The sequence below is a fragment of the Tenacibaculum sp. Ill genome (assembly GCF_051938915.1).
In the GTDB taxonomy this organism is placed as follows: domain Bacteria; phylum Bacteroidota; class Bacteroidia; order Flavobacteriales; family Flavobacteriaceae; genus Polaribacter; species Polaribacter larymnensis.
Genome location: NZ_JBPSCW010000002.1, coordinates 1,878,872 through 1,994,214, shown reverse-complemented (window position 1 = coordinate 1,994,214; position 115,343 = coordinate 1,878,872). Strand labels below are relative to the sequence as shown.

Here is a 115,343-nt window from a genome sequence, read left to right as displayed (position 1 = left end):
TGATCCTAATAACCCAGCATTTCCTAGTACTGAAAAACAATGGAATTTAGCTAAGATTCTTGAAAAAGAACTTAAGGAAATAGGAATGGAAGATGTTGAATTAGATGAGAATTGCTATTTAATGGCAACGTTACCTAGTAATTTAGATTATGAAGTACCAACTATTGGTTTTGTTGCTCATATTGATACTAGTCCAGACTTTACTGGAGCTAATGTAAAGCCTCAAATTCATGAAAATTACAACGGAAAAGACATCTTATTAAACAAAGAAAAGAACATCGTTTTATCTCCTGATTATTTTGAAGATTTATTACAATATAAAGGTCAAACTATTATTACTACCGATGGTACTACTTTATTAGGTGCTGATGATAAAGCTGGTGTTACTGAGATTGTTTCTGCAATGGAATATTTAATCCAAAACCCAGAAATTAAGCATGGTAAAATCCGTATTTGCTTTACTCCTGATGAAGAAGTTGGTAAAGGAGCTCACATGTTTGATGTAGAAAAGTTTGGAGCTGAGTGGGCTTATACTATGGACGGAAGTCAAATTGGTGAGTTAGAATACGAAAACTTTAATGCTGCTGGTGCTACAGTTACTATTCAAGGTAAAATTGTACACCCTGGGTATGCTAAAGGTAAAATGATTAATTCAATGCTTATTGCTAGTGAGTTTATCAATGCTTTACCTGAAGATGAAGTTCCTGAAAGAACAACTGGTTATGAAGGTTTCTTCCACTTACATCATATGGAAGGTAAAGTTGAACAAACTACGTTGAGTTACATTATTAGAGATCATGATATGGATCAATTCAACAACCGTAAAAAAGCAATGTTAGATTTAGCTGAAGTTTTGAATGCTAAACGTGGACAAAAACTAGTTTCTGTTGAGATTAAAGATCAATATTTTAACATGAAGGAAAAAGTTACCCCTGTAATGCACATTGTTGATATTGCTGAAGAGGTAATGAAAGACATGGGAATTACTCCGTTAATTAAACCTATCCGTGGTGGTACTGACGGTTCTCAATTATCATACAAAGGCTTACCATGCCCTAACATTTTTGCTGGTGGACACAACTTTCATGGACGTTACGAATATGTTCCTGCTGAAAGTATTGTTAAAGCTAGTGAAGTAATTGTTGGAATTGCTCAAAAAGTAGCTGTAAAGTTTAATTAATTTTACATACAACATATATAAAATCAAAAACTCTAGCTTTCGCTAGAGTTTTTTTATGATATTTTTACCCCTTAAAAAAATATCATTCTGTTTGAAATAAATCCCCTTAATTTTATTTCATGGCAAATATGATTCTTTTTAAAGGATTATATTATAGGAAAATTCCCTTTTGCCTAGACGTAAAACCCCTAATTTTACAAAAAAACACAAATTTGTAAATTTCTTTCATTTTATTTTTTGTAATCAGTCACCTCTATACTTTTGCCGATAAATATTAAAGTAAATGAATAGACAAGACCTTTTAAAGCTAGCTGATAAGTATCAGTCACCTTTGTATGTTTACGACACTGAAAAAATTATTTCTCAGTATAAAAAGATAACATCTGCTTTTTCAAAAGTTAAAAATGTAAAGATTAATTATGCAGTTAAGGCATTATCAAACATTAATATCTTAAAGGTTTTCAATAAGCTTAACAGTGGTTTGGATACAGTTTCTATTCAAGAAGTTAAACTTGGTTTATTAGCAGGTTTTGAACCTCATGAAATTATATATACACCTAATGGAGTTTCTCTACAAGAAATAGAAGAAGTAGCTAAATTAGGGGTTCAAATTAATATTGATAATTTATCTATTTTAGAGTTATTCGGACAAAAACACCCAAGAATTCCTGTTTGTATTCGTATTAACCCGCATGTAATGGCTGGTGGAAACAGTAAAATATCTGTAGGTCATATCGATTCTAAGTTTGGAATTTCAATTCATCAAGTACCTCATATAAAAAGAGTTGTTGAAAATACAGGAATGCATATTAATGGAATACATATGCATACTGGTTCTGATATTTTAGATATTGATACTTTTTTAAGAGCTACAGAAATTTTATTTGATACAGCAAGACAATTCAAAGATATTGACTTTATTGATTTTGGTAGTGGGTTTAAAGTTCCTTACAAAAAAGATGATATTTCAACTGATATAAATGAATTAGGTAAAAAATTATCTACACGATTTAATGAATTTTGCAAAAACTACGGCAAGGAAGTTACGCTAATGTTTGAGCCTGGAAAATTTTTAGTGAGTGAGGCTGGATATTTTTTAGCTAAAGTGAATGTTATTAAACAAACAACTTCTACAGTTTTTGCTGGTATTGATAGTGGCTTAAATCACTTAATCCGCCCTATGTTTTACAATTCTTATCATTACATAGAAAACCTATCTAACCCAAAAGGAAGAGAACGTTTTTATAGTATCGTTGGATATATTTGTGAAAATGATACCTTTGGTTCTAATAGAAGAATCAACGAAATATCTGAAGACGATATATTATGTTTCCATAATGCAGGTGCTTATTGTTTTTCTATGGCTTCAAATTATAATTCAAGGTTTAGACCCGCTGAAGTTATGATTTACAAAGGAAAAGATTATTTGATTAGGAAAAGGGAAACTATGGAAGATATTCTTAAGAATCAAGAAAGCGTTACACTATAATAAAACACTTAAAAACTCTGACCTTAGTAAGGCCAGAGTTTTTTTAAAATATAATCAACCCCTCAAAGACTATATTTTAAAACGTTGTAATTAAAGTCCCCTATCTTTATTTACATCTACAAATATCACTTATTTATTTCAAAATTTTCACAGGAAAAGCACCCTTTATTATAAAAACTTTAACTAAAAAACAAAAAAACCACTCAGAAAATGAGTGGTTTTATAAATTTTAATTCGTCTTTTTTTAAAATATATAACGCAGACCTATTTGCATTTGCCAACGAGAAAGCAAACTAGAATCGAATCCAAATGTCTGTTCTTGATTGGTACTAAATGTATAAGTAGGTGCTTCAGAATAATCTGGTACATAATTAGCAGGATCTGTGTTCATAGGATCTACATCAGGGAATCTTACACCTAAAGGTTGTACGTTATTAGGTTGTTGTACTACTCCCCAATCTGAGTTAATTAAATTACCTACATTTAAAATATCAAGACTTAATTGTATTGTATTTTGCTTTTCAGCAGATACGTTAAAATTAAAATCTTGTAATATTTTTAAATCCCATTTACCTCTCCATGGTGCCAAAGCTCCATAACGTTCAACGTACTGCCCTCTTCTTTCACTTAGATAATCATCTTGCTGTATATAGCTTTCAAAAGCTGCTGCGTGAGCAGGATTACTAAATTGCATTTGATTAAGTTCTGAACTAGTTGGAACGTATAATAAATCATTTACAGCCGACCCATCATTATTAATGTCTCCGCCATAAGTGTAATTAAACCTTCCTCCTTGAGCATATTCAAAAAATGTAGAAATAGTTGTAGCAAACTTATCTCCTCCATAAGTGAACTTCTTAGACGCTACACCAATAATTCTATGAGTGTCACCATATTTAGAATATGATAAAACATCATTATTAGCATTTCCTACTACTGGATTAAAAGCAAAAGCATCTCCTGTAATTTCTGCTTCAATAGAGTTTACATCTTTAGCATTTAAGTAATTATAGGCAACACTTGTATACACCCCATTATCAAAAGTTTTTTGAAGTTTTAGAGAAGCATTCCAAACACGACCTTTATCTGAATTTGTAAATACATAAGCATTATTTCCTTTATCGCTTCCATCATATATTTCTCTACTATCAAAAGGTGTATTTAAAGTAGCACTAGGTTCTCTTAATCCCCAGTTTTGTACATGAGCACCATTAATGTCTTTTGTATATGAAATATCTGTAGTTGCTATAATTCCATTTTCAAATTTCCAATCTAAACCTAAGTTTGTTCTCCATACTTGAGGAAACTTAAAATCTGGATCAACTAATTGGAAGAAACCATCGTCTGCTCCACTTACTTGATTTCCAATCCACACGAAAGGTAAGCGTCCTGTAAACACACCTGAACCTCCACGAAGTTGCATTGTATTATTTCCTTTTACATCCCAGTTAAAACCTACTCTTGGTGAAATCAACCATTGGTTTGTAGGCATTTTGGTTGAAAGTAACTGTTGCTCTTCTCCTGTATTTGGGTTGTAATATAATACAGAGTTATCTCTAGTCGCTCCATTATCGGTATCAATAAATTTCTGAATTAAACTAGAAGTATTAAAATACAATGGTTTATCAAAACGAACTCCGTAAATTAACTTAAACTTATCATTCATTTCCCATTCATCTTGTACATAAAATGCTAACTGACCTACATTTAGTTCAGATAATTTCCAACCTCCATCATTTCCATCTCCATTTGCATTAAATGAATCGTAAGCATTTTGAGTAGCTGCTAAATATTGCTCTACTACCCCTCCTGGTTGTGCAGCTGATAAAAAAGTTGCTACATCTGGGTAAGGACTAAACAACCCGTAGTATGGGAAAATTCCAAAATTAAAGGACTCGTAATTTGTTAAATTGAATGAGTTTTCAAATTCAAATTGTTCAAATGAAAAACCAACAGTGTACGTATGATCTCCCTTATAAAAGTTCATGTTGTTTGTCAACTGAAAAACTCGCTGATCTAACTTGTTATTGATAGAAAATGGTTCATGACCAGCTATAATATAATTACTACCATTACCATCTTGTATAGTAATTACTGGCGCTGGTGCAGATAACGGATTTCTAAAATCATCAAAATGTGTATAACCTATTTGCAGTTTATTAGTTGTTGTTTCTGATAAGTTAGAGTTTAATTCTAATTGGAAAGAATTTAAGTTGTTATTAATTTCATATCCTGAATTTTCAAACTGTAATGTAGAAAAACTTGGACCTCTAATTCCCAAAGCTGTTGGGTGTGCAGGAGTTTCTTTTGAAGCTCTTAAGAAATTATAAATTAATGCTAATCTATTTTTATCATTGATATTCCAATCTAATTTAAAAATTCCTTTAGTAGATTCAGAACCATAAGTAAAACCTTCATAAGCTCCCGTATCATATCCTAAAGCAGACAAAGCATCACGAACAGCTATCATATCTGATTCTAATACTCTAGATTCATTAACTGCTCCACTACCTGTATTTGGTATCCAACCTGCTGTACCTAAATCTTCTCTATCATCTTTTTCAAAATTTGCAAAAAAGAACAATTTATCCTTAATAATTGGTCCTCCTAAGCTTACTCCATATTGGCTTTGACTTAATTTTGGTTTTACAACTTCTTGACCTTTAATTTTACCTCCTGTCATATCTTGGTTTCTGTAAAAACCATAAACAGTACCTTTAAATTCGTTAGTACCACTTTTTGTTACTGCATCTACCGAAGCCCCAGTAAACCCAGATAAAGTAACATCGTATGGTGCAGTAGAAACCGAAATTTGTTCAATTGCGTCTAACGATATTGGTTGTGATCCTGTTTGTCCTCCTGGTGTTGGTGAATCTAAACCAAAAGGGTTATTAAAAATAGATCCGTCTAACGAAAAATTATTAAACTGATCGTTTCTACCTCCAAATGAATTTCCACTCGCAGTTGGTTCTAAACGTGTAAAATCTGCAGCCGAACGTGAAATAGTTGGTAATGTTTTTAATTGAACAGCACTTACACTAGTTTGTGCCCCTGTTCTATCATTATTAAAAACTTTACTTCTTGTTGTTGATATAACAACTTCTTCTAATTGCTCTCCATCCTCAGACAAAACACCATCAATATTAGTTGTTTTACCTAAAGTTAAATATACATTGGTTACTTCTTGTGATTCAAACCCAATATAGCTAAACGTTACTTTATAAGGGCCTCCAACTCTTAAGTTAGGTATGGTGTATCTTCCATTATCTTGAGCTACGGCTCCAGATATGGTACCTGTTGGCTCATGCAAAACAACAATGTTAGCACCAAACAAAGGTTCTCCCTGATTGTCTGTTACAGTTCCTTTTATTTTTGATGTGGTTACCTGGGAATAAATGGATAAACTCAAAAAAACAAAAGAAAAAATTATTAATTTCTTCATAATAGTTCTGATTTTGTTTATGTTATACTTCAAATTTAAGCATAAAAAAAATCCGCTCGACCGAGCGGATTTATACTTTATTAACATGTATTTAACAATTTAGTTACTATTCAGCAACTACTTCAAATACGATGTCAGCTACAACAGTTCTGTGTAAACGTACAGCAGCGTTGTATTTTCCTAATCTTTTTACGTTACCTCCAGTAACTTTGATAAATTTCTTATCTACTTCAGTACCTGCCTTAGCTAAAGCTGCAGCAACATCAATGTTGTTTACTGAACCAAATAATTTATCTCCTGAACCTACTTTAGAAGCTATCTTGATTTCATAACCTTTAATAGTTTCAGCTACTTTGTTAGCGTCTTCTATTAATTTAGCTTCTTTAAAAGCACGTTGCTTTAAGTTTTCTGCTAATACTTTTTTAGCTGAAGAAGTAGCTAAAATTGCATATCCTTGAGGTATTAGGTAATTACGTCCGTAACCATTCTTAACAGTTACAACATCGTCTTTAAAACCTAAGTTTTCTACGTCTTGTTTTAATATCAATTCCATGTTTCTACTTCTTTATTATTTTAACATATCTCCAACGTAAGGCATTAAAGCTAAGTGACGAGCTCTTTTAATAGCTTGAGCCACTTTACGTTGATATTTTAATGATGTTCCTGTTAAACGTCTTGGTAAAATTTTACCTTGTTCGTTTACTAAATACATTAAGAAGTCTGCATCTTTGTAATCGATGTATTTAATACCGTTTTTCTTGAAACGACAGTATTTAGCTTCCTTTTTAGTTTCGATATCAAGCGGAGTTAAGTAACGTACTTCTCCTTGCTTGTTTCCTTTTGCTTGTTGTTCTATAGATGCCATTTCTTACTTTTTTGCAGATTTAACACGGTTTCTTCTCTTTTCAGCCCAAGCTGCAGCATGCTTATCTAACTTTACAGTTAAATAACGCATAACGCTATCGTCACGTCTAAACTCTAATTCAAACGGAGCAATTGCATCACCTGCTACTTTGTACTCAAATAAGTGGTAAAATCCACTTTTTTTCTTTTCGATTGGATAAGCTAATTTTTTTAAGCCCCAATCTTCTTTAGAAATCATTTCTGCACCTTTAGAAAGTAAATAGTCCTCAAACTTTTTTACTGCTTCCTTTATCTGAGTTTCAGATAAAACGGGATTCAAAATGAAAACAGTTTCGTAATGATTCATAATTAAATTATTTAAAATTTATTTTTAAGCCTGCAAATATACTGCTTTTTAATCCATAAACAAACTCTATTACTTAAATAATTTAATGATTTTGTGTAAGTTTGTGACTAAACACTCTTTTTATGCAAATCCCTGAAATTCCTAATTTAGTTCATTATGCTATTCCTTTTTTTATTTTAACGGTTATTATTGAAGTAATATTAACCGTTAAAGTAAAACTAGAAGATTATGAGTTTAAAGATGCTGCTACATCCATAACTATGGGGTTAGGGAATGTTTTTATAGGGTTATTTACCAAAGGATTAATATTTGGAGTGTTTTTATTTCTTTATCAATATCGCCTATTTACTATTCCGTTTACTTGGTGGTCTTGGTTTATTTTATTGTTTGCTGAAGACTTTGCGTACTACTGGAACCATAGAATTGCACATGAAAGTAGACTCTTTTGGGCTAGCCACGTGGTTCATCATTCTTCAACAAAATACAATTTAAGTACTGCTTTGCGTCAAACTTGGTCAGGAAGTTTTTACACGTTCATATTTTGGGCACCATTGGCCATCATAGGATTTCATCCATTAATGATTGTAACTCAAATGAGCATTAGTTTGTTATATCAATACTGGATTCATACTGAGCTTATTGATAAAATGCCTAAATGGTTTGAAGCTATTTTTAATACTCCAAGTCATCATAGAGTTCATCATGCTACGAATCCTCAGTATCTGGATAGAAATCATGCAGGAATCTTTATTATTTGGGATAAACTTTTTGGAACTTTTGAACCTGAAATAGAAAAACCAGTGTACGGTTTAGTTAAAAATATAAATACGTATAACCCAATTAAAGTGGCTTTTATTGAATGGTATAATATGTTCAATGATGTTTTTACTAGTAAAACTACGTTAGGAAAAAGGTTATTGTACTTTTTTAAACCTCCTGGTTGGAAACATGATGGTACCGGAAAACTTTCAATGCATTTGCGTAAAGAGTGGGAGAAAAATAAAAAAGGAGAAGTTTAAACTTCTCCTTTTTTATTGGTACCTCCAAAAGGAAATACCCCTCAAAAGCTAGCCTCAATGTAGTTTACTAATTAATATCAAATCGAAGACCTAATGAAATATTTCTTGTATCAGTATTTTTAAACAATGGATTTAAATCATATTTAGCATATAATCCAATACCTTGGTAAGCAACATAAGCACTTAATCCGTAGTTATATTTGTTCATATTAAAATTATTCTTCTGAACTTCTTCAACTGTGACTCCTTGAGTATTTTTATATTCTAAGTACTGACGAGTTCCTAATTTAAAACCGAAGAAACCACCTACTCCAACCTGAAAACTTTGATGTGTTCTATCTACAATTTCTCCATCAGAATATTTTTTGTTTTTTGAAAAATCAAACTCTAAATGCATTGGAAAAGTCATTTGTACATGTCGTAATCTACTTTCAGAAAGTTGTTCTGGGTGAATACTTAAATTTGTTTCATTTCCATTTACAGTATGATATTGATTGTTTTTAGCTCTTAAATTATTCCACAGAAAAGAAAAACCGTATTTAAAATATGTTTTTGATGGTTCTTTTGCTAACCGTGTTTTCCATGTAAAACCTAACTCATAAAAGTGCGATTGCCAAAATTTGTAGTCTGAATCGTCTAAAGAACTTAGTTTATTATCTGTTAATGTATTATTTGCTCCTAAAGCAAAAACAAATTGTGTTGTAGTTCTCTTTCTTCTTCTTTTCTTTTCTCTTTCAACTTCATCTTCTTCATCGTCAGAAAAGTTTAGTCTAAACTTAAATTTTGCTATTTCAAAAGTTTGCTCTCGTGATTCTTCTTCATTGCTAAATATTTTACCATCAATTTTGTCTTGTACAAGTTGTTGTAGTTTTTGTTCCTGAAAACTAACTTTTTTCTCTATTTGAGCTGCATGGTAGGCTGCTGCTTCTTTTTTTAATGTTGTTGCTTCATCAAATGTTATTTTATTCTTTTCCAATTTTGTATTAATCTCTTTTACTTTAATCTTTAAAGAGTCTTTTTGCTGTTTAGTAATACTATCAATACTCATTGATATTTTCTTTACTTCTTTTTCAAATACTTTTTCTTGAGATTGGGCAATAGTTGTTATAAACAACACTAATAATAGTATTCTTTTCATTTTAATAATTTTAAATTAAATTGATAATAATTTGGAATGGTTAATTATCGATAATTAATAAGCGCTTTATTTATTTCTATCAACAATTGCTACTGCAATGTCTGATATTTTTGATTTTAATTTTTGCATAAAGTCTCCTTTAAACTCTTCATCATCAATCGTTCTTTCAACTTCAGCTAAAATGATATTTGGATCTATTTTTAAGTTTGACTTTTTCAGTTCATCTTCAATAGTTTTTAACACATCTTCTCGCTTTACTTTATTTCTCGCATAGTATTCTTTAACCTCTTCAGGACTATGTGTTACTGCAAATAGTAAGTCATCACTATTTACTCTAACTCTTAAATTTAGTTCTTTCTTTTTTGTTACTATTGGATTATCCAACTTTGCTACTATCTCCTCTTCTTTTGGTTGTTCTTCATCTTGAATATTTTTAAAGACTATATCTTTTTCTTTTAAGGTAGAATTCTTAGTTGTAGTAATCTTTTTCTTCTTTTTAAGCGATTTCTTTTCTTGTTGATTTTCTTCTATCTTCACTACAGCTTCGTCTGTATTTCTAAGGAACTTCTCTATGCCTTTATTATTAATTTTTAGTGTATCAATTGGAGTATCAACTATAACTTCTTCTATCGTTTCTTTTGAATTTGAACCTGTAAAATAGAAAGCTACAAAGCTTATTAACAAAGCCAAACTAGCTGCATAACCTACATATAAAAACCAATTTCTTTTCTTTGTTTCTTCCTGATTATCTAAACGAGTCTCTAATCTTTCCCATGCTGAATTAGATGGTTTTAGTTCTCTGTTTTTTAGCTTTTCTGCTATATGTTTGTCTATATTATTGCTTGACATTTCTTACTTGATTAATTTTCTCGTAGCTTGCTTGTAAACATTTACGAGCTTTAAATAATTGTGACTTAGAGGTACTTTCAGAAATTTGTAATTTTTCTGCAATTTCTGAATGTTTATATCCTTCAATAGCATATAAATTAAAAACTAACTTATATCCTTCAGGTAACTCATCTATTAACTTTTGTATATCTTCTACCGATGTGTTTTCAAGGCTTTCTGTTGCAGCATCATTAAAAACAAAGTCTTCATCCGATACTTGAACAGGATTCTTTTTTCGTAAATAACTTATACAGGTATTTACCATAATTCTACGAATCCAACCTTCAAAACTTCCTTCTCCTTTAAATTTTTCAATATTGGTAAAAACTTTAAAAAAACCTTGTAACATTAAATCTTCTGCATGATGTAAATCTTTAACATACTGCCTACAAACTCCTAACATTTTTGGAGAGTGTTGCTCAAATATTAATTGTTGAGCTTCTCTACTCTGTTTCTTTGCTTGTTTTATGAGCGAAGTTTCTTTATTATGTAGTGAAATAATTTTCAAATCAATAGGTACGTTTTTATAGCCTTACAAATATAAAGACTACAAGATTTGAAAAAAGGTTGCCTGAGGAATAAAAAAACCTCCGAACTTGTTAAAAGACCGGAGGTTCAAATACCATAATTAAATGATATTTCAGGGGGGACTAGCTCTTTTTGTGTCTCCTCTGAATTATGATGCAAAGTTATACCATATTAACAAATATATTTACAGGAAAAAGCCTAGATATGAATTAAAAAACATTTTCTCACAAAACTTGCCCAATATAATTCTTTGTACTACTTTTATTATAAACCTAATGAGTAAAAGAGTTTTATTATATGAGTTATAATGCAACGATAGAAGAAGAAAACAAAGAGATAGCAAATAGGTATAAAAATTTATTAAAAGGTACATATCAAACATTATCAGAAGATGATAAAAAACTGATACGTAAAGCTTTCGATATAGCTGTAGAAGCACATTCTGAACAACGTAGAAAATCAGGAGAGCCTTATATTTATCATCCCATAGCTGTAGCTAAAATAGTTGCAGACGAAATTGGTTTGGGGGCAACTTCTATTGCTGCTGCCTTACTACACGATGTTGTTGAAGATACGCACTATACCTTAGATGATATGGAGCGTTTGTTTGGAGAAAACATAGCTCGTATTGTAAGTGGGTTGACTAAAATTTCAAACCTAAAGCAAGAACAAGATTACTCTATACAAGCAGAGAATTTTAGAAAAATGTTACTCACATTACATGATGATGTTCGAGTAATACTTATTAAAATTGCTGATAGATTGCACAATATGCAAACTATGGATTCTATGCCACCTCATAAACAGGTAAAAATAGCATCTGAAACCTTGTATATTTATGCTCCTCTTGCACACCGTTTAGGTCTTTATAATATTAAAACTGAACTTGAAGATCTTGGTTTAAAATACACCGAACCTGATGTTTATAGAGATATTGCTAATAAAATAAAAGAAAGCAAAGAAGACCAACAAAAGTATATTGATAGCTTTACTAGTGTTTTAAAGGAAGCATTAAACAAAGAAGGTTTTGCTTATGAAATAAAAGGACGTTTTAAGTCTATTTTCTCTATTCGTAGAAAAATGCGTAAACAAAACGTAACTTTTGATGAAGTGTACGATAAGTTTGCTATTCGAATTATATATAAGCCTACTTCTGAAGATGAAAAGTTTGATGCTTGGAAAATTTATTCTATCGTTACAGACTTCTTTAAGCCAAACCCTGCTAGGTTAAGAGATTGGATTTCTCAACCAAAATCAACAGGATATGAGGCATTACACATTACAGTAATTGGACCTCAGGCAAAATGGGTAGAAGTTCAAATCCGCTCAGAAAGAATGGATGAAATAGCTGAAAAAGGTTATGCTGCTCATTTTAAATACAAACAAGGTTCTGTTAAGGAAAATGGCTTAGAAGGATGGTTAAATCGTTTAAAAGAGAGTTTAGAAAACCAGAGTTTAGATGCTGTAGATTTTGTTGAAGACTTTAAACTAAACCTTTATGCCAAAGAAATCTATGTATTTACTCCAAAAGGAGATTTAAAATCACTTCCTAAAGGTGCATCTGCATTAGATTTTGCCTTTTCTGTACATACCGATGTTGGATTAAAATGTCGTGGAGCAAAAGTAAACGGAAAATTAGTTCCGTTAAGTCACGAATTAAAAAGTGGAGATCAAGTAGAGGTACTTACCGCCTCTAACAACAAACCTAATGTGCGTTGGTTAGACTTTGTTATTACAGCTAGAGCCCGTGCTAAAATTAAATCGGCCTTAAAAGCAGAAGAAAAGAAAATAGCAGAAGAAGGAAAAGCTATTTTACAACGAAAGTTACGTCATTTAAAAATCAACTCAAATGAAAAAGTTATTCATGAGTTAGCTAGTTATTTTGGATTAAAAACTAGTTTCGACTTGTTTTATCGAGTTGGTAATGGTGCTATAGATAATACACAACTTAAAGACTTTGTTGCTCAGAGAAGTAATCGCTTTATGGGCTTCATCAAAAGTACTTTTAGGCGTTCTCCATCAAAAGAAATATCAGAAAAAGAAGAAGTTACAAATAAATACGATGCTTTAGTTTTTGGTAAAGAAGAGCAAACATTAGATTATACTTTAGCTAAATGCTGTTCTCCTATTCCTGGTGATAAAGTTTTTGGCTTTGTAACTATTAATGAAGGAATTAAGGTACATAAAAATGATTGCCCTAATGCTATTTCATTACAGTCTAACTATGCTTATAGAATTATGCCTGCCAAATGGATTGATTCTACCAAGCAAGAGTTTACAGCTATTTTACACCTTTCTGGTATGGATAATAAAGGTATCGTAAACAACATTACTAGAATAATTTCTAATAGTATGGATGTGTTTATTCATAGTATTAATATTTCTGGAGACAATGGTGTTTTTGACGGAAAACTATCGTTAAGTGTAAAAAACAAGACTCAACTAGATAAATTAATTAATAACATGAAACAAGTGGAAGGCGTTCAAAAAGTTGAGCGTGTTAATACTTTGTAAATTTCGTTTTTAACATCCTTGTATTTTATCAAGAAATAAACGTAAATTTGTCCTTTCGTAAAATTTAAAAATAAATGAGTAATTCAGCCGAAAATCAAGAAATTGTAAAAAAAGTATTCACTTCTTTTTTAGAAGAGAATAAACACCGTAAAACACCTGAACGTTACGCTATTTTACAAGAGATTTACGATGCTGATGAGCATTTTGATATCGAATCTTTATACATTAAGATGAAAAACAAAAACTATCGTGTAAGTAGAGCTACGCTTTACAATACGATGGATTTATTGTTAGACTGTGGTTTGGTTCGTAAACATCAATTTGAAGGACAATCAATGGCGCGTTACGAAAAAAGTTATTTCGATAAAAATCACGATCATGTTATACTTACTGATAGTGGTGAAGTAAAAGAGTTTTGCGACCCAAGAATTCAAATTATCAAAAAAACAATTGAAGATGTTTTTGATATTGATATTCACAACCATTCACTTTATTTCTACGGAACAAAAAGAAACAACAAATAAAACACACACTTAACAACACACTAAATGGCAGTAGATTTATTACTTGGTTTACAATGGGGAGACGAAGGAAAAGGTAAAATTGTAGACGTTTTAACAAAAAACTACGATATAATTGCACGTTTTCAAGGAGGTCCAAATGCTGGTCACACACTAATCTTTGACGGAAACAAGCACGTATTACATACTATTCCTTCAGGAATTTTCCATAAAACAGCTTTAAACGTAGTAGGTAACGGAGTGGTTATTGACCCTGTTATCTTTAAAAAAGAATTAGAAAATTTAGACAAACATAACATTGATTATACTTCTAAATTATTAATCTCTCGTAAAGCACATTTAATTTTACCAACACATCGATTATTAGATGCTGCTTCTGAAACTTCAAAAGGAAAAGCAAAAATCGGATCTACTTTAAAAGGAATTGGGCCTACTTATATGGACAAGACTGGTAGAAACGGAATGCGTGTTGGTGATTTAGAATTAGACAACTGGAAAGAAAAATATAGAGCTTTAACTGAAAAACATTTAAGTATGTTAGCATACTTTGATGTTCAAATCGATTATGATTTAGACGAGTTAGAAGCTGAGTTTTCTAGAGGTATTGAGAAATTAAAAACATTACAATTTATCGATTCTGAAGAGTTTTTAAACAAAGCTATCAAAGAAGGTAAAACTATTTTAGCTGAAGGAGCTCAAGGATCATTATTAGATATCGATTTTGGAACATATCCATTTGTTACTTCTTCAAACACAACTGCTGCCGGCGCTTGTACTGGTTTAGGAGTTGCTCCTAACAGAATTGGTGAAGTTTTCGGTATTTTTAAGGCTTATACTACTCGTGTAGGTTCTGGACCTTTCCCTACTGAATTATTTGACGAAGACGGGGCTACTATGGCTAAAGTTGGTCATGAATTTGGAGCTACAACTGGACGTGCTCGTCGTTGTGGATGGTTAGATTTAGTTGCGTTAAAATATGCGGTTGATGTAAACGGTGTTACACAATTAATGATGATGAAAGGTGATGTATTATCTGGTTTTGACACTTTAAAAGTTTGTACTTCTTACAACTATAAAGGAGAAGAAATTTCTCACTTGCCTTATAATATTGAGCCAGAAAATGTAAGTGTAAACTATACTGAATTCAAAGGTTGGGAAGATGATTTAACAAAAATGACTTCTGCTGATGAATTACCTCAAAACTTATTAGACTACATCGCGTTTATTGAAAAAGAAACTGGTGTACCTGTAAAAATAGTTTCTGTAGGTCCTGATAGAAAACAAACAATTAATAGATAAAATTTAAAGGAGCTCAATTGAGCTCCTTTTTTATGATGGTAAAAGAATATTTAGAGAATATCACTACCCAATTTAAATCGTATAAAGAGGTAGCTGATAAAACGATTGCACAACTAGAAGAAAAGGACTTACACTGGAAATACAATGAGGAAAGTAATAGCATTGCTGCTATTATTGTACATGTATCTGAAAACATGTTATCTCGTTGGACAGACTTTTTTACTTCTGATGGAGAAAAAGATTGGAGAGATAGAGATGCTGAATTTGAAACTCATGATTTATCTAAAAATGAATTAATTGCTCAATGGGAAAAGGGTTGGAATTGTCTTTTTTCTGCTTTAGACTCATTAAATGAAGAAAATTTCAATCAACCTATTCTTATCAGGAATAAACAAGTTAAACTAATTGAAAGTATTACCAGACAAATAGCTCATTTTCCTTATCATATAGGTCAAATAGCTTATGTAGGTAAGATGATTTTAAACGACAAATGGCAAACTGCATCCATGGCAAAAGGAAAATCAAAAGAGTTTATACAAGCTCAATTTGAAAAGAACAACTCATAAAAAAACGTCTTTTAGAAATTTCTAAAAGACGTTTTTAATAGGAAACATATGGCAGCTTATTTTTTTACTGTTTCCAAAATACTTGCTACAGTTTCTTTATTATCTACACCTAAACCTTCTTGTTGATGTACTAACTCCCCTTCTGGATTAAATACACTTATTATATTTGAGTGTGAAAAATCTAACGGAGAAATTTGTTTGTATTTCACAGCTAGTACATTGGCAAACTCTCTAACAGATTCTTCTGTACCTTGTAAAAAAGTCCAATGCTCATCATCCATAAAGTTTTCTTTCGCAAAAGCCTTTAATCGTTCAGGAGTATCATTTTTAGGGTCAATACTGATTAAAACGTATTGTAAATCTTCGTTATATACTTTAGGTATTTTAGCTTCAATATTACGCATATCAGCAACCAATCTTGGGCAAGCAGCTTTACAAGTGGTATAAATCATAACCATTACCAACGTTTTTCCTCTTAAATCTTCTAAATGAATACTTTTATTTTCTTCAGTTTTCCATTCTGATGTTAAATTGAATATAGAACTTTCAGAAATATCAGTAGCTAAAGCTATTTTTTTAACCTCTTTTTGATCTTTTTGCGTTAAATCCATTTTACAAACTGGACAAACTCCTTCTTCAGTATACGTTTTATCTCCCTCACATAACATTGGGCATTCATATACAATTGCCGAACTCGTATTATTCTTTTCTTTTTTACATGAACTCAATAAAGTAATTGAGAAAAGAAGTATCATTATATATTTTACTACTTTCATTGTGCTGTATTTTTATCTTTTACACATCTAAAACCTAAGTTTCGCATTGTGTATTTAGCTTTTAAGCTTCCACGGGTAGCATAACGCATAAAAGCTGCATAATTCATTAAATCTGTCGACCCTATTGCTGCACTTCCGCAAAACAAATTACTATCGTTATCAACGTCTTTACGAGACTCTCCCGATACCAATACTGAGTTAAAATCAGAGGTCCATTCCCAAACCAATCCATGCATATCATACACTCCCCAATAGTTTTTAAACGTAGAACCTATAACATTATCAAAAGTTCTAGGTTTTTCATACCATCCTAAAATATATTCATTATACATTTTTAAAGTTCTTGCATCTGGTAATTTCTGATTAGCCATTCCTACATACTCCCATTCATCTACAGTAGGTAATCGTTTTCCTTGCTTTTCACAATAACACTTAGCTGCAAACCATGAAACATTCGTAACTGGTGATTTTAAACTAAGCTTCTCTCCTATTTCCGTATCACTTTTCCAATTAATAAGATAACTTTTATCAGCAAACAGCTTAATTACTTTAGATTTTCTCCACTTTGGATTTTCTTTTACAAACTGTAAAAAATCTTCATTAGTTACAGGGTATACATCCATTAAAAAATCTTGAATCGTAACTGTTGCTGAATCTCTACCGTACAAAGGAATATAACTTCCTCCTTTAATAGGAACCATTTTAGATTGACAATTCATATGGGAAATGCCTAAGAAAAATATACAAATTGTCAATCTTAAAATAGTTTTCATTTCTTTTAATTTTAAAGTTTAACTACGTTTTTAGTGGGCACTTTTTACTTCCATTACAGTATTTACACTAACATTGGTTTTATTATTGCCCCATGAGTTGTAAACATAAGTCAGTACATCTGCCACTTCTTGATCATTCAACGCTTGTTTAGTCATTACACTATTATATTTTTGACCATTTACAGTTATTTCTCCTGTTTTACCATGTAAAACAATATCGATAGCCCTCTTAACATCATCATTTAAGTAATCTGATTTTGCTAAAGGAGGAAATGCATTTGGAATTCCTTCTCCATTCGCTTGGTGACAAGCAAAACATGTTTTTGTATAAATTTGTTTACCATCAGCTATTTTTTGTGCTAATGATTTTTCTTGCTTAGAAGCAACAGCCTTTTCTTCTTTACCATTTGGCATTTCTTGAATTGTACCTCCTTCTGGGTTATAAATACCTTCTTGTTTTACTCCTGAATAAATCTTTTTACTCTCTTCTCCTTTTACCTTTAACATTCCTAAAGCACCTTTGTTAAAAGCTCTAAAAATAGCGTGATCTACTAAAATAAAAGTACCAGGAACGTCTACTTTAAAATCAACAATTGCTGCCCCACCTGCTGGTATTGAAGTTGTTTGAACATTTTTATTAATTACACCTCCTCCTTCTATATGCACATTGTCAAAAATTTCACCAATAACATGGAAAGATGATGTTAAATTAGGACCTCCATTACCTACAAATAAGCGTACTGTTTCTCCAACATTAGCAGTAATTGCATTATCTCCCGTTAAGGCTCCTACACTTCCATTAAACACTACATAATCCGCATCTTCGTCTACTGCTTTTCTCATGTCAAAAGCTTGTAAACCCGGTTCTCCATTTTCTCCTTTTGTATAGAAGTCTCCTTGCATAATGTAATATTCCTTATCAACCTTTGGTAAACCTCCTTCTGGCTCTACTAAAATTAGTCCATACATTCCGTTAGCAATATGCATTCCCACAGGCGCAGTAGCACAGTGATATACATATAATCCAGGGTTTAATGTTTTAAATGAAAATGTTTTTTCATGACCTGGAGCTACAAATGATGACGTTGCTCCCCCACCTGGTCCAGTAACTGCATGTAAATCGATATTATGAGGTAACCTATTATCTGGATGATTTGATAGCGTAAACTCTACTTCATCTCCTACTCTAGTTCTTATAAAGCTTCCTGGAACAGAACCTCCAAACGTCCAATAAACATATTCTACACCATCTGTCATCGTTCCTTCTTTTTCAAGGATTTCCATATTAACCAGTAACTTTTTTGCTGATCTATTACCAACAGGTGCTGGAACATGAGGAGGAGCTGTTAATTCTGCTTCTATCGTTCCTTTAACTGCTATATCTGAAGCGCTCTTCATAGCTATACTTTCAGACTTTTCATTTTTACAACTAGCCATTAAAAACATAGCTGCTAAAATCATTGAAATTGTTTTCACTTGTTTCATCTCTCTTCTATTGATGTAGTTATTAATAATTTTACATAAAAGACTTTTTTATCTTTTATGTAAGCAAAACTACTAAGAGAAAGGCTTTTGAAATATGACTTTTGTCATAAAAACAAAAAAAGGAGCTTAAAGCTCCTTTTAATTTATTTTTCTTTTAAAATTTCTTCTCCAAACTGATGACACAACTCTAGAGTTTCTTTAATATCGTCCATCGTTGTTTTTGGATTTATTAAACACATTCTCAATACTACTTGCTTATTTAAAATAGTAGTTACTAAAAATGCTTCTCTAGATTCCATTATCTTTTGAGAAATTTTCTGATTTAATTCATCAATTTCTTTTTCTGATAAGTTTAACCCGATAGGATTATATCTAAAATTAATTACTGCCAACGTAGCTGGTGAAATAATTTCCCAATTTCTACTTTTTCGTAACATTTTCTCTACATCATCTGCCAATTGGATATTGTAAGTAACAGCTTCTTTGAAAGCATCTAATCCATAGGTTTTGATGGACATATAAAATTTCAATGCTCTAAAACGTCTTGTTAATTGAATTCCATAATCGTAAAAGTTAATTTCAGATTCATTCCCTTCTATATCTCTTAAATATTCAGGTTTTTCACTAAAAGTACCACTTAACCAAGAAGCATCTTTTACTAATAAGCATCCTATTTCATAAGGTTGATAAAACCATTTATGCGGATCTACAGTAAGAGAGTCAGCTCTTTCAATTCCTCGTAAAGCTTTTGCTCCTTTTTCAGCTAAAATAGCCGCTCCACCATAAGCTCCGTCAATATGGAACCATAAATCTTCTTCTTCACATATATCTGCTATTTCGTCTAAAGGATCTACAGTACCTGTATTTGTTGTTCCTGCTGAAGCGATGTAACAAAATGGTTGTAACCCTTCTAGTCTATCTTTTGCTATAGCGTTCTTTAGTTTGTTAATACTAATTCTAAACTCTAAATCTGTAGGTAAAATTCGAATTTGTTCCTTTTTAAACCCTAAAACACGAATTGCTTTAATATTTGAAGAGTGTGCTTGATCAGACAAATAAATCACTGCTTTAGAAAAATCATCACCACACTTTAAACGTCTCGCAGTAACCAAAGCTGTTAAGTTTGCCATAGAACCACCACTGGTAAAAATTCCTCCTCCTTTTTCAACAGGAAAATTATACATTTTTAGTAACCAATTCATCGTTACAATTTCTAACTCAGCTGCTGCTGGAGAAACCATCCATCCACCAGAAAAAATATTGAATCCAGTAGCCAAACTATCTGCCATAGTACTAATAAAGTTACTAGGTCCAGGTACAAATGAATAAGCTTTAGGGTGAGAAATAACCGTACTGTTTGGTATCACATTGTCCATCACAAAGTCTAGCACCTTTTCAGCAGACATTCCTTCATTTGGAGCTTCTTGTAAGAAAATACTATCCATTTCTTTTCTAGAAGCACTAGCCACAGGCTTTTTTTGCTCTAAAGTAGCCCAATGTTCTGCAATTATATCTACAATTTTATATCCGTAAGACTTCATCTCTTCTTTTGATAAATCAAAATGAGCGCTCATATCTTTATAATTTTTTAATTTGTTACAAAATTAACCATTTACTAAATGACAGCCTTTTATTTATCTTGATAATTTTATTTCTTTATTAAGATTTTGGCATATTCTTTTCATTATTTTTGTACATTAAATCGTATTATTTTGAAAAAACTATTTCTACTAATTTTTATATTATTCTCTGTTGTAAGTTTTTCTCAAACAAAAAAAATCAAGATACTTTCTACTGAACAAGCAACCGCAGATGAAAGCAAGTACCCTGGAGCTACTATACTGATAGGAAAAGTTAAAATGTCGCATGAAGGAGCTACTCTAGATTGTAAAAGAGCACTACTTTACAAAGACAAAAACTTATTTAAAGCTATTGGTGAAGTTATTATTGAACAAGGAGATAGTATTATTCAATATAGTGATTTTGCCACTTATAATGGGAATACAAAAAAGGCCAAATCTTGGGGAAATGTAGAAATAAACGATAAAGAAATGACGCTTAAAACAGATACGCTTCATTTTGATAGAATCAATCAAGTATTATATTACCCTAACGGAGGAACTATTCGCGATACAAAAAACACTCTGAAAAGTGTAAAAGGAACTTATCTTTTAAGAGACAAAAAGTTTACAGCAAAATCTAAAGTAACTGTTGTAAATCCTGATAATCATTTAGAATCTGACCATTTAGATTATTATACCAATACAAACTTGGCTTATTTATACGGACCAAGTACCATTACCAACTTAAAGGATAGTACTAAAGTGTATTCCGAAAGAGGTTTTTACGATACTAACACGGATGTTTCATACTTCGTAAAACGAGCAAAATTGTTTTTAAAAGAGCGAACTGTTTCTGCCGATAGTTTGTACTATGACAAGCGTAACGGTTTTGCTTCTGCAACCAACAATATAAAAGTGGTAGATACTGTGCAAAATATGGTAGCTAAAGGAAATTATGCTGAACTATACGAGCACAAAGACTCCTTGTTTATTATTGATAGAGCTGTTGCTATTTCAGTATTAGAAAAGGACTCTATGTATGTAGCTGGAGATAAAATTTTACTAACAGGAAAACCTGAAAAACGTATTGCTCGTATTTTTAATAATGTAAAAATATTTAAGTCTGACTTACAAGGTAAATGCGACTCTATTCATACCAGTCAAGAAACAGGATTGACAAGGATGTTTAACAGACCTATTTTATGGTCTAATAACAGTCAAATAACAGGTGATAGTATTCAATTACTCACTCATAAAGAAAGTAATAAGCTAGATTCATTAAAGGTGTTACAAAATGCATTTATGATTCAACAGGACTCCATTCATAAAGATAATTTTAATCAAATTAAAGGAAGAAACATTTATGGTAAGTTTGAAGATGATGACTTACGAACTATGATGGTTAAAGGAAATGCTGAGTCATTATATTATAACAATAATGAAGATACTCATAAATTAGAAACTATTACCAAGGAAATTGCGAGTGATATTGAGTTTATTTTAGAAGACGGAGAGATTGTTCAGACAACATATTTTAAAAAGTCGGAAGGAAAAACATACCCTCCTTCCGAATTTCCTTCAGAAGAGAAAAAATTCAAAGGTTTCTTATGGCGTGGTGACGAGCAACCAAAAACAGTAGAAGATATCTTTATAAAAGACTCTACTTCTACTATTCCTCCAAAAAGAAAAAAACAACCTGATGTTGTTAAAGAAGCTAGAAAGCAGTTTATTAATGAAACTACAAAAAAGAAAGGGAAACAAAAAAAGCCAAATCTCAAAGAATTAAAATAATTTCTGTGAAAGACGATTTTTTAAAATATCAAGGACAAACGAGCCCACATCCTTTAGCTATTGAAATTTCACATGCTAAAGGAAGTTATATTTATGATAGCAACGGAAAAGCTATGTTAGACTTTGTTGCTGGAGTTTCTGCGAATAGTTTAGGGCACAACCACCCAAAGGTAAATGAAGCAATAAAAAATCAATTAGAGCAGTATACACACGTAATGGTATATGGAGAATTCATCCAAAAACCACAGTTAGAATTGTGTAAAGCTTTAGCTGCTACCTTACCTCCTAACCTATCTTCTGTTTATCTGGTAAATTCTGGTACCGAAGCGACTGAAGGAGCTCTAAAATTAGCCAAACGTTTTACTGGTAGAAGTGAAATTGTTGCTGCTAAAAATGCGTATCATGGAAATACCCAAGGAGCAATGAGTGTTTGTGGTGCAGAACAACAAAATAGAGCTTTTCGCCCGTTAATTCCAGGAAGTAAATTTATTGAGTATAACAACGAATTAGATTTAGAAAAAATCACTTCAAAAACTGCCGGAGTCATTTTAGAGACCATTCAAGGTGGTGCTGGTTTTATTGAACCTAAAAACGATTACCTAACAAAAGTTAAGAAACGATGTGAAGAAGTTGGTGCATTATTGATTTTAGATGAAATCCAGTCAGGAATTGGACGTACAGGAACATTTTGGGGATTCGAGAATTATAACGTTACTCCTGATATTATTATCACTGGTAAAGGTTTAGGTGGCGGAATGCCAATCGGAGCTTTTATTGCTTCTTTTGAAGTGATGGATTGCTTAAAAGAACACCCGAAATTAGGACATATTACTACGTTTGGTGGACATCCAGTAATTGCAAGTGCTGGTTTAGCTACGGTACAAGAGATTACTTCCTCTAACTTAATGGAAGAAAGTTTACGAAAAGAAACGTTAATCCGTAATAAATTTAAAAATCACCCAAAAGTTAAAGAAATTAGAGGTAAAGGGTTGATGCTTGCTGTATTAGTAGATACTCCTGAAGAAGCTTCGCAAGTTATTTTAAATTGTTTAGATAAAGGATTGATTTTATTCTGGCTACTTTTTGAAGGAAGAGCCATTCGTATTACGCCTCCACTAACTATTTCTGACGAAGAAATAGAAAAAGGATGTGATCTTATTTTAAATGAGTTAGATAAGCTGTAGTCTATAGAATATTATTTCTTATAAACACCACTTTCTAAAATTAAAGAACCATTTTTAAAATGCTCTAATAAATTCAATAACTTGGGTTTAGTGGTTTCTCCCATAAGAACATTAAGTCCAATTTTAGGTGGTCCGAATTCTTTTATTTTACTGAGCATTCCCTCAAAAAATTCTATTCCTGCTTGCGTTTGATCTTTAGAAGATACTTTCGTAAGGCCTAGTTTTGTTACTATATCATCCATTTCACTATTTTTGAATAAAAAGCTATGATCTTCGGAAGTTGCCCATGGCATTGGATACTTAACTCTTTCATCGTTATTTTTTAGAATGTCATAGTATAGAAAAAAGCCATTAGTTTTCAACACACGATTTATTTCCGAGTAAAATTTCTGCTTATTAGGTACGTTCATTTGAACATGCTGTGTCCAAACCACGTCAAATGATTCATTTTCGAACGGAAGTGCTGTTGCGTCTCCTTGGAAGAAACTTGTTTTAGACTCAAGTTTTACAAGCTGAGATAGCTTTTCAGCCGTCCTAATGTATTCCTTACTAAGATCTATGCCTGAGGTAGTACAATTATATCTCTCAGCTAACATTCTACAAGGACCTCCTAGCCCACATCCAATATCTAAAACTGATTTATTGTTAAGGTCTATAGATTCTGCCAACTCTTTTGAAACAGCTGCACCACGCACGTGAAATTCATCAACTCCAGCTATATCTTCTCGTGTAATATTTTTAAGGTCTTTTCCCATTTCTGATAGACGCTGTAAAATATCTTCATACAAGCTTTCTTTAAGATAATGCTGTTCAATTGTTTTGTTTAAGTGATTCATCATTATGAGTTTTAATTATTATTACTAACGTTTCTACCATTTTGTTACAGGGAAAAATTAGATTTTTTCGAAGTAAGGTTGTTATAATATAAATGTAGGGATAATTCATATAATCAACTAATTAAGTTACATACTATCTTCAACTTGTTACTTTTTGAAGAAAGAATAATTCACATTCCTCTACATTCAATATTTCTGACAAAGAAATCGAAAAAACTAGCACCTTTATCTTCTATAAATTAAATAAACTTTTAAATTAAAATTTTTACCTTTTTATTATCCCAACAAATAGTCTCACCCAAAAACGAGTCGTAAAACACTGGTAATTAATACTTTTTTATTATTTTAGTTTGCAAAAAAAAATAAAAAGCTATGTCTAAAAAACCAGTTGCAACTCTAGGTAGTAATCATCAATGCCCAATGTATAGTGGGTCTACACCTCATGTTGGAGGGCCTGTTACTAAAGGAGAACAAAATATTTTAATTAACGGTAAACCTGTGGCAACCATTGGCAGCATGTGCACATGTAATGCAGGTATAGATACTATAGTCACAGGAAACCCTAGCATTCTTGCCAATGGTAAACCTATAGTGTGTATAGGTGATATGACTGCACATGGAGGAACTATTACTGCTGGAGAGAGTAATGTTCTTGTTAGTAGTAGCTCACCGCAATCAACTGTAGTAATGCCTATTGATCAAATTCCATTTCCTGATATTAGTTTTAAAGACAGAATTGGTGCTGCTTTTACTGGTAATACAAAAATGCTCAAACAAGCTGAAGCCAATCAACAAAAAATAAAAGAACTTGCTGAGCAACAAGAAACAGAAGAAAAAAAGCTTCCAAAACTACAAGGTGAAATTATTTTTATAAATGGTTATTTAAGTGACTTTAAAACAAACAGCGAATCACACTGGAATGCTATAATGGATTTAAATCCTGATAAACCAGGTTGGTTTACCTCAAGAGGTGAAAATACTAATGAATACAAACGTACTGACCATGATGATTATTATACTGCCGAACAACGTGAAAAAGACCTACACAAAAGTAAATTTAGAAAAATAGTTGAAGAAAAGTTTAGAAATCCTAATACGTTAATTTTTAAAACTCCCGAAAGTAAGTATTATGGTTACTGGAACGATATCGCTAATGACTACAAAGCTACAGAAACCTATGCTAAATATTTTAATGCAGAAGGTAGAGTACATTACATAAACGGCTCTCATGGGTTAGGTAGTAGCGGAGCGCATAGAGTTGATCACGGTATTGCATTAGGTTATGAATGGGCTCGCCATAATTGGTTGCTTATAAAAAAAGAAAAAGTTGATGCGAAAAAAGGGGAATCTCCACAAATAGAAAGCTATTCTCCGCATTATAAACCCGTAACTATTGTTGGTCATAGTCAAGGTGCGTGTATGGCAGCAGGTGTAAAACTGGGTATTATTAAATATGCTAACGAAATGGGATGGAAAAAAGTAGCCATAAATACCATTTTTTTAGGAGTGCATCAACCTAAGGGGTTATATGGAAAAAACTATGATAGTCTTATTAAGAAAAAAACACAAGAGTACATGGTTTACAAAAATGCTGTACTTAGAGGAAAAAATGAAGATAGCGGACATAAATTTTTAAGTGCTATTTCTGAATTATATAGTCCTAAATATAAAAAGGTTTTTAACAAACGAGGTTTATTTGAACATGTAAAAGCTATTTGTTACGATTGGAACACTTATAAAAGTAGAGCTATACAATTTACTTTTCCAAACGACAGAGGTGACTTAGTAACTATAGATGGAGATATACCAGAAATAAAAAGTGCCTGTCACCCTAAAAGGGATAAAACGTTATTTAGTGCTGAATATTTTCATAAACAAGATAGTATTCCTTCGTATTACCAAACACAACAAAATAAAAAAATCATTGACTTGTCTATGTATGGAGCCGAAAGCGGATATGTAGTTGTTCCTCCTTATGTAGCTGAAGAACGTTACGATTACGATGCTTTAGAAAAATTAGACTCCCCCACTGTAAATCAACAAATGCATGGTGTGCATTGGAAGGGCTATAGTAGAGTAGCCATACGTTGGGGAGTAGCTATGAATGCCTTTAAACTAGCTAAATCAAACTACCAAAAGTATACTAACCATAAGTTTGTCGCAGATGCTGTTGGTGATCTTTTAATTGGAACCTATACATTTATAGAAAACAATCATAAAAAAATAGCGTTATATAAAAAACTAATTACTAGTTATAAAAATAAAACGATCAAAACTAACCTTATAAATTTATTTGAAGGACATTTTAAAACTTCTATTAAGATACCTAAACACCTAACTCGTAAATGGAGCTATTCTAGCGACGAAAAGTATGCTATCATTCTATACAATTTAGCCTATGTAACTTATCAAAATATGCTACTACAATACGCTCCCTTACAAAGTGCTGATTTATATGCTCACTTTGCTCCTGTAGGACATGTTTTACATACAAAATTATTACAAGATAAAAGTGGTAGTTTTAATGACCAGTACGGTAATACTTCTATATTTGAACGTATAAAGAATGCTGGAAAAGATAAATTCTATAGAATGGACTACGATGGAAAAGATGGAGAAGTAAAAGATTTAACAGAAGAACAAAAAAGGGAACAAGAAAAAACAGAAGTGGAAACAAAGCTAATTAAAAAGCTTATTGATTCTTCTATTGCTGACACAGAGTATATAAATAATGTTATTAAGGCATATGTACACAAAAAGAAAAGTTATGAATCTAAATTATATGATGAAAGTAAAAATAAAAATTAGTGCTATTTGTTTGCTTTTGTTAACCAGCTGTAATTATTTAAAAAAGAAAAAAGCTATACAAAAAATGGAAAAAGAGTATACGGAATACCAAGATTTACATAAACATCAAGGAACAGAAAATTACAATGTAATCACATTATTTAATGAAAATTCTATAATAAAAGAGAAATTAGTTGAACAAAAACAGCAATTTTTATCTATAATAGGAAGAGATGAAAAGCTAGACAAGCCTTATAGAAAAAAAATAGATTTTTTGGGAAATATTATCGGTGAATATTTAATCTATAGAACTCTCAAAGATGGAACAATGTGGACAAGTGATTATTATAACAATTGGTTGATAAATGGAAATGATGAAGAACAAAACTACATTGACCCTTTAACCTATAGTGAAAAAAGAGATTTAAAAAGTTGGTTAATAAAATTCGATGAATTGTATAACAAAGCTTCTTATGTTTACGAATCTTCTTGGAGTTACTATATGAAAGTAGAAAATAATTGGTATAAATTTTCATATGATAAAAAACTATTTACCCCAGAAACTTTTGATACCAAGGTATATGAAAAATACCCTTCCAAAATAACCCCCGAAGAAGTACGTATGGTAAAAATTCCTGAAGTCTTTGATAACTTATTAGAAAACAAAACCCTACAATTAGCAGAATATGTAGAAATGGACAAACAAAAAAGTAGTGGTTTAAACCCTATTAGTTTTTCATCTGGTTATTACATGTTCGAATTACATTTACCACAAGGTGACATCTTAAAATTTAGACGTTATGGTGCCATGGGGTTTAATGCTGATATGAATATATATCAAATACCTAAAGAATTAGGTGGTAGCGACGAAGTTTTTTTTATAGAACAATTACCAAGACAAACTTATCCTGATAAATCCTTTGCTGGTTTTTATGCCATACGACCTAAAAATTACAAAGAATTACCTGAGTATAAATCATATTCCGAAAAAGAGAAAAAAAATTAACATGAATAAAAAAAGTGATAATTTTGGTTGTACACATGTGATATATGGTATTGTCTTCTTTGATATAGTTGCTATAATTATATGGCATGAAAAATATATCTCTGGTAAATGTAGTTTTTGTACAGGCTTAGGTGAGTTTATTATTTTGTTATTGTATTTAGGAGTAGCTTCGACTATCGGAGCTTTTCTATCACTGCCTTTTCATTACATCTATCACTACATTAAAAAGAAAAAACAAAATAATTAATGTTGACTTCATAAATTCTACTAAAAAACTCAAAGTTTTGTTGTTGACATTAAGTCTGAAATTTATTCAATACTTTTTTATCATATGTCCATTACATTTTAAATTTACTTTGTTTTTCAAATTGGTTACATGATTGTATAAGGAAAGTTGTGTGTTTGCGTGCGAGGATTTTCCGAAGGAAAATCAGAAGCTAGCAAACGAGCAACTAACTTTGGTTTAGCTAAAACTAGCAATTTTTTTTATACGGTGTTGCCATTAGTTTTTTTATTCCGCTTTTGTTTTTACTGGAACTAAAAATTTATGAGTAAAATTTTCTCCGTTTTCAATTCGTTCAGTTACTTGTATTTCCAATTTTCCATTTACAAGAGTTTTTTCTATCGGCGTAATTGTAAATCGAAAACCATCTTTGTTGGTTTGATTTACCATAATTCCAGGTCCGAAAATCATTAGTTTTTGGTTGTTTATATTTTCCGTTTCAAAATTTGCTTTAGTAGGTTTTCCAACAACTAAAAATTCTGCATCGTTTTCTAAAACCATTTCTATTTTTTTGTCCGCTTTTGAGTAAACAAAATCCGATTGAGTTTTATTTCCGCAACTTGCTAAAGTCAGAGTTATTATTCCGAAAAATATGTAATTCAAAACCTTGATTTTCATTTAATTTCTGCGTTTTTTAAATTAATGGCAACGGTCCAGTATAAGAATAGTAGCCGACTGCGTGGCACTTTCCTGTCAAATTACAAGAAAGTTGAAGCGGGCTACAACCCTTTAATTTACTAATGTATCGGCTATTATTTTTATACAATGTTGTGTGCAGTTTTCAATTCATTGTTGTTCTAAATTGAGTTGGTGTAATCCCCATTTTCTTCTTGAACAAACGACTAAAATACGGTGGGTGCTCAAAACCCAATTGATAAGCTACTTCAGCAACGGTTGCATTACTATTTAACAATAGAAACTTTGCCTTTCTTATTAGTTGAAAATGAATGTGTTCTTGTGCATTTTTTCCTGTCTCTTTTTTCAGCAAGTCACTTAGGTAGCTTGCAGATAAATTCAGATGATTCGAGAAATACTGCACAGATGGAAGTCCTTTTTTCTGGATATCATGATTGTTAAAATAGTCTTTTAATAACTTTTCAAATTTTCCGAGTAAGTCATTATTTGCTGAGTTACGAGTTAAGAACTGTCTATTGTAATACCTTTTAATATAACTCAGTAGAAGGTCGATATTCGATAAGATGACTTCCCTACTAAATTGATCAATATTATTATCGTACTCTTCTTCGATTTTATCTAAAATTTCTATTAGGCTATTTTGTTCTTTTTCAGAAAGGTGTAAAGCCTCATTCGTCTGATAGTCAAAAAATCCATAAGAAGTAATCTTATCTGCCAATGGATGATTTTCTAAAAAATCAGAATGAAAATATATTGCCCAACCCGCTAAACCTCCTTTTTTATTTTCCTGTTCAATTTCGAATGCCTGTCCCGGAGCAATGCCAAGTAAACATCCTTCATCAAAGTCTAAAACACTTCTTCCATATTTGACTTTGCTTATTGATTTGGTTTTTATAGTGATACCATATAGTTCATTAACTATTTTTACCTTAGACATCGCTTCTTGAGTTGATACTTCTGACAGGTTTACAACTCCTACCAAAGGATGCTTAGGCTTGCTCAAACCCATTGCATGCATCAACTGAGAAATTGATTTGATATATATGATTGAATCCATATTGCTTTAAATTCCTTGAATTAATTCCTCACTCAATTGCCAGAGTTTTTTATTGTTTTTTTCATCTAATGCTTTTTCATATATTTTGTCAAGAACTGGATATCCTCTCAAATTTCTCCATCCTCCAGGACCATAAAATTCCCCTCCTTTCACATCTAAATCTGTGGCGGCTCTTAATTGAGGAAGAATGCCCATTTCTAATTTTTGAGCTACCAGAAAATTAAGAATAACTCCTTGTAATCCCATTTCATCTTGTAAGTTAGTTTTTGTATACCCTGGATGTGCTAATACTGCGATGGTTGAGCTTCCTTTTTCTTCCAATCTTTTTTGCAATTCAAGTCCAAACATCATATTTGCTAATTTGCTTTGACCGTAGGATGCCGACTTTTTATATGAGTTTTTCCATTGTAAATCATCATAATAAATATCCGCTTCTTTCAGATCTGCTGCTTGGCTGGTTGTAATAACAATCCTAGAATTGGGCGTTTGTTCCAAAATAGGAAGTAGTTCATTTGTAAGAAAGAAGTGTCCGAGGTGGTTAGTGCCAAATTGTAATTCAAAACCTTGTTTAGTTTCCTGACGTTTGGGAGGCATCATCACACCTGCATTATTCATCAGAACATCGAGTTTTTTAAATTTATTTTTGAATTCGGCAACAAACTTTCTAATGTTTGGAATATCTGCCAAATCCAAATTCATCAATTCCAAATCAGCATTTGGAATTTCTCTTTTGACTTCATTTAATGCTTGCTGACCTTTTGTTTGATTGCGTGCAGTCATAATGACTTTTGCTCCTTTTCGAGCAAGTTCTTTTGCCGAACCCAATCCCAAACCACTATTGGCCCCAGTTATTAAGATTGTTTTGCCTGCTTGAGAAGGTATGTTTTCTGTGTTCCAATGTGTACTCATTTTAAATTATTTTAAGTTTAACAATGGAACAAAGGTATTTATAGATAGAGCCTTCTATCTTATACTTTTTAGTGGTTCTCTTATACTTTTCCCGTTTAATTGCTCACAACTTGTTTATATAGATGTAAAATACATCGTTATACACCTGTTTTGGTAGGTTTATAGTTGTATTTTATGTTTGTTTATACTTTTACGAACTTACTAATAATAATTTAATTTTCTTACGGAATACCATGAGCTCAACTATTTAGACACTAAAAGTAGTTTTAGTTGTTATTAACGATCTCTGATACCTTATTTAGAAAATCAAAAACCAATTTGACACACTTTATTGAATACTCCCGTTATTGAGTCGCTGATATCACGGCATGCTTCGAAGACACCACGGCATGGGTCGCTGATACTACGGCATGCTTCGAAGACACCATGGCACGGGTCGCTAATATCACGGCATGCTCCGAAAACACCACGGCATGGGTCGCTGATATCACGGCACGCTCCGAAGACACCACGGCATGGGTCGCTGATATCACGGCATGCTCCGAAGACACTACGGCATGGGTCGCTGATATCACGGCATGCTCCGAAGACACCACGGCATGGGTCGCTGATATCACGGCATGCTCCGAAGACACCACGGCACGGGTCGCTGATACTACGGCACGCTCCGAAGACACCACGGCATGGGTCGTTGATCTTACTCTTATTTTTTAGCAAAAAGATTGTGTTATGTGTACTATCCAAATATTTTTTTTTACAAAAAACAACAACTTTTCTTGTTTTTTAGAACATAATTTATACATTTGGCTTAATGTTTAACAACAAAAGACATATTATCTCTATTCCAGCTGTAAGTATTACGGCTTCTTTTGTTGGCACAACAACTACAATTACTACTACAACCCTTTAGGGGTTATTTCTATACATATCATCATTCCGTATATATTTATTTTTTCAAAAGACTTGAAAACAGATAAATAGCTTAAAAAATCTTATTTTTAATTTATTATTCATTTTAAAATGAACGTTTTAAAATTTGGTGGTTCCTCAGTAGCCAACCCTCAAAACATAGAAAAAGTAGTAGAAATTATTGCCAATGCCTCTATAAACAGTCCACTTATTGTAGTGGTTTCTGCTTTTGGTAAAACAACAAATAAACTCATTGCATCGGCAGAACAAGCTGCTCAAAACAATGCTAATTATCTTGAAAACTTCAAAGAAGTAGAACAGTTACACTTTGAGGTAATTCATGAGTTAGTACCTAAAAAACAGCAAGAAAAAGTTAAAATCCATATCAATTCACTTTTTAATCAGCTAAAAACCTTACTAGAAGGTTGCTTTTTATTAAATGAAATCACGCCTAAAACATTGGCTACTATTAGTGGTTTTGGTGAGTTATTATCTTCTTATATCATTGCTAACATAGCTAGTAAAGAGTTAAATGCTGTATACAAAGACAGTAGAGAGTTAATTATAACTTCAAATGCCTTTGATAAAGCGCAGGTAGATTTTCAATTAACTAACGCTAATTGTAAAGCCTATTTTGCAACTAATAAACACCAAGTAACGCTATTACCAGGATTTATTGCTCGTACTAAAGAAGGGAAACCAACTACCTTAGGACGTGGAGGATCCGATTATTCTGCGGCTATTTATGCTGCTGCTGTAAGTGCAGATGAATTACAAATATGGACAGATGTTAGTGGTATGTACACGGCAAATCCGCATATGGTAAGGCAGGCATTTCCTATTCCACATATCTCGTATCAAGAAGCCATGGAATTATCTCATTTTGGAGCCAAAGTTATCTACCCTCCTACTATTCAACCCGTGTTGGAAAAAGAAATTCCGATTCGAATAAAAAATACTTTTGATCCTGAAAATGTAGGAACTCTCATTTCTAAAATTACAGAAAATGGAAAACCTGTAAAAGGAATTTCTCATATTGAGAATATCACATTGTTAACTTTAGAAGGTAGTGGCATGGTAGGCGTTTCTGGCATTTCTAAGCGTTTGTTTGAAACACTATCTGCACACAATATAAATGTGGTGCTCATTACGCAAGCTTCTTCTGAACACTCTATTTGTGTGGGGATTTATGATGAAGATGCTGAAAAAGCAGCTTTAAAAATTAATGAAGCTTTCGCTATAGAAATAGAGCGTCATAAAATAGATCCGATTATCGTAGAACAAGGATTAGCGATTATCGCTTTGGTAGGTGATAAAATGAGAAATCATCAAGGGTTGAGTGGTCAAATGTTTAGTTCCTTAGGCAAAAACAACGTAAATATTCGTGCGATTGCCCAAGGTGCTTCGGAGAAGAATATTTCTGCAGTCATTAACAGTTCGGATGCTAAAAAAGCATTAAACACCCTGCACGAACAGTTTTTTGAGGAAAAAGTAAAACAGCTGAATCTATTTGTTACAGGTGTAGGAAATGTGGGTGAACGCTTTTTAGCACAAATCCACCAACAAAAAAAATACTTAAAAGAACAGTTGAAATTAAATGTACGTGTTGTGGGAATTTCCAATTCTAAAAAAATGGTTTTTGATGAAAGCGGCATCAGTTTAAAATCTTGGAAAGAACAATTACAAAACGGAGAAGCAAGTTCTTTAGACCTTTTTTTCCAGAGAATAAAAGCATTAAACCTTCGTAATTCAGTTTTTATTGATAATACTGCCAATCAACAAGTTTCAGAAGTATATGAGCGTTATTTAGCCAATAATATAGGGGTGGTTACTTGTAATAAAATTGCTTGTGCTTCTGAATTGAACAATTACAAAAAACTAAAGCACATCTCTCATAAGTTCAATGCACCATTTTTATTTGAAACCAATGTAGGTGCTGGTTTACCTATTATTGATACGCTTAAAAACTTAATTGCTTCAGGTGACCGAGTACATAAAATACAAGCAGTGTTATCAGGATCTTTAAACTTTGTGTTCAACAACTTTAATGAGAATATTTCTTTTCACGATGTTGTACAACAGGCACAAGAACAAGGATATACTGAACCAGATCCGAAAATTGATTTAAGTGGTGTAGATGTGGCCAGAAAAATATTAATTCTTGCACGTGAAAGTGGTTATGAATTAGAACTTTCAGACATCGAAAACAATGCTTTTTTACCTGAAAAGAGTTTAAAAACTACGAATAATGAAGATTTTTATGCTTCATTAATTGAATTTGAGAGCCATTTTCAACAAATATATAAAGAAGCAGCTGATAAAGATTGCCGCTTAAAATATGTAGCTGAATTCAACAATGGAAAAGCGAGTGTAGGCTTGCAACACATTCCGTTTGATCATTCTTTTTATAATTTAGAAGGTAGCGACAATATTGTGTTGTTTTTTACAGATAGATATCCTGTAAACCCGTTACAAATAAAAGGGGCTGGTGCAGGTGCTGAAGTAACTGCTTCTGGAATATTTGCTGATGTGATACGAATTGGAAATCAATAGTCTATGGAAAAACGTTATCAAAATATCATACAGATCTACAATGCCGTAGCTCAAGAGTATCAAGATAAGTTTGCTAATGATGTAGTGTATAATCACAGCTATGACTTGCTTCTAAAACATATGGAGCCAACTCATAAAAATGTGTTGGATGTAGCTTGTGGTTTTGGAAAGATTACCAATTATCTTTTAAAACACAATCCTAAACTTTCCGTGTTAGGAGTTGATGCTGCTGAAAACATGGTGGCTTTGGCAAAACAAAACAATCCAAATGCTTCCTTTAAAGTGATGGATTGTAGAGAAATTAACAGTTTACAACAAGGTTTTGATGTCATCATCTTCGGATTTTGTTTTCCATATTTAACGAAAGAGGATGTTCTAAAACTTATAAAAGATGCTGCTACTATGTTACCTCCAAACGGATTACTATACATCAGTACCATGATTGGAAATTACGAAAAAGACTCTCGTGTAACATCAAGTTCAGATGGAAAAAATTCGATGTTTATCCATTATCATGAGCCAGTATATTTGATTGAAGCTTTAGAAGCACAAGAATTCAAAATTTTAGAAAATTACACCAAACTATATCAAGAAGGTGGTGATACCGACTTGTTTTTAATTGCAAAAAAATGAACTATATAAAAATATTTTCACCTGCAACCGTTGCCAATGTTTCCTGCGGATTTGATGCTTTAGGTTTAGCACTCGAAACGGTTGGAGATACTATGACTTTTTCCAAAACGGATACAAAAGGTGTCAAAATAACCAAAATAACGGGGGCTGATTTACCTCTTGACACCCAAACAAATGCTGCGGGAGTGGTTGCACTAGCTATGCTAGAAAAACATCCTGTTGATTTTGGTATCAATATTACCATTCACAAAGGATATACTCCAGGAAGTGGTTTAGGAAGTAGTGCTGCCAGTGCTGCGGGAGCAGCGTTTGGTGTAAATCAGCTGTTAGGAGGCATCTTCTCCCCTCTTGAATTGACGCAATTTGCTATGTTAGGAGAAGAAGCAACTTGCGGAACGCCTATTGCAGATAATGTTTCTGCAGCTATTTACGGAGGATTCACATTGGTACGCAGTTACGAACCATTGAGTATTGTAAAAATCCCTGTTCCTGCAGGTTTAAGAGTAGTTGCTATTCACCCACAGGTTGAAGTAAAAACAAAAGATGCGAGAGAGGTATTGCCTAAGGAAGTTCCTTTAAAAGATGCAGTTACGCAATGGGCGAATGTTGGTGGTTTAATTAGTGGATTGCACACCAATGATTATCAATTAATTTCAGATTCACTAACCGATATCATCGTTGAACCTGCTAGAAAAAAACTAATTCCTCATTTTGATTTAGTGAAAAAAGAGGCTTTAAAAGCTGGTGCTTTAGGAGCAGGAATTTCAGGTTCAGGTCCAACTATTTTTGCTTTGTGTAAAGGCGATGCAACTGCTGAGAATGTTTACAAAACCATTCAAAATGCATATCAAGACAAACAAATTGATTTTAACATGATTCTTTCAAAAATCAATACAGAAGGAATCAAAATTTTAGAACAACACTAAATACGAAATTATGAACTATTATAGTCTCAATCATACATCACCCAAAGTTAGCTTTGAAGAAGCTGTAGTAAACGGATTAGCTCAAGATAGAGGGCTCTATTTTCCAGAAAACATCACTCCATTACCTAAAGAGTTTATTAATAATATTGGAGAATATTCTAATGAAGAAATTGCTTACGAAGCCATTCAGCAATTTGTAGGAAATGAAATTCCAAAGGAAATCATACAAGAAATCATCAAAGAAACCATCAATTTTGAGTTTCCTGTAATACCGATAGAAGAAAACATTGGTACACTAGAATTATTTCACGGACCAACCATGGCTTTTAAAGATGTAGGTGCTCGTTTTATGGCTCGTTGTTTAGGTTATTTTAACCGTGATAAAGACCAACAGGTTACAGTTTTGGTGGCTACTTCTGGTGATACTGGAGGAGCTGTTGCTAATGGTTTCTTAGGGGTTAAAGGTGTAGATGTGGTCATCCTCTACCCTAGCGGAAAAGTAAGTGATATTCAAGAAAAGCAATTAACAACCTTAGGACAAAATATTACTGCTTTAGAAGTAAATGGTGTTTTTGACGATTGTCAAGACATGGTGAAAACTGCTTTTTTAGATGCAGAAATTAATCGTACGCTAACCTCAGCAAATTCCATAAATGTTGCTCGTTGGTTACCTCAAATGTTTTATTTCTTCTTTGCCTATAAGCAAGTTTATAAAAAACATAAAGAAGTAGTTTTTTCAGTTCCAAGTGGAAACTTTGGAAACATTTGTGCAGGTATTATGGCACAAAAATTAGGATTGCCTATTAAACATTTTGTAGCTGCTACCAATGTAAACGATACCGTTCCTAATTACTTACAAAGTGGAGATTATCAACCAAAGCCTTCTAAAGCAACTATATCGAATGCGATGGATGTTGGAAATCCAAGTAATTTTATTAGAATCCAAGAGTTATTCAACAATGATTTAGAGGTTTTAAAAAACGCTTTTTCATCTTTTTCTTTTTCTGATGATGAAACTCGTACAGCCATGAAAAACATCTATCAAACCTCAACCTATATTGCCGATCCGCATGGAGCTGTTGGGTATTTAGGATTGAAAAAGTATGATTTACAAAACGCTTATGGAATTTTCTTAGAAACTGCACATCCTGTTAAGTTTTTAGATGTCGTTGAAGATGTTTTAAATGTAGACATTGAAATTCCTCCACAAATAGCTTCTGTAATAGATCGACAAAAGAGAGCTACAAAAATTAGTTCCTATCAAGAATTGAAAGATTTTTTAAATGTTTAACGCCAAAAAATGCCTCAAATTTGAGGCATTTTAAATTTTATAAGGTTCATTTACAATTTACTCTCAGCTTTTGTTAAACCTTCTTTCATAACTTCTTCAAATTGAGAGTTTGGATAGTCATTTATACCTCTTTCAAAATACTTACTAGCATTTTTATAGTCTTTATATTTTAAATAAAACTGCCCTAGTCTGTTTTGCCAATACGCACTTTTATATCTATTGGTTTCTAAAACATCTTTAAACTCTTCCATAAAAAAACTAAAGTATTTAAAATTATCACGTTTCCACGCTAACCAAATCAATGCGTTTTTCGTGCTATTATCTATTTTTCCGTCACCTCCAAAACGTTTAGCTCTTTCTTTGAAATAAGATTTTAGGTAAGGGATTCCTCCTGCTTTTTCATAGGCTTCAATACTTTCAAACACCAATGAGTCGTAATTATGATAATAGTACATGATTCCCTTGTACATAGCTAGATGAGGCATTGTTTCATGTACCTCATCATTAAATAACTCATACTTCCAAAGTAAATTTTTAGGGTTGTGCTTTTTTAATACTCTATTAAACTCTTCCGTAGATTCTATATAATATATATCTCTTTTAGAATTAGCCATGTATAAATACACATCACTATCCGATTTAAAATTTTTAACTAGCTTTTCAGAAGCATAGCCTCCATCCGTTATAATTGCTCCTTGAAATACATTATTTTCTTCTAAAATTAGTTTGCTTATATAATATGCTGCAGCTTCCCAACCATAAATAACACGTTCGTTTGTAGTTCTAAATTTATCATCTATAAATTTGATTACTTCGTCTTTTAAAAAAGAGGTAAATTTTTTATTTTCACTACTGAAAAGAGTTCTTCTTAAGGGGTTTTCATTTTTTATTCCTACAACAATCATTTCAGGAATTGCTCCTGGAGTTCTCAATGATTTCTGAATAGCTACACCATTGGTAAAAAACCACTGACCATCTAAAATATACAAAACAGGATATGCTTCTTTTGAAGTAGTATAACTATCGGGTAAATAAACCTGAATATCTCTATCCTGATTTAAAATAGTTGATTTAATAGTATAATTAATTCCTATGGTTACCTTGCTTTCTGGTATTTGAGAAAATGAATAAAAGGTGCAAACTAGAGTGAATAATAGCGTAATATGTTTAGTCATTTGGTTAAAGTTTAAACTCAAATGTAAAAATATGATTGTCATATAATTAACATTTGAGTTTTTTTATAAATACTTTAACTAAAATTAAAGTTCTACTATATTGTCTCTTAAATTTTCATCATTTCTAGTTCCATAAGGATCTATAGCTATATAATTAGGCTTTTCTTTTACTATAAACCTAACTTCAGTAAGCTCTTTATTTAATTGTTTAGATTTATAGTACAATACAGAGTTATTATCTTTTACAAGAGATGGATGCTCTGTAAAAGCTCCTATTTTTATTGGTTCATTAATCCCTATTTCTTTTATACCTCCATCTTCCATCGTTTCAACTCGTTTCGCCTTTATAGTTGCAGTAACCTCATAAGTACCATTGGGTAGTTTTTTGTACGTACTTTTTTCTACAGCCAAATCATAGGTTATTACCTTTTTAAACCAATCATCTATCAAATGATGATTTTCTTTAGGGGTTTCCTTATATAATTCATCTAATAACTCAATAGTATGTGCTTTGGGAGAATTTTCAAATCGATATCGATCTGTGATAGTTTTTAACACTCTATTTACTTGCTGTTCCCCTATTAAGTCTCTCAATGCCATGAACACTGTGTATGCTTTTCCATATGATATATAACCTTCATCCTGTACTTTATAAATTGGTGGTTCTTGAGTTCCGCCAAAAGCTCTTCCGAAAAAATAACGTCTTCTTGCTGCTTCTGCTAATTCATATAAAGCACTTTTTCCATACATTTTTTCCATTACTACAGCTTCTGTATACTTTGCTAAGCCTTCTACAAATAAAGATCCTCCTGCAACTGGTTTCGCTGTTAATGTATGTCCCCACCATTGATGTGCTACTTCATGAATTGTTCTTTTTGAAACTAAGTTAAATGTATTTTCTTCACGAACATCTGATAAATACAAACGGTCTTCAACCATGCTAATAACTCCCGGGTGCGCATACCCTCCGAATGACCAATGTGAAGGTATTTCTGCTATACGAACATGATTAAAGTTATAAGAACCGAAGTTTTCTTGACAATACGCTAAGGTTTCTTTAGTACTCTCTTCTATTTCATCAATATTAAAATGATGGTCAGCATTATAATACTGCTCTATTGTTATTCCGTTATATTCAGTCTTCTGAATTTGGTATTTCCCCGAAAAATAAGCTACCATAGGCAATATTTTCCCTTGAGATTTATAATGGTAGTAATTTCTATTATTTTCTGACCAAGTCTTTATCAAATCTCCTGAACTTATAGCTGTTTGGTCTTTACTTGTAGATACTATAGTTTCAAATTGTACTTTTTCAATTTTAATATCTTCAAGAGCTATATGAGCATCTGAATTATCTTCTTCTTCTCTTTCAGGTAATCCTCTTTTTTTACGCTCAATTCTGTCTGCTATTTCATATCCAGAAGTATATCCAATAATAGGTTCAAAATTTCTGTATGTTATATACGTTCCGTCATAAACAATACTTTTATCTTCCTCATACCCTTTTAGCTCTTTTTCAATAGTAAAGGTATATGTTACTGAATCATTTGGTTGGAGTTTTCCTTTAAATTCAAATACATACGCTCCGTGTACTGTATCTTTCGTAGTCAAAAGAGCATTTTCTATACGAATGCGCTTTACAGGGATTCGTTCTGTTATTAACAGTTTAGATATAGCTTCGTTACTTGTATTTTTTAAAATGTAATTTGCTTTGACAGCATATTTTCTTTCCTCTGGAAAAATAGCTACTTCCGTTTTTTGTGAGGTTGGATAAGGCTTTCCTAATACTTGATATTGTTTATACTTACGTTCATAATTCTCGCTAAAACGTAAATAATCCTTTTCAGTTTGATAATCACCAACAAAATTTGTATTGTAAAAGACCAAGCTTGCCATACCAATAGTTAGGGAAAGGAAAGTTAAAAACAATACCTTTTCGCCTAAGTTGCATCCTTGTTTCAGTTGCTCTACTTTATAAGAAAATCCTTTTACCATTCCCCTATTCCATATCTTAAACGCTAATAAAATTAATAGCGCTCCTATACTTAGCCAATACAAACCTAAATGATTAAATAACTTAGCATCATTGGCATAGGTATTCATACCATTAAAAGTTACTCTAGGCATAAACCCTATACTTGTTAAAGGGTGTTCTAATCCTAAAAGGTTAGCTTTCATACTTACAATAACAAACAAACCAAAAGCTCCCATTCCTATATATTTACTCTTCATAATACTGTTTATAAATATGGCAAGCATAGCATATATAACCAATTGTAAGCCATAATAATAAAACACAGATGTGTACATACTGAAATCAATATCAGTAAAACCTAAGCTTACTTGAAAAGCTATACATATAAGCACTCCTGATGCTATTAGTAAGATTGGTAGTAATGATAGACTGATAAACTTAGCAGCAAAATACACCCAGTTTTTTACAGGGGTAGCGCCCATTATTAGATTAAAATTTACACTATGCTCTCTCCATACAATCTCTGAGCCGTAAAAGATTAGTAGTATCAATCCAAAAAGAGTTAGCGGACTTGTTATGAGTTCGATTAATTGATTTGTAACTGGATAAATACTCACTCCGTATTCACCTCCTTCTACAACAGTTGCATACAACTCTGAAAAAACAATAATCAACCACATACCTAGTATTACTAAAAAGGGTAAGCTTTTAAATACACTCTTTAATTCTAATCGTATGAGAGATAGTAATGATTTTATTTGTGCTGTTAATCCATATGTTCCGTTTATAGGTTTATATGAAATGAGCTGTTTTTTCTCATTCCTAATTCCTTTTTCTTTTTTAACTTTTTTTGTAGTCATTCTAAAAGAAAAAACTTTATACGTTAGTAACAATACTCCTGTAGAAAATGCTATCCAAAGTATTCTATTCAATAAAAATAATCCTGAAAAAGAAAGCAATTGTGTGTTTTTTTGGTAAGCGGTCCAGTATTGAGTCTGTTCAAAAAAAGCAGCTATACCAAAAGAATCTGCTATTGCGGCTACCGACATCATTTCTGGTGATGCTGGAACAGATTGTGCTAATAATGGTGAGTTTAAGAAAATAGAACTCACAAAATACAGCATATAAATAAATACTGCACTTGCATAAGTGGCAATACTATTTTTAGTAAGGGTACTAACTGAAAATATTAAAGAAGTACATATAAAAATATTAGGCAATACTAAATACAACCAAGGTTGTAGGTAGTTCAACGCATTAAAGCTTCCTAGTCTTTCAGCATCTAAATTAGAAAAATGATTCCCGAAAATATAGCCAATAACAAAAGGTGTAAAAGCAACAACACTAAAAATAAAAGTGCCTAAAAAACGGCTCCAAAAATAATTGCTCTTTTTTATGGATGAACTGTAAATTAAACTTTCCATGTTATGCTGTTTATCCCTTATAATAGCTGTTACGGCAAAAAACATGGTTATAAAAACACTACCTAAAGTAAAAAGACCTGTATGAAAGTAAACTTGATAGACAGCATTAAAATTAACTCCTGTAGGAGCATGCCCTTGACTTCCTGTAAAATATCCTAAACCTAAAAATAAGACTGCAAATATGGGGAAAGCTCGTTGTTTTAACTGATAGTAAATTTCAAATTGTAATAATTTCTTAAACATAGATTAGGCTTTTTTATGGTGAAACAATGTAGCGAAGTAGTAGTCTTCTAAATTCGGAGTGATTCTTTCAAACCCATTAGACAGTGAAGCTTCAGAGAAGACTCTTATTTGTGTTTCCCCTGACACTAATTTGGTTGAAATAACCTCGTACATCTTTTTGTAGTGCTCGAGGTCATTTTTAGCTATAATTTTAGTCCAAATATTATGTTGAATACTTGCTACTAATTGTTTTGGGTTTCCTTGAGAAATGATTTGACCTTCCGATAAAATTGCCATTTGTGTACATAAATTTCTAACATCCTCAACTATGTGAGTAGATAAAATAACTATTACGTTCTCTCCTATTTCACTTAGAAGATTTAAAAACCGGTTACTCTCTTCAGGATCTAGTCCCGCTGTTGGTTCATCTACAATAATTAGTTTTGGGTTTGCTAGTAAGGCTTGAGCAATTCCAAAACGTTGTCGCATTCCTCCAGAAAATGTATGTACTGCTTTTTTTCTGTGTTGGTAAAGATTTACTTGCTGTAGTAAAGATGTTACTTGCTTTTTTCGTGCTGAGTTATTAGTAATTCCTTTCAGAATAGCTAAATGATCTAACAATTTTTCTGCTGATATTTTAGGATATACTCCAAACTCTTGAGGAAGATATCCTAAGTGTTTTCTTATCTCCTCTGGTTTATTAATAATATCATGATTATTAAACACAATTTCTCCAGATGAAGGTTCTTGTAAAGAAGCGATAGTGCGCATTAAAGAAGATTTACCAGCTCCGTTAGCGCCTAATAAACCAAACATTCCGTTCGATATTTTTAAGTTTATTCCATTTAATGCTTTAACTCCGTTAGGATATGTTTTGGTAAGGTTGGTTATAGTTAATGTATTCATATAAGATTCGTTTTTGTTTGCAACAAATCTCTAGCATCTTACCTTTCTTCTAAATTAAAAATGACGTACTCTATTCTTTTCAGCACACATCATATTCTTTTAATAGCTAACTTATGTTTGACTAAAAAAGCTCTTCATCCATCTAAAAAACAATAGTGTTTGTCAATATAATTGTGAGAACAGTTTTACATGAGTAATTTTGGAGTATGATTGATTTTTTAAAGAAATACAAAGCTTTTTTTATTGGGCTTCTAATTATAATTCCATTATTCACTCTATTAGATTATCTCAATTATCTGAATATACCAGATGATCAACCTGTTGAGGTTATTGTAATTACTTTTTTTTGGGCACTGGTTATTGCCTTACCCATACATAATTATCAATACTTAAAAAGGAAAAAGAAAGCTGTAATTGGTATTGCCGCTCTTTTTGTACTGCTTTTTTTTACTGTACTTATTGATTCTTTTATGAAACTTCCAGATAATCCTATCACTTTCTTTTTACTAATCATCTTTTGGTGTGGACTAGCCTATTTTTTAATACCTGATTTTATAAAAAAATACTGGAAATTTATAACACTTCTATATACACCGTTACTTTTATACTTTTTATACCTACGATTATTTTCTGGTGACTTAGAAGCTTATTTAAAAGTAAAGCAAGAAACTCCTTTCTATATTTTCTTCGTTCCCATTCCTATCTTCTTTTTTCTTTGGGTTTTTGAGCAATGGAAATGGGTACAGGAACTAAAAAAAGAAAAATCTAAAACAGAACTATCACTCTTAAAAACACAAGTAAACCCGCATTTTTTCTTCAACACTCTAAACAACCTGTATGCCTTAACCGTAAAAAGTTCACCGCAAGCGCCAGAAGTTATTTTAAAACTATCTGATATGATGCGCTACACAATTTATGATGGAGAAAAAGAAACTGTAAAAGTTTCAGAAGAAATAGCATACTTAAATAATTACATTGAGCTACATAAAATCCGTTACAAAAAGTCTGTTGAAATTACCTTTAATCACAGCATAGATCCTAATTTAAATATTCCACCATTATTATACATTATCTTACTAGAAAATGCTTTTAAACACGGTATAGAAACACTAGCAGAAAACGCTTTTATTCATATCAACTTATATGATAATGATAATGCTATTTACTTTGAAATAGAAAACAATTTTGATTCTAATGAAATAACTAATTCTAAAGGAATAGGGCTGCAAAACTTAAAGCGAAGATTATCTTTGTTATACAATCAAGAACACGAATTAATCATTAATTCTACAAACAACATTTACAAAACACTTTTAAAAATACCGAAGCATGCTTAAATATATAATTATTGATGATGAGCCTTTAGCACATGAAATTATAACGGAGTTTTGTAGCATGCTACCTCATGTTCAATTAGAAAAAAGTTGCTATAATGCTATGGAAGCTATGCAGTTTTTAAATGGACATACGGTTGATTTTATGTTTTTAGACATCAACATGCCTAAATTAAAAGGATTGGATTTTTTAAAGACGCTGTCCAATCCACCAAAAACCATTATTACTACTGCCTATAAAGAGTATGCTCTTGAAGGATTTGAACTAAATGTTGTAGATTATCTTTTAAAACCTTTTAGTTTTGATCGTTTGGTAAAAGCTGTAAATAAAGTATCAGATACACTACCTACCAAAACAATCCACAAAGAAAGCATAGAGCCAAGTCAAGTCAATACACGACTTTTTATCAAAGGAGATAAAAAACACCATCAAATTGATTTAAGTGATTTGTTGTTTATAGAAGCTTATGGAAATTATACTAAACTATTTTTAGCAGATGAAATGATTGTAAGCCATGAAAAAATTTCTCATTACGAATCTCTGTTAAACCCTATTCAATTTTTAAGAGTACATAAATCATTCATTGTTGCTGTAGATAAAATAAAGTTTATAGAAGGTAACCGTATTATAATTCATGAGCATAAGGTTCCTATTGGTCAAACCTATAAAAGCAGTGTTAGCAAACTTTACAACTAACATCAATTTTATTTTTCGTTTATCTCTTTTATTTTCATAGATTTATGCATCAACCAAAACCATTTAAATGCATATATCTTCAAAAGTTACACGTCTTTTTGATTTCCCTTATCACCAACTAGAAAACTATCCACAACAACATTGTTTAGTTTCAAAAGAAAACAATGAATGGAAAAGTATCTCTACTCAAAAATATATTGAAGACGCCAATACCATAAGTAAAGCTTTACTAAACCTTGGTGTTAGACCTGGAGATAAAATAGCTGTGATTACTTCTGTAAATCAACCAAAGTGGCATTTGTTAGATATAGGAGTTATGCAAATAGGAGCTGTAAATGTGCCTTTATATCCCACTTTTTCTGAAAAAGATTATGCCTATATCTTAAATCATTCTGATAGTATTTATTGTTTTGTTTCAGATAATGAGTTATACCAAAAAGTAATAAAAGTTCAAGAACAAACTCAACTTAAAAAGGTGTTTACTTTTGAAGAACTAGAGACAGACTATGGATGGAATTCTTTCCTAAGCCTTGGTAAAGATGAAGCCCTTCAAACAACAGTGAATGAATTAAAAAAAGCTGTAGAACCATACGATTTAGCTACTATTATCTATACCTCAGGTACTACTGGAACTCCAAAAGGAGTTATGCTTTCACATAATAACATTGTTAGTAACGTTTTTGCTGTAGGGAAAAGGCTCGATTTACAAGGAAATAAAAAAAGAGTAATTAGCTACTTACCTATTTGTCACATTTTTGAGCGAGCAGCATCTTATTATTGTCAATATATGGGCTTTGAAATTCATTTTGCTGAAAGCATTGATAAAGTTGGAGAAAATTTACGAGAGATTCGACCTCATTTTATGGCAGTTGTTCCTAGATTATTAGAAAAAGTTTTTGATAAGATAGTTGATAAAGGAAGTAATTTAAAAGGTATCAAAAAACGGCTGTTTTTCTGGGCATTGCAACTAGGAGAACAGTACAAACCATACAAAGAAAATGGTTGGTGGTATGAGTTTAAACTCTCTATAGCCCGTAAACTTATTTTCTCAAAATGGAAAGAAGCTTTAGGCGGACAATTAGAATTTATGTTAGCGGGAAGCGCTCCTACACAAGCTAGACTTGTTAGAGTATTTACAGCTGCAGGAATTCCTGTTTTTGAAGGCTACGGACTTACCGAAACTTCTCCTGCTATCTCTGTAACCGATATGCGAAATAATGGCTTTAAAACAGGAACGGTTGGGAAAATCATTGAAAACGTAAGTGTAAAAGTAGCTGACGATGGAGAGATCTTAGTTAAAGGTCCTAACGTAATGATGGGCTATTATAAAGATTTAGAAAAAACTGACGAATCAATTATAAATGACTATTTCCATACAGGAGATATTGGAGAACTAGATAATGAAGGTTTTTTAAAAATTACTGATAGAAAAAAAGAAATCTTCAAAACTTCTGGAGGTAAATATATTGCTCCTGCTATACTAGAAGGTGAATTAAAAAAATCACGTTTTATAGAACAAGTAATGGTTATTGGTGAAGGAGAAAAAATGCCTGCAGCATTAATCCAAGTTGCTTCTGAATTTGTTCAAGAATGGGCTAAAAGACATGATTATACTATTACAAACATTACTACAGACGAAAAACTCATCAAACGAATTCAAAAAGAAATTGACTTTTGTAACCAAAAATTTGGAAAATGGGAACAAATAAAACGCTTTGAAATAACCGCTGATGAATGGACGACAAATTCGGGACATTTAACTCCGACATTAAAAATGAGACGAAAAATTATCTTAGAAAAATACAATAATCTCTACCTAAAAATATATAATCCTCAATAAATCAACCAGTAAACTACAACTTGTGCAATCGGGGTATTTTTCATACTTTGCAAAGCCCAAAAATTTGAACATATGTCGATTGAAATTACGCGTCTTTTTGACTTTCCTTATTATCAACAAGAAAAGTATAATTTAAAAAAAGCATTTATCACTAAATACAATGGTGAATGGCAATCTATATCAACAAACGAATATATAGACAAAGCCAATGCTATAAGTAGAGGTTTATTACGACTAGGAGTACAACCTAACGATAAAATTGCTGTAATTTCTACCAACAATAGAACTGAATGGAATATTTGTGATATTGGAATATTACAAACTGGAGCTCAAAATGTTCCTATTTATCCTACTATTTCTAAAGAAGACTACGAATATATTTTAAACCACTCTGAAGCTACTTACTGTTTTGTTTCTGATGATACAATTTTAGAAAAACTAAATCAAATAAAAGCTAATACAAAGCTTAAAGAAGTTTTTACTTTTGATGATATCCAAGGAGAAAAAAACTGGCAAGAAGTTTTAGCCTTAGGTGAAGATAATAGCAATCAAAATGAAGTTGAAGAACGTAAAGATGCTATTAAAACAGATGATTTAGCAACTTTAATTTATACTTCAGGAACAACAGGTCGTCCTAAAGGGGTTATGCTAAGCCATAAAAATGTAGTTTCAAATGTACTAAGTAGTGAAAAACGTGTTCCTTTAGAATATGGCCAAGGTAGAGCTTTAAGTTTCTTACCTGTTTGCCACATCTTTGAACGTATGATTTTGTATTTATATCAATACTGTGGTATTTCTATCTACTTTGCAGAGGCTATTGATAAATTGAGTGAAAATGCTCAAGAAATCAAACCAAATGTTATGACTGCTGTTCCTAGATTGTATGAAAAAATCTACGATAAGATTTATGCCAAGGGAGCTGACTTAACTGGAATTAAAAAGAAATTGTTCTTTTGGGCTATAGAATTAGGTTTACAATATGAACCTTATGGAGCTAACGGATGGTGGTATGAAAAGAAACTAAGCATTGCTAAAAAACTTATTTTTTCTAAATGGCAAGCTGCCTTAGGTGGAGAGTTAAAAATAATGGTTTCTGGTTCTGCTGCATTGCAACCACGTTTAACTAGAGTATTTACTGCTGCTGGAATGCCAGTAATGGAAGGTTACGGTCTTACTGAAACTTCTCCTGTAATTGCTGTAAACGATATGCGTGATGGAGGTTTTAGATTAGGAACTGTAGGTAGATTAATTGATGGTGTTGAGGTTAAAATAGCCGATAATGGAGAAATCCTAGTAAAAGGACCAAACGTAATGCAAGGATATTACAAAGATCCAGAAAAAACTGCTGAAGCATTACAAAACGGATATTTCCATACAGGTGATAAAGGTGAATTAAGTGAAGATGGTTTCTTAAAAATAACTGGACGTACTAAAGAAATGTTTAAAACCTCAGGTGGTAAGTATATTATTCCACCATTGTTAGAAGGTCAATTAAAACAATCTCGTTTTATTGAGCAAGTAATGGTTATTGGTGAAGGTGAAAAAATGGCTGCTGCTTTTATTCAACCAAACTTTGAGTTTGTGCGTGAATGGGCGCAAAGACATAACGTTACCGTAGGAGATAACAAAGACTTGGTAAACAACCCTAAAGTAATAGAACGTATTCAAGAAGAAGTTGACTATGCCAATACTAAGTTTGGTAAATGGGAAACTATTAAAAAGTTTGAATTAACCGAAGAAGAATGGTCTATTGACGGAGGGCAGCTTACCCCTACCATGAAAATGAAACGAAATATTATCAAAGAAATGTATAAGGACTTATACGACAAGATTTATAGAGATTAATTGTTTAAAGTGTTGTGAGAGCAACACTTTTTCTTTTTTAATATGAGTAAAATTATTTCTTTTTCTTCGGATGTTTCAACTATTGAATTACCTAAAAAGTTCGATTACCCTTATAATTATTCACCTCACACCTTAGCTCAAATAGCTACTAAAGAATTACAAGAGTATTTAGTAAACCAAACCGATTTTTCTCACAACTTCGGAATCAAAAAACCTGAGGATGCAAAAGCTCTTGGAAAAATGTTTGGAGTCTTAGTTGTACAACAACAAGATGGAAATTTAGGATATTTAGCTGCTTTTTCTGGTAAACTTGCTGAAAGCACACAACACAAACATTTTGTACCTCCAATATTTGATGTGTTAGATGCAAATGAATTTTATATTGAAACAGAAGAACAGCTTAATGAATTAACTCATAAAATAGTAAACTTAGAAAACGCTTCTGATTTTATTGAAATAAAAAAAGCTTATCAAGAAACACAACAACTACACGAAAAGCTTTTAGCTAAAGAACAGTCTAAAATTAAACAACGTAGAAAACTTAGAAAAGAATTAAGAAAACAAAACAACCAGTTAAATATTAACGAAGAGTTTTACTTACGTGAATATGAAGTTTATTTATTTGATAAAATAGCTCCTTTAAAAAAAGCGTACGATACAAAACAATATCAAATAGAACAATTAAAAAAGCAACGAGCAAACCTTTCAGCCTGGGCTCAACAAAAGATATTTAAAAAGTATACTTTTCTTAGCTATCAAGGAGAAACCAAAAACTTATTAGATATTTTTACTGACTCTACACAAAATATTCCTGCTGGTGCTGGTGATTGTTGCGCTCCTAAATTACTTCAATATGCATACAAATATCAACTTAAACCTATTTGTATGGCCGAGTTTTGGTGGGGTAAACCTTTGCAAACCTCTATAAGAAAACATCAAAACTACTACCCTGCTTGTACTGGCAAATGTAAACCTATTTTAACACACATGTTACAAGGAGTAACTGTAGAAGAAAATCCATTAGTTGCCCAACTAAAAGAAGAAAAAGAAATTACAATTATTCATGAGGATTCAGATTTGTTAGTAATTAACAAACCACATGAGTTATTATCAGTTGTAGGTAAAGAAATTAAAGACTCTGTATTTAGCCGTATTCAAAAATTATATCCAAAAGCTACAGGTCCGTTAGTTGTACATCGGTTAGATATGTCAACCTCTGGAATACTATTAATAGCAAAAAATGAAGACACCTATAAAGCTTTACAGGCACAATTCATTAATAAAACTGTACAGAAACGCTACGTAGCTTTATTAGAAGGTGTTTTAAAAGATAAAAAAGGGATTATTGAGTTACCACTTAGAGTAGACCTAAATGATCGTCCTAAACAGCTTGTTTGTTATAAACATGGAAAAAAAGCACTCACTAAATGGGAAACTATAGAAAATTTAGACAATAAAACCAAAGTTTACTTTTATCCTGTAACAGGACGTACACATCAATTACGAGTTCATGCAGCTCATCATTTAGGTTTAAACACAGCTATTGTTGGAGATGATTTATACGGAAAGAAAGCAGATAGGTTGTATTTACATGCTGAAAAAATTACGTTTGTACACCCTACTTCAAAAGAACAAGTAAGCTTTATTGCTCCTGCACCTTTTTAATCGCAGTGCGATAGCCCAAAAAACCCTTAAACTTATTTTAAAATAGTTTTAAGTATTATTTGTGTAGCTAATATTGCACAATTTTATACTACATATTTTGTCTTTTTAAGTGTGCTTAAAATAATAAACGAAGCTAAAAAGAAAATAGCTAAACACAACACACTCCACTGCATAGAACCTGTAATTGCATTTAATGCTCCATATACAGCTGTTCCTAAAACAATTGCTATTTTTTCGGTAACATCATAAAAACTAAAATACGTGGCATGATCTTCTGTTTCTGGTAATAATTTTGAATACGTAGAACGTGTTAAGGTTTGAATAGCTCCTTGTACCAACCCTAATAAACCTCCTAACCCATAAAAATAGATATCAACATACTCTTGAGATTTATCTAAAGAAAAAGCACAAAAACAAACTAACATCCACACTGCAATCGTTACTTTTAAAGCAGTTATATTTCCCCATTTTTCTGAAAACCTTGAAAATAAAACAGCTCCTAAAATTGCAACAATTTGTACCAATAAAATGGTAATAATTAAACTCGTAGAAGACAGCCCTAATTCTGATGAACCAAAAATAGCTGCCATTAAAATAATAGTTTGTACACTAATACTCAATAAGAAGAAAGAAATTAAAAAGCGTTTTAAGGTTGGGTAATTTAATAGCTCTTTAATTACTATTTGTAACTCTCTGTACCCTTTCCATATATAGTCTTTTTCAGGTTTTTTGTTGTATACATTACCTGGTAAACGTTTAAAGGTAACTTGAGCAAATCCTAACCACCATAAACCTACCATAACAAAGGAAATTCTAGACGCCATTCCTGCACTAATACCTATAGTTTCAGGAAACATAATCATAGCTAAATTTATTAGTAGTAAAATAACAGAACCAATATATCCATATACAAAACCTTTGGCACTGGCTCTATCTTGTTGTTCTGGATGAGCTACCTCTGGTAAATAAGCATTATAAAACACCAAACTTGCCCAAAAGCCTATACTTGCTAAAACAGTAAATAAAATTCCAATCCACACAGTGTCTATTCCATCAAAAAAGTACAAACTCATTACCGATAATGATCCTAGTGTACAGAAAAACTTCATAAACTTTTTCTTACTTCCTGTATAATCTGCAATACCTGATAAAATTGGAGAAATAAAAGCTACTACTAAAAAAGAAAACGATAAAGCATAGCTATATAAACTATCTGGATGCTCCCAATCCATACCCAAAAAGCTTACTATTTTACCTTCCGTTACTCCGCTGTAATACAACGGAAAAACAGCTGTACTAATTACTAATGAATATACTGAATTGGCCCAATCATAAAATGCCCACCCATTAATTAACTTCTTGTCTCCTATTTTGTACATATAAATTCTAATAAAAAAAACCGCTCATTTAACATGAACGGTTTGCAATATACTATAATTTATCAATCTTATTTACTCGTAGGCACGTTGTATTTTGCCGCTAACTTTTTAGCTTCAGGTAAAAAATTTCTTAATGTCTGAATACGCGTTTGGTTAGATGGGTGTGTACTCATAAACTCTGGTGGTGCTCCACCTCCAGACCTTTCACTCATTCGTACCCATACTTCAGCAGCTTCTTCTCCTTTATACCCTGCCATGATCATAAAAACTAAACCTAATTTATCTGCTTCGGTTTCATGTTCTCTACTAAATGGCAACATAACTCCTACTTGCGTTCCTAATCCGTAAGCCATATTCCACATTTCAGCATTTTTACTATTTTGAGTACTTAATGCTAAAGCTACTCCTCCTAATTGTTGTAATTGTCCTGTAGACATACGTTCTTGTCCGTGTTTCGCAAATGCGTGAGCTACTTCATGTCCCATTACCGCAGCTACTCCATCTTCATTAGCACAAATAGGCATAATACCTGTATAAAAAACTACTTTACCTCCAGGTAAACACCAAGCATTAACTGTTTTATCTTCTACTAAATTAAATTCCCATTTATAGGCATCAGCTTCAGCTGACTTACCATTAGCCCTTAAAAAACGATCAACCGCTTCAGAAATATTTTTCCCTACACGTTTTATTTGATTCGTTTGTTTAGTATTAGTAGATAGTTTATTCTCTTCTAAAAACCCCTTGTATTGTGCAAAACTTGCTGGTAATATTTGAGCATCATTCACAAAATTTAATCTTTTTCTTCCCGTAATTGGCACAGTGCTACACTCTACTAAAAAAGCGGCTAAAAATGTTAGAGCTATAATTTTTTTCATTGTTTAATAGTTTAAAGTTCTATGTTCTTGGTTGTATCTTTTATGACACGAAATTAACTTATTTGTCACAAACTTGATAATATATTATGTCTTTAAAGCTACAAATTCTATCTTTATCTTAAAAACCAATTCATGAATTTTACGCATTCAAAAACAGCTATACCTAGTATTAAAATTCCTAAATCTGTAATATTTTCAGCTAAAGCTTTGCAGTTTATATCTGTAAGTAAAGCTGCTAAATTTGGGGCTAGGCTTTTTACGACTCCTGTTAACTTCCCTATTCCTAAAAGGGAAAAAGTAATGTTAGAGAGTGCACAAAAGAAAACAATAAATGTGCCATCTATTTCAAGAGATGTTCAAGTACTATCGTATGGTTACTCTACTAAAAAAGTATTATGGGTACATGGTTGGGCAGGAAGAAGTACTCAATTATATATGATTGCTGATAAGTTACTAGAAAAAGGCTACATGGTTATTTCATTTGACGGACCAGCTCATGGAAAGTCTACAGGAAAAACTACTGAAATGCCTGAATTTTTAGAAACCATTACTGAAATCAATAAACAATTTGGACCATTTGAAGCTGCTATAGGACACTCTTTCGGTGGTGTATGCTTGTATAATGCCTTTTCAGAAGGTTTTACTGTAAACAAATTGGTTACTGTAGGAGCGGCTGATAAAATATCAGATGTTATTTTAAACTTTACTAAAAACTTACAAGTAAAACCTATCATAGCCCGTAAAATGAAACGCTTATTTGATAAAAAATGGCAAAGAGATATTGATACTCATTCTTCAAGTGTAAAAGCTAAAAGTGTAAAAATACCTACTCTAGTAGTCCATGACTCATTTGATGGTGATGTTGATGTAAGTTGTGCTATAGCAATACGTCAAAACTTACAGAATGGAAAACTTTTAATTACTGAAGGCTTAGGACACACCAGAATTCTTCGTAACCCGAAAGTAGCTTCCAAAATTGTTGATTTTATAATTAAAGAACCATGAAAAAATTAGTTGTTTTATTCCTTTTAGCAATAACAGTTAGTACTACTGTAAATTCTCAAAACAAAAAAAAATACCCTGTAAATAAAACCAATAGTGAGTGGAAACAGTTGTTAACGCCAAAACAATATTATGTGCTTAGAGAAGCAGGTACAGAACGTCCAAACTCAAGTCCTTTAAATTTTAACAAAAAAGAAGGAACCTATGTATGTGCAGCTTGTAAAACCCCGCTATATAAATCTGAAAACAAATATGATTCAGGTAGTGGATGGCCTTCTTTTGATAGAGCTATTAAGGGAAATGTGGAACTTGACACAGATTATAAACTAGGCTATGCTAGAACAGAGTTAAAATGTAATAAGTGTGGCGGACATTTAGGACATTCTTTTAATGATGGACCTAAAAAAACTACTGGTAAACGCCACTGTATTAATGGAGTTGCTTTAGAGTTTATTCCTAAAAAATAATATTGTAAATTAAGGCTGGTTTTAATCAGTCTTTTTTATTAAAAAATTATGCCATGCAAAACTCCTATTTAGAAAGTATCAAAAAACAAATAACCTACTATAAAAGTTTAGGCGATAAAACTTTTAATCAACTTACTCAAGAAGAACTATTTTACCAATATAACCAAGAAAGTAACTCTATTGCTGTAATAGCTAAACATATTGCGGGTAATATGCTATCACGTTGGACCAACTTTTTTACTGAAGATGGAGAAAAATCGTGGAGAAATAGAGATGATGAATTTGTAAATACCTTTTCAACCAAAGAAGAAATGATAACCTATTGGGAAAAAGGATGGAATTGTTTTTTAAGCACTATTAATTCTTTAAAAGAAACCGATTTAGAAAAAATCATCTACATAAGAAACCAAGGACATACTGTAATCGAAGCAATTAATCGTCAAATTTGTCACTACCCATACCATATTGGTCAAATTGTATTTTTAGGAAAAATGTTACAAAACGAAAAATGGGAATCCTTATCCATTCCTAAAAATGCTTCAAAAAACTTCAATCAAGAAAAATTTAGTCAAGAAAAAAGTCGCAAACATTTTACGGATGATTTATAATATTTACTCCTATTCTTACCAAGAAAAGTAACTAAAAAAAGAGCTGCTGTGCTTCGCAATTATAAAAAAATGGACACTTTTATACAATAATGCAGAAAAAATCTACTAACAAATTGCTAAAAACTAACAACTAATAACTAAATTTGTGCCTCTAAAAAATGAAGCCGATACATGTTTAATAATTTAAGCGAAAAGTTAGATAAGGCGTTACATACGCTGAAAGGACACGGAAAAATTACCGAAGTTAACGTTGCGGAAACTCTAAAAGAAGTTCGTAGAGCTTTATTAGATGCCGATGTTAACTTTAAAATAGCAAAGAATTTTACCAAAACAGTAAAAGAAAAAGCCTTAGGTCAAGACGTATTAACAACGTTAAACCCTGGGCAATTAATGGTAAAATTGGTTAAGGATGAATTAACCGAGTTAATGGGGGGTGATACTGTTGGTATAAACCTAGGAGGTTCACCTACTGTAATTTTAATGTCTGGTTTACAAGGTTCAGGTAAAACAACCTTTTCTGGTAAATTAGCTAACTATCTTAAAACTAAGAAAACTAAACAAGTTTTATTAGTAGGATGTGATGTATACCGTCCTGCCGCAATTAATCAGTTACGTGTTGTTGGAGAGCAAATTGGAGTTGAGGTATATGCAGAAGAAGGAAATCAAAATCCAGTAGAAATTTCTCAAAATGCTATTAAGCATGCAAAAGCAAACGGTAAAAACGTGGTAATTATCGATACCGCGGGTCGTTTAGCTGTTGATGAAGAAATGATGACCGAAATTTCTAACATCCATAAAGCAGTAAAGCCACAAGAAACTTTATTTGTGGTAGACTCTATGACAGGGCAAGATGCTGTAAACACAGCTAAAGCCTTTAACGATGTATTAAATTTTGACGGAGTTATTTTAACCAAGTTAGATGGTGATACACGTGGGGGTGCTGCAATATCAATTAAATCGGTAGTAAATAAGCCAATTAAGTTTATAGGTACGGGTGAAAAAATGGATGCTATTGATGTATTCCACCCAAGTCGTATGGCTGATCGTATTTTAGGAATGGGAGACGTTGTTTCGTTAGTAGAACGTGCCCAAGAACAATACGATGAAGAAGAAGCTAGAAAATTACAAAAGAAGATTGCTAAAAATCAGTTTGGTTTTGATGATTTCTTAAATCAAATCAATCAAATCAAAAAGATGGGTAGCATGAAAGACTTAGTAGGTATGATTCCTGGTGCAGGTAAAGCCTTAAAAGATGTTGATATTGACGACGATGCTTTTAAAGGAATTGAAGCCATTATACACTCTATGACTCCTGAAGAAAGAAGTACTCCTTCTGTTATTAATGCGAGTCGTAAAAAACGAATTGCTAAAGGTTCCGGAACTTCGGTGCAAGAAGTTAACCAGTTAATGAAGCAATTTAATCAAATGAGTAAAATGATGAAGATGATGCAAGGTGGTGGCGGAAGAAAAATGATGCAAATGATGAAAGGCATGAGATAATATTAAATAAAAGAGAAGTTTTGTCGACTTCTCTTTTTTCTTTTTAAATTAACAACAACACACTGAATAACACACAACAACACACACAAATGATTTTACTAGACGGTAAAAAAACATCAGCAGACATTAAAGAAGAAATTGCTTTAGAAGTAGCAGCGTTAAAAGCTAACGATAAAAAAACACCACATTTAGCAGCTGTTATCGTTGGTAACGATGGCGCAAGTTTAACCTATGTAAATGCAAAAGTAAAAGCGTGCGAACGCGTAGGGTTTGAATCTACTTTGATTCGTCTTCCTGAAGAAACTACTGAAGAAGAATTATTAAACGAAATTGCTATTTTAAATATAGATAATGATATTGATGGTTTTATAGTACAATTACCCCTACCCGATCATATTGACGAACAAAAGGTATTAATGGCTGTAAATCCTGATAAAGATGTAGACGGTTTCCACCCTATGAATGTAGGAAAAATGGCGTTAAATTTACCAACATACATTTCTGCAACTCCTTTTGGAATTTTAGAATTGTTAGATCGTTATAATATTGAAACCTCTGGTAAAGATGTAGTAGTTATTGGTCGTAGCCATATTGTAGGAAGCCCAATGAGCATTTTACTATCACAAAAAAGAAAAATAGGAAACGCAACAGTTACTCTAACACATAGTAGAACCAAAAACTTAAAAGAGGTTACTAAAAGAGCAGATATTATTATAGCTGCTATTGGTATTCCTGAATTCTTAAAAGGTGATATGGTAAAAGACGATGTAGTAATTATAGATGTAGGTATTACACGAGTTGCCGACCCTTCTAAGAAAAGAGGTTTTAGATTGGTAGGTGATGTTGCTTTTAATGAGGTAAAAGAAAAAGCGTCTCACATTACACCTGTACCAGGCGGTGTAGGACCTATGACAATTGCAATGCTACTAAAAAACACCTTATTAGCTTGCGAACGTAGACAAGAAGAAGATTAAAAAAACACTTTATATATAATACAAAAGACTGCCTTTAAAAGCAGTCTTTTTTTTGTAGTAAAATTATATTAACCTCTATTAAAAATACTTATAAACCTTATTTAACTATCTTTTTGTTATATTGTTTAGTGTCAAGTTGTAAAAGTCTTGAGAAACAGAATAAAATAGATTTTAATGGCAGATAACAAAAGACTATATAAAATAGCATTTGGACTTGCAATATTTACAATAATCTATAACATTGCAGAAGGAATTATCTCAACTTACTTAGGATTTGAAGATGAAAGTCTTGCCCTTTTTGGTTTTGGATCAGATAGTTTTATAGAGGTTATTTCAGGACTTGGAATTGCCCATATGATAGTAAGAATTCAAAAAAATCCTAATAGTAAACGTGATGATTTTGAACGAACAGCATTAAGAATTACTGGAGTTGCTTTTTATATATTGGTTTTTGGACTTGTAGTAACTAGTATTTATAATATCTGGACAGGACATAAACCACTTACAACTTTTTGGGGAGTTGTTATTTCTATAATTTCTATCCTAATAATGTGGATATTGGTTGTTTGGAAAAGAAAGGTTGGTAATCAACTTAATTCAGCACCAATTTTAGCCGATGCAAATTGCACAATGGTATGTGTTTATATGTCTATAATTTTACTTGTGAGTAGCGGAGTTTATGAATTGTTTAGTATTCCTTATATAGACAGTATTGGAACACTTGGGCTTTCATACTTTGCCTTTAAAGAAGGAAGAGAATGCTTTGAAAAAGCTAAAAGCGATAAAAACTGCTGTTGCGATTAAATAAAAAGTCAACGTGTAATAAATATAAAACTACTACTCTCCTCCTTTATAACCCTCTACTTCTTAAACACCTGTTTAATTACCTTTTTTGTTATATTAGCCACCTTTGGCTACGATTACAAATAAATATAAATATTGCTTTTTGTAGCGTACAGAGAGATTACTCATAAAAACACAAGGCTATTGGAAAGTAAAATAGAACTTATTGAAAGTACTGGAAAGATTATTGTATTTATGATGATACTTCTTTCTGTTTTTCTTTTTACTGTTAAAACAAAAAATAAAGTGCCAAATACAATTTTTGGTATTTACTTACTGGTTGTTACATTTGATTTAATAGGATTATTTACAAACAAAACTCTAGAATATCCTGCTATTCAAAATTTAAAAGTAGCCTCTAGCCTACTACAATTACCTTTGTTCTATCTCTATGTATTATCAGCTTGTTATTCAAATTTTAAGATTACAAAAAAGCATGCTATTCATTTCTTCTTATTTATCCTTTTTTTAGTCATTTTTTATATTACGGATGCATCTAATCAGAGCTTATTACTTTATGAAATAGTCAGTGAAATACAATTTATTAGTTACATCATTGCCATATTTATAGTTTTGAAAAAATACAAAACAATCTATCTTGAAAACTATTCAAACGCCAATTATGCCGTTTATAAATGGCTTTTTCAAATTACATTATTTTCTTGCATAGCTCACTCATTTGTACTGCTAAGATGGTTTTTATCCAACTCTATCTATCAAGAATACGTTTTGAATATTAATCTATTAATAAGTTTTTCGGTTTTATCTATTACTATCTTTTTTGTGTTAAAAGCGTTGTACTATCCACAACTTTTTACGGGTATAAACATCAACTTAGAGCCACTTAGTACTACTTCAAAAAAGAAGACTAAGGCATTAAGTGCGAAAGAAAGCGAGGTTGAAAGCCAGTACTTAGAAACACTCATTACGTTTATGAATGATAAAAAACCGTATTTAGATTTTGAATTAACCTTGCAAAAACTGTCTATTAAAACCAAGATTCCAGAAAAAGAATTATCGCTATTAATTAATCATCATTTAGGAAAACACTTTTTTGATTTTATAAACGAATACCGTATAAATGATGCAAAAACACTACTACAAGCCCCTTCTAAAAAAGACCTTACGGTATTAGAAATCTTATACGAAGTAGGTTTTAATTCTAAGTCTTCATTTTATAGTGCTTTTAAAAAAGCAACAAATCAAACCCCTACGCAATACAGAAAATCAAGGGTTTAAACTTGGTATTACTTTTAATTGTACTCTTTTTAATCATAAAAAAGAGTCCGACTTTCTTTACTCGGACGTTTATAGACGTGTAATAATTCATATTTGCCTCAAATTAAAATTGTACAAACATGAAGTTTATTAACACGCTGATATTAATAATATCTATTCAATTCTGCTTTAGCCAACAAACACCAAAAGAACTAAAAGGTATTGAAAGTGAGATTAATCAATTGATGAAAAAATATAAAGCAGTCGGGGTATCTGTAGCTGTAGTTAAGAATGATAAAGTGATATACTCAAAAGGATTTGGTTATAGAGATTTAGAAAATAAACTACCTGTTACTACCAATACTATTTTTCCTATTGGGTCTGTTACTAAATCATTTACAGGATCTGTTTTAGGCATATTAGCATCTAAAAATCAAGTATCTCTAAAAAACAAACCGGCATTTTATCTTCCAAATTTTGAGTTTTATAACCATACCATGAACAATTTAATAACCATTGAAGACCTTTTAAGCCATAAGAGCGGAATAGGAAATCAAGGAACTACACAAATATTCTTTCCAGAAAAAGACAGATTAAAGATGGTACAACGTCTCAAATATTTAAAACCTGAAGCTGAAGTAAAAAATAGTTTTGCCTATAGTAATATGGCATACACCCTTGCAGGAACAATTATTGAGCAAGTTACAGGAGATAGTTGGGAAACCAATATTAAAGAAAAGATATTTACTCCACTAGAAATGACTAACTCATATACCATATTAGATAAAATGAAAAAAAAGTCTAATTACTCTTTACCTTATGGTATATATAAAGGAGAAATTGAGAAAGTAACCTTCGAAGAATTTAACACCATTAGCGCCGCAGGTGCTATTAAGAGTACTGTAAATGATATGGCTAATTGGATATTGACTTGGTTAAACAACGGCGTATATAAAAACTCTCAAATCATTCCTAAAGAGTACATAAAGAAAGCAACGACTCTTCAAAATAGTAACGAAGGAAATTATGAAAAAGACGCTTTTTTGTTCGGAGAAGGCTTTGGATGGCGTCTACGATCTAGCTACGGACGTTTTAGAGTTGAACACGGAGGTAATACCTATGGGTTTAGTTCAGATCTGGCACTATTTCCTTTTGAAAACATAGGAATTGTGGTTTTAACTAACCAAGATAACTCTCTCTTACCTTATATGATAGTGGACACTATTACAAGAAGATTATTTAATATTACCCCAGAACCTAACTATCCAGTTAATGTAAAAGAAATATATAAGCCTCTCCCTTATAAGCAATTTAATAAGGATAAAATGCCAACCCATTCTTTAAATTCATTTTGTGGCGCTTATGAGGCTAAAGGGTTTGGAAGAATAGATATTGTAAAAGAAAATGGTAAACTATATGCTATTTTACCTACCTATAAATTTCACTTGGAGCATTTAAACTATAATTCTTTTTTCTTAAAACCCACTAAAGAGTTTAAAGATGTATTTAACCCTCAATTTGACATTCAATTTATGAATAATATTAAAGGAAAAATTACATCATTAAAAATGTATTCTCAAAAAGAACCTATAGAGTTTAATAAGGTACAGTAAACTTGTGTGAGTAGATTTCCTCCAAAAAAAACACCTTATTAGCCTGTGAGCATAGACAAGAAAAGGTCTAATAAAACAACTTTATATATAACACAAAAGACTGCTTTTAAAAGCAGTCTTCTTTTATAGAAAACAGTTTATACATTTCTCTTGCTCGACTATTTAATTACCTTTTTTGCTATATTAGCTAGCTCAAATTAAAAATTGCAATAATCACGTTTATACTTCCTTTTTAGGATATATAAAGGCACTAAAAGTGTTTATATAAACCCAGATTAAAAAAATACTATGAGTTCTACTATAGGAATAATACCTACTAAAAATACCGAAGTTACTTTTGGAGAGATAATAAACCTGTCTGAAAAATACATTAACTCCTCTCTAAATACAATTCAATTAAAAGAAAAAATTAAACTTCAAATACATATTCTAAACTATGATAAAGTTGAAAATAAAGAATCTTATCATGAAGTTGATTTAACAGATATATTTGAATGGAAAAAAAATCAATTACTCATCTTTTCTATTAAAGGTGTTTCTGGTGTTATAAAAACTGATTATGATGTAATATTTGACCCCGAAACCTCCCCTGATGACCCTTGGTGGAAATTAAATACGTATAAGAATGAAACCAAGACTATTCTTAACTTAGAAGATAAACTTGAAAAAGCAAAAAAAACAAACAAATCATGGTTTTTACATCGTTCAGATGAAAAGGACAAAGTTATAAATATTTGTGGTGCTATTATTAGTGCTTCTATTGCTGAATTAACCTCTGCCCTTATATCTTCTACTGACCAAACATGGGGATTTGGACAGTATTTTGTAGAAAAAGAAGAGTTTTTAAACTTTTATCTTCATCCAGAAAAGAATATTACTGCCCCTTTAAAGCCAGAAAAAGTTATAAATAACTCAAGTTTTTGGGACAAACTAAAAAAACTATGGAGTTAGCTTAAACTTATATTTATAATGAGTAGTAAAAGAAAATTTTACATATTAAGTTCAGTTATAAACTTTCTGTTAATATTCTTTGCTTTCATTGTCTACCAAACAACACATATTCAATAACTAAAAAAACTCCAAACAGCAGTTTGGAGTTCTCTTTTATAAGTTATTCTCTGTAAAATCGTATTAAAAATACTGGCTAACCTCAGTATCAGTAGGCAACTCTACTGGTTCTTTTCCTTGTTTAAATAAACGTGCGGTATAACTTCCTCTTAACGTAATAGTTGCTCCGTTAACCTCTAACCAACTACCTTCACGTAGTCCTAACACAGGAGTTTCGTTAAATATATGATACTCTTTAATACGCGTTTCTCGTGTTTCGCCCATGTGGGTAGAGTCTGGATTAGGATCTAAATAATGCGCATTGATATTAAACGGAATAAACCCTAAGGTTTTAAAACTCGGTGGATATACAATAGGCATATCGTTCGTATTCATCATAGTTACCCCACAAATATTACTTCCTGCACTGGTACCTAAATACGGAGTTCCGTTTTCAACTGCCGTTGTTAAATCTGGTAGTATATCATTTTTATATAATTGGTTTACCAGTTCAAACGTATTACCTCCACCTGTAAAAATTGCTTCAGCTTTTAAAACAGCATCCTTTGGGTTATCAAACTCATGTATTCCAACCACTTCTTTACCAATTGTAGCAAAAGCTTTGCGAGCTACAGAAGTGTATTCATCATATGTTTTACCACTTGCGCGTGCATACGGAATAAATAGTATGGTAGTTGCTTCTTTAAAAAAATTAGTTAAGGTGGGTAAAATATATTCTAGGTATCCACTACCATGAACGGTAGATGTACTTGCTACAATTAGTTTTTTCATTTTTTATTTTTATTAAATGTTTAATAATTTACTTTTTGTTTGTGCTAAACGTATGTTTTACAACCTACTATAAACACTACGTTCTACAAGTATTTATGGCGAAAATATACAGTTAAAAATAAACCGTAAAATTATTTGATAAATAAAGTAGGGTTATTCAAGTCCTAGTTGTTTTTGTAGGTGTTATTTTATAAATCAAAAGCATATAAAACTATGAAAAAATTATTTTTCCTTTTTACAATTACATTATTATTCTCTTGTTCAGATTCTGTTGAAATACCTATAAACGAAAATGCTTCAATAAAGCCTGAAGGTACTTGGAATTTAACTAGCTTAACTTCTGAGTATACAACTAAAGTTACTTCGCGTGTTTTATCTTATGAGAGTAAATCTAATATACATGGAGAGGACTATAACTTTTCGTTTAACTTTTTACAAAACTCTAATAAGTATACAACCAAAGGAGCTGTGAAAATAGTAACTAAAACAAAGATTAATGACAAGGTAGAAACTACAAACCATAATGCAACTGCTATACAAGGTTTAAGTGCTGGTAAATGGGAAGTGAAAGGAAATGAACTAATATTTAAAAACGGTAATAGTAATATAATACAATCAAAATTTACTATTGAGTCGTTTTCTAAAAACAGAATGGTTTTAAAACAAGATTTATCTGAAAACAAGGTAGAAAACAATGATGTTATTGCAATAACAGGAACTGCTACTATTGTGTTAGAAAGATAACATTTTATACTTTTTATTAAATGCCGTAAGACCGTTTGAAAGTTATTGTTCAAACGGTCTTTTTTCTTTGTTTAACAAAAATTTACCATGTTCTTAAAACATTTTTAAGACTGCTTGGTGGTTTATTTGTGATATGAGAAAATTGTTACTTGTTCTTTTTATTTGTTTTTCTTGTGTTGCCATCGCGCAAAACACCCCTAAAATTATTACTGGTACTGTGTTTATAGATAGTATTGCTACACAAGATGTACATCTTATTAATAAAAAAATGGCCATTGGTGCGGTATCTAATGAAAATGGACGTTTTGAAATTTTAGCTGCAGAAAATAATACCTTATTAATTTCTCACCTTAACCTAGAGTATAAAGAGGTTACCATTACTAAAGAGCATATAAAAGCTAAAAACATTGTAATTTTTGTTGATAGTAAAACACACATGTTAGATGAGGTAGTGCTAGAAAGACAAAAAAGTATTTTAGAAATTGATAGCGATATTCTTACCAATGCTCCTATTGTTAATGCAAAAACCCTAAAACTCCCCTATGCTAATGTTATACAACCAAAAGATGAAAAAACAGTAAAAATTCAATCGGGAGTAGCAATTAGTTTAACTGGCCTTATTAATGCTTTAAATGGAAAAAACAAGCTAAAAAAACAATTAAAAAAGGCAACTATTGAAGATAAAAATATTGAAAAAATTAGAAAGCACTTTACCGATGGCTTTTTTGTACAACAACTAAAAATTAAGAAAGAAAGCATTAATCAGTTTTTGCAAGCATGCATTTCAAAAGGAATTATAAACCTATATAATAAAGATAAAGTTTTAGAGCTTACAGCTGTTTTAATTGAAAATAGTAAAACCTCTCCTTACCTATTAGAAAATGAAAATATAAGAGTTACCAAAAAATAATTGCATGATTAAACAACTACCCATCACACTTTTACTTCTTATCACATTAGGTGCTACTGCCCAGAAAAAAAGAAAGTTCTTATACGGAGTTTTAAATGATGAACTTGGTGTTATACCCAATGCTCATATTATCAACCTAAATACCCAACAAGGTACATTTAGTAATGATTTAGGTAAGTTTAGAATATTGGCAAAGTCTAATGATACCTTACAGGTTTCGTTTGTAGGATACAAAACTAAAAAAGTAAAGGTTACGAGTCTTCATTTCGGAATGGAAGAAAACAAAATTAAACTGATTAAAGTTCCTTTTGAATTAGATGAAGTGGAAGTTAAAAAACACAACTTAATAGGTTCACTTGCTATTGATGCTAAACAAACTCCTAAAGATATTGGCATGGAAAAAGCTAAAAAGGCTTTGGATTTTTCTATGATTAATTTTCAAAACCCTATTATTATACCTATTGATGAGATTGATAAAATGGGGGTTCCTAATATGAGAAAAGTAACTGACCCTACTGCTAAATTTGCTGGTGTTGGAGGCGCAATTAGTTTAGGGAAAGATAATTATTCTGAACAGCTAAAAAGAACCCGAAAAACAATAAAATTTAAAGAAAGTTTTCCTAAAATGCTGCTCTCAGAATTTGGAGAATCCTTCTTTTTTAAAGAGCTTAACATACCTAAAGACAAGTATCTTCATTTTTTAGAATATTGTAATCCGTTAGGAATAGAAAAATTATATAAACAAAAACAACTCTTAAAAGTGATTGCTATCTTACAACAAGAAAGTAAGAGCTATTTAAAAGTAATTAGTAACTAAACACATGAAGAATATACTCCCTTCAATTATTTGTCTGTTTTTTATAGTAAAAGCCTACACGCAAGACAACCGAAAATTTTTATATGCCACTGTACAAGATGAAGTAAGTGCCGTTTCTAACGCACATGTTATTAACCTAAACACTAAACAAGGAACCTTTACTAGTAATAATGGTGAGTTTAGGATTTTAGCCAAGACAAATGATACTTTACAAATTTCGTTTGTGGGCTATGAAACTAAAAACTTTGTAGTAAACATAAATAACTTCGGAATACAAGAAAGTTACATACAACTAAAAAAAGTACCTATTGAACTGGATGAAGTAGTGATAAAAAAACATAATTTACTCGGGCATATTTCCTCAGACACAAAACATATAAAGTCTGAAAAAGAAATTAATGCCGAAACATTAAACCTGCCCTTTGCCGGTTCTAGAATACTTACTCCTGCTGAAAGGAGGTTACACACTGCTACTTCAAGCTATGGAGGTATAGCAATTGACCCTTTACTAAATTGGATTTCAGGTAGAATTAAAAAGCTAAAGAAATTTAAAGCTATAGAAGACAGAGAAAAAAGAATAGAAAATATACGTAACAACTACCATATAGTTATTGAGCATGAAATAAAAATACTAAAAGAGGATATTGACAGGTTCATCTACTTTGCCGAATCTGCCAATGACTTCAATACTCTTTATTTAAATAATGAAGTAGCAATGATTACATTTTTACAGCAAAAATCAGAAGAATTTAAAAAGCTAAATCCTAAAAAATACAATTAAAACACCTCTTCCCTATTTGGTTATTTAAGTTACGCTTTCTTAAAATATTTTGTACCTTTAGGTGTATACTAATCTAACCTTATAAAGTACCATGAAAAAAGTTCTAATAACCTTATTGTTTTTATCTCAATTAGTATTCTCTCAAGAAGAACGAAAAACACTTTTTGGAATTGTTTATGATGAAAACGGTGTGTTAGAAAATGCTCATATTGTTAACTTTTCAACAAACCAAGCAACATTTTCTAATGATAAAGGAGAATACAGACTTTTTGCCAGACCTACCGACTCTATAAGGTATAGTAGTATAGGTTATAAAACTATTTATGAAAAACTTACCAAAGCAGATTTTAACACCTACAGAAAAAGAACTACTCTTGAAAAACAAGATTATGAACTAGATGAAGTTTTACTAAGAAACAACGAACTTTCAGGAGAGTTAGCCAAAGATCTTAAAAAAGTAAAACGTGATAAAAACTTAGAAATAGCAAGTAAAGCTACCGACTTTTCTAATGTTAACTATACTAATTATCACTCAGACGATTATATAAGCAAACATGTAAAGCCTAATGAGGTTAGAGTAGATCCTACTAAAGCTTTTGAAGGTATGGGTACTACCAATACATTTCCAGTAAAAGACTCCGAAAAACTATGGAAACTTCGTAAAGAATTAGCTTTTAAAGAAAGTATGCCTACAAAACTACTTAATGAATTAGGTGAAGACTTCTTTTTTGGTGAGCTTAAAATTCCTGTAGATAAATATTATCACTTTTTAGAATATTGTAATCCGTTAGGCATAGAAAAACTCTACCAAAACCGTGAAGTGTTAAAAGTGATTAAAATTTTTAGAAAAGAGCATACAGAATACCTTAAAATTATTGGAAAACACTAATTTGGCGCAATAATTGATTTTTAATCAACCATGAAGAAAGTTATCATCCTTTTATTAGTACTTCCATTACTACTATCATTTACCTTACATAAATACTATGTTGCCTTAACTGAAATTGAATACAGAGAAGATACTCAAAGTGTTCAAATGATTATGAATGTTTTTATGGATGATATTGAACTTGCCATAAACAAAGATTATGACACCAATCTTAAAATTGCTACTAAAAATGAATTATCGTCTATTAATGAATATTACTATAAATACTTAAAAGCTCACTTTAAAATATTTATTAATAATGAAGAAAAAGCCTATAATTTTATAGGTAAAGAATATGATGGTAACATTGTTTACTTTTATTTAGAAATTGAAAATGTTTCACTCCCAAAAACAATAAAAGTAGAAAACAATATTTTAGTAGATCACTTCCCTGATCAACAAAACCTTATTAAAGCAACTGTTAAAAAAGAACGTAAAAGTTTGTTTTTATCGAGTGATAATTATAAAGGTTTGTTAAATTTTTAATAAACCTTCTTTTTTAGTAATAAGATTTCATTAACTTTCCGCTTATTTATTCAAAAACTAATAAGCATATAATGAGAAAATATTCTACGCTATTATTCTCGGCACTCTTTGTATCCGCTTCCTTATTTGCCCAAGAAGCTCCTAAAAAAGAACGCCAGCAAGGTCATACCGACCAAAACAAATTTCGACAATTAAAAGATGTATTAGCAACTCCTAACGATCAACGTACAGCATCAGGAGCGCCAGGTCATGCATACACGCAACAAAAAGTTGACTATGTAATGAGCTTACGTTTAGATGAAGCTACAGACAGGTTATACGGAGACGAAGATATTACTTACCACAATAACTCTAAAGACCATTTAGAGTATTTATGGTTACAGCTAGATCAAAATATGAGAGCTCCAGATTCTAAATCGCCTTTAGCAGAATCTAAAGGAGCTAATGGTTTTCAAACTCCTGATAAGTTTGTGAGTGAAAACATGGACAAGCCAAAAGCTTTCGGTTTTAATATTGAAGCTGTAAAATATGCTGATGGTAGAGATTTACCTCACACTATTAATCGTACCATGATGCGAATTAATTTGCCAAAGCCTTTGGCTCCAGGTGAAATTTTCAAATTTAAAATCAAGTGGAACTACTTAATCAACAATTCTGTTGAAGACGGTGGTCGTTCTGGTTTTGAGTCTTTCCCTGACGGAAATAAAAACTACACAATTGCTCAGTTCTTCCCAAGATTATGTGTTTATAATAATGTTGAAGGATGGCAAAACATGCAATTCTGGGGTCGTAGTGAATGGGCTTTAGAGTTTGGTGATTACGATGTAAAAATTACAGTTCCTGCTGACCATATTTTAGAGGCTACTGGTGAGTTACAAAACGAAAAAGAAGTCTTAACAAAAGAACAACGCAAGCGTTTTGAAAAAGCTAGAAAATCGTATAAAAATCCTGTATTTATTGTAACGCAGGCTGAAGCTGAAGCAAACGAGAAAAAAGGAACTACAAAAACTAAGACTTGGCATTTTAAAGCTAACCAAGTACGTGACTTCGCTTTTGCTTCGTCAAGAAAATATATTTGGGATGCAATGGCAGTAAACATCAACGGAAAAGATGTAATGGCTATTTCATTATATCCAAAAGAAGGAAATCCTTTATGGGAAGAGCACTCAACTCGTGTTGTTGCTAACACTTTAGAAGAGTATTCTAAAATGACTTTTGATTACCCATATTCTAAAGCTATTTCTGTACACGCAAAACGTCAAGGAATGGAATATCCAATGATTTGTTTTAACTATGGACGTCCAAATCCTGATGGAACGTATTCTGATAGAGTTAAAAACGGAATGATTGGAGTAATTACTCATGAGGTTGGTCATAACTTCTTCCCTATGATTGTAAATTCTGATGAGCGTCAGTGGACTTGGATGGATGAAGGGTTAAACTCTTTTGTAGAAATTTTAGCTGAATTAGATTACGATCCAAACTTTAATACTGGTAATTTACCTAAAGATATTGTTCGTTACATGAGTTTAGATCAGAATAAGTTAAGTCCAATTATGTCTCAAGGTGATTATGTGCATAATTTTGGACCTAATGCTTATACTAAACCAGCAGCAGGTTTATATATGTTACGTCAAACAATTATGGGACCTGAATTATTCGACTATGCTTTTAGAACTTACTCTAAAAGATGGATGTTTAAGCACCCTACTCCTGCTGATTTCTTTAGAACAATGGAAGATGCTTCTGGTATGGACTTAGATTGGTTCTGGAGAGGTTGGTTCTATACAACTGATTATACTGATATTGGAATTAAAGAGGTTAAGCCTTTATATTTAACCAATAAACCAAATGAAAAAACTAAGAAGTTACAACAACAATATCCTTCTTACTTTGCTCAATTAGGTAAATTAGTATACTTAACTACTGACAAGGAAAACGCTGATAAATCTGAAGTAGAAGCATATATTAAAGGGTTACCTTCTGATAAAAAAGCTAGCTTAAAAGATATTCCTAACTATATGTATCAAGTAGAGTTTGAAAAGCCAGGAGGTTTAGTAATGCCTATTATTGTGGAGTTAACATATGCTGATGGTACTAAAAAACGTGAAACCTTCCCTGCTCAAATATGGAAGAAAGATGAACGTAAAGTATTCAGAGTATTTACTTCTTCTCAAGAAATTAAAAGCATTGTTGTAGATCCTGATTTAGAAACTGCTGATATTGATACTTCAAACAACAGCTGGCCTAAACAAACAACAAACAAATTTGATGCTTTTAAAAACAAAGCAAAAAATTAATAAGGTTACAAAAACCTAGTCATAAAAAAAAGCAGCCTTTAAGGCTGCTTTTTTAACTTATCATCTTAATTATTATTTACTAAATAACTTATTTACTTCTTCATAAGTAAGTAATTTAGAAACTGTCATAATATCTGGATCTCTACTTACATATTGTTGAATTTGTAACATAACAACTCCATCAACCTTTGTATATTTTAACCAAATTACATCCCCGTTTGCTTTAATTTTATAAGGATCTCTTGGGTTTTCTTCAAAACCTTTTACGATTATTTGATGTAGTTTTTCCACATCATTATCTAAGTTTTTAAAAGAAAAATGAACATACTCGTGAATAGGATCATTAATATTCTTATAATAAAAGTTATAAGCTTCGTTTCCTATTTTCTCTAAATAAACATACTCTATCTTTCCTACTATTTCAGTTTTAGTAGTTTCAATAAATTCAATTTGAGAATACGAAGCTACAGAGAATAAAAGACCTGTTAATAAAAGTAGTTTTTTCATAAAATTTAAGGGTTTAAATTTGATATTGTTTTTAAGTTTTTAAATATAACTAAAACAACAACGTTTTTTACCTATAAAAAGTATTTTATCTTTTTAATTATCGTCTAAGTTCTTTTCTTTTATCCGAACATTATTTACTATGGTAGCCTGTTTATAGACTAATAACACTCTATAAATCATTAAAAAAGAACAAAACAAGCAGCTTATTAATAGCTCAAAATATTTAAATATTTTTTATTTTGCAGTTCCTATTAATTCTTTAACTCCTCTGAAAAATCATGTTAAAACAAATTTCGTTTCTCTTCTTAGTATTTTTTACTTGTTTTGTTTCCTTCTCTCAAACAACAAAGAAGTATAGCGAGAGTGATTTAAAAGATTTTAAAAAAAAGTTTTACTTGAATAGAGAAATTGGCGTTGATAGCTCTCTATATTATATGAATAAGCTTTTACAAAGTAATAATGTTGCTTACAAGACTTTTGGATATGCTGCTACAGAATATTTAAAAGTAAGAGAAAAACAGCCTATAAACATTCCTTTTAAAGATAGTATAAATAAATATCTACCCAAGATAGCCAAAACTAATGAAAACCTCTCTCTACTCTTTGATATCCATATATTATTAGGTAATTCTGATAAAAGAAAAAAGTTAATTAAATCTGCTTTACAAAATTATATAGCAGCTGAAAACTACGCTTTTTTAGCTAAAGATATTGAGCGAACTATTAAAATTAAAGGTAATATAGCGCTCATTTACCAAGATATGGGAGAGTTGGACAAAGCTCTTAATAAAGCAAAAGAAACTCTTGAACTTATAGAAATAAATAAAGACGCTCTTTCTAATAAATACTATAGTAGTAAGTATAAAAGAATGTTTAATGTTGCCGCTATTTATGCCACCTTATATAAAAATAACAAAAAGCAACATCAATACGCAGATTCTTCATTACATTACTATAACTCCATACTAAAAACAAAAGAGTTTAATCTTAATAGCTATTACACTGGCAAAGTTTATTATGGTAAAGGGACTATCTATACTTTAAAAGAAGAATACTCTAAAGCCAGTTCTTTCCTTGAAAAAAGCTTAGAATTATTTGAAAAAAGTAAATCACAATCGTACTTGTATAAAGGTTATTATAATAATGCCTATAATTATTATATGTCTAATAATCTAAACAAAGCAAAAGAGAACTTTCTAAAGGTTTTAAAAATAAAAAAAGACACAATTCTAGATTACAATTATTTACACACACATTATTATCTTTCTAAAATTCACTCTAAGCAAAATAAAATAGATTCTGCTAAATATCATTTAAACACTTTTATTATTGATTATGAAAAACTTACTTCAAGAAAAAAACAGCAAATCAATGGAGCCTACAAGATAGATCTTGATAAAAAAATAAAAGAGTTAAAAGAGTTAAAAGAATACATTGCTAACAAAAGTTTTTATTACAGAACAATTTTTATAATACTAATCCTTACTCTACTAATTATTAGTTTTCTAGTTTTTAAAAATTCTAAAGAAAAAAGAAAAGCTAATGAAAAATTAGATGAATTATTAGCTAAAATCTCAAAAAAAGAAGACTTAAATGAAAAATCTTTTTCATCATCTAATACCGTAAAAATAAAAGATGAACAACATCAACAAATTATTAACGGTTTATTAAAAATAGAGGAGAAAAAATACTTTTTAAAAGAAGAGTTTAACCTGTATAATGCGGCAAAAAAAATAGGCACTAATACTACCTACCTATCAAAAATCATTAAAGATTATAAAAAAATGAGTTTTAATGATTATACAAATGAGTTACGAATTAATTATATTATTGGAGTATTAAGTAATGACAAGAAAGTGAGATCTTATACAACTCAAGCTATTGGAGAAATAGCTGGATACAAGAACTCTAAGTCGTTTACTCGAATTTTTAAAAAACATATAGGTATAACTCCTTATCAATTTATAGAAAAAATTAATAAAGAGTTATAGTGTTGTAATTATTTTAAATACTAAAAACTTTGTACTCATAGCATTTATCTTTACTATCATCTCCAGGAGGTGGAGGTAAACAATCTTCTTCTCCATCTGTATCAGGTCCACCAAATACTTCTGTGTTTGGTTTTGCAATTGGGTCTCCTGCAAATATTTTAAATTTTTCTTCTGATGTTAATTCATACTTCATTAACGACTCAATAGATAAGCATTTCATAAGTTTTAATTTTTCTGTTTAGGTAAAGTTAATTTTTTTATCAGTTTATTTTGCATTTATAAATGCACCTCTCTAAACAAAACCACAAAATACTGATAAACAAAAGTTTAAACAACAAATAAGGATGTCATTTTTTTAAAATAGTACCTACTTTTTTCTTAAATAGTCACTTAATATGCTTCTTTTCCTCTCCTAATCTCCCAATATTTGTGATACATAATTCTTAAATGCGGAACCTGAAAAGCATATAATAGAGTAAGGAAAATTAAATTAATTAACCATGTTAAAATCAATTTCAAGCTTAGGAAATGTTTTGAATAAGTCAGAACAAAGAGAAGTTAATGGAGGTCAAATTGTATGTCCTAGAGGAACTTATTTAAAATGTGACTGGATAAGATGCTGGTGTGAGCCAGAATATACTGAAAAACCTTTTGAAGATTTTGATCATTAAAAACAAATAACTAAAACTAATCAATCATGTTAAAATCAATTGCAAACTTAGGAAACGTTTTGAACAAATCAGAACAAAGAGAAATCAATGGAGGCCAAATAACTTGCCCTAGAGGTCAAGTATTAAGGTGTAACTGGTTAGGTTGCTGGTGTGAGTTTGAGTATGCTGAAGAACCTCTTGAAGACTTTGATCATTAAAAAGTTAATATCTAAAATCTATTAATTATGTTAAACTCAATTTCTAAATTAGGAAACGTTTTGAATAAATCAGAACAAAGAGAAATCAATGGAGGAGCTATAAAATGCCCGCCACATACAAGATATGTATGTTTAGGTGTAGCTCCATTAGTGTCTTGTTGGTGTCAGCCATTTGCACTTCCAGGTGACGAAATAGCTACTATGTAATCAAGTAACTTGTTAAAATTAAAAAGCCACTTATATCTTAATAAGTGGCTTTTTTTATAAACTATACAAGTTTCTTAGCATTCTTAACTTTTTGTTTGGTAAGTGCAATATCAATTACCTCACTCATATCGGTTACATAATGGAATGTTAATCCTTTTAAGTAACTTTCTTTTATCTCTTCTATATCTTTTTTATTATCAGCACACAAAATAATTTCTTTGATGTTAGCTCGTTTTGCAGCCAATATTTTTTCTTTAATACCTCCAACTGGAAGTACTTTTCCACGTAACGTAATTTCACCTGTCATAGCTAATTTATTTTTCACTTTACGTTGCGTAAATAAAGATACTAAAGAAGTTAGCATAGTAATACCAGCACTCGGTCCATCTTTTGGAGTTGCTCCTTCTGGTACGTGAATGTGTACATCATACTTATCTAATACTTCAGGGTTTATTCCAAACTCCTCCGCGTTAGATTTAATATACTTCATTGCAATTGTTGAAGATTCTTTCATTACCGTACCTAAGTTACCTGTAATTGAAAGGTTACCTTTTCCTTTAGAAAGAATAGATTCAATAAATAAAATATCTCCTCCAACACTTGTCCAAGCCAATCCAGTAACTACTCCTGCCACATCATTACTTTCATATTTATCACGTTCTAAACGTGCAGGTCCTAAAATAGTTTCTATATCTTCATTTGTTAAAGCAACATTATACTCCTCCTCCATTGCTATAGATTTTGCAGCGAAACGAACTACTTTTGCTACTTGTTTTTCTAAACCACGAACTCCAGATTCTCTTGTATATCCTTCTACTATTTTCTCAATTTGCTTTTTACCTACTGTTAAATGCTCTTTAGATAATCCGTGCTCTTTTAATTGCTTAGGAAATAAGTATTTTTTTGCTATTTCTACTTTTTCTTCAATAGTATAGCCTGTAACATTAATAATTTCCATACGATCTCTCAATGCCCACGGAATTTGATTAATGTTATTAGCTGTAGCAATAAATAATACCTTAGAAAGGTCGTACCCTACTTCTAAATAATTATCATAAAACGATGTATTTTGCTCTGGATCTAAAACTTCTAACATAGCAGAAGAAGGATCTCCTTGATGACTTTGACTTAACTTATCAATTTCATCTAATACAAACACTGGGTTTGAAGTCCCTGCCTTTTTAATATTTTGAATTAAACGACCTGGCATCGCTCCTATATAAGTTTTACGGTGTCCACGAATTTCAGCTTCATCACGTAAACCACCTAAAGACATACGTACGTATTTACGTCCTAGTGCTTCAGCAACCGATTTACCAAGCGATGTTTTACCAACTCCTGGAGGTCCATATAAACAGATAATAGGCGATTTCATATCACCTCGTAACTTAAGAACAGCCAAATGTTCTATAATACGTTCTTTTACTTTCTCTAATCCGAAATGATCTCTATCTAAGATTTTTTCAGCTCTTTTTAAGTCAAATTTATCTTTTGAATACTCTCCCCAAGGTAACTCCAACATTAACTCTAAATAGTTACGTTGAACACCATATTCGGCCATTTGAGGATTCATACGTCTTAAACGGTTTAACTCTTTTTCAAAAGTTTCTCCAACCTCTTTATTCCATTTCTTTGACTTTGCCTTAGCACGCATTTCATCTAGCTCTTGCTCATGAGAAACACCACCTAACTCATCTTGAATGGTTTTTAATTGTTGGTTTAAGTAATATTCACGTTGTTGCTTATCTAAATCAGAACGTGTTTTAGACTGAATATCATTACGCAACTGTAGTTTTTGAAGCTCTTTATCTAAGTTTTTTAACGTTAGTAGCGCACGCTCTTTTAAATTATCTTTTTCTAACAATACTTGTTTTTGCGATACGCTTAACTCCATATTTGATGAAATAAAATTCACCAAAAATGAACTTGATTGAATATTTTTTATCGCAAACGACGCCTCTGAAGGTAACATAGGGTTTTCTTTAATAACCTCTAATGCTAAATCTTTAATTGATTCAATAATAGCATCAAACTCTTTTTGATCATCAATTTCTCGTTCATCAACTGCTTCTTTTACTTTAGCCTTTAAATAAGGTTCTTCTTGTATAACTTCTTCAATCTCGAAACGTTTTTTACCTTGAATGATTACAGTTGTATTACCATCAGGCATTTTTAACACACGTAATATTTGTGCAACCACACCTGTTTGATAAATATCATCTATTCCTGGATCTTCTACTTCACTATCTTTTTGCGCTACTACTCCTACAACCTTATCTCCCTTGTTAGCATCTTTAATTAACTGAATAGACTTATCTCTACCTGCAGTAATTGGAATTACAACTCCTGGAAATAAAACTGTATTACGCAATGGAAGAATTGGTAACTCTTCTGGAATACTTTCTCTATTTATTAACTCTTCATCTTCTGGTGTTAGTAATGGAATTAACTCCGAATCTTCATTAAAAACATCTTGAAGCGACAAATTGTCTAAATGTAATATTTTTGATTTACTCATATCTTATTTATTCTGTCATAGTGGCACTTTTCATCTTTTTATTGAAAGAAAACCATTTTTTAAAAACCTTAATCAACTGATAAACAAAAGAATACAAAACAACTTATGTTTATCGCACCAAGTATAATTCAATTCTTATGCCAACGAAAGTTATAAATAACTTAATTTGTAACTTATTTTATTTTGAGTCGTCTCATTAGTGTAATATTTCAACAAAAACTAACCAAAAAATGAAATTTAAATTTTTAATTCTTTCACTTACCTTACTATTAATCAGCTGTAGTTCTAAAACAAATTCTCCAGAGTTTATAGAAAAAGTAACCGGGCGCTATTATTTTAATGCTGATGAAATTATAGAAGTTACTTTTAATGAAGATAATAATTTACTTATAAAATGGCGTAATCAAGATTTAGAACCTTTAAAAGTAAACGATTCTTCTTTTTACGTTAGAGAGTTAAATGAAAAGTTAATTTTTAACACCTCTGAGAACAAAATAGAGTTAGCAGAAAAAAGAGAACATGATGGTGAAAAATATGTTTTTAAAAAGCTAAAAAAAGGAGAAAAAACACCTAGTGAGTATTTAACAGAAGGTAACTTTGAAGCTGCTCTAAAAGGTTATAAAGCTATTAAAGAAAAAGATAGTTTAAATCCTGTAATTAGAGAGAGAAACTTAAACAGATTGGGATATCAATATCTTAGAAAAGATGAGTTTAAAAATGCTATTAATGTTTTTAAAATCAACATTGAATTATACCCTAATAGCTCTAATACCTATGATAGTACTGCTGATGCTTATACTAAAATGAAAGATACTATAAAAGCTATAGAATACTATAAAAAAGCACTAGCTATCAATCCTGAGAACAGTAGTTCTAAACGAAATTTAGAAAAACTAACTTCAAAAAAAGAAGAGTAATGGAAAAGTTAAAATATCCTATTGGTAAACCTGAAATTCCAAATAACATTTCTTCTAAAAATATTACTAAATGGATTGAAACTATAAAAGACTTTCCAAAAAGACTGAATAAGTTAGTTTCTGATTTATCCGAAGAACAATTAGATACTCCGTACAGAGAAGAAGGTTGGACAATTAGGCAAGTGATACATCACTGTGCTGATAGTCATCATAATTCTTATACTCGCTTTAAATGGGCTTTAACAGAAGATAAACCAGTTATTAAAACTTATTTTGAAGATCGTTGGGCTGAATTACTTGATTCTAAAACTGCTCCTATTCAACTTTCGTTAGATACTCTAAAGGCATTACATGCCAAATGGGTTTACTTCATGAAAGGTTTAACTGAAGAAGACTTAAACAAATCGTTTATCCATCCTGACGGAAATGAAGAAGTTGGCTTAAAAGAAAATATTGGAATTTATGCTTGGCATTGTAACCATCACTATGCGCATATTGAACAATTATTAATCAGGAAGGGTTGGCTACAAATAAAGAATGTTTAAAGAGAAACTTTTACATACTATCACTTCTTTTATTGAAGAAATAGGTATTGGTATCATTTATCAAAAAATTGATGAGCCTTGCTTTTTACCTGGATTAAAATTATATAAAGGGAATATTTTAGTGGATAAAAACAAGTTACAATATCCTGGTGATTTATTACATGAAGCTGGTCATATAGCTACCACTTTACCTGAACAAAGACTCCTTATTGGCACTCCTGAAATGCCTGAAAATTGGCCCAGTGATGGCGACGAAATAGCCACTGTTATATGGTCATATGCTGCTTTGCATAAACTGAATTTAGCTCCAGAAATTGTTTTTCATGAAAACGGCTATAAAAACCAATCCAAATGGCTTATAGAAAAATTTGAAAACAAAAATTACATAGGTTTACCTTTACTAGAATGGATGGGACTTTGTCATCAAAATAGCAAAGAAGATTCTTCTCACTTGACTTTTCCGAACATGATAAAATGGCTTCGTTAATCTTACAGTAAAATCAACAGAGCAATACCTACAAACACTACAATTTGTGCCCACTTTAAGTATATTCCTACTTTATTATGCTGTTTAATATAATCAGAAATTTTTCCTGCCAAAATAGCAATGGAAGAAAATATTAAAAAAGATGTTAAAATGAATAATCCTCCTAATACATAAAATTGAATAACGTTAGACAAACTGTCAGAAAACAAAAACTGAGGAAAAAACGCCAAAAAGAAGATTGTAACCTTGGGGTTTAGCACATTCATCCAAAAACCTGTTTTGAATAATTGTAGTGTTGATTTTTTCTGTACATTTTCTGTTGAAAAAGCAATATTAGCATCACTTTTATACACTTGAAAAGCTAAGTACACTAAATATCCTGCTCCAAATAACTTGATAATGAAAAACAAATTCGGATTTTGTTTGATGATTTCCGATACTCCAAAGGCCACCAAAGTTGTATGAATAATACATCCTGTCATTAAACCTGCAACTGTAGCCAATCCATACTTTTTACCATTAACAATACTTTGAGTTAAAACAAAAATATTATCAGGTCCTGGTGAAATCGCCAAAGTAGCCGTGGCGAACACAAAAGATATGAGGGTTTCTAGCATAAATTAACTTTCTGCTAAAATAGCCTTATTGATTCTTTTTACCAAGCTTGGTCCTTCGTAAATGAATCCTGTATAAATTTGTACTAGGTCTGCACCTGCATTTAGCTTATCTAAAGCATCTTTTTCAGAATGGATACCTCCTACTCCAATAATAGGAAATGCTTTATTAGAATTATCCGTTAAGTATTGAATCACTCTTGTGCTTCTATCTTTAACCGGTTGTCCACTTACCCCTCCATTACCTATTTCTTGTAAGCGTTCTTTAGATGCTTTTAAATTATCTCTATTTACTGAAGTATTCGACGCTATCACTCCATCAATCTTTGTTTCAGCGACTAATTCAATAATTTCGTCTAACTGTTGATTATTTAAGTCTGGGGCAATCTTTAATAGAATTGGTTTTTGTACTGCTTCAGCGTTGTTTAACTTTTGGACTTCTGTAATTAATTCCTTTAAATAATCAGCATCTTCAAGTTTTGCATGACTAGATACATTTGGACAACTTACATTTAGTACAAAATAATCTACATACGGATGCAACCCTTTAAAACAGGCTACATAGTCTTCTGTATAATTTTCAGGGGCAGTATTCGTGTTCTTACCAATGTTTCCTCCTATAAGAATCTTTCCTTTATTCTTTTTTAATTGTTCAATCGCTGCTTCTAATCCTTCATTATTAAAACCCATTCGATTTATGATTCCTTTATCATCTTTTAAACGGAATAAGCGTTTTTTCGGATTTCCTGCTTGACCTTTTGGTGTTACGGTACCTATTTCAACAAAACCAAATCCAAAATTAGCCAGCTCATTGTACAACACTGCATTTTTGTCAAACCCAGCCGCTAACCCTACAGGGTTTTTAAAAGTTAAACCAAATAAGTTACGCTCTAATTTTTTATCATTTACTTGATATATTCCTCTGAAAATAGATGGCACTCCTGGTATCTTCGATAAAAACTTTACCAATGAAAATGTAAAATGATGAATTTTTTCAGGATCAAAAAGAAAAAAAATTGGGCGAATCAGTAATTTGTACATCAGTTTATTTTAGTTTGTCTTGTTTGTTAAATATAAAAAAAGCTCCAAAAATGGAGCTTCTGAATTATCGTAATACAGCATCTAAACTCTTTTCGAATGTTTGCTGTAGTTTCTGCATTATTTTATCTATTTGCTTATCTGCCAATGTTTTGTTTTCATCTTGTAAAACAAAACTTACTGCATACGATTTTTTACCCTCTGGTAATTTATCTCCTTCGTATACATCAAATAAATCTACTTCTTTTAAAAGCTTTCTTTCTGATTGAAATGCTAAATTATAAATTTCTTTGAATTCAACTTTATTATCCAATAACAAAGCTAAATCACGCTTTACAGCGGGGAATTTAGGTAAATCAGCTACTTTTATGTTTTTCTTCCCAACTAAACCTAAAATATTTTGCCAGTTAAAATCAGCAAATAATACTTCTTGTTTAATTGAAAACTCTTTTAAAATTGCTCTTTTAACAACTCCTAACTCTACTAATTTAGTTTTTCCTAAGCTTAATGTGATTCCTTCAGAAAACACATCTGATTTTGTTGGAGTAGTTTTTAGTTTATCAATTCCTAAACGACTTAATAAAGCTGTTACAACTCCTTTAACATAGAAAAAGTCTGATGCTTGTGAAGCAACTTTCCAACTATCTTGTGTTCTATTTCCTGTAACAAACAATGTTAAATGCTTGTCTTCTTGGTATCCACTTTCGTATTTATGATACGTCTTACCGAACTCATAAAATTTTAATGAATTATTCTTTCTATTGATATTGTAAGCAACTGACTCTAAACCACTAAATAATAACGATTGACGCATTACTTTTAAATCATTACTCAACGGATTAAGCATTTCAACATTAAAATCAGCGTTCAAGTTATCAGATAACTCAATATAATCAGCTTTCGTTAACGAATTAGCCATAGTTTCATTAAAACCTATCGACGTTAACTGGTCAGCTACAATGTTTTCAATCTTAACATTTTTATCACTATCAAAAGAAATTGATGTGTTTAGTTTATGAGAAAACTCAATGTTATTATATCCATAAACACGTAAAATCTCTTCTATAATATCCGACTCACGTTGTACATCTACTCTATAAGAAGGTACAACTAACCCTAAACCTGCCTCAGTAACACTATTTATTTTAATATCTAGTGAAGCTAAAATCTTTTTAATGGTTTCTTTCGGTATTTCCTGACCTATTAATTTGTATGCATTATCAAACGATAAGAATACCTCAAAATCTTCCACCTTTACTGGGTAAAAATCTAAAATATCAGAAGACATTTTTCCTCCTGCATATTCTTCAATTAATAAAGCAGCACGCTTTAAAGCATACTTTGTGGTATTAATATCAATTCCTCTTTCGAAACGGAAAGAAGCATCCGTATTTAATCCGTGACGTTTTGCTGTTTTTCTAACCGATACTGGATTAAAGTAAGCGCTTTCTAAGAAAATAGAAGTTGTATGCTCTGTTACACCTGATTTTGCTCCTCCAAACACTCCTCCAATACATAACGGATTATCATCCGCATCACAAATCATAATATCTTCAGAAGATAACTCTCTTTCTACATCATCTAAAGTAGTAAATTTTGTTCCTTCCTCTAAAGTTTTTACTACTACTTTGCCTCCTCTAATTTTAGAAGCATCAAAAGCATGTAATGGCTGTCCTAATTCGTGTAATACGTAATTTGTAATATCTACGATATTATTCTTAGGAGTCAATCCAATTGCTTTTAACCTGTTTTGAATCCACTCTGGTGATTCTTTTACTTCTACATCAGTAATGGTTATACCACAATAACGAGGAGCTAAATCTTTATCTTCAATTTCGATATCGATTTTGTGAGTACGCTCATCAACATGAAAATCTGATACTGATGGAGAAATTAATTCAATATTAGTTCCTTGTTGAATTAATCCAGCTCTTAAATCACGAGCAACACCATAATGGCTCATTGCATCCGCACGGTTTGGTGTTAAACCAATTTCAAAAACGTGGTCCGTTTCAATATTAAAAACTTCTGAACAAGGAGTACCTGGAACCAAACTTTCGTCTAGAACCATAATTCCGTCATGACTTTGTCCTAAACCTAATTCATCTTCAGCACAAATCATTCCGTGACTCTCTTCTCCTCTAATCTTTCCTTTTTTGATTTTAAAGCCTTCTCCTTTTTCATCATACAACATGGTACCAACAGTAGCTACAGGTACTTTTTGACCTGCTGCAACATTTGGTGCACCACATACAATTTGCACAGGGTTACCATCTCCTAAATCAACAGTAGTAACTTTTAACTTGTCCGCATTTGAATGCTTTTCACAAGTTTTAACTTCACCTACGACAACTCCTTTAAGGCTTCCTTTAATACTCTCTACAGTTTCTATTCCTTCAACTTCAAGACCTAAATCAGTCAATAACTCACCTGTTTTCTCAGCCTCCCAGTCTGTTTGTAAAAATTGTTGTAACCAATTGTATGATATCTTCATAATCAATCTCTAATTTTAGCGTGCAAATTTACGCAAAATAAAGGAAAAACTATAAACTAGTTATCTACAAAAGATATACGATTGATTATTAACCTTTTGGTAACATTGGAAAATTATATTTTTTATTGATTTGTAACGAGTTAACAAAATTTTAACATTTCAAGAAAATATTATGAAACATAAACTACTCTTCTTTTTTTTGATAGTATCTCTATCAGTTTTTTCACAGATTCCATCATACTATAACGATGTAAATCTAAATTTATCAGGTTCTGCTCTAAAAAATGAACTAGCAACAAAAATTATTAATACACATACCACTAACTTATCATATACTCCTGGTGTGTGGAACGCTTTAAAACAAACCGATTTAGATCCTAACGATCCTAGTAAAGTTTTATTAATTTACGGATATAGTGACACTGACGGTAATTATGTTACTGACAGAACTAGGGACAAGGATGCTAACGGTGGTACAGCTGGTACACAATGGAACAGAGAACACGTATATGCTAAATCATTAGGAAACCCTAATTTAGGAACTTCTGGTCCTGGAGCGGATGCGCATCATTTAAGAGCTGCTGATATTTCTTTCAACTCTCAAAGAAGTAGCAAAAAATTTGCAGATGGTTCTGGTAATGCTGGTAGTGTTTCTGGTGGCTGGTACCCTGGTGATGAATGGAAAGGTGATGTTGCCCGCATGATGATGTATATGTATTTACGTTACGGTAATCAATGTTTACCTACTGGTGTTGGTACAGGAGCTACTATGGCTTCAGACTCTAACATGCTTGCTTTATTTATTCAATGGAATGTAGATGACCCCGTATCTGACTTTGAAAAACAACGTAATCCTATTTTAGAAGGTATTCAAGGAAATCGTAATCCTTTTATTGACAACCCTGCTTTTGCTACTGAAATTTGGGGAGGCCCTCAAGCTGAAGATTTATTTGGAGGAGGTAGTGGATCTGATACCCAAGCTCCTACTGCTCCTACTAACTTATCTGCTTCTAACATTACTGAAACTACAGTTGATTTAACTTGGTCAGCTTCTACAGATAATATTGGTGTTTCAGGATATGATGTATATAATGGAGCTACTAAAATAACCACAACCTCTTCAACTTCTTATACTGTTACAAATTTAACAGCAGCTACTAATTATACTTTTTCTGTAAAGGCCAAAGATGCAGCAGGTAATGAATCTACCTCTAGTAATTCAGTTTCTGTAACAACTAATACTAGTTCAGGTGGAGGAAACGGAACAGCTACAGATTTATTAATTTCTGAATATGTAGAAGGTTCTTCAAATAATAAAGCTATTGAAATTGCTAATTTTACTGGAGCTACTGTAAACTTATCTGGATATTCATTAAAAAAAGCCGCTAATGGTGGCGGGTGGACTAATACTTTAACTTTAAGTGGTCAATTAACAAATGGAAATGTTTATGTTATTGCTAATAGTAGTGCTTCTAGCACAATACTTAACAAAGCAGACAGAACAGACACAGGTGTAATTTCTTTTAACGGAAACGACGCTGTTGGTTTATTTAAAGGAAGTACCCTTATCGATTTAATTGGAGATCCTAATAGCTCTTCTACATTTGCGCAAGACAAAACAATGCAAAGAAAATCTTCTGTTACATCTCCTAACAGTTCTTATACAACTTCTGAATGGGATATCTTAGCTAAAGATACATTTAGCGGCTTGGGAAACCACAACATTAATGGCGGGTCTACTACTCCAGATACTACTGCTCCATCAACCCCTACTAACGTTGCTGCTTCTAACATAACACAAACTTCTGTTAACCTAAGTTGGACAGCATCAACTGATGATACTGGTGTTACAGGATATGAAGTGTATCAAGGAAACACAAAAATAACAACTGTTACTGCTACGAGCTATTCTGTAAGTGGGTTAACAGCTTCAACAAGCTATACATTTTCTGTAAAAGCAAAAGATGCTGCTAATAATATTTCTTCAGCTAGTAATACAGTAAATGTAACAACTTTAGCAAACACAGTTTCTTACTGTAGCACTAAAGGGAATAACGTAAATTATGAATGGATTGACAATGTTGCTATCGGAGGAATTTCAAATACTACTGGCGCTAATAGTGGATATGCAGACTTTACGTCTTTAACTGGCAATTTACCTTACGGAAGTAACACTATAGTTGTGAGTGCAGGGTTTTCTAGCTCTTCTTATACTGAATATTGGAAAGTTTGGATTGATTTTAACCAAAACGGAACTTTTGAATCTTCTGAAGAAGTTGTTAGTGGCTCTTCATCTAGCTCTGGTAATTTATCTTACAACTTTTCTGTGCCTACCTCTGCTTTAGCAGGTACTACAAGAATGCGTGTATCAATGAAATGGAATGCAGCTCCTTCACCTTGTGAAACTTTTTCTTATGGTGAAGTTGAAGATTATGCGGTAAACATAGGTGCTAGCGCAAAAGGATTAGGAGATAGTAATATTACTATTGATGGAAAGTTAGGAAATGAAGTTTCTATCTTTGATGCTAGTGTTTTACCAAACCCTAGTGTAGATTTTGTAAAAATTAAATTAGCAGATGACAGAAATGCTACTTTTAAAGTTACAACCTTAACAGGTCAACAAGTTTTAATAGGAAAAGTTACTCATAACAATCTTAACATTTCAAGCTTAAATAACGGAATTTATATTCTTGAAGTAAACGACGGTCAAAAATCGTTTACTAAAAAGATTATAAAAAAATAGTTTATAGCTATAGAATACAAAAAGAGCTTCCAAAATTGGAAGCTCTTTGTTTTTTATACGATTTAAAAGACTAAACTTCAATTGTAGTTTTTGATTCTTTTGAAGAAAACACATAAGTATATAACCACATAAGAGTAAATGTTGGTACAACATCTAACCCTAGCATGGCTTCTTCAATAAAAGCAATGGCTCCTGCTACTTTACCTTTATTTCCTTTATACATTTTTGTCATTATATACGCAGATGCTGGTGCCCAAACAATATCAGACAACTCTCCAAGCCCAGGTATTAAATAAGATACATACCCAATAGCGTCAAACAATAAACTTAATGCTAGTTTTTGGTACTTTTTTTCTTTATTCATTTAGTATTAAATTAATTCCACACTTAACAAATCAAAATTCAAGCCAAAATTTATAACTTTTATCTTGTAAATTGATAAGTTTGTCCTAAAGTACAAAAAACTAAGTAAACACGCTAAAATCGCCAATGAATCAAAAAATGAAAAAATTAGTATGGGCAAAAGCGATATTAATTTTTATACAATTTGGCTCTATAGCAGGCTTTTTTCTATTAGCTCTAGTATTCAGAGGAGGGTATGGAATGATCGAAAAGTCACATTTGTTCAAAAAAGAGATTGTGGTAATTGACTCTATGAAATCAATTCAAACTGCACATGGGGGACAGTTAGTATGTGTATATTTCAAAACGAATAAAAATATATCAAAAGATTTAATTCTACCAGAAGGTAAAGAAAGAATAAAAGGAATAAAAGATTCAATAAAAATATGGAATATACCAGGAGATAATAATTTCACAGATTATAGATATGACGGTGAACATGAGTTCCCAAAGGATAAATATATAAAACAGGTTATTTATGCCGTTCTTGGATACATGTTCTTTATTGCGGGCTGGATAGCAGCTTATTATGTAAATAAAAAAGATTAAAAACGAATGACTTTTTCTGACTTCATCAATCAAATAGAACGATTGCAGCAAAAGCAACTGGGTGGTTTAACATCTCAATTTAAATTAGCTCCAAAGTTAAGAACACGCTTTTCAGAAGAATTAATACAAAGTAAAAACCCAAGAAAAGCAGCTGTTTTAGCGTTATTTTATCCTGACAATAATAACCAAACACGTTTTTTACTTACAGAAAGAGCCAGCTATAATGGTGCACATTCATCACAAATAAGTTTTCCTGGAGGTAAGTTTGACAAAGAGGATAATAACCTAAAAACAACAGCTTTACGTGAAACTTTTGAAGAAGTTGGTGTACACTATAAATCTATTGAAATAATACGACAAACTTCAGACGCCTATATTCCTCCTAGTAACTTTTTAGTAGCTCCATTTATAGGTGTTTCAGAAAAAACACCTCATTTTACTCCAAATGAAGAAGTTGCAGAAATTATTGAAGTTTTATTAGCTGATTTATTAGACGATTCAAACTTAACTTCAGTAGAAATGGAAACCTCATACATGAAAAATATTGAGGTACCATGCTTTAAATTAAACGATTACATTGTGTGGGGTGCAACTGCCATGATGCTTTCAGAAATTAAAGATTTATTTAAATAGTTTTTTTTATGGTTTTCTTTTGTAATTTAGCATTTACACTAATAAAACCTGATTATAAAAATGCCTTTATTTAAAAGGAATCCTTTTGGACATATATTGTTCATTAAAAGATTTTTAATACAAGTTCTCGGAGTTATTTCTCACGGACGTTACCGTAAGTTTAATGACCTACAAATAGAGGGAATGGATGTTTTAAGAAGTCTCCCCGACCAAAAAGTACTATTTATTTCTAACCATCAAACTTACTTTGCCGATGTAGCAGCCATGTTTCATGTATTTAACGCTGCTCTAAAAGGTAGAGACGACAATATTAGAAACGTAGCATATTTATGGAAACCTAAACTAAACATTTATTATGTTGCTGCAGGTGAAACCATGCGTTCTGGTTTACTTCCCAAAATTTTTGCTTATGTAGGTTCTGTTTCTGTTGAAAGAACTTGGAGAAGCGCTGGTAAAGATGTAAACAGACAGGTAAAAATGTCTGACATTTCTAATATAGGTAAAGCATTAGACGATGGTTGGGTAATTACCTTCCCACAAGGTACAACTACCCCTTTTAAGCCTATTCGTCGTGGTACAGCTCATATTATTAAAACCTATAAGCCTATTGTAGTTCCTATAGTAATTGACGGGTTTAGACGTTCTTTTGACAAAAAAGGATTGATGATAAAGAAACGTAATGTACTACAATCTATGGTTATTAAAGAGCCTTTAGAAATTGATTACGAAAATGAAGATGTGGCTAGCATTGTTGAGAAAATTGAATATGCTATAGAGCAACACCCATCTTTTTTAAAGGTATTAACACCTAAACAACTTCAAGAACAAGAAGAGTTCATTGAAAAAAGACGTTTTTGGGGAGCTGATAAACCTAAAGAAAAAGAAAAGAAAGATTAATAACATTAAAATTAACGTTTAAGTTATGGCTGATAAATCTATTTTAAATAAAAAGTCGATAGACTTCTTAGAAAAATATTTAAATAATGCTGCTCCTACTGGATACGAATGGGAAGGGCAAAAAATATGGATGGACTATTTAAAACCTTATGTTGACGAGTTCATTACAGATACTTATGGCTCTGCTGTAGGAGTTATAAATCCTGATGCTAAATATAAAGTAGTTATTGAAGGACATGCTGATGAAATTTCTTGGTATGTAAATTATATTTCTGATGACGGGTTAATTTATGTAATCCGTAACGGAGGTAGCGACCACCAAATTGCTCCTAGTAAAATTGTGAACATTCACACTAAAAACGGAATTGTAAAAGGTGTTTTCGGATGGCCAGCAATTCATACACGTAATAAAGCTAAAGAAGAAGCTCCTAAACCTGATAATATTTTTATTGATTTAGGATGCGCTACAAAAGAAGAAGTAGAAAAACTAGGTGTGCATGTTGGTTGTGTTATTACCTACCCAGATGAATTCCATATTTTGAACGGAAATAAGTTTGTTTGTCGTGCTTTAGATAACCGTATGGGAGGGTTTATGATTGCTGAAGTAGCTCGTTTACTACACGAAAACAAGAAAAAATTACCTTTCGGACTGTATATTACAAACTCTGTGCAAGAGGAAATTGGTTTACGTGGTGCACAAATGATTACTGAAACAATTAAGCCTAATGTTGCTATTGTTACCGATGTAACTCATGACACTACTACACCTATGATCGACAAGAAAAAAGAAGGTCATTTAGAGTTAGGTAAAGGTCCTGTAGTAGCGTATGCTCCTGCTGTGCAACAAAAATTAAGAGATTTAATTATTGATACTGCCGAAGCTAACAAAATTCCTTTCCAACGCTCTGCCCTATCAAGAGCTACAGGAACTGATACTGATGCATTTGCATATAGCAATGGCGGTGTTGCTTCTGCTTTAATCTCATTACCATTACGTTACATGCACACTACCGTTGAAATGGTACACCGTGAAGATGTTGAAAACGTAATTAAAATGATTTACGAAAGTTTATTAAAAATTGAAGACGGAGAAAATTTCTCTTATTTCAAATAATAAAAATAATTAAACGTCATTACAGGGAAGTAATGACGTTTTTTTACCAACCTCTTATGGATGAATTAATAGATATTGTTGACGAAAACGGAAACTACACAGGAAAAACTTGCCTAAAATCCGAAGCTCACAAAAATGGCTACTTCCACCCTACTATTCATATTTGGTTATATACTCCAGATCAACAAATACTACTTCAAAAAAGAGCATTAACAAAAAAAGTGTTTCCTGGTTTATGGGATATTTCTGTAGCAGGACATATAGCCGCTGGTGAAGACATTAAAATTGCTGCTATCAGAGAAATTAAAGAAGAAATAGGTTTTGATATTCTTTCTGAAAACTTACATAAAATAGGTACACGAAAACACATGGTAAATCATCCGAATGGAATTATCGATAATGAGTTTCATCATGTATTTATTGCAGAATTAACAGTTTCTGTTAAAGATTTAACTCTTCAAGAAGAAGAAGTTGCCGAACTTAAATTATTTCCTTTAGAAACAATTCTACACACCAAAAACTACAAAAACGTACTACTTCCTCAATATCAAGACTATTATTCGTTTGTACATAACCAAATTGTAAAAAAACTTAGTATATTATAGTATCTAATTTCATTTAAAATGAAACAGTTACTATTCTTTTTATTTGTTTGTATACTTCAATCCTGTGCCTTTAAACAATATTTAAAAAAACATGGTTTTTCAAGTGATATTAAGAGCTTGATAGAAGAGACATATGTAATAGAAAACGATCAAAAAAAGTTAATTCAAACAAAAAAACTATATTTTACTAAAAACGGACGTGTAAAATCATCAAAAACCACTGATAACCTAGGCAATATTATCGAACAAACAGAAAAACGTCTTTGGTTTGAAAAACGCTCTTATCCAAATAAACTTCCTTATTACTGTAAAACACGCTGGAAACCAAAACAACGAGAACGTATTAGTTGTTACACCCAAAAACAGCATAAGCAAAATGAAATCATTGCTCATTATACTCAAAAAGGATTAATTGATAAGATAGTAGATAATTTCTCTACGTTTTACACACATGAATACCAATACACAAATGGTCAGCTTTCAAAAATTTTAGTTACTGATAAAGACAACAATCTTGTAAATACAATCAAGTTTGAATGTCTCTCTAAAGACTACAAAGGAAATTGCCTTGAGCAAAAGAAAGAGTCTACAAGTTCAGATATTATAAATATTATATCTTTTACATTCACCTATCAATAGTCTTACTTAAAATTAGATAGAGTACGTTTAAACTTAAATAGCTATATTTAAGACAAATAATCTCTCTATATGTTAACAAAACAAGAAAAATCTGCATTAAGAAGTAGATTGTTTCGTCACTTAGACGGAATTGTAACTTGTCCTGCAGCCTACACTTTACATGAAAAAGGAATTACAGAATATTTGTTAGATAAAAAATCAATTAGTTTAACTGAAATCACCAATCATTTCAAAGCTAATGATGGCTACTTAAATGTTGCCTTAAGAACACTCTGCTCACAAGGTTGGCTAACACAACATGTAGACAACACTCAAAATAAAGTTCAGTTTGAAGTAAATAAAGCTTCTACTATTGCTTTTTCTTATTTTCACTTATATAAAGAAGCTTTTTCATTGTTGAAGTTTTCTGAAAATTATAGCGCACGAAAATTTGAAATTGAACCTTTTATAAAGCTAGAAAACCTATATAAAAACTTTACAAACAATTTCGGAATTGAACCTCTATCAACTTCCGAAGAAAAAGAAATCATAGCGCAAATTCTTACACATATTGAAGGAATTATCGTTGGTCCAACAATAGTTTTATTAGGAATGAGCGGTATGTTTCATAAATACTTTATGCAAACTAAGTTTAGTGCCGATGAATTTCATAAAGACGCTGATAATTTTAGTCGACTACTTGATTTATTAACCAATTTAGGTTGGTTTTCCAAAACAAATGACTCATATGAATTTACTGATGAAGGCTTATTTTTTGCAAGAAGAGCAAGTGCTTACGGAGTTACAGTATCGTACATACCCACACTTAGAAAACTAGACAAACTTATATTTGGAAACCCTGATATTTTCAGAACTTCAGAAGTTGGAAATGACGAAATTCATGTAAATAGAGAAATGAACGTTTGGGGAAGTGGTGGCGCACACTCAACCTATTTTAAAGTTATTGATGAAATAATCATCAATCTATTTAACAAACCTATTAATGAGCAACCTAAAGGAATTTTAGATGTTGGTTGTGGTAATGGTGCTTTTTTAAAACATTTATTTAACGTAATTGAACATCAAACCAAAAGAGGTACTATGTTGGAGGATTATCCACTTTTACTTATTGGTGTCGATTATAACGAAGCTGCATTAAAAATTACTCGTAAAAATCTGGTACAAGCCGATATTTGGGCGAAAGTGATTTGGGGAGATATTGGGAACCCTAAAGCGTTATCAGAAGATTTACATGATAAATATGGCATTAATCTTTCTGATTTATTGAATGTCCGCACCTTTTTAGATCACAACAGAATTTGGCAAAAGCCTACTCCCAACGATAATTTAACTATTACCAATTCAACTGGAGCTTATGCTTACAGAGGAAAACGTTTAAACAATAACCTTGTGGTAGAATCATTAAAACAACATTTCAATAAATGGAAACCCTATATCTGTAAATTTGGATTGTTATTAATTGAATTACATACCTCAAAACCAGAATCGGTTGCTAAAAACTTAGGAAAAACAGCTGCAACTGCCTACGACGCAACACATGGCTATTCCGACCAATATATTATTGAACTTGATGAGTATATGAACGCTATGGAAGCTATTGGGTTGACTTACGATACAAATACGTTTAGAAAATTTCCAAATTCAGAATTGGCAACGGTTTCTATTAATCTTTTTAAGTAAAAAAGCTAGAGTAGTTAAACTACTCTAGCTTTTTTAAAAGATAAGTTCAATTTATCTAAATGTTAAACTGGAATTCCTTATAAATAGACGATGAGTTTCCATTTTTGTCTAAGACCACAACCATTAAAAAATAAGTCGTGTTATAATCAATACTTTGTTTTTCAATAAAAGTACTTTCTGTTTCTTTTATCAATTCAACTGAATCTTTTGACTCCCCTAAATATACTTTGTATTTTAAAATGTCATTGTCAAGATCAGATGCTTCCCAACTGATATTAATCGTACCATCTTTATTATCTTCTAATGTTATACTCGCAGGAAATGGAGCATGATTAGAAACAGAAACTCCTTCTGTATAAAAATTCCAAGCACTATTACTCTGTTTTCCTTTATTTTGTAAAATAGCAGTTACATTCCAAGAAAATTTTGTTGCTTTTGGCAAAATAACACTCATAGAATTAGTGTTAGTCATCTTTTCAATTCTATTTCCACTTTCAGTGTTAGTAAGTACCACTTCATAAGATATAGCATTTGTAGAATTACTCCATTTTAAAGGAATAGAAACTTCGGTATCAGATACTTCAGTTCCTTCTGTACAAAGCGTATTATTTACAGGAAAAACTAACTCAAAAGCTCCTAATTCTGGTTCTGATGGTACTGGATCTTCACTTCCTCCTCCTCCTCCACAAGAAGTTAAAATTAATTGTATAAATAGTATAAATATTAGTTTTCTCATTTTTTGAATATTTTGGTATTAACAGTTTGTGTTGAAGTAGTAACTGTTACAAGATACATTCCTGTAGCAATAGTATTCATTGGCAATTTAGCTACTCCGTTATAAACATCAAGTTTAGTTGATAATACAGTAGCTCCCTCAAGGCTTCTTACGATTACTATAGCCGAATTATCTGTAACACCAGAAATGTTTAGGTAATTTGTAACTGGAATAGGATACAATGTAATACCTTTAATTGTAACGCTCTTGTTATAAATACCTTGACATGGTTTATTTGTTGTTATTTCTACAGAGTTGTTTCCATTATCTAGATTAACTATTATTTCTTGTTTACCAGCATCTTTAAAAGTATACAAATACTCTTTGTTATTTACGGTTACTTTATAATTTTCACTTCCTGAAACTTGATACGTAAGTGAAGTACCTTTTAAACTAGTTTGAGAAACTTTTAAGGCTGCTGGAGCGCTAACCATTACATTGTAACATTGGCTAAAACTAGGTAACTCTGACGCAGTAACACATATTTCATAACTTCCTACAGGTAACTCTGTAATTTCTAATCCAGAAGTATGATTTACATTATCAAAAGTTTTATTTATTACACCTTGTCCTACCAAAATTACTTTATAGGTATAATCTTTATTAAATGAAAGGTTTACAACACCGTTACTTTTATCAGGACAAGTGGTACTGCTTACCATGACCTGAATATCACTAGGAGCTATATCAATTAATTGGTATTGAGCACAACCATTAGCATCAACGACACTACCTTCAACTGTATTCGGGCATTGATCAATATCATCATTAACTCCATCATTGTCTACATCTATTATTTCTACATTTAAGGTGATTGGTTTTTTAAATAATCCTAAATTCGTAACCACACTATTTGTTATAAGACAATCATATACTCCATTATCATCAATGTCAGCTTTACTTATAGTAAACGTTTTATCTTTAGTATTTAGAATGTTTTTTCCATTTAAACGCCAAGTATAAATATTATTTGGACTTGAAGTTCCTTCAACACTAAAAGTTATACTTTCATTTTGTTTAACTGTTATTTCTTTTGATACATCTAAGTGTGCTTGTGAATCATATACATAGTGCTTTAATTTATTCATAATTAGCGAGAATTCATCTTCCAAATCTTCAAAAACAAAATTATTGTTCTCTATAACTAAAATATCAAGACTATCCATATCTTTAATGGTAGAAGGTATTTTTCCTGATAATTGATTTTCTCTCAAATATGCACTTTCCAACTTATTAAGATTTCCAAACTCAGAAGGTATTGGTCCTGATAAGTTATTTTTATCTAATTTCAAATATTCTAAATTAATTAGATTACCTATTTCAATTGGTATTATTCCTGTTAATTCGTTTTCAGCTAAACTAAGCCATCTTAACTTCACTAAATTTTCTATCCCAGAAGGTATAGATCCAAACAATTTATTTTTTTCCAATATCAGAAATTTTAAATTAATAAGGTTACCTAACTCTGCTGGTATTATTCCTGTTAAATTGTTACTTTTCAACGATATGTAATCTAAGCTAACAAGGTTACCTATTTCTGATGGTATTTCTCCTGTTAATTGATTATTGAATAAATATAAAAATCTTAAATTAGTGAGGTTACCTATTTCTTGTGGAATCTCTCCTGTAAGTTGATTTGTTCCTATAGAAATGTTTTGTATTTTTATTAAATTTCCTATACTTTTTGGAATAGCTCCTGTCAATTTATTATTAGCTATATTTAAGTATGTTAAGTTCGTAAGATTACCTATTTCTAGTGGAATCTCTCCTATAAGCTGATTTGTATATAAACTTAATTTCTCTAAAAAGGTTAATTTTCCTATTTCTTTAGGTATCTCTCCTGACAATTGATTTTGTGATAAATGGAGATCTCTTAATTTAGTTAAATTAGTTACTTCAATTGGTATAGCACCTGTAAGTTGATTACTACCTAAACTTAACCTCTCTAAAAGGGTTAATTTTCCAATCTCTTTAGGTATTACTCCAGATAGTTGATTATTTGAAATACTTAATTCTTTTAATTTAATAAGATTTCCTATTTGTGTTGGAATTTCTCCCGTTAACTTATTCGAAGAAATATTTAAAAAAGTTAAATTAGTTAAATTCCCTATTTCTGGTGGTAAGGTTCCTACTAAATTGTTAAAATATAAATCCAATTTTGTAACGTTACCATAAGTATCTAAGACAACACCTTTCCATGTACTCATTTGAGCATTAAGATCCCATGTTTCTGTCCAATTTACTCCATCAGTAGCATTATAAAGCGCTATAAGTGCTTCTTTATCACTATTATTTTCTGAACATCCTTTTTCATTTACAATCGCTCCTATTGGAGTATTTAGACATAAATCTATAGCATTATTTACTCCATCGTTATCATCATCTAATTGACTATCCGAACATCCGTCTACATTTACTGATTCTCCTGTTGGTGTATTTGGACATAAATCTTTATCATTATTTACTCCATCCTTATCATCATCTAATTGACTTTCCGAACACCCGTCTGCATTTACTAATTTTCCTGTTGGTGTATTTGGACATAGATCTTTATCATTATTTACTCCATCCTTATCATCATCTAATTGACTTTCCGAACATCCGTCTGCATTTACTGATTCTCCTGTTGGTGTATTTGGACATAAATCTTTATCATTATTTACTCCATCGTTATCATTATCTAATTGACTTTCCGAACATCCGTCTGCATTTACTAATTCTCCTGTTGGTGTATTTGGACATAAATCTTTATCATTATTTACTCCATCATTATCATCATCTAATTGACTTTCCGAACATCCGTCTGCATTTACTAATTCTCCTGTTGGTGTATTTGGACATAAATCTTTATCATTATTTACTCCATCATTATCATCATCTAATTGACTATCCGAACATCCGTCTGCATTTACCGACTCCCCTGTTGGTGTATTTGGACATAAATCTTTGTCATTATCTACTCCATCATTATCAGAGTCTTTGGGTTCTACATTTAATATTATTGTATTTTTATACAATGTTAAATCGGTAATAATAGTATTGTTTATGACACAATCATATACTCCACCGTCTGTTAAAGCTGTACTATTTATTACATAAGAACGACTAGTAGCATCTGCTATATTAACCCCATCTTTACGCCATTGATATGTATTATTAACACTGTTGGTTGATTCGGCTGTTAAAGTAATTGATTCTTCTTCTACAACAGTAATATTTTGTTTTATATCTATTTTAAATTGTGGTTTATATGTAAACCTTGTAGGTATAGATATTTTGTAGGTTGTAAACTCATTTTCAAAATCATTAAAAACAAAGTTATTATTTTGTATTTCTAAAGTTTGCAAACCTTTTAAAACTGTAAAATCTGGAATTAGTCCAGAAAAATTATTCTCTCTAAGGCTTAGAAAACTTAAAGCACTAAAAGTGTTGATAAATGAAGGAACCTGTTCTGTTAATTTATTTCTAGAAAGATTTAATGTCGTAAGAGAGGTCAGATTTGAAAAAGAAGCTGGTATTCCTCCTTCAATAGCTGTTCCAACTATTGTTAAGCCTTGTAAATTGGTTAAATTCCCTATTGAGGTAGGCAACAATCCTGTAAGTGGTGTATTTCGAATACTAAGAGTTTTTAAGTTAGTAAGCTCCCCTATTTCATCTGGAATATTTCCTGTTATATTCCCACTAATATCTAAATACCTTAATTTAGTTAGGCTACTTAACCCTACAGGAAAACTTCCTTTTATACTAACAGTATCAAGAGATAACCTCTCTAAATTAGTTAATTGAAAAAAGCTTGTTGGAAAATCACCTTCAGAAGAAAGGTCTACATATTTTAAAGATAGATTTGTAAGATTTGTAAGACTCGACAAGTCATCAGGAATATCTAGTGTAGGCGAATTACCTGCTTTACCACTTATGCTTATAATTTTTAAGGATGGTATGGTAAAAAGACAACTTGGTATAATACCATTGCCTACTTTGGAAATGATTATATGTTCTAGCTTAAGAAGATTACATATAGTAGAAGGTATATTTCCTGTTAATGTATCCGATAAGCCTCCTTGAATCCAAAACCTCTTTAATTCTGATAAATTACCAATCTCTACAGGCAATGTTCCATTAAGTCCTCTATTACTTAGATTTAATTCTGTTACCCTACCAGCAGTATTTACAGTTACACCTTTCCAAGTACTTATGTCTTCATTTAAATCCCAAGAATCTGTCCAATTAACCCCATTAGTAGCATTGTACAATGCTATAAGAGCATTTTTATCATTAATAGACTCTACAGTTCTGTAAACAATGTTATTCCTTTTTAAAGTTAAGTTTGGTACACTTGAATTTTGTATTTCACAATAATACGTACCTGCATCTGCTAAACTAGCACTAGTTATTTGGTAAGTAGCACTAGTAGCTCCAGTAATTGAAGCTCCATTCTTAAACCACTGATAGGTGTTATTAGTACTTGACAAGCCTGTTACCGAAAAACTAACATTTGTTCCTTCCTCAAAAACAATGTTTTCTTCCTCGTTGATTTTGTTCTGTGGACTATAAGTAAGCGTTGCTACATTATCTTCTAATACTTTAGCTATGTTGTCAAAAGAAGAAGCTCTTTCAAACACAGCGAAAGGAATATTATTATTACTTATATCTAATGTATTTATTCTAAATAAAGTACTCGCTGTATAATCTGGTAAATCTGTAAGCAAATTGTTTGATACATAAACATCACCCACGTTTGCAATTGCATTCCCTATTTCCACCGGTAATTTCCCCGTTAACAAGTTTGAACTTAGATTTATTTCTACAAAATGCCTTTCAGTAAGCGTAAAAAGTTCAACAGGTATATCTCCTGATAATTGGTTGTTTTGAAGATATAAATAATTAAGATCTTTTGCAGAACCTAAGCCTCCTGGTATAGCTCCAGAAATTGAATTATTTGAAAGATTTAACAAATTCAAACTCTTCAAACTTCCTAATTCTGATGGTAAAGTCCCAACTAGGTTGTTATTAGGTAGGTTAATTTCATCAACATGTCTTTCGGCACCCGATGCACCAAAAACCACATTCGTTTTTACTCCATACCAATTCTGTGGAGAGTCATTCAAATCCCATTTGTTTGTCCAATTTGCTCCATCTGTAGCATTATAAAACGCTATTAAAGCATCTTTATCACTTTGAGAAATTTCTTGAGCATTTACATATACGCCAAAAAGGACTAGCGTAAAAAGTAGTAGTCTTTTCATATATTTTTTTTAATATTTGGCGTCAAAAGTAATTAAAGTTATCTCAATCACAAAAGATTACTTTTCGTTTAGTTTGTACTTACTTAGAAATCTATTTTTATTAATATTTTAAATAAAAAAAGCAAGGTTTAAAACCTTGCTTTTCTTTAATTTTTACTGAATTAAAAACTATTCTAATTCTCATCAGTTTTATTTTCTTTAACTGACAATAAATTAGCAAACAGTTTGTATGCTCCAGAAACACCTGCTGGTAACTCTCTAAAAAAACTTAACCCTGTATAAATATAGTTTCCTTTTCCATATTTCGCTACAAGTAAACTTCCATCTTTAGCTGACTCTCCTTTATCATGCATTGATAAAATAGGCGTGTATTCTTTACTCCATTTGTTTGGAAAGTATAGTCCACGTTCTTGTACCCAACCATCAAAATCAGCTTCAGTGATTTTGTTTGGGTAATTTAAAATAGAATGTTCTTTAGCTAAGAATGTTACGTTTGCATTTTCATCAGTAACTCTATCACGAGATAACTGTAAATTGTACGGAGCTTGTACATCTACTCTTCTGTTTGTATTGTATTGAACGATCACATTTCCTCCATTTTTCACATATTCTAACAAGTATTTTTGCTTAAACTGTAACTCTTTTGTCGTATTGTACGCTCTAATACCAACAACAACTGCATCAAATTGCCCTAAATTGCCATTAATCTCATTTACATTCAATTCTGTTACTTCATATCCTATTTGTTGTAAGCTTTCTGGAATTGCATCGCCAGAACCTTGAATATATCCTATTTTTGTACCGTTCTTTTTGATATTCATACGTACAACTTTAGCTTGTGATGGTAATAATACTGACTGCTTAGGGATATGATTGTAATTGATTTCTATCAATTCTTTATCATAATTTTTTCCTTCAACTTTTGCTATAGCTTTTAATACTCCTTCTGATTCTTTTTGTGTTGGGGCAACCATGAAATCAATCAATTGAATATCTCCTTTTTGAGCTATGGAGAACTTTACTTCTTTTGGTGTAACTTCCCATCCTTTAGGTGCATTCAGCTCTACAATTCCGCTAGTATTTTTTGCTCCTGAACGAACTTCTACAGTTACTTTTTGAGATTTTTCTGAAGAAAAAACTAATACTTTATTCAATAATTTTGTTGTTACTTTAGGTAACACCTCAAATGGCTCATAAATTTCTCCTTTATCTCTTTTTGAGTAACGATATACTACTGGCTTCATAAAGGAAACAGACTCATTTTCTATCATTAAATTGAATTGTACTTGAATTGGTCTAGGAGTTTCAGGTTTCCCCCTTAGTTGTTGATTTTCTACTGTGTACATTCCTAAACTCCATGGTTTTTGCAGCCAATACGGTGATGAATACGTCATCTCAGGTATTGAAATAGTTTCTGTAAACGTTTTCTTTTCGTTATTCGCTAAATCTAAGTCTTTCGTTATTTTTTTATTCTCTGGAAGTATTTTTACGGAAGATAACTCCATTGAAACTCCACTCCTATTTAACACTTCAAAATCAACATTTACTGAACTACTTTGTGTTGCACTAGAACTTTCTGCTGAAGCTTCCAAGTACAAACCTGCACAGGCTTCAATGATTTCCTTTAGTTCTTTGGTTTTAATTGTTTTCCAGTGTTCGTCTTTTAGTTTTTGAACTTTTTGATATGCTTTTAACAAATCTGGAAGGTGTTTTGACGGATTTACAAAATCAAAATTTTGTTCAACATCATATAAAATATCTCCTATTTCTCCTCCACCTTCTACTCTATTCCATGTGGTATTGATTCCTGAAAAAATATCTTTTTTGTCTTTAGGAAAATCTCCTTTTAAGAACTCTACATATTCTGTTTGAGTTCCTCTAGTAGTTAATCTACCAAAGCCTTGGCATAAATGTTGACTACTTGCAATAGATGCTAATTCATTGTTTGACAACCCTTTTAAAGGATAATACGTTCCAATATCAAAACTTAACATTTTACTTTTGTCTGCTTTTGCAAACTTCTCTTGACTACCGTAAAACCACCAAGAAGTATTAAAAAACAACCTGTTTGGTTTCCATGTATTGGTATATTCTAATTGCTCAGGATATTTTGTTTTGTCATTAGCCAAATCAAAAGCTTCCACACTTAACATTGCCGATGAAGTATGATGACCATGTGTAGTTCCTGGTGTTCTGTGATTAAAACGATTAATGATTACATCCGGCTTGAAAGTACGTATTGCCCAAACTACATCGGCTAATACTTTATCTTTATCCCAAATTTTTAACGTTTCATCAGGGTGTTTTGAATATCCAAAATCATTAGCTCTAGAAAAACGTTGTTCTCCTCCATCTACTCCTCTTGCAGCTAGTAACTCCTGTGTACGAATAACTCCTAATAGTTCTCGCATTTCAGAACCTATTAAATTTTGACCACCATCACCACGCGTTAATGACAAATATCCTGTTCTTGCCTTTTCATGATTAGATAAATAAGCAATTAAACGTGTATTTTCATCATCTGGATGTGCAGCAATATACAATGCAGAGCCTAAAAAGTTTAGTTTTTGAACTTTCTCGTAAATTTGGTTTGAAGTAAGTTTTTGTGGTTTTTGTGCATTTATTGTTAGTGAAATCAATAAAAAAGACAGTAATAAAAGTACTTTTTTGTGCATTTTTAATAGTTTGAGTAATACACAAATGTAACTTTTTTAACTAAAGTATGAAGTACATTAACAAAATGCTAACATTTCTACAAAGAAAAAATTATACCACCCTCATTTACTAACAGAGAAGAGTACAAAAACTATTCTTAATCTAAAAAATATTCATCTTTAAACCCTATTAAGTACAATTTTTCTTGGGCACGAGTAACAGCTGTGTATAACCAACGTAAATATTCTACTGATGCACCGTCTGGTAAGTATGGTTGCTCTATGAAAACAGTTTTCCATTGTCCCCCTTGTGATTTATGACAAGTCATTGCGTATGAAAACTTCACTTGAAGTGCGTTAAAATACTTATTTTTCTTCACTCCCATAAATTGCTTGTATTTAGATTTTTCATGCGCAAAATCCTCCTTTACAGCTTCATACAAACGATTAGATTCCTCATAAGTTAATGACGGGCTTTCACTTGTAAGTGTATCTAGGAGTAAAACCGTTTCAAAAGGTTTCATATCAGGATAATCAATCATGCGAACTTCCACTTCGGCAAACTTGAATCCGTATAATTCTTTAATTGCATTAATACGCATCACCTCACAAATATCACCATTAGCAATAAATCCTGCTGAAGAAGAGTCTTTTAACCAGTAGTAGTTATTTTTCACCACCATTACATAATCTCCCGTAGAAATTTCGTTTTCTTGTCCGCGAATTTTAGTTCTTATCTGTTGATTGTACTGATTTGCTCGTTTATTTGAGCGCACAATTATTGCTGTATCCTCTACACCTATTTCACCATCATAAGCAGTAGTTATTGCGTCTTGAATATCATATCCGTCTTGTAATCGAATAATATCTGGGTAATTTACATCAAACTGAAAATGTGTTGAATCGTTCTGAATTAATAAGCGTAAATCGGTTGCATTAGCCAAAATTCCAGAACCTTCTTCTTGTCGAACCACTTCATCTAACTCAATTTCTGTAACTTCTTTGTTAAATTCGAAAGAGAGCTTATCCGCTTCCAAAGCTGGACTCATCGTTAATTTTACGGGTGGTAGCTGCGCAGTATCACCAATAAAAATAATTTTACAATTTTTTCCTGAGTATACATACGAAATTAAATCATCCAATAAAGAACCGTTTTCAAATAATTTAGCGTTCTGTTTTTCATCAGAAATCATAGAAGCTTCATCAACAATGAAAAGGGTATCTGTATGCTTATTGGGTTGCATTACAAAGTTTACTGCACCACTACTTTGTTTTTTAGGAAAGTATATTTTTTTATGAATAGTAAATGCTTGTCGATTAGAATATCCTGAAATCACCTTCGCTGCACGTCCTGTAGGTGCTAGTAAAACTGCTTTTTGTCCTATCTTCCATAAATTATGAACAACAGTACTTATTATGGTTGTTTTTCCTGTTCCTGCATACCCTTTTAACAAAAATAAAGCACAATTATCATCCGAAAAAATAAAGTCTGTTAATACATCTAATAACTCATTTTGCTTTTCTGTAGGTGTGTATGGGAACTTTTGTAGTATTTCTTTATAAAATTTCGAAGCAGTTTGTATCATATATCAAATAATATTCAAAGATAAGTCTATTTATAAATTAATTATTTTCATCATTGAAAAAAAATTGTAGATTTGCGAATATCATACATTAAAAATTAAAAAAATGAGTTTATTATTAATGATTTTAGCAGCTGTTGTAGTTGCAGTTCTTTTAGCATTACTTGTTGTTAAGTTTGTTCCTCTAAAAATGAGATGGTTAGTCTCAATATTATTATTAGGAGCAACTGTCTTTTTAGTATATAAAATTTATAATGGTGTTATGGAGCCTATCAATTTTAACAAAGACAAAAGAGTACGTTATGCTAAGGTTATTAAGAATTTAAAGTTGATTCGAGACGCTGAAGTAAAATATAAAGAAGTTTACGGAACATATACTAACAATAAAGACACTTTACTTACCTTTATTAAGAACGGTCAATTAGCTATTACCGAAACTAAAAACGTTGAGAAAACAATTGAATTAGGTGGTGGTATTACTAAAGACATATCTGTTAAAGTTATTGATACTGTAGGATACGAACCTGTTTTAAAATATTTTGAAGGTAAAGAGTATGCTACTATGTTTGATGTTCCTGGTACAACAGAGCAATTTGAATTAGCTACTGGTAGAGTTGAAAAAGTTGCTGGTTTAGAAGTTCCTGTTTTTGAAGCTAAAGTTTCTAAGAAGCCTATCTTAACAGGAATGAATCCTTCTTTGATAAAACAAGAATTAGAAGCTATTGAGACAGACCAAATTAAAGGTGAATTTGTTTCTGTTGGTTCTTTAACTGAAGTAACTGTAGGTGGTAACTGGCCTCCTTATTACGATAAAGGTGAAGCAATTGCAAAAAAAGAGTAAAAAAAATAGCGCTTTTGCGCAGCATAAAAGTCTATCCATCCAATTTAGTTTGGATGGATTTTCTTTTTGTATTTCAAACTCAGATACTAAAGAACCTCTTCTTTTTACTGAGTATACCTTTTCTAGTACTACTCCTTCTCCTGAACTTTTACTAGAAAGAATTATTCATGTTTTTGACACTGACAAAGATTTACAACAAGATTTTACATCCGTTTTTGCTATTCATCAAAATAATTTGGCGACGTTAGTTCCCAATAAGCTTTTTGATAGAAATAACTTAGCTCCTTATTTAAAATATGATGTAAAAACACTAAAAACAGATTTTATTACTTATGATTTACATAATGGAATAGCTGCTAATACAGTTTACATACCTTATGTGAACATTAACAACTATCTTTTTCAAAACTTTGGAGAATTTGAATACAAGCATCATTCAACAGTTTTAATTGATAAACTACTCAATTACTCTGAAAATGATTCTGAGGAGCAATTTTTTGTACATGTTTCTCCTTCTCATTTAGATATTGTTGTTTGTAAGGAAGGGAAACTATTATTTTACAACTCGTTTTCATATAACACAAAAGAGGACTTTATCTATTATATTCTTTTTACTGCTGAACAGTTACAAATGGATCCAAATTCCTTTCAGTTAACTTTTATTGGTAATATTGAAAAAGAATCAGATACATACTCTATTACTTACACATACGTTCGAAATATTCATTTTATGAATCCTGTAAATAGCTTTTTTGCAGATAGTGAAGACTTTTCGAACCATTCTAATTTTATACTTATAGCCTAATGCGAATTATTTCTGGAAAATATAAAAGTAAAAGAATTACAGCTCCTAAAAACTTACCTGTACGTCCTACAACTGATATGGCAAAGGAGTCTTTATTTAATATTTTAAATAACTTCTATTACTTTGAAAATATTTCAGTATTAGATTTATTTGCAGGAACTGGAAATATTAGTTACGAATTTGCTTCTAGAGGTACAGAAACTATATATGCTGTTGATGCTCATTTTGCTTGTATAAAGTTTATTAATCAAACTTCAAAGGAGTTAGATATGAATATTACTAGCTACAAAAGTGACGTATATAAGTTTTTAGAAAAAACACCTCTTAAAACAGATGTTATTTTTGCTGATCCTCCTTATGACTTTGAAGAAAGTCAGTTTTTAAAAATTGCTGATATTATTTTTGATCGCGGTTTATTAAATGAAGATGGTCTTTTAATTATTGAACACTCTAAACATACAGACTTATCTCAACACCCTTTTTATAGCTATGAAAAACGTTACGGGGGTAATGTTTTTAGCTTTTTTGAAATCGTTGAGAATGACGAAGAAGAATAAAAGAGTAATAAAAAAGGGAGCTAATTAGCTCCCTTTTTTATTACTCTTTTATTTAAATACATACCGCATTATTATAAAACGGTATTAAGTTTTAATTGCTCTTCATACATTTTTCGTGTTTTATCATCCATTTGAGATACATTATCGTATGCTACTGGTTCTGTTAATTTACTTTCAGAAGAATCAAGAATTTTATAGCTTGTTTTTTCATTAAAGTATTCTATTACTCCTGTTGCATACTTAATATTCCAAACACTGGTTAGTGCATAAATCTTTCCTGGCTTTAGAGTGTATTCATCTTCTATAGACTGGCTCCAAATTCTAGTTATTGAATTTTCATACTTCTGAGTAAATGAGTCCTCTATTTTTGACTTAAATCCTGCAGAAACTTCAGCACTTCCTCCTGCTGGATCATCTTTTCCTCCAATCCAGCCTCCAATTTTTCCATTTATGCTAAACTCAGAGCTTTCGCTATGTGATTTTGAAAAAGAAGACGATTGTGAAAAAGCTGTTTGAAATGTTGTTTTAATAGTCCTTTTTACAGTTTCATTAAAATTTCTTAAATCAAAAAAGTAATATACTCTCACATTCTCTTCTTCTATTTTTTCTCTTGTTGGTTTTAATTCAACCTTTTGTAAAAAGTGTCCTTTATCACTGCTCCAATTCACATAAAAATCATCTGTCATATTGTAAATAGTACCTGGTTCTATAATTACAGGAAGCCCTATTCCTTCTTTTTTCCAAACTCTAACTTTAACCGTTGGATAAGAATCATCTCTAAGCTCTCCTATATTTCCCTCATTTATATCAATCTCCATTCCTGGGATTGTACCTAAATATGGTTTTCCATCTGTAGTTTTATAGAACCCTACTCTAATGTTTGCTCCTGTTAATACATTTTTAAATCTCATTTTTTCTCTTTTTAAGTTATGTGTTAATTGATTAAATTTTATACTAGGTGTTACCAAAAAGAAATTGATAAAACCTCATTTTACAAATATTAACAATATCATCATCAATATTGTGTCAACCATACTCACCATTATATCAAATAGATTATATAACTAAAAAACACCTTATTTAAATAAGGTGTTTTTTGTTTCACTAGTTATTTTCTAACTACTTTATGATAATTAATAGATAATATAAACCCAACCTTTTAAGTTTCTTGAATTTTCTTCTATTGTAAGCATATAAAAATAGACTCCTGCAGGTAATTTTTTTCCTTGGTTTTTACTTATACCATTCCAATCATTTTGATAATTATAAGAATGGTAAACTCTGTTTCCCCATCTATTATAGATTTCTAATTTATTGTTTGGGTAGTTATGTAAACCTTCTACCACAAATACATCATTTACTCCATCACCATTAGGAGAAAATCCATTATATACTGACAATTCTGATGAGTCACATACATCACCTATTCCATTATTATCCAAATCCTTTTGATCAGGGTTTGACATTCTTGGACAATTATCATTTATATTTAATACTTCATCACCATCTATATCATTATCACATACATCTGCTATCGAGTCATTATCTAAATCATCTGATATAAAAGTTACAACAGCTTCTTCAGAACTCGACAAACCATTGGAGTCAATAACTGTTAGAGCAACCGTATAGTCTGTTAAGTTAGGACAGTTAAAATTTGTTTGACTTAAGCTCATACTTGCTATTCCAGATGCATCATAAGATCCATCATCTATATCTTCAGGATTAATAATTGCATTTCCATTACTGTCTAGGCTAACTACAATATCTTTTGTTATAGCCATTGGCGGGGTAACATCTTCTACGGTTATATTGGCTGTACATGTATTAGTATTTCCATTGGTATCTTCAACAGTTAAGGCTACCGTATTAATTCCCACATTAGTAGAATCAAAAGTTGTTTTGTCTATACTTATTGAAGCTATTCCACAAGTATCATTACTACCATTATCAATATCAGCAGCTGTAATAGTTACAGTTCCTGAAGCATCTAACGATACAGTGATATCTTGACAAATTGCCTCGGGTGGTGTTACATCTTCTACGGTTACTGTTGCTACGCAACTATTGGTGTTTCCGTTGGTATCTTCAACAGTTAATGTTACTGTATTTATGCCTACACTACTACAATCAAAAGTTGTTTTATCTAAACTCATTGAAGCTATTCCGCAAGAATCAATACTACCATTATCAATATCAGCAGCTGTAATAGTTACAATTCCTGAAGCATCTAACGGTACTGTGATATCTTGGCACATTACCGTAGGTGGAGTAATATCTTCTACTGTTACTGTTGCTCCACAACTATTAGTATTTCCATTGATATCTTCAACGGTTAAGGTTACTGTATTTATGCCTACACTACTACAATCAAAAGTTGTTTTGTCTAAACTCATTGAAGCTATTCCGCAAGAATCAATACTACCATTATCAATATCAGCAGCTGTAATAGTTACAATTCCTGAAGCATCTAACGGTACTGTGATATCTTGGCACATTACCGTAGGTGCTATAATATCTTCTACGGTTACTATAGCTGTAGCTGTGTTGCTATTACCACTTGTGTCTGTTACTGTTAAAGTTACTGTATTAGCTCCAACATCCAAGCAATCAAAAGAAGTTTTATCTAAACTCATAGAGGCTACCTCACAATTATCATAAGAGCCTTTATCTATATCAGCAGCAGTTATCGTTGCAACCCCTGAAGCATCTAACGATACTGTTATATTCTGGATTAAGACCGTAGGTGCTATAGCTTCTGTAGTGTTTATATATGCTTTTTTAATAATTGTTTTACTACATCCGTCAATATCAGTAACTGTTAAACTCACATCAAAAACACCTGCTGTTGTATATGTATGTTTAGGGCTTGTTGCATTACTCGTATTACCATCTCCAAAATCCCAAAACCAATCGGATGATGGACCATAAAAAACAGTATTATCAGTAAAATTAACTGTTAAAGGTGTACAGCCAGTTGTTATATCTGAAGAAAAATCAGGAGTGAGACCTATAACTTGTATAAAATTTGCTTTAGTTTCTGTTCTTGTAAATCCTGTTATAGTAGTTTTTATAGTTAAACTTACATTATATACTCCTACTGATTCGTAGGTATGAGTAGGGTTTTGTTCGGTAGAAGTATTACCATCTCCAAAATTCCATAGCCATTCTCCCACTGTATCATTTCCTTCTATTGTAGATTTATCTGTAAAGTTTACCGAAAAGGGCCCACAACCCAAAGTATCATCTACACTAAATTGTGCTTTGGGAATTACTATTTTTATTAAGCTTGTTACTTTGTCAACACACCCATTGATGGTATCTTTTACTGTAAGGTTTACCGTGTAATCTCCTGCAGCAGTATATGTATGTATTGGGTTTTGCGCTGTGGAAGTATATCCATTACCAAACTCCCAAAACCATCTATCTGGCAACGTTGATTGATCTGTAAAGAATACAGTATGTGGTGTTGCTTGCCCTCTTGTAGGATTAGCAGTAAACCTAGCTTTTGGTCGTTGTACATTAAAGGATTTTGTTATTGAATTTGTTTCTCCAATGACATCAGTTACTTTTAATAATATTGTAAAATTACCTAAGTCAGCGTAACTATGAGTTGGGTTTTGTTTGGTAGAAGTTGTACCATCGCCAAAATCCCATTCCCAACTTACAATAGCTCCATTAGGAGACGAAGAATTGTCTGTAAAAGTAACTGCGTTACCAATACAATACCCTCCTGAAATTGTAAAATCTGCCAATATTCCATCATACTCGTAAGCACCAATATCTATGGTGTTACCAAACAAACGCGGGTTGCCGGTTAAATCTGTATCGTTATTTAGGTCTCCCCCGGCATCGGTATATAATGTATTGCTACCGGCGTTAATCGCAGGACTACTCAGTTTTAAAGTATAATCTCCGTTAGCAGGGTCTGTAAAAATGTCTTCGGCTGTAAGCCCTGTAGCATCGATATTGCCGTTAGCGGTATTAGTGTTGTCTTGTATTAAAGAATAATTTGGTGTGTAAAGAAGACTTATGTTAGATATCGTCCCCCAAACAATACTGTTATTTATCGTTAGCGAAGACTCATATTGATTATGTATCCCATCGCCAGAATTCGCTGTGTTTCCTACGATGGTTACATTGGTTAAGCTGGAAGAGGAATAAAAATAATTATATATTCCGCCGCCATGATTTGCTGTATTTCCAACAATCGCCACATTGGTTAAGCTCAGAGAGGAATATTGACTATTATATATCCCGCCGCCATGATTTGCTGTATTTCCGGTGATGGTTATATTGGTTAAATTTGGTGAAGAAGAAGCATTATACATCCCGCCACCATAACCTGCTGCTGTGTTTCCGGTGATGGTTACATTGGTTAAACTTGAAGAAGAAGAAAAAGCATTATACATCCCGCCACCATAATCTCTTCTGATACTATTTGCGTTGACAGCTATACTACTAACATTATCATTAGCATTTCCGCCGGTGATGGTAAAACCGTCTAGCAGGGCTGCACCCACATTACCGGCATCCACTACCACGTGATATACATTATCACTAAGATCATTAAGCCCCCCTATATCACCACTTAAAACTGTAGCGTTGCCGGCAAGACTAAGATCACGATCGCTAAGATTGACTTCACTCCCAGCAAAACCTCCGTACAATTGTACGTTATTCACCATTACAAAAGCGTTATCGCGGTTGCCGTTGGTGGTATAGTTCCCGTCGGCCGCATTATATAAAGGCTTGTAAACTCCTTTGGCAACAAAAACCTGTAAGCTATCATTTTGTAACCAATTATTATCTGCATCATGCTGGGTTCTTGCCCATAGCAAAGCATCGGCAAGCTCGGGTACGGCATTCGTCCAAGAGTCACCCGAACCATCGCCACCACTTACGTTTTTATTGACATACAAAATGTTGTTGGTATCTGGGGTAATTGGAGTTAGCTCACTTTCATAATAAAGTCCGACATTAATTCTGTAAGCATTCAAATAATTATATTTTGAAAGTGCTTTTTTATTATTCGTTTTTGTAAAGCTAGTTAATTCAAAATTTGAACCCTTTTTTTCTTCTTTTATAGACTTTGCTAAACCTAAATAACTAAATAATAAAAATATGTATAGTAATTTTAATTTCATATTCTACTTTCTTTCTGTTGAAGCTCTAAAAATAAATTGATAATAAAAGTTTCGATTACGGCTCAAAAAAGAATCGACCTAACAAGGCTCACTAACCGAATTGCAAACATAAATTTTCTCTAAGTCAATATTACTTCAATTACACTCACTATTGTGTCAAACATCCTAAAACACTGGTAACAAATCATAAAAAAGATGTTGTTTATGGATAGATTAATATATTTGACCTTTTAATTATTCTAATGGGGGAAATAGCTAAACTTTATAATAACATAACTAATATTGGTGTAACAGATAAACTTTCTAAATTAGAAATGAAGAGGGTTCGTTTACTTAATATCTTTATTTCTAATTGGTTTTTAATTGAACTTATTTTAATCACAGAAGACACTCTGAAAAAAGGAATTTATTCGCTTCCTGTTTTAATACATATGGGTAGTATAACAGGGTTGTTGGTTACCTTATTTTTACAATACAAACGTAAATTTATGGTAGCACGTATTTTATTTTTCTCGTTAATTCTGTACAGTAATTTTATGTTCTGTAATTTTGCTGAAAGAGGTGGTTATATTGAATACTTTTATATTGTTGTACCTGTATTTCTATTACTTTTTACCAATAACAAATACTTACTTTATAGTGTTTTTATTATTTCTTACTTACTTTTTGTTATTCCAATACATATTTTTCCTATTTATCCAGAAGGTACATTTGGTTCTCCTGTACTTATTTTAATTCAATTCATTATTTTCTTTTTTTTAGTACAGTACTTTAAAAATGCCAATATTAAAAGTGAGGAAACTCTAGAGAACCAACGAAAACAGCTGGAAGAACTAAATGAATTTCAATCTCAATTTTTCATCAATGTTTCTCATGAAATCAGAACTCCTCTTACCTTAATTAAAGGTGAAATAGACCAATTAGAACTTTTAAAAGGATCCGCATACGAAAAAGAAGGTTTTGAGATTAAAAACCGCCTAAACAAACAGGTTAATAAAATTAAAAACATAGTTGACGATGTGCTTGATTTAGCTAAAATGAAAGAAGCTAATTTTAAAATATCACCTACTCCCTACTTAATAAATAAGTTAATTGATAAACTCTATACCTCTTTTGAACCTTTATGCAACCAAAAAGAAATTGTTTTCACTGTTAAAAAAGAAAAAAATGAGTGCTGGGTATCATCTGACATTATTTTTTTAGAAAGAGCGTTAAATAACATTATTCTTAATGCTATTAAATACACTCCTAAAAAGGGAAACATTACAGTTTCTTTAAACAAGCTAAACGAACAAATTATTATCTCTATCAAAGACTCTGGTATAGGAATTTCTGAAAAAAATATTAAACTCATTTACAACCGTTTTTATCAAGTAAAAAATGATATTAATAAAGCTGGAGGTAGCGGTATAGGCTTAGCTTTTAGCAAAGAAATTATTGAGCTACACCAAGGAAGCTTAACTGTAAAAAGTGAATTGGGTAAAGGCAGCACATTTATAATCTCTTTACCAGAAACAACTAAAATTTACAAAGAAATACAACATGTACAACATGAAAAAACCTCAAAAAAGAATGCACATAAAAGTACTTTAATTTCTAAAGACATAATTAAACAACCTAAATCAGGTCACTATAGAATTCTTATTGTTGATGATAATTTTGAAATGCGAGCTTATTTAAAGAGGATTCTAAGCAATTACACTTGTTTTGAAGCTGAAAACGGAAAAGAAGCGTTAGATTTTCTTTCTAAAGAAAAAATTGACTTTGTTATTACCGATTATATGATGCCTTTAATGAATGGTTTAGCTTTGATAGAAAAAATTAAGGCAAAGAAAATAAATGTTCCTATTTTAATGCTTACAGCCCGTACTGACACTAAAAGTAAATTAGAAGTTCTACGATTAGGTATTGATGATTATTTAAATAAACCTTTTGAAAAAGAAGAGTTACTTATTCGAATACAAAATGCCTTAAACAATAGCATAAACCGAACAATCTTTATTAAAGAAAATACTATTAAAAAGGAAGAATTGAGCGATGGTGATTTGTGGATAAAAAAAGTAGAAGAGTTTATTAACAAGCAATGCTCTGATCCAAACATGACACAAGAAGATATTGCTCAACATTTCAGCACTTCAAGAAGTTCTTTAAATAGAAAAATAAAAGCAGCTACTGGGTTAACCCCTAATCAATTTATTACAGAAATTAAATTACAAAAAGCTCGAAGTATTGTAGAACAAAACCCTTCTGTATTATTAAAAACATTAGCCTTGGAAGTAGGCTACCTACATTCAACACATTTTTCTAAAATATATAAACAACGTTTTGGAGTACTTCCTTTAAATAAAAGCACAATAAAAAAGGGAGCTAATTAGCTCCCTTTTTTTATATCTTATAATTTTAAGAGTACATTTTCTCTCTTAACTCTTTTACTTTAGGATCATCTAAATACTCATCAAAAGTAGCGTATTTATCAATAATACCTTTAGGTGTAATTTCTATAACTCTATTCGCTACTGTTTGTGCAAACTCGTGGTCATGTGTAGTAAACAACACAGTTCCTTTAAAGTTAATTAAAGAGTTATTCAATGCTTGAATAGACTCTAGGTCTAAGTGGTTTGTTGGCTCATCTAACATTAAAATGTTAGCCCTAGTCATCATCATACGAGATAACATACAACGTACTTTCTCTCCTCCTGATAATACATTACTTTTCTTTAGAGCTTCTTCTCCAGAAAAAATCATTTTCCCTAAGAAACCTCTTAAAAACACTTCCTCTCTTTCCTCTTCAGTTTGCGCGTATTGACGTAACCAATCTACTAAATTCAATTCTCCATTTTGAAAGTAAGCAGAGTTATCTGCTGGCAAGTATGACTGTGTAGTAGTTACACCCCAGCTGTATTTACCTGAATCAGCTTCTTCATTGCCTGAAATTACTTGATAAAAAGCTGTAGTTGCTTTAGAATTTTTAGAAATAACAGCAACTTTATCTCCTCTATTTAAGTTAAGATCTACTTTAGAGAATAATAATTCGCCTTCTGCGTCTTTTTTAGAAAGACCTTCTACATTTAAAATTTGATCTCCTGCCTCTCTATCTCTTTCAAAAATAATTGCTGGATAACGACGTGAAGATGGTTTAATTTCATCTACGTTTAATTTCTCTATCATTTTCTTACGAGAAGTCGCTTGTTTAGATTTTGCAACGTTTGCAGAGAAACGACGAATAAACTCCTCTAGTTCTTTCTTTTTATCTTCTGCCTTTTTATTTTGTTGCGCTCTTTGTTTAGCTGCTAATTGAGATGATTCATACCAAAATGTATAGTTTCCTGAGTAATGATTAATCTTCCCAAAATCAATATCAGAAATATGTGTACAAACAGCATCTAAAAAGTGACGGTCGTGAGATACTACAATTACTGTATTATCATAGTTTGCTAAGAAATTCTCTAACCAAGCAATAGTTTCGAAGTCCAAATCGTTGGTAGGCTCATCCATAATTAATACATCAGGATTACCAAATAACGCTTGAGCTAATAATACACGTACTTTTTTCTTCGAGTCTAACTCTGATAGTAATGTATAATGATCTTCTTCTTTAATACCTAAATTAGATAATAAACTTGCAGCAGAAGCATCGGCGTTCCAACCGTCCATTTCTTCAAAACGAACTTGTAATTCTCCTATTTTCTCTGCATTTTCATCAGAATAATCCGCATACAAAGCATCTATTTCTGACTTTATTTTATGTAGTTCTTTATTTCCCATTAACACAGCTTCTAAGGCAGTATACTCGTCAAAAGCATAGTGGTCCTGTGTTAATACAGACATTCTTTTTCCTGGTTCTAAATGAACTTGACCAGAAGTAGGTTCTTGTTTTCCTGATAAAATCTTTAAAAATGTAGACTTCCCTGCTCCATTTGCTCCGATAATTCCGTAGCAATTTCCTTGCGTAAACTTAGTGTTTACTTCATCAAACAAAACACGTTTTCCAAACTGAACTGATAAATTAGAAACTGATAACATGTATATTTTTTTTAATTCCGTGCAAAAGTATAAAAACTAAAGACTATAAAAGAATTTGCATGAAAGTTTTTAACATCTTACTTTTGGCTCGTTTTAATTCTTTTTAACAACGAATTAACAGCCTAATATTAAAGAGTTATCTATTTTTGGACTCTAATATTTAGGGTAATTTAAATCATGATTAAGTATTTTATACCTCTCATATTAATTGTATTTATTGGATGTAATGAGTCTAATAAGAATAAGCCTACCTATTTTGGGGGTAAAATCATCAATCCTAAATGTGACTTCGTTGTTTTATCTGATAATTACGACTTTAACGATACTATTCCTCTTAGTAAGAATAATACATTCTTAGGAAGCTACGATAAATTTAAAGAAGGACTATACATTTTTCATCATGGTAATGAACTTCAGTATGTGTACATGCAACCTTCTGATAGTTTGTTAATTAGATTAAATACTTGGGATTTTGATGAATCACTTGTTTTTAGTGGTGTTAATGCTGAACGAAATAACTTATTAATTGAAGCTTTCTTGCAGTACGAGCAAGATTATAAAAATACTTCAAAATACCTTTCTTTACCCAAAGAAGAATTTTTAGCTAAAATAGATTCAATGAAATCTATTAAAAAAGCCATTTTTGAAAACTATAAAGCTCGTAGTAATGATGCTTCTGGTTTTATGGATATTTTTAATATTTCTTTAAACTTTCCTTTATATGCGAAACTCGAAGAGTATGCTGTCCTAAAATTAAAGGAAAAAACATCTGAAAAAATTAATAGTTCTTATTTTGAGTATCGTAAGAATGCACCAACAAACAAAGACTCTTTAATGTTTTATGGTCCATATTACAGATTTATTATTGAGAAAATACAAAATGATGCTTATCTTAAGAGTAATGGTGTAAAATCAGAAAATTTCACTCAAGATTTACTACACTCTATTGATGAAAATATAGCGCTTGAAACAGTAAAAAACAAAATGTTATACAATGCTGTTATTCGTAACTTTTATGAAGAACCTAGTAGCGAAATGAAAAGCAAAGCTTTTTTTACTTTCTTCAAGCTAAACACTAATAACGAGCATAAAAAGAATGTTCAACGTTTAATTAATGACTTAAAAATATTAACTAAAGGAGAACGATTACCTTCTTTCAAATTAATTGCAGCTGATGGTGAACTGAAAGACTTCAAGAGTATTTCTAAAGATAAAAACACCGTTGTTTTGTTAAAAAATTACCAATACGCTTCAGACGATTGGGTATCTTCCCGTTTCAATTACTTAGTTAAAAAAAATCCAGACGTTAATTTTATACTAGTTAACTTATGTGACTCCTCTAAAAGGTTTACTAAGAATGTTGATGTTAAGTATCAATACACTATACCTAGTGAGAGTGCTGTATGTGACTTTACTACCAGTAAGTTTCCTCGTATGATTTTAGTTGATAAAAACGGAATTATTCAAAATGGTTATACTAGTTTATCTGCTAAAGATATAAATCTAGAAATCAGTAATTTACAAAAAATTAAATAGTTAACCTCTATTCATTTTATTTAGTGTACTTTTGCACCGTCCAAAAAAAATCGTACTAAACGATTTAATTAATATTAATTATAGAATTCGCGGAGGGGCATCTGTGGGTTCTCTAAAAACACAGTATGTCAACATTTTTAGATTTAGGTTTGCAAGAACCTATCAATAAGGCGTTAACCGATCTAGGTTATGAAAAGCCAACAGTAATTCAAGAAAAAGCAATTCCACAAATAATTTCTTCTACCGAAGATTTAAAAGCATTTGCACAAACTGGTACAGGTAAAACTGCTGCCTTTAGTTTGCCTATTATTGAACTTGCTGATCAAACAAGCACACACACACAAGCAATCATTTTATCTCCTACTCGTGAACTAGCAGTACAAATAGGAAAAAACATTGAAGATTTTTCTAAGTATTTACCAAACTTAAAAGTAGCTACTGTTTATGGTGGAGCCAACATTGAAGAGCAGATAAGAAAACTTAAAAAAGGTGTTCAAATAGTTGTAGGTACTCCTGGTAGAACTGTAGACTTAATTAAAAGAAGAGCTTTAAAACTAAGTAATGTACAATGGTTAGTTCTTGATGAGGCTGATGAAATGCTTAACATGGGCTTTAAAGATGAATTAGACCAAGTTTTAGAAGCTACTCCAAACACTAAGCAAACATTATTGTTTTCTGCTACTTTTCCTAGAGAAGTAGAAGATATTGCAAAAAACTATATGACAAACCCTGTAGAAGTTACTTCAGGGCAAAAGAATCAAGGTTCTGATAATGTTAGTCATGAGTATTATTTAGTAAACGAAAAAACTCGTTACCCTGCTTTAAAAAGAGTTGCTGATTTAAATCCTGATATTTACGGAATTGTTTTCTGTAGAACACGTAGAGAAACACAAGAAGTAGCCAACAATCTTATTAGAGATGGCTATAATGCTGATTCTTTACACGGTGATTTATCGCAAGCTCAACGTGACTCTGTAATGGAGAAATTTCGTAAAAAGAATATTCAAATATTAGTAGCTACTGATGTTGCTGCTCGTGGTTTAGATGTTAATAACTTAACACACGTTATCAATCACAAATTACCAGATCAAATTGAAAACTATAACCACCGTAGTGGTAGAACTGGTAGGGCTGGTAATAAAGGAATTTCTATTGCTTTAGTAAGCA

94 protein-coding genes (2 of these 94 running past the window's edge) are annotated in these 115,343 nt (G+C 31.5%); 58 read left to right on the top strand and 36 right to left on the bottom strand.

What is annotated here, in order from left to right; genetic code table 11:
* Both pepT and lysA read left to right on the top strand, forming a co-directional pair.
* Positions 1 to 1,180: the 3' portion of a peptidase T gene (gene pepT, locus ACTPNM_RS09285; RefSeq protein ID WP_440121486.1), read on the top strand. Its footprint begins 59 nt before the window's first position; 1,180 of the gene's 1,239 nt are visible here — the last part of the coding sequence; its start codon lies beyond the left edge, outside the window; the stop codon is at positions 1,178 to 1,180.
* Positions 1,181 to 1,463: 283 nt separating this feature from the next.
* Entirely contained in the window at positions 1,464 to 2,669 is a 1,206-nt protein-coding gene (gene lysA / locus ACTPNM_RS09280; protein ID WP_440121485.1) for a diaminopimelate decarboxylase, read from the top strand.
* A gap of 244 nt (positions 2,670 to 2,913) precedes the next feature.
* Here the strand turns inward: lysA and ACTPNM_RS09275 are convergent, their stop codons facing one another.
* The 4 genes from ACTPNM_RS09275 to rpsF all read right to left on the bottom strand — a co-directional run bounded on the left by ACTPNM_RS09275 (position 2,914) and on the right by rpsF (position 7,321).
* Positions 2,914 to 6,111, bottom strand: coding sequence for a TonB-dependent receptor (locus ACTPNM_RS09275; RefSeq protein WP_440121484.1), 3,198 nt, complete (start codon positions 6,109 to 6,111; stop codon positions 2,914 to 2,916).
* A 106-nt stretch (positions 6,112 to 6,217) separates the two neighbouring features.
* Positions 6,218 to 6,664 (bottom strand): 50S ribosomal protein L9, encoded by a 447-nt coding sequence (gene rplI / locus ACTPNM_RS09270; RefSeq protein ID WP_047788887.1) that lies wholly within the window; start codon positions 6,662 to 6,664, stop codon positions 6,218 to 6,220.
* Positions 6,665 to 6,679: 15 nt separating this feature from the next.
* On the bottom strand, positions 6,680 to 6,976 hold the full coding sequence (rpsR, locus tag ACTPNM_RS09265; RefSeq protein ID WP_028892048.1) for a 30S ribosomal protein S18: 297 nt from the start codon (positions 6,974 to 6,976) through the stop codon (positions 6,680 to 6,682).
* A gap of 3 nt (positions 6,977 to 6,979) precedes the next feature.
* Positions 6,980 to 7,321 carry a 30S ribosomal protein S6 gene (rpsF, locus tag ACTPNM_RS09260; protein WP_099214475.1) on the bottom strand — a complete coding sequence of 114 codons (342 nt, stop codon included), beginning with the start codon at positions 7,319 to 7,321 and terminating at the stop codon, positions 6,980 to 6,982.
* A gap of 122 nt (positions 7,322 to 7,443) precedes the next feature.
* Between rpsF and ACTPNM_RS09255 the strand changes: the two genes are divergently transcribed.
* Entirely contained in the window at positions 7,444 to 8,340 is an 897-nt protein-coding gene (locus ACTPNM_RS09255) for a sterol desaturase family protein (RefSeq protein WP_274639808.1), read from the top strand.
* Positions 8,341 to 8,407: 67 nt separating this feature from the next.
* On the opposite strand, the gene ACTPNM_RS09250 is transcribed toward ACTPNM_RS09255, so the two are convergent.
* The 3 genes from ACTPNM_RS09250 to ACTPNM_RS09240 form a co-directional block, all read right to left on the bottom strand.
* Positions 8,408 to 9,478: a hypothetical protein gene (locus tag ACTPNM_RS09250; RefSeq protein WP_440121483.1), complete on the bottom strand. Its 1,071-nt coding sequence runs from the start codon at positions 9,476 to 9,478 to the stop codon at positions 8,408 to 8,410.
* A gap of 66 nt (positions 9,479 to 9,544) precedes the next feature.
* The gene (locus ACTPNM_RS09245; protein ID WP_440121482.1) at positions 9,545 to 10,327 is read right to left on the bottom strand and encodes a hypothetical protein; all 783 of its coding nucleotides are present in this window, start codon (positions 10,325 to 10,327) and stop codon (positions 9,545 to 9,547) included.
* The gene (locus ACTPNM_RS09240; protein ID WP_440121481.1) at positions 10,314 to 10,874 is read right to left on the bottom strand and encodes an RNA polymerase sigma factor; all 561 of its coding nucleotides are present in this window, start codon (positions 10,872 to 10,874) and stop codon (positions 10,314 to 10,316) included. Before ACTPNM_RS09240 ends, ACTPNM_RS09245 begins: the two co-directional genes overlap by 14 nt.
* A 317-nt stretch (positions 10,875 to 11,191) precedes the next feature.
* Here ACTPNM_RS09240 and ACTPNM_RS09235 point away from each other — a divergent pair, with 317 nt between their 5' ends.
* The 4 genes from ACTPNM_RS09235 to ACTPNM_RS09220 all read left to right on the top strand — a co-directional run bounded on the left by ACTPNM_RS09235 (position 11,192) and on the right by ACTPNM_RS09220 (position 15,794).
* Positions 11,192 to 13,408, top strand: a complete 2,217-nt coding sequence (locus ACTPNM_RS09235; protein ID WP_440121480.1) for a RelA/SpoT family protein — start codon at positions 11,192 to 11,194, stop codon at positions 13,406 to 13,408.
* Positions 13,409 to 13,482: 74 nt separating this feature from the next.
* Positions 13,483 to 13,932: a Fur family transcriptional regulator gene (locus tag ACTPNM_RS09230; RefSeq protein WP_125067666.1), complete on the top strand. Its 450-nt coding sequence runs from the start codon at positions 13,483 to 13,485 to the stop codon at positions 13,930 to 13,932.
* 24 nt (positions 13,933 to 13,956) lie between these two features.
* Positions 13,957 to 15,228, top strand: coding sequence for an adenylosuccinate synthase (locus ACTPNM_RS09225; RefSeq protein WP_440121479.1), 1,272 nt, complete (start codon positions 13,957 to 13,959; stop codon positions 15,226 to 15,228).
* 32 nt (positions 15,229 to 15,260) lie between these two features.
* Complete coding sequence (locus tag ACTPNM_RS09220; RefSeq protein ID WP_440121478.1) at positions 15,261 to 15,794, top strand: DUF1572 family protein; 534 nt, start codon at positions 15,261 to 15,263, stop codon at positions 15,792 to 15,794.
* A 56-nt stretch (positions 15,795 to 15,850) separates the two neighbouring features.
* Here ACTPNM_RS09220 and ACTPNM_RS09215 read toward each other — a convergent pair whose 3' ends face one another.
* From ACTPNM_RS09215 to ACTPNM_RS09200, 4 genes are all read right to left on the bottom strand, one after another.
* Positions 15,851 to 16,570 carry an SCO family protein gene (locus tag ACTPNM_RS09215; protein WP_440121477.1) on the bottom strand — a complete coding sequence of 240 codons (720 nt, stop codon included), beginning with the start codon at positions 16,568 to 16,570 and terminating at the stop codon, positions 15,851 to 15,853.
* Positions 16,567 to 17,343, bottom strand: coding sequence for a formylglycine-generating enzyme family protein (locus tag ACTPNM_RS09210; RefSeq protein WP_420802987.1), 777 nt, complete (start codon positions 17,341 to 17,343; stop codon positions 16,567 to 16,569). The genes ACTPNM_RS09215 and ACTPNM_RS09210 overlap by 4 nt, the downstream gene beginning before the upstream one ends.
* Before the next feature lie 30 nt (positions 17,344 to 17,373).
* Positions 17,374 to 18,828, bottom strand: coding sequence for a copper-containing nitrite reductase (gene nirK / locus ACTPNM_RS09205; protein WP_440121476.1), 1,455 nt, complete (start codon positions 18,826 to 18,828; stop codon positions 17,374 to 17,376).
* 143 nt (positions 18,829 to 18,971) lie between these two features.
* Positions 18,972 to 20,402: a pyridoxal phosphate-dependent decarboxylase family protein gene (locus ACTPNM_RS09200; RefSeq protein WP_440121475.1), complete on the bottom strand. Its 1,431-nt coding sequence runs from the start codon at positions 20,400 to 20,402 to the stop codon at positions 18,972 to 18,974.
* A gap of 138 nt (positions 20,403 to 20,540) precedes the next feature.
* Between ACTPNM_RS09200 and ACTPNM_RS09195 the strand changes: the two genes are divergently transcribed.
* Both ACTPNM_RS09195 and ACTPNM_RS09190 read left to right on the top strand, forming a co-directional pair.
* Positions 20,541 to 22,181: an OstA-like protein gene (locus tag ACTPNM_RS09195; protein WP_440121474.1), complete on the top strand. Its 1,641-nt coding sequence runs from the start codon at positions 20,541 to 20,543 to the stop codon at positions 22,179 to 22,181.
* 5 nt (positions 22,182 to 22,186) lie between these two features.
* Positions 22,187 to 23,365 (top strand): aspartate aminotransferase family protein, encoded by a 1,179-nt coding sequence (locus ACTPNM_RS09190; protein WP_440121473.1) that lies wholly within the window; start codon positions 22,187 to 22,189, stop codon positions 23,363 to 23,365.
* Positions 23,366 to 23,376: 11 nt separating this feature from the next.
* On the opposite strand, the gene ACTPNM_RS09185 is transcribed toward ACTPNM_RS09190, so the two are convergent.
* Positions 23,377 to 24,201: a class I SAM-dependent methyltransferase gene (locus tag ACTPNM_RS09185; protein ID WP_440121472.1), complete on the bottom strand. Its 825-nt coding sequence runs from the start codon at positions 24,199 to 24,201 to the stop codon at positions 23,377 to 23,379.
* A gap of 372 nt (positions 24,202 to 24,573) precedes the next feature.
* Between ACTPNM_RS09185 and ACTPNM_RS09180 the strand changes: the two genes are divergently transcribed.
* Genes ACTPNM_RS09180 through ACTPNM_RS09170 form a run of 3 tightly spaced genes read left to right on the top strand, consistent with a single transcriptional unit; the run spans position 24,574 to position 28,241 of the window.
* Positions 24,574 to 27,009 carry a PAAR domain-containing protein gene (locus tag ACTPNM_RS09180; RefSeq protein ID WP_440121471.1) on the top strand — a complete coding sequence of 812 codons (2,436 nt, stop codon included), beginning with the start codon at positions 24,574 to 24,576 and terminating at the stop codon, positions 27,007 to 27,009.
* Entirely contained in the window at positions 26,969 to 27,994 is a 1,026-nt protein-coding gene (locus ACTPNM_RS09175; RefSeq protein WP_440121470.1) for a hypothetical protein, read from the top strand. The genes ACTPNM_RS09180 and ACTPNM_RS09175 overlap by 41 nt, the downstream gene beginning before the upstream one ends.
* 1 nt (position 27,995) lies before the next feature.
* Positions 27,996 to 28,241 (top strand): hypothetical protein, encoded by a 246-nt coding sequence (locus tag ACTPNM_RS09170; protein ID WP_440121469.1) that lies wholly within the window; start codon positions 27,996 to 27,998, stop codon positions 28,239 to 28,241.
* 264 nt (positions 28,242 to 28,505) lie between these two features.
* Here the strand turns inward: ACTPNM_RS09170 and ACTPNM_RS09165 are convergent, their stop codons facing one another.
* The 4 genes from ACTPNM_RS09165 to ACTPNM_RS09150 all read right to left on the bottom strand — a co-directional run bounded on the left by ACTPNM_RS09165 (position 28,506) and on the right by ACTPNM_RS09150 (position 31,559).
* A complete protein-coding gene (locus ACTPNM_RS09165) occupies positions 28,506 to 28,778 on the bottom strand; it encodes a hypothetical protein (RefSeq protein WP_440121468.1) in 273 nt (90 codons plus the stop codon).
* A gap of 280 nt (positions 28,779 to 29,058) precedes the next feature.
* Positions 29,059 to 29,970 (bottom strand): helix-turn-helix domain-containing protein, encoded by a 912-nt coding sequence (locus ACTPNM_RS09160; protein ID WP_440121467.1) that lies wholly within the window; start codon positions 29,968 to 29,970, stop codon positions 29,059 to 29,061.
* Positions 29,971 to 29,976: 6 nt separating this feature from the next.
* Complete coding sequence (locus tag ACTPNM_RS09155; RefSeq protein WP_440121466.1) at positions 29,977 to 30,879, bottom strand: oxidoreductase; 903 nt, start codon at positions 30,877 to 30,879, stop codon at positions 29,977 to 29,979.
* A 344-nt stretch (positions 30,880 to 31,223) separates the two neighbouring features.
* On the bottom strand, positions 31,224 to 31,559 hold the full coding sequence (locus ACTPNM_RS09150; RefSeq protein WP_440121465.1) for a hypothetical protein: 336 nt from the start codon (positions 31,557 to 31,559) through the stop codon (positions 31,224 to 31,226).
* A gap of 340 nt (positions 31,560 to 31,899) precedes the next feature.
* On the opposite strand from ACTPNM_RS09150, the gene thrA reads away from it, so the two are divergent.
* Genes thrA through thrC form a run of 4 tightly spaced genes read left to right on the top strand, consistent with a single transcriptional unit; the run spans position 31,900 to position 37,191 of the window.
* Positions 31,900 to 34,341, top strand: coding sequence for a bifunctional aspartate kinase/homoserine dehydrogenase I (thrA, locus tag ACTPNM_RS09145; protein WP_440121464.1), 2,442 nt, complete (start codon positions 31,900 to 31,902; stop codon positions 34,339 to 34,341).
* A gap of 3 nt (positions 34,342 to 34,344) precedes the next feature.
* Positions 34,345 to 34,974, top strand: a complete 630-nt coding sequence (locus ACTPNM_RS09140) for a class I SAM-dependent methyltransferase (protein ID WP_440121463.1) — start codon at positions 34,345 to 34,347, stop codon at positions 34,972 to 34,974.
* On the top strand, positions 34,971 to 35,900 hold the full coding sequence (locus tag ACTPNM_RS09135) for a homoserine kinase (protein WP_440121462.1): 930 nt from the start codon (positions 34,971 to 34,973) through the stop codon (positions 35,898 to 35,900). Before ACTPNM_RS09140 ends, ACTPNM_RS09135 begins: the two co-directional genes overlap by 4 nt.
* Positions 35,901 to 35,910: 10 nt before the next feature.
* Positions 35,911 to 37,191: a threonine synthase gene (gene thrC / locus ACTPNM_RS09130; RefSeq protein ID WP_440121461.1), complete on the top strand. Its 1,281-nt coding sequence runs from the start codon at positions 35,911 to 35,913 to the stop codon at positions 37,189 to 37,191.
* 50 nt (positions 37,192 to 37,241) lie between these two features.
* Here thrC and ACTPNM_RS09125 read toward each other — a convergent pair whose 3' ends face one another.
* The 3 genes from ACTPNM_RS09125 to ACTPNM_RS09115 form a co-directional block, all read right to left on the bottom strand.
* Positions 37,242 to 38,366: an alpha/beta hydrolase-fold protein gene (locus ACTPNM_RS09125; protein ID WP_440121460.1), complete on the bottom strand. Its 1,125-nt coding sequence runs from the start codon at positions 38,364 to 38,366 to the stop codon at positions 37,242 to 37,244.
* A gap of 84 nt (positions 38,367 to 38,450) precedes the next feature.
* The gene (locus ACTPNM_RS09120) at positions 38,451 to 42,008 is read right to left on the bottom strand and encodes a M1 family aminopeptidase (protein WP_440121459.1); all 3,558 of its coding nucleotides are present in this window, start codon (positions 42,006 to 42,008) and stop codon (positions 38,451 to 38,453) included.
* A 3-nt stretch (positions 42,009 to 42,011) separates the two neighbouring features.
* Complete coding sequence (locus ACTPNM_RS09115) at positions 42,012 to 42,893, bottom strand: ABC transporter ATP-binding protein (protein ID WP_440121458.1); 882 nt, start codon at positions 42,891 to 42,893, stop codon at positions 42,012 to 42,014.
* Between the two features lie 206 nt (positions 42,894 to 43,099).
* Here ACTPNM_RS09115 and ACTPNM_RS09110 point away from each other — a divergent pair, with 206 nt between their 5' ends.
* From ACTPNM_RS09110 to ACTPNM_RS09090, 5 genes are all read left to right on the top strand, one after another.
* A complete protein-coding gene (locus tag ACTPNM_RS09110) occupies positions 43,100 to 44,230 on the top strand; it encodes a sensor histidine kinase (protein ID WP_440121457.1) in 1,131 nt (376 codons plus the stop codon).
* A complete protein-coding gene (locus ACTPNM_RS09105) occupies positions 44,223 to 44,924 on the top strand; it encodes a LytR/AlgR family response regulator transcription factor (RefSeq protein WP_440121456.1) in 702 nt (233 codons plus the stop codon). The genes ACTPNM_RS09110 and ACTPNM_RS09105 overlap by 8 nt, the downstream gene beginning before the upstream one ends.
* A gap of 67 nt (positions 44,925 to 44,991) precedes the next feature.
* On the top strand, positions 44,992 to 46,764 hold the full coding sequence (locus ACTPNM_RS09100; protein WP_440121455.1) for an AMP-dependent synthetase/ligase: 1,773 nt from the start codon (positions 44,992 to 44,994) through the stop codon (positions 46,762 to 46,764).
* A 72-nt stretch (positions 46,765 to 46,836) separates the two neighbouring features.
* Positions 46,837 to 48,609 (top strand): AMP-dependent synthetase/ligase, encoded by a 1,773-nt coding sequence (locus ACTPNM_RS09095; RefSeq protein WP_440121454.1) that lies wholly within the window; start codon positions 46,837 to 46,839, stop codon positions 48,607 to 48,609.
* Between the two features lie 42 nt (positions 48,610 to 48,651).
* Positions 48,652 to 50,274 carry an RluA family pseudouridine synthase gene (locus ACTPNM_RS09090; protein ID WP_440121453.1) on the top strand — a complete coding sequence of 541 codons (1,623 nt, stop codon included), beginning with the start codon at positions 48,652 to 48,654 and terminating at the stop codon, positions 50,272 to 50,274.
* Positions 50,275 to 50,357: 83 nt separating this feature from the next.
* Here ACTPNM_RS09090 and ACTPNM_RS09085 read toward each other — a convergent pair whose 3' ends face one another.
* Positions 50,358 to 51,653: an MFS transporter gene (locus tag ACTPNM_RS09085; protein ID WP_028892072.1), complete on the bottom strand. Its 1,296-nt coding sequence runs from the start codon at positions 51,651 to 51,653 to the stop codon at positions 50,358 to 50,360.
* Between the two features lie 68 nt (positions 51,654 to 51,721).
* Positions 51,722 to 52,531, bottom strand: a complete 810-nt coding sequence (locus ACTPNM_RS09080; protein ID WP_440121452.1) for a M48 family metallopeptidase — start codon at positions 52,529 to 52,531, stop codon at positions 51,722 to 51,724.
* 132 nt (positions 52,532 to 52,663) lie between these two features.
* Between ACTPNM_RS09080 and ACTPNM_RS09075 the strand changes: the two genes are divergently transcribed.
* The 9 genes from ACTPNM_RS09075 to ACTPNM_RS09035 all read left to right on the top strand — a co-directional run bounded on the left by ACTPNM_RS09075 (position 52,664) and on the right by ACTPNM_RS09035 (position 61,707).
* A complete protein-coding gene (locus tag ACTPNM_RS09075) occupies positions 52,664 to 53,536 on the top strand; it encodes an alpha/beta hydrolase (protein WP_440121451.1) in 873 nt (290 codons plus the stop codon).
* Positions 53,533 to 54,000, top strand: a complete 468-nt coding sequence (msrB, locus tag ACTPNM_RS09070; RefSeq protein WP_440121450.1) for a peptide-methionine (R)-S-oxide reductase MsrB — start codon at positions 53,533 to 53,535, stop codon at positions 53,998 to 54,000. Before ACTPNM_RS09075 ends, msrB begins: the two co-directional genes overlap by 4 nt.
* Positions 54,001 to 54,053: 53 nt before the next feature.
* Complete coding sequence (locus ACTPNM_RS09065; RefSeq protein ID WP_440121449.1) at positions 54,054 to 54,608, top strand: DUF1572 family protein; 555 nt, start codon at positions 54,054 to 54,056, stop codon at positions 54,606 to 54,608.
* Between the two features lie 171 nt (positions 54,609 to 54,779).
* Complete coding sequence (gene ffh / locus ACTPNM_RS09060) at positions 54,780 to 56,108, top strand: signal recognition particle protein (RefSeq protein ID WP_274639775.1); 1,329 nt, start codon at positions 54,780 to 54,782, stop codon at positions 56,106 to 56,108.
* Positions 56,109 to 56,197: 89 nt separating this feature from the next.
* Positions 56,198 to 57,082, top strand: a complete 885-nt coding sequence (folD, locus tag ACTPNM_RS09055) for a bifunctional methylenetetrahydrofolate dehydrogenase/methenyltetrahydrofolate cyclohydrolase FolD (RefSeq protein WP_440121448.1) — start codon at positions 56,198 to 56,200, stop codon at positions 57,080 to 57,082.
* A 174-nt stretch (positions 57,083 to 57,256) separates the two neighbouring features.
* Positions 57,257 to 57,886 carry a cation transporter gene (locus ACTPNM_RS09050; protein WP_440121447.1) on the top strand — a complete coding sequence of 210 codons (630 nt, stop codon included), beginning with the start codon at positions 57,257 to 57,259 and terminating at the stop codon, positions 57,884 to 57,886.
* Between the two features lie 183 nt (positions 57,887 to 58,069).
* Positions 58,070 to 59,164, top strand: a complete 1,095-nt coding sequence (locus ACTPNM_RS09045) for a helix-turn-helix domain-containing protein (protein WP_440121446.1) — start codon at positions 58,070 to 58,072, stop codon at positions 59,162 to 59,164.
* Positions 59,165 to 59,283: 119 nt separating this feature from the next.
* On the top strand, positions 59,284 to 60,756 hold the full coding sequence (locus tag ACTPNM_RS09040) for a serine hydrolase (RefSeq protein WP_440121445.1): 1,473 nt from the start codon (positions 59,284 to 59,286) through the stop codon (positions 60,754 to 60,756).
* A gap of 288 nt (positions 60,757 to 61,044) precedes the next feature.
* Positions 61,045 to 61,707 (top strand): hypothetical protein, encoded by a 663-nt coding sequence (locus ACTPNM_RS09035; protein WP_440121444.1) that lies wholly within the window; start codon positions 61,045 to 61,047, stop codon positions 61,705 to 61,707.
* A gap of 180 nt (positions 61,708 to 61,887) precedes the next feature.
* Here ACTPNM_RS09035 and pepE read toward each other — a convergent pair whose 3' ends face one another.
* The gene (gene pepE / locus ACTPNM_RS09030) at positions 61,888 to 62,595 is read right to left on the bottom strand and encodes a dipeptidase PepE (RefSeq protein ID WP_440121443.1); all 708 of its coding nucleotides are present in this window, start codon (positions 62,593 to 62,595) and stop codon (positions 61,888 to 61,890) included.
* A 213-nt stretch (positions 62,596 to 62,808) separates the two neighbouring features.
* Between pepE and ACTPNM_RS09025 the strand changes: the two genes are divergently transcribed.
* The 7 genes from ACTPNM_RS09025 to ACTPNM_RS08995 all read left to right on the top strand — a co-directional run bounded on the left by ACTPNM_RS09025 (position 62,809) and on the right by ACTPNM_RS08995 (position 69,561).
* On the top strand, positions 62,809 to 63,339 hold the full coding sequence (locus tag ACTPNM_RS09025; RefSeq protein ID WP_440121442.1) for a hypothetical protein: 531 nt from the start codon (positions 62,809 to 62,811) through the stop codon (positions 63,337 to 63,339).
* Between the two features lie 133 nt (positions 63,340 to 63,472).
* Positions 63,473 to 64,249, top strand: coding sequence for a carboxypeptidase-like regulatory domain-containing protein (locus ACTPNM_RS09020; protein WP_440121441.1), 777 nt, complete (start codon positions 63,473 to 63,475; stop codon positions 64,247 to 64,249).
* A gap of 4 nt (positions 64,250 to 64,253) precedes the next feature.
* Positions 64,254 to 65,066 carry a carboxypeptidase-like regulatory domain-containing protein gene (locus ACTPNM_RS09015; protein WP_440121440.1) on the top strand — a complete coding sequence of 271 codons (813 nt, stop codon included), beginning with the start codon at positions 64,254 to 64,256 and terminating at the stop codon, positions 65,064 to 65,066.
* A gap of 4 nt (positions 65,067 to 65,070) precedes the next feature.
* Positions 65,071 to 65,847: a carboxypeptidase-like regulatory domain-containing protein gene (locus ACTPNM_RS09010; protein WP_440121439.1), complete on the top strand. Its 777-nt coding sequence runs from the start codon at positions 65,071 to 65,073 to the stop codon at positions 65,845 to 65,847.
* A gap of 91 nt (positions 65,848 to 65,938) precedes the next feature.
* The gene (locus ACTPNM_RS09005; RefSeq protein ID WP_440121438.1) at positions 65,939 to 66,736 is read left to right on the top strand and encodes a carboxypeptidase-like regulatory domain-containing protein; all 798 of its coding nucleotides are present in this window, start codon (positions 65,939 to 65,941) and stop codon (positions 66,734 to 66,736) included.
* A 30-nt stretch (positions 66,737 to 66,766) separates the two neighbouring features.
* Positions 66,767 to 67,261, top strand: coding sequence for a DUF6702 family protein (locus ACTPNM_RS09000; RefSeq protein ID WP_440121437.1), 495 nt, complete (start codon positions 66,767 to 66,769; stop codon positions 67,259 to 67,261).
* Positions 67,262 to 67,332: 71 nt separating this feature from the next.
* Positions 67,333 to 69,561 (top strand): M1 family metallopeptidase, encoded by a 2,229-nt coding sequence (locus tag ACTPNM_RS08995; RefSeq protein ID WP_440121436.1) that lies wholly within the window; start codon positions 67,333 to 67,335, stop codon positions 69,559 to 69,561.
* Positions 69,562 to 69,633: 72 nt separating this feature from the next.
* Here ACTPNM_RS08995 and ACTPNM_RS08990 read toward each other — a convergent pair whose 3' ends face one another.
* Positions 69,634 to 70,068, bottom strand: coding sequence for a hypothetical protein (locus ACTPNM_RS08990; protein WP_099214525.1), 435 nt, complete (start codon positions 70,066 to 70,068; stop codon positions 69,634 to 69,636).
* 395 nt (positions 70,069 to 70,463) lie between these two features.
* On the opposite strand from ACTPNM_RS08990, the gene ACTPNM_RS08985 reads away from it, so the two are divergent.
* Positions 70,464 to 72,059, top strand: a complete 1,596-nt coding sequence (locus tag ACTPNM_RS08985; RefSeq protein ID WP_440121435.1) for a helix-turn-helix domain-containing protein — start codon at positions 70,464 to 70,466, stop codon at positions 72,057 to 72,059.
* A 13-nt stretch (positions 72,060 to 72,072) separates the two neighbouring features.
* Here ACTPNM_RS08985 and ACTPNM_RS08980 read toward each other — a convergent pair whose 3' ends face one another.
* Entirely contained in the window at positions 72,073 to 72,279 is a 207-nt protein-coding gene (locus ACTPNM_RS08980; RefSeq protein ID WP_440121434.1) for a hypothetical protein, read from the bottom strand.
* A 280-nt stretch (positions 72,280 to 72,559) separates the two neighbouring features.
* Between ACTPNM_RS08980 and ACTPNM_RS08975 the strand changes: the two genes are divergently transcribed.
* Genes ACTPNM_RS08975 through ACTPNM_RS08965 form a run of 3 tightly spaced genes read left to right on the top strand, consistent with a single transcriptional unit; the run spans position 72,560 to position 73,134 of the window.
* Positions 72,560 to 72,730: a hypothetical protein gene (locus ACTPNM_RS08975; RefSeq protein ID WP_164723413.1), complete on the top strand. Its 171-nt coding sequence runs from the start codon at positions 72,560 to 72,562 to the stop codon at positions 72,728 to 72,730.
* 26 nt (positions 72,731 to 72,756) lie between these two features.
* Positions 72,757 to 72,927 carry a hypothetical protein gene (locus ACTPNM_RS08970; protein WP_274639761.1) on the top strand — a complete coding sequence of 57 codons (171 nt, stop codon included), beginning with the start codon at positions 72,757 to 72,759 and terminating at the stop codon, positions 72,925 to 72,927.
* Between the two features lie 27 nt (positions 72,928 to 72,954).
* Entirely contained in the window at positions 72,955 to 73,134 is a 180-nt protein-coding gene (locus ACTPNM_RS08965; protein WP_124588444.1) for a hypothetical protein, read from the top strand.
* Positions 73,135 to 73,195: 61 nt separating this feature from the next.
* Here ACTPNM_RS08965 and lon read toward each other — a convergent pair whose 3' ends face one another.
* Positions 73,196 to 75,652 (bottom strand): endopeptidase La, encoded by a 2,457-nt coding sequence (gene lon, locus ACTPNM_RS08960; RefSeq protein WP_274639760.1) that lies wholly within the window; start codon positions 75,650 to 75,652, stop codon positions 73,196 to 73,198.
* 230 nt (positions 75,653 to 75,882) lie between these two features.
* Here lon and ACTPNM_RS08955 point away from each other — a divergent pair, with 230 nt between their 5' ends.
* From ACTPNM_RS08955 to ACTPNM_RS08945, 3 genes are read left to right on the top strand one after another with little or no spacing between them, the layout of a single operon-like run.
* On the top strand, positions 75,883 to 76,569 hold the full coding sequence (locus ACTPNM_RS08955) for a tetratricopeptide repeat protein (RefSeq protein ID WP_440121433.1): 687 nt from the start codon (positions 75,883 to 75,885) through the stop codon (positions 76,567 to 76,569).
* Positions 76,569 to 77,114, top strand: a complete 546-nt coding sequence (locus ACTPNM_RS08950; protein ID WP_440121432.1) for a YfiT family bacillithiol transferase — start codon at positions 76,569 to 76,571, stop codon at positions 77,112 to 77,114. The genes ACTPNM_RS08955 and ACTPNM_RS08950 overlap by 1 nt, the downstream gene beginning before the upstream one ends.
* Complete coding sequence (locus ACTPNM_RS08945; protein ID WP_440121431.1) at positions 77,107 to 77,601, top strand: hypothetical protein; 495 nt, start codon at positions 77,107 to 77,109, stop codon at positions 77,599 to 77,601. The genes ACTPNM_RS08950 and ACTPNM_RS08945 overlap by 8 nt, the downstream gene beginning before the upstream one ends.
* 2 nt (positions 77,602 to 77,603) lie before the next feature.
* Here ACTPNM_RS08945 and ACTPNM_RS08940 read toward each other — a convergent pair whose 3' ends face one another.
* From ACTPNM_RS08940 to pheT, 3 genes are all read right to left on the bottom strand, one after another.
* Complete coding sequence (locus tag ACTPNM_RS08940; RefSeq protein WP_440121430.1) at positions 77,604 to 78,218, bottom strand: LysE family translocator; 615 nt, start codon at positions 78,216 to 78,218, stop codon at positions 77,604 to 77,606.
* Positions 78,219 to 78,221: 3 nt separating this feature from the next.
* Positions 78,222 to 79,256: a quinone-dependent dihydroorotate dehydrogenase gene (locus tag ACTPNM_RS08935; RefSeq protein ID WP_440121429.1), complete on the bottom strand. Its 1,035-nt coding sequence runs from the start codon at positions 79,254 to 79,256 to the stop codon at positions 78,222 to 78,224.
* A gap of 64 nt (positions 79,257 to 79,320) precedes the next feature.
* Complete coding sequence (gene pheT / locus ACTPNM_RS08930; protein ID WP_440121428.1) at positions 79,321 to 81,747, bottom strand: phenylalanine--tRNA ligase subunit beta; 2,427 nt, start codon at positions 81,745 to 81,747, stop codon at positions 79,321 to 79,323.
* A 172-nt stretch (positions 81,748 to 81,919) separates the two neighbouring features.
* Here pheT and ACTPNM_RS08925 point away from each other — a divergent pair, with 172 nt between their 5' ends.
* Positions 81,920 to 84,490, top strand: coding sequence for an endonuclease (locus ACTPNM_RS08925; protein WP_440121427.1), 2,571 nt, complete (start codon positions 81,920 to 81,922; stop codon positions 84,488 to 84,490).
* A gap of 70 nt (positions 84,491 to 84,560) precedes the next feature.
* On the opposite strand, the gene ACTPNM_RS08920 is transcribed toward ACTPNM_RS08925, so the two are convergent.
* Complete coding sequence (locus ACTPNM_RS08920; protein WP_440121426.1) at positions 84,561 to 84,854, bottom strand: hypothetical protein; 294 nt, start codon at positions 84,852 to 84,854, stop codon at positions 84,561 to 84,563.
* 137 nt (positions 84,855 to 84,991) lie between these two features.
* On the opposite strand from ACTPNM_RS08920, the gene ACTPNM_RS08915 reads away from it, so the two are divergent.
* The 7 genes from ACTPNM_RS08915 to ACTPNM_RS08885 all read left to right on the top strand — a co-directional run bounded on the left by ACTPNM_RS08915 (position 84,992) and on the right by ACTPNM_RS08885 (position 91,009).
* Positions 84,992 to 85,441, top strand: a complete 450-nt coding sequence (locus ACTPNM_RS08915; RefSeq protein WP_440121425.1) for a hypothetical protein — start codon at positions 84,992 to 84,994, stop codon at positions 85,439 to 85,441.
* Between the two features lie 6 nt (positions 85,442 to 85,447).
* Positions 85,448 to 86,074 carry an NUDIX hydrolase gene (locus ACTPNM_RS08910; RefSeq protein ID WP_440121424.1) on the top strand — a complete coding sequence of 209 codons (627 nt, stop codon included), beginning with the start codon at positions 85,448 to 85,450 and terminating at the stop codon, positions 86,072 to 86,074.
* Between the two features lie 60 nt (positions 86,075 to 86,134).
* Positions 86,135 to 86,971: a lysophospholipid acyltransferase family protein gene (locus ACTPNM_RS08905; RefSeq protein ID WP_440121423.1), complete on the top strand. Its 837-nt coding sequence runs from the start codon at positions 86,135 to 86,137 to the stop codon at positions 86,969 to 86,971.
* A 25-nt stretch (positions 86,972 to 86,996) separates the two neighbouring features.
* Complete coding sequence (locus ACTPNM_RS08900; protein ID WP_274639748.1) at positions 86,997 to 88,085, top strand: M42 family metallopeptidase; 1,089 nt, start codon at positions 86,997 to 86,999, stop codon at positions 88,083 to 88,085.
* Between the two features lie 56 nt (positions 88,086 to 88,141).
* Entirely contained in the window at positions 88,142 to 88,690 is a 549-nt protein-coding gene (locus ACTPNM_RS08895) for an NUDIX hydrolase (RefSeq protein WP_440121422.1), read from the top strand.
* Between the two features lie 18 nt (positions 88,691 to 88,708).
* Positions 88,709 to 89,329, top strand: a complete 621-nt coding sequence (locus tag ACTPNM_RS08890; RefSeq protein WP_440121421.1) for a hypothetical protein — start codon at positions 88,709 to 88,711, stop codon at positions 89,327 to 89,329.
* 69 nt (positions 89,330 to 89,398) lie between these two features.
* Positions 89,399 to 91,009 carry a class I SAM-dependent methyltransferase gene (locus ACTPNM_RS08885; protein ID WP_440121420.1) on the top strand — a complete coding sequence of 537 codons (1,611 nt, stop codon included), beginning with the start codon at positions 89,399 to 89,401 and terminating at the stop codon, positions 91,007 to 91,009.
* Between the two features lie 55 nt (positions 91,010 to 91,064).
* Here ACTPNM_RS08885 and ACTPNM_RS08880 read toward each other — a convergent pair whose 3' ends face one another.
* From ACTPNM_RS08880 to ACTPNM_RS08865, 4 genes are all read right to left on the bottom strand, one after another.
* Entirely contained in the window at positions 91,065 to 91,745 is a 681-nt protein-coding gene (locus tag ACTPNM_RS08880) for a hypothetical protein (protein ID WP_274639744.1), read from the bottom strand.
* Positions 91,742 to 97,030 carry a leucine-rich repeat domain-containing protein gene (locus tag ACTPNM_RS08875; RefSeq protein ID WP_440121419.1) on the bottom strand — a complete coding sequence of 1,763 codons (5,289 nt, stop codon included), beginning with the start codon at positions 97,028 to 97,030 and terminating at the stop codon, positions 91,742 to 91,744. Before ACTPNM_RS08875 ends, ACTPNM_RS08880 begins: the two co-directional genes overlap by 4 nt.
* Before the next feature lie 173 nt (positions 97,031 to 97,203).
* Positions 97,204 to 99,705 (bottom strand): PIG-L family deacetylase, encoded by a 2,502-nt coding sequence (locus ACTPNM_RS08870; RefSeq protein ID WP_440121418.1) that lies wholly within the window; start codon positions 99,703 to 99,705, stop codon positions 97,204 to 97,206.
* 137 nt (positions 99,706 to 99,842) lie between these two features.
* Complete coding sequence (locus ACTPNM_RS08865) at positions 99,843 to 101,270, bottom strand: ATP-dependent DNA helicase (RefSeq protein WP_440121417.1); 1,428 nt, start codon at positions 101,268 to 101,270, stop codon at positions 99,843 to 99,845.
* Positions 101,271 to 101,373: 103 nt separating this feature from the next.
* Here ACTPNM_RS08865 and ACTPNM_RS08860 point away from each other — a divergent pair, with 103 nt between their 5' ends.
* The 3 genes from ACTPNM_RS08860 to ACTPNM_RS08850 are packed head-to-tail and all read left to right on the top strand — an operon-like array spanning position 101,374 to position 103,470.
* On the top strand, positions 101,374 to 102,108 hold the full coding sequence (locus ACTPNM_RS08860; RefSeq protein WP_274639739.1) for a hypothetical protein: 735 nt from the start codon (positions 101,374 to 101,376) through the stop codon (positions 102,106 to 102,108).
* Positions 102,083 to 102,913 (top strand): DUF3822 family protein, encoded by an 831-nt coding sequence (locus ACTPNM_RS08855; protein WP_440121416.1) that lies wholly within the window; start codon positions 102,083 to 102,085, stop codon positions 102,911 to 102,913. Before ACTPNM_RS08860 ends, ACTPNM_RS08855 begins: the two co-directional genes overlap by 26 nt.
* Entirely contained in the window at positions 102,913 to 103,470 is a 558-nt protein-coding gene (locus tag ACTPNM_RS08850) for an RsmD family RNA methyltransferase (RefSeq protein WP_274639737.1), read from the top strand. The genes ACTPNM_RS08855 and ACTPNM_RS08850 overlap by 1 nt, the downstream gene beginning before the upstream one ends.
* Positions 103,471 to 103,541: 71 nt before the next feature.
* On the opposite strand, the gene ACTPNM_RS08845 is transcribed toward ACTPNM_RS08850, so the two are convergent.
* Entirely contained in the window at positions 103,542 to 104,381 is an 840-nt protein-coding gene (locus tag ACTPNM_RS08845; RefSeq protein ID WP_440121415.1) for a hypothetical protein, read from the bottom strand.
* 222 nt (positions 104,382 to 104,603) lie between these two features.
* On the bottom strand, positions 104,604 to 108,617 hold the full coding sequence (locus ACTPNM_RS08840; protein ID WP_440121414.1) for a PKD domain-containing protein: 4,014 nt from the start codon (positions 108,615 to 108,617) through the stop codon (positions 104,604 to 104,606).
* A 242-nt stretch (positions 108,618 to 108,859) separates the two neighbouring features.
* Here ACTPNM_RS08840 and ACTPNM_RS08835 point away from each other — a divergent pair, with 242 nt between their 5' ends.
* Positions 108,860 to 110,992 carry a hybrid sensor histidine kinase/response regulator transcription factor gene (locus ACTPNM_RS08835; RefSeq protein ID WP_440121413.1) on the top strand — a complete coding sequence of 711 codons (2,133 nt, stop codon included), beginning with the start codon at positions 108,860 to 108,862 and terminating at the stop codon, positions 110,990 to 110,992.
* Between the two features lie 25 nt (positions 110,993 to 111,017).
* On the opposite strand, the gene ACTPNM_RS08830 is transcribed toward ACTPNM_RS08835, so the two are convergent.
* Positions 111,018 to 112,640 (bottom strand): ABC-F family ATP-binding cassette domain-containing protein, encoded by a 1,623-nt coding sequence (locus ACTPNM_RS08830; protein WP_274639733.1) that lies wholly within the window; start codon positions 112,638 to 112,640, stop codon positions 111,018 to 111,020.
* Between the two features lie 177 nt (positions 112,641 to 112,817).
* Here ACTPNM_RS08830 and ACTPNM_RS08825 point away from each other — a divergent pair, with 177 nt between their 5' ends.
* Entirely contained in the window at positions 112,818 to 114,176 is a 1,359-nt protein-coding gene (locus ACTPNM_RS08825; RefSeq protein ID WP_440121412.1) for a TlpA family protein disulfide reductase, read from the top strand.
* Between the two features lie 125 nt (positions 114,177 to 114,301).
* Positions 114,302 to 115,343, top strand: the 5' portion of a protein-coding gene (locus ACTPNM_RS08820; RefSeq protein ID WP_440121411.1) for a DEAD/DEAH box helicase. 752 nt of this gene lie beyond the right edge of the window; only the first 1,042 of its 1,794 coding nucleotides appear in the window; it begins with the start codon at positions 114,302 to 114,304; its stop codon lies off the right edge, out of view.

What these genes read in the sequence shown, in the direction of transcription:
- ACTPNM_RS08980 (WP_440121434.1), bottom strand. Translation starts at nt 72,279, where the DNA reads ATGAAATGCTTATCTATTGAGTCGTTAATGAAGTATGAATTAACATCA.
- ACTPNM_RS08965 (WP_124588444.1), top strand. Translation starts at nt 72,955, where the DNA reads ATGTTAAACTCAATTTCTAAATTAGGAAACGTTTTGAATAAATCAGAA.
- ACTPNM_RS08865 (WP_440121417.1), bottom strand. Translation starts at nt 101,270, where the DNA reads ATGATACAAACTGCTTCGAAATTTTATAAAGAAATACTACAAAAGTTC.
- ACTPNM_RS08940 (WP_440121430.1), bottom strand. Translation starts at nt 78,218, where the DNA reads ATGCTAGAAACCCTCATATCTTTTGTGTTCGCCACGGCTACTTTGGCG.
- ACTPNM_RS08950 (WP_440121432.1), top strand. Translation starts at nt 76,569, where the DNA reads ATGGAAAAGTTAAAATATCCTATTGGTAAACCTGAAATTCCAAATAAC.
- ACTPNM_RS09225 (WP_440121479.1), top strand. Translation starts at nt 13,957, where the DNA reads ATGGCAGTAGATTTATTACTTGGTTTACAATGGGGAGACGAAGGAAAA.
- ACTPNM_RS09170 (WP_440121469.1), top strand. Translation starts at nt 27,996, where the DNA reads ATGAATAAAAAAAGTGATAATTTTGGTTGTACACATGTGATATATGGT.
- ACTPNM_RS09075 (WP_440121451.1), top strand. Translation starts at nt 52,664, where the DNA reads ATGAATTTTACGCATTCAAAAACAGCTATACCTAGTATTAAAATTCCT.
- ACTPNM_RS08895 (WP_440121422.1), top strand. Translation starts at nt 88,142, where the DNA reads ATGGATGAATTAATAGATATTGTTGACGAAAACGGAAACTACACAGGA.
- ACTPNM_RS08880 (WP_274639744.1), bottom strand. Translation starts at nt 91,745, where the DNA reads ATGAGAAAACTAATATTTATACTATTTATACAATTAATTTTAACTTCT.
- ACTPNM_RS09180 (WP_440121471.1), top strand. Translation starts at nt 24,574, where the DNA reads ATGTCTAAAAAACCAGTTGCAACTCTAGGTAGTAATCATCAATGCCCA.
- ACTPNM_RS08885 (WP_440121420.1), top strand. Translation starts at nt 89,399, where the DNA reads ATGTTAACAAAACAAGAAAAATCTGCATTAAGAAGTAGATTGTTTCGT.
- ACTPNM_RS08990 (WP_099214525.1), bottom strand. Translation starts at nt 70,068, where the DNA reads ATGAAAAAACTACTTTTATTAACAGGTCTTTTATTCTCTGTAGCTTCG.
- ACTPNM_RS08920 (WP_440121426.1), bottom strand. Translation starts at nt 84,854, where the DNA reads ATGAATAAAGAAAAAAAGTACCAAAAACTAGCATTAAGTTTATTGTTT.
- ACTPNM_RS09255 (WP_274639808.1), top strand. Translation starts at nt 7,444, where the DNA reads ATGCAAATCCCTGAAATTCCTAATTTAGTTCATTATGCTATTCCTTTT.
- ACTPNM_RS09005 (WP_440121438.1), top strand. Translation starts at nt 65,939, where the DNA reads ATGAAAAAAGTTCTAATAACCTTATTGTTTTTATCTCAATTAGTATTC.
- rplI (WP_047788887.1), bottom strand. Translation starts at nt 6,664, where the DNA reads ATGGAATTGATATTAAAACAAGACGTAGAAAACTTAGGTTTTAAAGAC.
- ACTPNM_RS09015 (WP_440121440.1), top strand. Translation starts at nt 64,254, where the DNA reads ATGATTAAACAACTACCCATCACACTTTTACTTCTTATCACATTAGGT.
- msrB (WP_440121450.1), top strand. Translation starts at nt 53,533, where the DNA reads ATGAAAAAATTAGTTGTTTTATTCCTTTTAGCAATAACAGTTAGTACT.
- ACTPNM_RS08830 (WP_274639733.1), bottom strand. Translation starts at nt 112,640, where the DNA reads ATGTTATCAGTTTCTAATTTATCAGTTCAGTTTGGAAAACGTGTTTTG.
- pepE (WP_440121443.1), bottom strand. Translation starts at nt 62,595, where the DNA reads ATGAAAAAACTAATTGTAGCAAGTACATCTACCGTTCATGGTAGTGGA.
- ACTPNM_RS08900 (WP_274639748.1), top strand. Translation starts at nt 86,997, where the DNA reads ATGGCTGATAAATCTATTTTAAATAAAAAGTCGATAGACTTCTTAGAA.
- nirK (WP_440121476.1), bottom strand. Translation starts at nt 18,828, where the DNA reads ATGAAACAAGTGAAAACAATTTCAATGATTTTAGCAGCTATGTTTTTA.
- ACTPNM_RS08840 (WP_440121414.1), bottom strand. Translation starts at nt 108,617, where the DNA reads ATGAAATTAAAATTACTATACATATTTTTATTATTTAGTTATTTAGGT.
- ACTPNM_RS08915 (WP_440121425.1), top strand. Translation starts at nt 84,992, where the DNA reads ATGAAAAAATTAGTATGGGCAAAAGCGATATTAATTTTTATACAATTT.
- ACTPNM_RS08825 (WP_440121412.1), top strand. Translation starts at nt 112,818, where the DNA reads ATGATTAAGTATTTTATACCTCTCATATTAATTGTATTTATTGGATGT.
- ACTPNM_RS09000 (WP_440121437.1), top strand. Translation starts at nt 66,767, where the DNA reads ATGAAGAAAGTTATCATCCTTTTATTAGTACTTCCATTACTACTATCA.
- thrC (WP_440121461.1), top strand. Translation starts at nt 35,911, where the DNA reads ATGAACTATTATAGTCTCAATCATACATCACCCAAAGTTAGCTTTGAA.
- ACTPNM_RS09235 (WP_440121480.1), top strand. Translation starts at nt 11,192, where the DNA reads ATGAGTTATAATGCAACGATAGAAGAAGAAAACAAAGAGATAGCAAAT.
- ACTPNM_RS08970 (WP_274639761.1), top strand. Translation starts at nt 72,757, where the DNA reads ATGTTAAAATCAATTGCAAACTTAGGAAACGTTTTGAACAAATCAGAA.
- ACTPNM_RS09115 (WP_440121458.1), bottom strand. Translation starts at nt 42,893, where the DNA reads ATGAATACATTAACTATAACCAACCTTACCAAAACATATCCTAACGGA.
- rpsF (WP_099214475.1), bottom strand. Translation starts at nt 7,321, where the DNA reads ATGAATCATTACGAAACTGTTTTCATTTTGAATCCCGTTTTATCTGAA.
- ACTPNM_RS08875 (WP_440121419.1), bottom strand. Translation starts at nt 97,030, where the DNA reads ATGAAAAGACTACTACTTTTTACGCTAGTCCTTTTTGGCGTATATGTA.
- ACTPNM_RS09245 (WP_440121482.1), bottom strand. Translation starts at nt 10,327, where the DNA reads ATGTCAAGCAATAATATAGACAAACATATAGCAGAAAAGCTAAAAAAC.
- ACTPNM_RS08845 (WP_440121415.1), bottom strand. Translation starts at nt 104,381, where the DNA reads ATGAGATTTAAAAATGTATTAACAGGAGCAAACATTAGAGTAGGGTTC.
- ACTPNM_RS09100 (WP_440121455.1), top strand. Translation starts at nt 44,992, where the DNA reads ATGCATATATCTTCAAAAGTTACACGTCTTTTTGATTTCCCTTATCAC.
- ACTPNM_RS09065 (WP_440121449.1), top strand. Translation starts at nt 54,054, where the DNA reads ATGCAAAACTCCTATTTAGAAAGTATCAAAAAACAAATAACCTACTAT.
- ACTPNM_RS09185 (WP_440121472.1), bottom strand. Translation starts at nt 24,201, where the DNA reads ATGAATCACTTAAACAAAACAATTGAACAGCATTATCTTAAAGAAAGC.
- ACTPNM_RS08955 (WP_440121433.1), top strand. Translation starts at nt 75,883, where the DNA reads ATGAAATTTAAATTTTTAATTCTTTCACTTACCTTACTATTAATCAGC.
- ACTPNM_RS09140 (WP_440121463.1), top strand. Translation starts at nt 34,345, where the DNA reads ATGGAAAAACGTTATCAAAATATCATACAGATCTACAATGCCGTAGCT.
- ACTPNM_RS09215 (WP_440121477.1), bottom strand. Translation starts at nt 16,570, where the DNA reads ATGAAAGTAGTAAAATATATAATGATACTTCTTTTCTCAATTACTTTA.
- rpsR (WP_028892048.1), bottom strand. Translation starts at nt 6,976, where the DNA reads ATGGCATCTATAGAACAACAAGCAAAAGGAAACAAGCAAGGAGAAGTA.
- ACTPNM_RS08890 (WP_440121421.1), top strand. Translation starts at nt 88,709, where the DNA reads ATGAAACAGTTACTATTCTTTTTATTTGTTTGTATACTTCAATCCTGT.
- ACTPNM_RS08995 (WP_440121436.1), top strand. Translation starts at nt 67,333, where the DNA reads ATGAGAAAATATTCTACGCTATTATTCTCGGCACTCTTTGTATCCGCT.
- pheT (WP_440121428.1), bottom strand. Translation starts at nt 81,747, where the DNA reads ATGAAGATATCATACAATTGGTTACAACAATTTTTACAAACAGACTGG.
- ACTPNM_RS09105 (WP_440121456.1), top strand. Translation starts at nt 44,223, where the DNA reads ATGCTTAAATATATAATTATTGATGATGAGCCTTTAGCACATGAAATT.
- ACTPNM_RS09230 (WP_125067666.1), top strand. Translation starts at nt 13,483, where the DNA reads ATGAGTAATTCAGCCGAAAATCAAGAAATTGTAAAAAAAGTATTCACT.
- ACTPNM_RS08945 (WP_440121431.1), top strand. Translation starts at nt 77,107, where the DNA reads ATGTTTAAAGAGAAACTTTTACATACTATCACTTCTTTTATTGAAGAA.
- folD (WP_440121448.1), top strand. Translation starts at nt 56,198, where the DNA reads ATGATTTTACTAGACGGTAAAAAAACATCAGCAGACATTAAAGAAGAA.
- ACTPNM_RS09085 (WP_028892072.1), bottom strand. Translation starts at nt 51,653, where the DNA reads ATGTACAAAATAGGAGACAAGAAGTTAATTAATGGGTGGGCATTTTAT.
- ACTPNM_RS08925 (WP_440121427.1), top strand. Translation starts at nt 81,920, where the DNA reads ATGAAACATAAACTACTCTTCTTTTTTTTGATAGTATCTCTATCAGTT.
- lon (WP_274639760.1), bottom strand. Translation starts at nt 75,652, where the DNA reads ATGAGTAAATCAAAAATATTACATTTAGACAATTTGTCGCTTCAAGAT.
- ACTPNM_RS08870 (WP_440121418.1), bottom strand. Translation starts at nt 99,705, where the DNA reads ATGCACAAAAAAGTACTTTTATTACTGTCTTTTTTATTGATTTCACTA.
- ACTPNM_RS09175 (WP_440121470.1), top strand. Translation starts at nt 26,969, where the DNA reads ATGAATCTAAATTATATGATGAAAGTAAAAATAAAAATTAGTGCTATT.
- ACTPNM_RS09035 (WP_440121444.1), top strand. Translation starts at nt 61,045, where the DNA reads ATGAGTTCTACTATAGGAATAATACCTACTAAAAATACCGAAGTTACT.
- thrA (WP_440121464.1), top strand. Translation starts at nt 31,900, where the DNA reads ATGAACGTTTTAAAATTTGGTGGTTCCTCAGTAGCCAACCCTCAAAAC.
- ACTPNM_RS09155 (WP_440121466.1), bottom strand. Translation starts at nt 30,879, where the DNA reads ATGAGTACACATTGGAACACAGAAAACATACCTTCTCAAGCAGGCAAA.
- ACTPNM_RS09220 (WP_440121478.1), top strand. Translation starts at nt 15,261, where the DNA reads ATGATGGTAAAAGAATATTTAGAGAATATCACTACCCAATTTAAATCG.
- lysA (WP_440121485.1), top strand. Translation starts at nt 1,464, where the DNA reads ATGAATAGACAAGACCTTTTAAAGCTAGCTGATAAGTATCAGTCACCT.
- ACTPNM_RS09250 (WP_440121483.1), bottom strand. Translation starts at nt 9,478, where the DNA reads ATGAAAAGAATACTATTATTAGTGTTGTTTATAACAACTATTGCCCAA.
- ffh (WP_274639775.1), top strand. Translation starts at nt 54,780, where the DNA reads ATGTTTAATAATTTAAGCGAAAAGTTAGATAAGGCGTTACATACGCTG.
- ACTPNM_RS09090 (WP_440121453.1), top strand. Translation starts at nt 48,652, where the DNA reads ATGAGTAAAATTATTTCTTTTTCTTCGGATGTTTCAACTATTGAATTA.
- ACTPNM_RS09125 (WP_440121460.1), bottom strand. Translation starts at nt 38,366, where the DNA reads ATGACTAAACATATTACGCTATTATTCACTCTAGTTTGCACCTTTTAT.
- ACTPNM_RS09160 (WP_440121467.1), bottom strand. Translation starts at nt 29,970, where the DNA reads ATGGATTCAATCATATATATCAAATCAATTTCTCAGTTGATGCATGCA.
- ACTPNM_RS09095 (WP_440121454.1), top strand. Translation starts at nt 46,837, where the DNA reads ATGTCGATTGAAATTACGCGTCTTTTTGACTTTCCTTATTATCAACAA.
- ACTPNM_RS09040 (WP_440121445.1), top strand. Translation starts at nt 59,284, where the DNA reads ATGAAGTTTATTAACACGCTGATATTAATAATATCTATTCAATTCTGC.
- ACTPNM_RS08905 (WP_440121423.1), top strand. Translation starts at nt 86,135, where the DNA reads ATGCCTTTATTTAAAAGGAATCCTTTTGGACATATATTGTTCATTAAA.
- ACTPNM_RS09025 (WP_440121442.1), top strand. Translation starts at nt 62,809, where the DNA reads ATGAAAAAATTATTTTTCCTTTTTACAATTACATTATTATTCTCTTGT.
- ACTPNM_RS09135 (WP_440121462.1), top strand. Translation starts at nt 34,971, where the DNA reads ATGAACTATATAAAAATATTTTCACCTGCAACCGTTGCCAATGTTTCC.
- ACTPNM_RS09010 (WP_440121439.1), top strand. Translation starts at nt 65,071, where the DNA reads ATGAAGAATATACTCCCTTCAATTATTTGTCTGTTTTTTATAGTAAAA.
- ACTPNM_RS09110 (WP_440121457.1), top strand. Translation starts at nt 43,100, where the DNA reads ATGATTGATTTTTTAAAGAAATACAAAGCTTTTTTTATTGGGCTTCTA.
- ACTPNM_RS08860 (WP_274639739.1), top strand. Translation starts at nt 101,374, where the DNA reads ATGAGTTTATTATTAATGATTTTAGCAGCTGTTGTAGTTGCAGTTCTT.
- ACTPNM_RS09020 (WP_440121441.1), top strand. Translation starts at nt 63,473, where the DNA reads ATGAGAAAATTGTTACTTGTTCTTTTTATTTGTTTTTCTTGTGTTGCC.
- ACTPNM_RS08935 (WP_440121429.1), bottom strand. Translation starts at nt 79,256, where the DNA reads ATGTACAAATTACTGATTCGCCCAATTTTTTTTCTTTTTGATCCTGAA.
- ACTPNM_RS08835 (WP_440121413.1), top strand. Translation starts at nt 108,860, where the DNA reads ATGGGGGAAATAGCTAAACTTTATAATAACATAACTAATATTGGTGTA.
- ACTPNM_RS09210 (WP_420802987.1), bottom strand. Translation starts at nt 17,343, where the DNA reads ATGAAAACTATTTTAAGATTGACAATTTGTATATTTTTCTTAGGCATT.
- ACTPNM_RS09165 (WP_440121468.1), bottom strand. Translation starts at nt 28,778, where the DNA reads ATGGTTTTAGAAAACGATGCAGAATTTTTAGTTGTTGGAAAACCTACT.
- ACTPNM_RS08975 (WP_164723413.1), top strand. Translation starts at nt 72,560, where the DNA reads ATGTTAAAATCAATTTCAAGCTTAGGAAATGTTTTGAATAAGTCAGAA.
- ACTPNM_RS09080 (WP_440121452.1), bottom strand. Translation starts at nt 52,531, where the DNA reads ATGAAAAAAATTATAGCTCTAACATTTTTAGCCGCTTTTTTAGTAGAG.
- ACTPNM_RS09275 (WP_440121484.1), bottom strand. Translation starts at nt 6,111, where the DNA reads ATGAAGAAATTAATAATTTTTTCTTTTGTTTTTTTGAGTTTATCCATT.
- ACTPNM_RS09120 (WP_440121459.1), bottom strand. Translation starts at nt 42,008, where the DNA reads ATGTTTAAGAAATTATTACAATTTGAAATTTACTATCAGTTAAAACAA.
- ACTPNM_RS08850 (WP_274639737.1), top strand. Translation starts at nt 102,913, where the DNA reads ATGCGAATTATTTCTGGAAAATATAAAAGTAAAAGAATTACAGCTCCT.
- ACTPNM_RS08910 (WP_440121424.1), top strand. Translation starts at nt 85,448, where the DNA reads ATGACTTTTTCTGACTTCATCAATCAAATAGAACGATTGCAGCAAAAG.
- ACTPNM_RS09200 (WP_440121475.1), bottom strand. Translation starts at nt 20,402, where the DNA reads ATGAGCGCTCATTTTGATTTATCAAAAGAAGAGATGAAGTCTTACGGA.
- ACTPNM_RS09050 (WP_440121447.1), top strand. Translation starts at nt 57,257, where the DNA reads ATGGCAGATAACAAAAGACTATATAAAATAGCATTTGGACTTGCAATA.